The sequence below is a fragment of the Ruegeria sp. MALMAid1280 genome, assembly GCF_049195285.1.
In the GTDB taxonomy this organism is placed as follows: domain Bacteria; phylum Pseudomonadota; class Alphaproteobacteria; order Rhodobacterales; family Rhodobacteraceae; genus Ruegeria.
Genome location: NZ_JBMIRT010000046.1, coordinates 1 through 113,243, shown reverse-complemented (window position 1 = coordinate 113,243; position 113,243 = coordinate 1). Strand labels below are relative to the sequence as shown.

General features: G+C 60.1%; 109 protein-coding genes, 3 tRNA genes, 9 pseudogenes and 1 riboswitch (1 of these 122 running past the window's edge). Of the genes and pseudogenes, 55 read left to right on the top strand and 66 right to left on the bottom strand.

Features of this window, described 5'->3' with window-relative positions; all coding sequences use genetic code 11:
- Both ACOQFT_RS10295 and ACOQFT_RS10290 read right to left on the bottom strand, forming a co-directional pair.
- Window positions 1-464 carry the 5' portion of a UbiX family flavin prenyltransferase gene (locus ACOQFT_RS10295; RefSeq protein WP_421597833.1) on the bottom strand. It extends 145 nt beyond the left edge of the window, so the window shows 464 of its 609 coding nt (coding positions 1-464); the start codon lies at window positions 462-464; its stop codon lies beyond the left edge, outside the window.
- Entirely contained in the window at window positions 461-1,969 is a 1,509-nt protein-coding gene (locus tag ACOQFT_RS10290) for a UbiD family decarboxylase (protein WP_421597832.1), read from the bottom strand. The genes ACOQFT_RS10295 and ACOQFT_RS10290 overlap by 4 nt, the downstream gene beginning before the upstream one ends.
- 139 nt (window positions 1,970-2,108) lie before the next feature.
- On the opposite strand from ACOQFT_RS10290, the gene ubiT reads away from it, so the two are divergent.
- The 5 genes from ubiT (at window position 2,109) to ACOQFT_RS10265 (ending at window position 6,414) form a co-directional block, all read left to right on the top strand.
- Entirely contained in the window at window positions 2,109-2,651 is a 543-nt protein-coding gene (gene ubiT / locus ACOQFT_RS10285; RefSeq protein WP_421597831.1) for a ubiquinone anaerobic biosynthesis accessory factor UbiT, read from the top strand.
- Complete coding sequence (gene ubiU / locus ACOQFT_RS10280; protein ID WP_421598024.1) at window positions 2,651-3,628, top strand: ubiquinone anaerobic biosynthesis protein UbiU; 978 nt, start codon at window positions 2,651-2,653, stop codon at window positions 3,626-3,628. The genes ubiT and ubiU overlap by 1 nt, the downstream gene beginning before the upstream one ends.
- 3 nt (window positions 3,629-3,631) lie before the next feature.
- The gene (gene ubiV, locus ACOQFT_RS10275; RefSeq protein WP_421597830.1) at window positions 3,632-4,543 is read left to right on the top strand and encodes a ubiquinone anaerobic biosynthesis protein UbiV; all 912 of its coding nucleotides are present in this window, start codon (window positions 3,632-3,634) and stop codon (window positions 4,541-4,543) included.
- Window positions 4,540-5,766, top strand: a complete 1,227-nt coding sequence (locus ACOQFT_RS10270; protein WP_421597829.1) for an NnrS family protein — start codon at window positions 4,540-4,542, stop codon at window positions 5,764-5,766. Before ubiV ends, ACOQFT_RS10270 begins: the two co-directional genes overlap by 4 nt.
- A 315-nt stretch (window positions 5,767-6,081) precedes the next feature.
- Window positions 6,082-6,414: an RNA 2'-phosphotransferase gene (locus ACOQFT_RS10265; RefSeq protein WP_421597828.1), complete on the top strand. Its 333-nt coding sequence runs from the start codon at window positions 6,082-6,084 to the stop codon at window positions 6,412-6,414.
- A 604-nt stretch (window positions 6,415-7,018) separates the two neighbouring features.
- Here the strand turns inward: ACOQFT_RS10265 and ACOQFT_RS10260 are convergent.
- On the bottom strand, window positions 7,019-7,339 hold the full coding sequence (locus ACOQFT_RS10260; RefSeq protein WP_421597827.1) for a hypothetical protein: 321 nt from the start codon (window positions 7,337-7,339) through the stop codon (window positions 7,019-7,021).
- A complete protein-coding gene (locus ACOQFT_RS10255; protein ID WP_421597826.1) occupies window positions 7,332-7,889 on the bottom strand; it encodes a hypothetical protein in 558 nt (185 codons plus the stop codon). The genes ACOQFT_RS10260 and ACOQFT_RS10255 overlap by 8 nt, the downstream gene beginning before the upstream one ends.
- A gap of 120 nt (window positions 7,890-8,009) precedes the next feature.
- Between ACOQFT_RS10255 and ACOQFT_RS10250 the strand changes: the two genes are divergently transcribed.
- Window positions 8,010-8,276, top strand: a complete 267-nt coding sequence (locus ACOQFT_RS10250) for a hypothetical protein (protein WP_421597825.1) — start codon at window positions 8,010-8,012, stop codon at window positions 8,274-8,276.
- Window positions 8,277-8,597: 321 nt separating this feature from the next.
- Here the strand turns inward: ACOQFT_RS10250 and ACOQFT_RS10245 are convergent.
- Window positions 8,598-8,673: transfer RNA gene (locus tag ACOQFT_RS10245), tRNA-Lys, on the bottom strand.
- 212 nt (window positions 8,674-8,885) lie between these two features.
- Between ACOQFT_RS10245 and dapF the strand changes: the two genes are divergently transcribed.
- A complete protein-coding gene (dapF, locus tag ACOQFT_RS10240) occupies window positions 8,886-9,728 on the top strand; it encodes a diaminopimelate epimerase (protein ID WP_421597824.1) in 843 nt (280 codons plus the stop codon).
- A complete protein-coding gene (mtaB, locus tag ACOQFT_RS10235; protein WP_421597823.1) occupies window positions 9,725-10,981 on the top strand; it encodes a tRNA (N(6)-L-threonylcarbamoyladenosine(37)-C(2))-methylthiotransferase MtaB in 1,257 nt (418 codons plus the stop codon). Before dapF ends, mtaB begins: the two co-directional genes overlap by 4 nt.
- A 198-nt stretch (window positions 10,982-11,179) precedes the next feature.
- On the opposite strand, the gene ACOQFT_RS10230 is transcribed toward mtaB, so the two are convergent.
- From ACOQFT_RS10230 to petA, 3 genes are read right to left on the bottom strand one after another with little or no spacing between them, the layout of a single operon-like run.
- Window positions 11,180-11,965 carry a cytochrome c1 gene (locus ACOQFT_RS10230; protein WP_170444405.1) on the bottom strand — a complete coding sequence of 262 codons (786 nt, stop codon included), beginning with the start codon at window positions 11,963-11,965 and terminating at the stop codon, window positions 11,180-11,182.
- Window positions 11,966-11,982: 17 nt separating this feature from the next.
- Entirely contained in the window at window positions 11,983-13,314 is a 1,332-nt protein-coding gene (gene petB / locus ACOQFT_RS10225) for a cytochrome b (RefSeq protein ID WP_170444408.1), read from the bottom strand.
- 11 nt (window positions 13,315-13,325) lie between these two features.
- Window positions 13,326-13,910 carry a ubiquinol-cytochrome c reductase iron-sulfur subunit gene (petA, locus tag ACOQFT_RS10220; RefSeq protein WP_170405069.1) on the bottom strand — a complete coding sequence of 195 codons (585 nt, stop codon included), beginning with the start codon at window positions 13,908-13,910 and terminating at the stop codon, window positions 13,326-13,328.
- A 485-nt stretch (window positions 13,911-14,395) separates the two neighbouring features.
- Between petA and ACOQFT_RS10215 the strand changes: the two genes are divergently transcribed.
- Entirely contained in the window at window positions 14,396-14,842 is a 447-nt protein-coding gene (locus tag ACOQFT_RS10215; RefSeq protein WP_421597822.1) for a c-type cytochrome, read from the top strand.
- Window positions 14,843-14,893: 51 nt separating this feature from the next.
- On the opposite strand, the gene ACOQFT_RS10210 is transcribed toward ACOQFT_RS10215, so the two are convergent.
- Window positions 14,894-15,502, bottom strand: a complete 609-nt coding sequence (locus ACOQFT_RS10210; RefSeq protein WP_421597821.1) for a glutathione S-transferase — start codon at window positions 15,500-15,502, stop codon at window positions 14,894-14,896.
- Between the two features lie 113 nt (window positions 15,503-15,615).
- Window positions 15,616-15,814, top strand: a riboswitch (FMN riboswitch).
- A 130-nt stretch (window positions 15,815-15,944) separates the two neighbouring features.
- Between ACOQFT_RS10210 and ACOQFT_RS10205 the strand changes: the two genes are divergently transcribed.
- From ACOQFT_RS10205 to cobO, 5 genes are all read left to right on the top strand, one after another.
- A complete protein-coding gene (locus ACOQFT_RS10205) occupies window positions 15,945-16,385 on the top strand; it encodes a 6,7-dimethyl-8-ribityllumazine synthase (protein WP_421597820.1) in 441 nt (146 codons plus the stop codon).
- 124 nt (window positions 16,386-16,509) lie between these two features.
- Complete coding sequence (aroC, locus tag ACOQFT_RS10200) at window positions 16,510-17,610, top strand: chorismate synthase (protein WP_421597819.1); 1,101 nt, start codon at window positions 16,510-16,512, stop codon at window positions 17,608-17,610.
- Window positions 17,594-18,268: an HD domain-containing protein gene (locus ACOQFT_RS10195; protein WP_421597818.1), complete on the top strand. Its 675-nt coding sequence runs from the start codon at window positions 17,594-17,596 to the stop codon at window positions 18,266-18,268. The genes aroC and ACOQFT_RS10195 overlap by 17 nt, the downstream gene beginning before the upstream one ends.
- 32 nt (window positions 18,269-18,300) lie before the next feature.
- A complete protein-coding gene (locus ACOQFT_RS10190) occupies window positions 18,301-19,236 on the top strand; it encodes a DMT family transporter (RefSeq protein ID WP_421597817.1) in 936 nt (311 codons plus the stop codon).
- Between the two features lie 57 nt (window positions 19,237-19,293).
- Window positions 19,294-19,893 carry a cob(I)yrinic acid a,c-diamide adenosyltransferase gene (cobO, locus tag ACOQFT_RS10185; RefSeq protein WP_421597816.1) on the top strand — a complete coding sequence of 200 codons (600 nt, stop codon included), beginning with the start codon at window positions 19,294-19,296 and terminating at the stop codon, window positions 19,891-19,893.
- Window positions 19,894-19,927: 34 nt separating this feature from the next.
- Here the strand turns inward: cobO and ACOQFT_RS10180 are convergent, their stop codons facing one another.
- From ACOQFT_RS10180 to ACOQFT_RS10160, 5 genes are all read right to left on the bottom strand, one after another.
- The gene (locus ACOQFT_RS10180; protein ID WP_421597815.1) at window positions 19,928-20,122 is read right to left on the bottom strand and encodes a hypothetical protein; all 195 of its coding nucleotides are present in this window, start codon (window positions 20,120-20,122) and stop codon (window positions 19,928-19,930) included.
- 193 nt (window positions 20,123-20,315) lie between these two features.
- On the bottom strand, window positions 20,316-21,884 hold the full coding sequence (locus ACOQFT_RS10175; protein ID WP_421597814.1) for an alkaline phosphatase D family protein: 1,569 nt from the start codon (window positions 21,882-21,884) through the stop codon (window positions 20,316-20,318).
- Window positions 21,885-22,017: 133 nt separating this feature from the next.
- Entirely contained in the window at window positions 22,018-22,383 is a 366-nt protein-coding gene (locus ACOQFT_RS10170) for a hypothetical protein (protein ID WP_421597813.1), read from the bottom strand.
- A gap of 109 nt (window positions 22,384-22,492) precedes the next feature.
- Window positions 22,493-23,443: a cupin domain-containing protein gene (locus ACOQFT_RS10165; protein WP_421597812.1), complete on the bottom strand. Its 951-nt coding sequence runs from the start codon at window positions 23,441-23,443 to the stop codon at window positions 22,493-22,495.
- Between the two features lie 125 nt (window positions 23,444-23,568).
- Window positions 23,569-24,435: a branched-chain amino acid aminotransferase gene (locus tag ACOQFT_RS10160; protein WP_421597811.1), complete on the bottom strand. Its 867-nt coding sequence runs from the start codon at window positions 24,433-24,435 to the stop codon at window positions 23,569-23,571.
- A 159-nt stretch (window positions 24,436-24,594) separates the two neighbouring features.
- On the opposite strand from ACOQFT_RS10160, the gene ACOQFT_RS10155 reads away from it, so the two are divergent.
- The 7 genes from ACOQFT_RS10155 (at window position 24,595) to ACOQFT_RS10125 (ending at window position 30,537) form a co-directional block, all read left to right on the top strand.
- The gene (locus ACOQFT_RS10155) at window positions 24,595-25,107 is read left to right on the top strand and encodes a MarR family winged helix-turn-helix transcriptional regulator (protein ID WP_421597810.1); all 513 of its coding nucleotides are present in this window, start codon (window positions 24,595-24,597) and stop codon (window positions 25,105-25,107) included.
- Window positions 25,104-25,805 carry a response regulator gene (locus ACOQFT_RS10150; RefSeq protein ID WP_421597809.1) on the top strand — a complete coding sequence of 234 codons (702 nt, stop codon included), beginning with the start codon at window positions 25,104-25,106 and terminating at the stop codon, window positions 25,803-25,805. Before ACOQFT_RS10155 ends, ACOQFT_RS10150 begins: the two co-directional genes overlap by 4 nt.
- Before the next feature lie 69 nt (window positions 25,806-25,874).
- A complete protein-coding gene (locus ACOQFT_RS10145; protein ID WP_421597808.1) occupies window positions 25,875-26,801 on the top strand; it encodes a histone deacetylase family protein in 927 nt (308 codons plus the stop codon).
- The gene (locus ACOQFT_RS10140; protein WP_058272726.1) at window positions 26,798-27,040 is read left to right on the top strand and encodes an exodeoxyribonuclease VII small subunit; all 243 of its coding nucleotides are present in this window, start codon (window positions 26,798-26,800) and stop codon (window positions 27,038-27,040) included. Before ACOQFT_RS10145 ends, ACOQFT_RS10140 begins: the two co-directional genes overlap by 4 nt.
- Window positions 27,041-27,907, top strand: coding sequence for a polyprenyl synthetase family protein (locus tag ACOQFT_RS10135; protein WP_421597807.1), 867 nt, complete (start codon window positions 27,041-27,043; stop codon window positions 27,905-27,907).
- Window positions 27,908-27,923: 16 nt separating this feature from the next.
- Window positions 27,924-29,852 (top strand): 1-deoxy-D-xylulose-5-phosphate synthase, encoded by a 1,929-nt coding sequence (gene dxs, locus ACOQFT_RS10130; RefSeq protein ID WP_421597806.1) that lies wholly within the window; start codon window positions 27,924-27,926, stop codon window positions 29,850-29,852.
- A gap of 250 nt (window positions 29,853-30,102) precedes the next feature.
- On the top strand, window positions 30,103-30,537 hold the full coding sequence (locus tag ACOQFT_RS10125) for a hypothetical protein (RefSeq protein ID WP_421597805.1): 435 nt from the start codon (window positions 30,103-30,105) through the stop codon (window positions 30,535-30,537).
- Between the two features lie 47 nt (window positions 30,538-30,584).
- On the opposite strand, the gene ACOQFT_RS10120 is transcribed toward ACOQFT_RS10125, so the two are convergent.
- A tRNA-Thr gene (locus ACOQFT_RS10120) sits at window positions 30,585-30,660 on the bottom strand.
- 206 nt (window positions 30,661-30,866) lie between these two features.
- Here ACOQFT_RS10120 and ACOQFT_RS10115 point away from each other — a divergent pair.
- Genes ACOQFT_RS10115 through arsJ form a run of 3 tightly spaced genes read left to right on the top strand, consistent with a single transcriptional unit; the run spans window position 30,867 to window position 33,957 of the window.
- On the top strand, window positions 30,867-31,700 hold the full coding sequence (locus ACOQFT_RS10115; protein WP_421597804.1) for a helix-turn-helix domain-containing protein: 834 nt from the start codon (window positions 30,867-30,869) through the stop codon (window positions 31,698-31,700).
- Window positions 31,697-32,695, top strand: coding sequence for an ArsJ-associated glyceraldehyde-3-phosphate dehydrogenase (locus ACOQFT_RS10110; RefSeq protein WP_421597803.1), 999 nt, complete (start codon window positions 31,697-31,699; stop codon window positions 32,693-32,695). Before ACOQFT_RS10115 ends, ACOQFT_RS10110 begins: the two co-directional genes overlap by 4 nt.
- A complete protein-coding gene (gene arsJ, locus ACOQFT_RS10105) occupies window positions 32,692-33,957 on the top strand; it encodes an organoarsenical effux MFS transporter ArsJ (RefSeq protein WP_421597802.1) in 1,266 nt (421 codons plus the stop codon). The genes ACOQFT_RS10110 and arsJ overlap by 4 nt, the downstream gene beginning before the upstream one ends.
- Window positions 33,958-33,969: 12 nt before the next feature.
- Here the strand turns inward: arsJ and ACOQFT_RS10100 are convergent, their stop codons facing one another.
- Window positions 33,970-34,983 (bottom strand): LacI family DNA-binding transcriptional regulator, encoded by a 1,014-nt coding sequence (locus ACOQFT_RS10100; RefSeq protein WP_421597801.1) that lies wholly within the window; start codon window positions 34,981-34,983, stop codon window positions 33,970-33,972.
- Window positions 34,984-35,217: 234 nt separating this feature from the next.
- Between ACOQFT_RS10100 and ACOQFT_RS10095 the strand changes: the two genes are divergently transcribed.
- From ACOQFT_RS10095 to ACOQFT_RS10075, 5 genes are all read left to right on the top strand, one after another.
- Window positions 35,218-36,522: an extracellular solute-binding protein gene (locus tag ACOQFT_RS10095; protein ID WP_421597800.1), complete on the top strand. Its 1,305-nt coding sequence runs from the start codon at window positions 35,218-35,220 to the stop codon at window positions 36,520-36,522.
- Window positions 36,523-36,594: 72 nt separating this feature from the next.
- Window positions 36,595-37,476, top strand: a complete 882-nt coding sequence (locus ACOQFT_RS10090) for an ABC transporter permease subunit (protein WP_421597799.1) — start codon at window positions 36,595-36,597, stop codon at window positions 37,474-37,476.
- 11 nt (window positions 37,477-37,487) lie between these two features.
- Window positions 37,488-38,381, top strand: a complete 894-nt coding sequence (gene ugpE / locus ACOQFT_RS10085) for a sn-glycerol-3-phosphate ABC transporter permease UgpE (RefSeq protein ID WP_421597798.1) — start codon at window positions 37,488-37,490, stop codon at window positions 38,379-38,381.
- Between the two features lie 11 nt (window positions 38,382-38,392).
- Window positions 38,393-39,439, top strand: coding sequence for an ABC transporter ATP-binding protein (locus tag ACOQFT_RS10080; RefSeq protein ID WP_421597797.1), 1,047 nt, complete (start codon window positions 38,393-38,395; stop codon window positions 39,437-39,439).
- The gene (locus ACOQFT_RS10075; RefSeq protein ID WP_421597796.1) at window positions 39,436-40,452 is read left to right on the top strand and encodes an endonuclease/exonuclease/phosphatase family protein; all 1,017 of its coding nucleotides are present in this window, start codon (window positions 39,436-39,438) and stop codon (window positions 40,450-40,452) included. The genes ACOQFT_RS10080 and ACOQFT_RS10075 overlap by 4 nt, the downstream gene beginning before the upstream one ends.
- A gap of 3 nt (window positions 40,453-40,455) precedes the next feature.
- On the opposite strand, the gene ACOQFT_RS10070 is transcribed toward ACOQFT_RS10075, so the two are convergent.
- Window positions 40,456-40,532 (bottom strand) — tRNA-Arg (locus tag ACOQFT_RS10070).
- 115 nt (window positions 40,533-40,647) lie between these two features.
- Between ACOQFT_RS10070 and ACOQFT_RS10065 the strand changes: the two genes are divergently transcribed.
- Window positions 40,648-41,673 carry a LacI family DNA-binding transcriptional regulator gene (locus tag ACOQFT_RS10065; RefSeq protein WP_421597795.1) on the top strand — a complete coding sequence of 342 codons (1,026 nt, stop codon included), beginning with the start codon at window positions 40,648-40,650 and terminating at the stop codon, window positions 41,671-41,673.
- A 4-nt stretch (window positions 41,674-41,677) separates the two neighbouring features.
- Window positions 41,678-42,886, top strand: coding sequence for a winged helix-turn-helix domain-containing protein (locus ACOQFT_RS10060; protein WP_421597794.1), 1,209 nt, complete (start codon window positions 41,678-41,680; stop codon window positions 42,884-42,886).
- A gap of 3 nt (window positions 42,887-42,889) precedes the next feature.
- Here ACOQFT_RS10060 and ACOQFT_RS10055 read toward each other — a convergent pair whose 3' ends face one another.
- Complete coding sequence (locus ACOQFT_RS10055; RefSeq protein ID WP_421597793.1) at window positions 42,890-43,588, bottom strand: fumarylacetoacetate hydrolase family protein; 699 nt, start codon at window positions 43,586-43,588, stop codon at window positions 42,890-42,892.
- A gap of 531 nt (window positions 43,589-44,119) precedes the next feature.
- Complete coding sequence (gene hpaR, locus ACOQFT_RS10050) at window positions 44,120-44,554, bottom strand: homoprotocatechuate degradation operon regulator HpaR (protein ID WP_421597792.1); 435 nt, start codon at window positions 44,552-44,554, stop codon at window positions 44,120-44,122.
- Window positions 44,555-44,789: 235 nt separating this feature from the next.
- On the opposite strand from hpaR, the gene ACOQFT_RS10045 reads away from it, so the two are divergent.
- Together ACOQFT_RS10045 and ACOQFT_RS10040 are read left to right on the top strand one after the other, a co-directional pair.
- Complete coding sequence (locus ACOQFT_RS10045; RefSeq protein ID WP_421597791.1) at window positions 44,790-46,202, top strand: pyridoxal phosphate-dependent decarboxylase family protein; 1,413 nt, start codon at window positions 44,790-44,792, stop codon at window positions 46,200-46,202.
- 10 nt (window positions 46,203-46,212) lie between these two features.
- Window positions 46,213-46,983, top strand: a complete 771-nt coding sequence (locus ACOQFT_RS10040; RefSeq protein ID WP_421597790.1) for an HpcH/HpaI aldolase family protein — start codon at window positions 46,213-46,215, stop codon at window positions 46,981-46,983.
- 4 nt (window positions 46,984-46,987) lie between these two features.
- Here the strand turns inward: ACOQFT_RS10040 and ACOQFT_RS10035 are convergent, their stop codons facing one another.
- Window positions 46,988-48,130 (bottom strand): DUF3095 domain-containing protein, encoded by a 1,143-nt coding sequence (locus tag ACOQFT_RS10035; RefSeq protein ID WP_421597789.1) that lies wholly within the window; start codon window positions 48,128-48,130, stop codon window positions 46,988-46,990.
- Window positions 48,131-48,272: 142 nt separating this feature from the next.
- On the opposite strand from ACOQFT_RS10035, the gene ACOQFT_RS10030 reads away from it, so the two are divergent.
- The 4 genes from ACOQFT_RS10030 (at window position 48,273) to ACOQFT_RS10015 (ending at window position 52,355) form a co-directional block, all read left to right on the top strand.
- Complete coding sequence (locus ACOQFT_RS10030) at window positions 48,273-49,445, top strand: MFS transporter (RefSeq protein ID WP_421597788.1); 1,173 nt, start codon at window positions 48,273-48,275, stop codon at window positions 49,443-49,445.
- 23 nt (window positions 49,446-49,468) lie between these two features.
- A complete protein-coding gene (locus tag ACOQFT_RS10025; RefSeq protein WP_421597787.1) occupies window positions 49,469-50,503 on the top strand; it encodes a glycosyltransferase family 4 protein in 1,035 nt (344 codons plus the stop codon).
- Between the two features lie 111 nt (window positions 50,504-50,614).
- Window positions 50,615-51,637 (top strand): aspartate-semialdehyde dehydrogenase, encoded by a 1,023-nt coding sequence (locus ACOQFT_RS10020; RefSeq protein ID WP_421597786.1) that lies wholly within the window; start codon window positions 50,615-50,617, stop codon window positions 51,635-51,637.
- Window positions 51,638-51,803: 166 nt separating this feature from the next.
- Entirely contained in the window at window positions 51,804-52,355 is a 552-nt protein-coding gene (locus tag ACOQFT_RS10015; RefSeq protein ID WP_421597785.1) for a hypothetical protein, read from the top strand.
- A 41-nt stretch (window positions 52,356-52,396) separates the two neighbouring features.
- On the opposite strand, the pseudogene ACOQFT_RS10010 reads toward ACOQFT_RS10015, so the two are convergent.
- From ACOQFT_RS10010 to ACOQFT_RS09985, 6 genes and pseudogenes are all read right to left on the bottom strand, one after another.
- Window positions 52,397-53,304 (bottom strand): annotated as a pseudogene (locus tag ACOQFT_RS10010) (ABC transporter ATP-binding protein).
- A gap of 58 nt (window positions 53,305-53,362) precedes the next feature.
- Complete coding sequence (locus ACOQFT_RS10005) at window positions 53,363-53,650, bottom strand: MGH1-like glycoside hydrolase domain-containing protein (RefSeq protein ID WP_421597784.1); 288 nt, start codon at window positions 53,648-53,650, stop codon at window positions 53,363-53,365.
- Between the two features lie 149 nt (window positions 53,651-53,799).
- Window positions 53,800-54,045 (bottom strand): annotated as a pseudogene (locus ACOQFT_RS10000) (carbohydrate ABC transporter substrate-binding protein); the annotation flags it as partial.
- Window positions 53,936-54,295: a substrate-binding domain-containing protein gene (locus ACOQFT_RS09995; RefSeq protein WP_421597783.1), complete on the bottom strand. Its 360-nt coding sequence runs from the start codon at window positions 54,293-54,295 to the stop codon at window positions 53,936-53,938. The gene ACOQFT_RS09995 and the pseudogene ACOQFT_RS10000, both read right to left, overlap by 110 nt.
- A gap of 61 nt (window positions 54,296-54,356) precedes the next feature.
- Window positions 54,357-54,893, bottom strand: a complete 537-nt coding sequence (locus tag ACOQFT_RS09990) for an SRPBCC family protein (RefSeq protein WP_421597782.1) — start codon at window positions 54,891-54,893, stop codon at window positions 54,357-54,359.
- Between the two features lie 105 nt (window positions 54,894-54,998).
- The gene (locus ACOQFT_RS09985) at window positions 54,999-55,649 is read right to left on the bottom strand and encodes a carbonic anhydrase (protein ID WP_421597781.1); all 651 of its coding nucleotides are present in this window, start codon (window positions 55,647-55,649) and stop codon (window positions 54,999-55,001) included.
- 146 nt (window positions 55,650-55,795) lie between these two features.
- Between ACOQFT_RS09985 and ACOQFT_RS09980 the strand changes: the two genes are divergently transcribed.
- The 3 genes from ACOQFT_RS09980 (at window position 55,796) to ACOQFT_RS09970 (ending at window position 58,365) form a co-directional block, all read left to right on the top strand.
- Complete coding sequence (locus ACOQFT_RS09980) at window positions 55,796-56,185, top strand: hypothetical protein (protein ID WP_421597780.1); 390 nt, start codon at window positions 55,796-55,798, stop codon at window positions 56,183-56,185.
- Between the two features lie 63 nt (window positions 56,186-56,248).
- Window positions 56,249-57,631, top strand: coding sequence for a leucyl aminopeptidase family protein (locus ACOQFT_RS09975; RefSeq protein ID WP_421597779.1), 1,383 nt, complete (start codon window positions 56,249-56,251; stop codon window positions 57,629-57,631).
- Window positions 57,628-58,365, top strand: a complete 738-nt coding sequence (locus tag ACOQFT_RS09970; RefSeq protein ID WP_421597778.1) for a C40 family peptidase — start codon at window positions 57,628-57,630, stop codon at window positions 58,363-58,365. Before ACOQFT_RS09975 ends, ACOQFT_RS09970 begins: the two co-directional genes overlap by 4 nt.
- On the opposite strand, the gene ACOQFT_RS09965 is transcribed toward ACOQFT_RS09970, so the two are convergent.
- The 11 genes from ACOQFT_RS09965 to ACOQFT_RS09915 form a co-directional block, all read right to left on the bottom strand.
- A complete protein-coding gene (locus ACOQFT_RS09965; RefSeq protein ID WP_421597777.1) occupies window positions 58,362-58,712 on the bottom strand; it encodes a DUF2794 domain-containing protein in 351 nt (116 codons plus the stop codon). The two genes, ACOQFT_RS09970 and ACOQFT_RS09965, sit on opposite strands and share 4 nt — an antisense overlap.
- Window positions 58,713-58,789: 77 nt before the next feature.
- The gene (locus ACOQFT_RS09960) at window positions 58,790-60,454 is read right to left on the bottom strand and encodes an ABC transporter permease (RefSeq protein WP_421597776.1); all 1,665 of its coding nucleotides are present in this window, start codon (window positions 60,452-60,454) and stop codon (window positions 58,790-58,792) included.
- A 121-nt stretch (window positions 60,455-60,575) separates the two neighbouring features.
- The gene (locus ACOQFT_RS09955; RefSeq protein WP_421597775.1) at window positions 60,576-61,796 is read right to left on the bottom strand and encodes a phenylacetate--CoA ligase family protein; all 1,221 of its coding nucleotides are present in this window, start codon (window positions 61,794-61,796) and stop codon (window positions 60,576-60,578) included.
- 19 nt (window positions 61,797-61,815) lie between these two features.
- Window positions 61,816-62,649 carry an ABC transporter ATP-binding protein gene (locus ACOQFT_RS09950; protein WP_421597774.1) on the bottom strand — a complete coding sequence of 278 codons (834 nt, stop codon included), beginning with the start codon at window positions 62,647-62,649 and terminating at the stop codon, window positions 61,816-61,818.
- Between the two features lie 71 nt (window positions 62,650-62,720).
- The gene (locus ACOQFT_RS09945) at window positions 62,721-64,004 is read right to left on the bottom strand and encodes an ABC transporter substrate-binding protein (RefSeq protein WP_421597773.1); all 1,284 of its coding nucleotides are present in this window, start codon (window positions 64,002-64,004) and stop codon (window positions 62,721-62,723) included.
- Between the two features lie 74 nt (window positions 64,005-64,078).
- Window positions 64,079-65,155 carry a branched-chain amino acid ABC transporter permease gene (locus ACOQFT_RS09940; RefSeq protein WP_421597772.1) on the bottom strand — a complete coding sequence of 359 codons (1,077 nt, stop codon included), beginning with the start codon at window positions 65,153-65,155 and terminating at the stop codon, window positions 64,079-64,081.
- 3 nt (window positions 65,156-65,158) lie between these two features.
- Window positions 65,159-65,416, bottom strand: coding sequence for a hypothetical protein (locus ACOQFT_RS09935; protein ID WP_421597771.1), 258 nt, complete (start codon window positions 65,414-65,416; stop codon window positions 65,159-65,161).
- Between the two features lie 3 nt (window positions 65,417-65,419).
- Window positions 65,420-66,406, bottom strand: a complete 987-nt coding sequence (locus ACOQFT_RS09930; RefSeq protein ID WP_421597770.1) for a branched-chain amino acid ABC transporter permease — start codon at window positions 66,404-66,406, stop codon at window positions 65,420-65,422.
- Window positions 66,407-66,435: 29 nt separating this feature from the next.
- Window positions 66,436-67,254, bottom strand: coding sequence for an ABC transporter ATP-binding protein (locus ACOQFT_RS09925; RefSeq protein WP_170444577.1), 819 nt, complete (start codon window positions 67,252-67,254; stop codon window positions 66,436-66,438).
- Between the two features lie 78 nt (window positions 67,255-67,332).
- Window positions 67,333-69,276: an AMP-binding protein gene (locus tag ACOQFT_RS09920; RefSeq protein WP_421598023.1), complete on the bottom strand. Its 1,944-nt coding sequence runs from the start codon at window positions 69,274-69,276 to the stop codon at window positions 67,333-67,335.
- Between the two features lie 711 nt (window positions 69,277-69,987).
- Window positions 69,988-70,869 carry a LysR family transcriptional regulator gene (locus tag ACOQFT_RS09915; protein WP_421597769.1) on the bottom strand — a complete coding sequence of 294 codons (882 nt, stop codon included), beginning with the start codon at window positions 70,867-70,869 and terminating at the stop codon, window positions 69,988-69,990.
- Between the two features lie 97 nt (window positions 70,870-70,966).
- On the opposite strand from ACOQFT_RS09915, the gene ACOQFT_RS09910 reads away from it, so the two are divergent.
- From ACOQFT_RS09910 to trpS, 5 genes are all read left to right on the top strand, one after another.
- Complete coding sequence (locus ACOQFT_RS09910) at window positions 70,967-71,947, top strand: NAD(P)-dependent alcohol dehydrogenase (protein WP_421597768.1); 981 nt, start codon at window positions 70,967-70,969, stop codon at window positions 71,945-71,947.
- A 50-nt stretch (window positions 71,948-71,997) separates the two neighbouring features.
- Window positions 71,998-72,354 carry a VOC family protein gene (locus ACOQFT_RS09905; RefSeq protein ID WP_421597767.1) on the top strand — a complete coding sequence of 119 codons (357 nt, stop codon included), beginning with the start codon at window positions 71,998-72,000 and terminating at the stop codon, window positions 72,352-72,354.
- Between the two features lie 317 nt (window positions 72,355-72,671).
- Window positions 72,672-73,412 carry a GNAT family N-acetyltransferase gene (locus tag ACOQFT_RS09900; protein WP_421597766.1) on the top strand — a complete coding sequence of 247 codons (741 nt, stop codon included), beginning with the start codon at window positions 72,672-72,674 and terminating at the stop codon, window positions 73,410-73,412.
- A gap of 82 nt (window positions 73,413-73,494) precedes the next feature.
- Window positions 73,495-74,280: an SDR family oxidoreductase gene (locus tag ACOQFT_RS09895; RefSeq protein WP_421597765.1), complete on the top strand. Its 786-nt coding sequence runs from the start codon at window positions 73,495-73,497 to the stop codon at window positions 74,278-74,280.
- 372 nt (window positions 74,281-74,652) lie between these two features.
- Entirely contained in the window at window positions 74,653-75,654 is a 1,002-nt protein-coding gene (gene trpS / locus ACOQFT_RS09890) for a tryptophan--tRNA ligase (protein WP_421597764.1), read from the top strand.
- A gap of 602 nt (window positions 75,655-76,256) precedes the next feature.
- Here the strand turns inward: trpS and ACOQFT_RS09885 are convergent.
- The 18 genes and pseudogenes from ACOQFT_RS09885 to ACOQFT_RS09800 all read right to left on the bottom strand — a co-directional run bounded on the left by ACOQFT_RS09885 (window position 76,257) and on the right by ACOQFT_RS09800 (window position 96,997).
- The gene (locus ACOQFT_RS09885) at window positions 76,257-76,502 is read right to left on the bottom strand and encodes a carboxymuconolactone decarboxylase family protein (protein WP_421597763.1); all 246 of its coding nucleotides are present in this window, start codon (window positions 76,500-76,502) and stop codon (window positions 76,257-76,259) included.
- A gap of 268 nt (window positions 76,503-76,770) precedes the next feature.
- Window positions 76,771-77,439, bottom strand: a complete 669-nt coding sequence (locus ACOQFT_RS09880; protein ID WP_421597762.1) for a hypothetical protein — start codon at window positions 77,437-77,439, stop codon at window positions 76,771-76,773.
- Window positions 77,440-77,442: 3 nt separating this feature from the next.
- Window positions 77,443-78,843, bottom strand: coding sequence for a selenium-binding protein SBP56-related protein (locus tag ACOQFT_RS09875; RefSeq protein WP_421597761.1), 1,401 nt, complete (start codon window positions 78,841-78,843; stop codon window positions 77,443-77,445).
- Between the two features lie 90 nt (window positions 78,844-78,933).
- A complete protein-coding gene (locus ACOQFT_RS09870) occupies window positions 78,934-79,692 on the bottom strand; it encodes an IclR family transcriptional regulator (RefSeq protein WP_421597760.1) in 759 nt (252 codons plus the stop codon).
- Window positions 79,693-79,928: 236 nt separating this feature from the next.
- On the bottom strand, window positions 79,929-81,563 hold the full coding sequence (locus tag ACOQFT_RS09865; protein WP_421597759.1) for an acyl-CoA synthetase: 1,635 nt from the start codon (window positions 81,561-81,563) through the stop codon (window positions 79,929-79,931).
- 4 nt (window positions 81,564-81,567) lie between these two features.
- Complete coding sequence (locus ACOQFT_RS09860; RefSeq protein WP_421597758.1) at window positions 81,568-82,368, bottom strand: enoyl-CoA hydratase; 801 nt, start codon at window positions 82,366-82,368, stop codon at window positions 81,568-81,570.
- A 23-nt stretch (window positions 82,369-82,391) separates the two neighbouring features.
- Window positions 82,392-82,841 carry an OsmC family protein gene (locus ACOQFT_RS09855; RefSeq protein WP_421597757.1) on the bottom strand — a complete coding sequence of 150 codons (450 nt, stop codon included), beginning with the start codon at window positions 82,839-82,841 and terminating at the stop codon, window positions 82,392-82,394.
- Window positions 82,842-82,865: 24 nt separating this feature from the next.
- Window positions 82,866-84,008: a glycine cleavage T C-terminal barrel domain-containing protein gene (locus ACOQFT_RS09850; RefSeq protein ID WP_421597756.1), complete on the bottom strand. Its 1,143-nt coding sequence runs from the start codon at window positions 84,006-84,008 to the stop codon at window positions 82,866-82,868.
- Window positions 84,009-84,169: 161 nt separating this feature from the next.
- The gene (locus ACOQFT_RS09845; protein ID WP_421597755.1) at window positions 84,170-84,661 is read right to left on the bottom strand and encodes an Lrp/AsnC family transcriptional regulator; all 492 of its coding nucleotides are present in this window, start codon (window positions 84,659-84,661) and stop codon (window positions 84,170-84,172) included.
- A gap of 750 nt (window positions 84,662-85,411) precedes the next feature.
- Window positions 85,412-86,433: pseudogene (locus tag ACOQFT_RS09840) on the bottom strand (IS110 family transposase).
- A 624-nt stretch (window positions 86,434-87,057) separates the two neighbouring features.
- Window positions 87,058-87,882 carry an alpha/beta fold hydrolase gene (locus ACOQFT_RS09835; protein WP_421597754.1) on the bottom strand — a complete coding sequence of 275 codons (825 nt, stop codon included), beginning with the start codon at window positions 87,880-87,882 and terminating at the stop codon, window positions 87,058-87,060.
- 49 nt (window positions 87,883-87,931) lie between these two features.
- Window positions 87,932-89,665: a PHA/PHB synthase family protein gene (locus ACOQFT_RS09830; protein ID WP_421597753.1), complete on the bottom strand. Its 1,734-nt coding sequence runs from the start codon at window positions 89,663-89,665 to the stop codon at window positions 87,932-87,934.
- A gap of 30 nt (window positions 89,666-89,695) precedes the next feature.
- Entirely contained in the window at window positions 89,696-90,841 is a 1,146-nt protein-coding gene (locus ACOQFT_RS09825; RefSeq protein ID WP_421597752.1) for an acyl-CoA dehydrogenase family protein, read from the bottom strand.
- Window positions 90,842-90,917: 76 nt separating this feature from the next.
- Window positions 90,918-92,363 carry a dihydrolipoyl dehydrogenase gene (gene lpdA, locus ACOQFT_RS09820; protein ID WP_421597751.1) on the bottom strand — a complete coding sequence of 482 codons (1,446 nt, stop codon included), beginning with the start codon at window positions 92,361-92,363 and terminating at the stop codon, window positions 90,918-90,920.
- Between the two features lie 2 nt (window positions 92,364-92,365).
- Window positions 92,366-94,054, bottom strand: coding sequence for a 2-oxo acid dehydrogenase subunit E2 (locus ACOQFT_RS09815; protein WP_421597750.1), 1,689 nt, complete (start codon window positions 94,052-94,054; stop codon window positions 92,366-92,368).
- Window positions 94,055-95,068: an alpha-ketoacid dehydrogenase subunit beta gene (locus ACOQFT_RS09810; protein WP_421597749.1), complete on the bottom strand. Its 1,014-nt coding sequence runs from the start codon at window positions 95,066-95,068 to the stop codon at window positions 94,055-94,057.
- 2 nt (window positions 95,069-95,070) lie between these two features.
- The gene (locus ACOQFT_RS09805) at window positions 95,071-96,303 is read right to left on the bottom strand and encodes a 3-methyl-2-oxobutanoate dehydrogenase (2-methylpropanoyl-transferring) subunit alpha (protein WP_421597748.1); all 1,233 of its coding nucleotides are present in this window, start codon (window positions 96,301-96,303) and stop codon (window positions 95,071-95,073) included.
- 223 nt (window positions 96,304-96,526) lie between these two features.
- Window positions 96,527-96,997, bottom strand: coding sequence for an Lrp/AsnC family transcriptional regulator (locus ACOQFT_RS09800; protein ID WP_421597747.1), 471 nt, complete (start codon window positions 96,995-96,997; stop codon window positions 96,527-96,529).
- A 207-nt stretch (window positions 96,998-97,204) separates the two neighbouring features.
- Here ACOQFT_RS09800 and ACOQFT_RS09795 point away from each other — a divergent pair, with 207 nt between their 5' ends.
- Window positions 97,205-98,269 (top strand): Glu/Leu/Phe/Val family dehydrogenase, encoded by a 1,065-nt coding sequence (locus ACOQFT_RS09795; RefSeq protein WP_421597746.1) that lies wholly within the window; start codon window positions 97,205-97,207, stop codon window positions 98,267-98,269.
- 192 nt (window positions 98,270-98,461) lie between these two features.
- Here the strand turns inward: ACOQFT_RS09795 and ACOQFT_RS09790 are convergent.
- Window positions 98,462-98,603: pseudogene (locus ACOQFT_RS09790) on the bottom strand (IS256 family transposase); the annotation flags it as partial.
- A 49-nt stretch (window positions 98,604-98,652) separates the two neighbouring features.
- Window positions 98,653-99,583 (bottom strand): annotated as a pseudogene (locus tag ACOQFT_RS09785) (DUF2493 domain-containing protein).
- 206 nt (window positions 99,584-99,789) lie between these two features.
- On the opposite strand from ACOQFT_RS09785, the gene ACOQFT_RS09780 reads away from it, so the two are divergent.
- The gene (locus tag ACOQFT_RS09780; RefSeq protein ID WP_421597745.1) at window positions 99,790-100,065 is read left to right on the top strand and encodes a hypothetical protein; all 276 of its coding nucleotides are present in this window, start codon (window positions 99,790-99,792) and stop codon (window positions 100,063-100,065) included.
- Window positions 100,065-100,397, top strand: coding sequence for a type II toxin-antitoxin system RelE/ParE family toxin (locus tag ACOQFT_RS09775; protein ID WP_421597744.1), 333 nt, complete (start codon window positions 100,065-100,067; stop codon window positions 100,395-100,397). The genes ACOQFT_RS09780 and ACOQFT_RS09775 overlap by 1 nt, the downstream gene beginning before the upstream one ends.
- A gap of 183 nt (window positions 100,398-100,580) precedes the next feature.
- Here ACOQFT_RS09775 and ACOQFT_RS09770 read toward each other — a convergent pair.
- A pseudogene (locus ACOQFT_RS09770) lies at window positions 100,581-100,838 on the bottom strand (DUF736 family protein); the annotation flags it as partial.
- Window positions 100,839-101,206: 368 nt separating this feature from the next.
- Window positions 101,207-101,800 carry a TetR/AcrR family transcriptional regulator gene (locus tag ACOQFT_RS09765; protein ID WP_421597743.1) on the bottom strand — a complete coding sequence of 198 codons (594 nt, stop codon included), beginning with the start codon at window positions 101,798-101,800 and terminating at the stop codon, window positions 101,207-101,209.
- Between the two features lie 117 nt (window positions 101,801-101,917).
- Here ACOQFT_RS09765 and ACOQFT_RS09760 point away from each other — a divergent pair, with 117 nt between their 5' ends.
- From ACOQFT_RS09760 to ACOQFT_RS09730, 7 genes are all read left to right on the top strand, one after another.
- Window positions 101,918-102,295, top strand: coding sequence for a hypothetical protein (locus ACOQFT_RS09760; RefSeq protein ID WP_421597742.1), 378 nt, complete (start codon window positions 101,918-101,920; stop codon window positions 102,293-102,295).
- Between the two features lie 13 nt (window positions 102,296-102,308).
- The gene (locus ACOQFT_RS09755) at window positions 102,309-102,734 is read left to right on the top strand and encodes a GFA family protein (protein WP_421597741.1); all 426 of its coding nucleotides are present in this window, start codon (window positions 102,309-102,311) and stop codon (window positions 102,732-102,734) included.
- Window positions 102,731-103,621 (top strand): haloalkane dehalogenase, encoded by an 891-nt coding sequence (locus ACOQFT_RS09750; RefSeq protein WP_421597740.1) that lies wholly within the window; start codon window positions 102,731-102,733, stop codon window positions 103,619-103,621. Before ACOQFT_RS09755 ends, ACOQFT_RS09750 begins: the two co-directional genes overlap by 4 nt.
- A gap of 113 nt (window positions 103,622-103,734) precedes the next feature.
- The gene (locus ACOQFT_RS09745; RefSeq protein WP_421597739.1) at window positions 103,735-104,694 is read left to right on the top strand and encodes an HlyD family secretion protein; all 960 of its coding nucleotides are present in this window, start codon (window positions 103,735-103,737) and stop codon (window positions 104,692-104,694) included.
- Window positions 104,691-105,617: an ABC transporter ATP-binding protein gene (locus tag ACOQFT_RS09740; RefSeq protein ID WP_421597738.1), complete on the top strand. Its 927-nt coding sequence runs from the start codon at window positions 104,691-104,693 to the stop codon at window positions 105,615-105,617. Before ACOQFT_RS09745 ends, ACOQFT_RS09740 begins: the two co-directional genes overlap by 4 nt.
- Window positions 105,614-106,759, top strand: coding sequence for an ABC transporter permease (locus ACOQFT_RS09735; protein WP_421597737.1), 1,146 nt, complete (start codon window positions 105,614-105,616; stop codon window positions 106,757-106,759). Before ACOQFT_RS09740 ends, ACOQFT_RS09735 begins: the two co-directional genes overlap by 4 nt.
- A 99-nt stretch (window positions 106,760-106,858) precedes the next feature.
- Window positions 106,859-107,878 (top strand): IS110 family transposase, encoded by a 1,020-nt coding sequence (locus tag ACOQFT_RS09730; RefSeq protein ID WP_421597736.1) that lies wholly within the window; start codon window positions 106,859-106,861, stop codon window positions 107,876-107,878.
- 470 nt (window positions 107,879-108,348) lie between these two features.
- Here the strand turns inward: ACOQFT_RS09730 and ACOQFT_RS09725 are convergent, their stop codons facing one another.
- From ACOQFT_RS09725 to ACOQFT_RS09695, 7 genes and pseudogenes are all read right to left on the bottom strand, one after another.
- Window positions 108,349-109,008: a hypothetical protein gene (locus tag ACOQFT_RS09725; RefSeq protein WP_421597735.1), complete on the bottom strand. Its 660-nt coding sequence runs from the start codon at window positions 109,006-109,008 to the stop codon at window positions 108,349-108,351.
- A 245-nt stretch (window positions 109,009-109,253) separates the two neighbouring features.
- A pseudogene (locus ACOQFT_RS09720) lies at window positions 109,254-110,156 on the bottom strand (HipA domain-containing protein).
- A gap of 122 nt (window positions 110,157-110,278) precedes the next feature.
- Window positions 110,279-110,572, bottom strand: coding sequence for a HipA N-terminal domain-containing protein (locus ACOQFT_RS09715; protein WP_421597734.1), 294 nt, complete (start codon window positions 110,570-110,572; stop codon window positions 110,279-110,281).
- Between the two features lie 107 nt (window positions 110,573-110,679).
- Window positions 110,680-110,745, bottom strand: coding sequence for a hypothetical protein (locus ACOQFT_RS09710; protein ID WP_421598022.1), 66 nt, complete (start codon window positions 110,743-110,745; stop codon window positions 110,680-110,682).
- 490 nt (window positions 110,746-111,235) lie between these two features.
- Entirely contained in the window at window positions 111,236-112,294 is a 1,059-nt protein-coding gene (locus ACOQFT_RS09705; RefSeq protein ID WP_421597733.1) for a LacI family DNA-binding transcriptional regulator, read from the bottom strand.
- Window positions 112,294-113,057: pseudogene (locus ACOQFT_RS09700) on the bottom strand (SDR family NAD(P)-dependent oxidoreductase). Before ACOQFT_RS09700 ends, ACOQFT_RS09705 begins: the two are co-directional and overlap by 1 nt.
- Window positions 113,054-113,243: pseudogene (locus ACOQFT_RS09695) on the bottom strand (hypothetical protein); the annotation flags it as partial. The pseudogenes ACOQFT_RS09700 and ACOQFT_RS09695, both read right to left, overlap by 4 nt.

Here is a 113,243-nt window from a genome sequence, read left to right as displayed (position 1 = left end):
TAGAAGGCCGGAACCGGCGGCAGAACAATCGCACCCATCTCGGTCACGGTCGTCATGTTCCGAAGATGCACCAATGTCAGCGGCGCCTCGCGGGTCAGCAGGACCAGACGCCTGCGTTCCTTGAGTTGAACACTGGCGGCACGGGTCAGCAGGTTGTCATCCAGGCCATGCGCGATGGCCGCCAGGGAACGCATCGAACAGGGGGCAACAATCATCCCGGATACCGGAACCGACCCTGACGCGATACTGGCACCGATATTGTCGATGGAATGGTGGCGGGTGGCCAATCCCCTGAGGGTGTCAAACGCATCGCCCCCACATTCTTCAAGCAGCGTGCGCTGTGCTGCGTCACTGGTGACAAGATCGATCTCAACGCCCAGAGCAGACAACTGCCGGGCCACCGACAGCCCGAGCGCGGCACCCGACGCTCCGGCTACGCCCAGGATTACACGGTGTTGGCTCATGACGTCCCTCCGGCCATCAGGCGCGAAACAAGATTGGCGGCAAACTCCGCGTCCTTGTCTGCCGTTTTCATCACGGTTCCCCAGTCTCGGCTGGTTTCGCTTTCGATCTTGGTCGTGGCGTCGATGCCCATTTTCCCGGACAGCCCCGGCTGCGGAGACGCAAAGTCCAGATAGTCCATCGGCGTGTTCTCCAGCGTCATCACATCGCGCACCGGGTCCATGCGCGTGGCAAGTGCCCAGGCGATGTCATCCCAGTTCGCGGGGTCGATATCGTCATCCACCACCACAATCATCTTGGTATAGCTGAATTGCGGCAGCATCCCCCACAGCGCCATCATCACCCGGCGCGCCTGACCGGGATAGCGTTTGTCGATGCTGACAACGGCCATGCGATACGAACACGCGGCGGGCGGCAGCCACAGATCACGAACCTCGGGGATCTGGGCGCGAATGGTCGGCAGCGCGAGGCGGTTGAAAACCTCGCCAATGATCGCGGGCTCATCCGGTGGACGTCCGGTATAAGTGGACAGGTACAGCGGGTCCTGCCGGTGGGTCACGGCCGTGACCTGCATGACCGGGAAAGGCTCGGCCCGGTTGTAGTATCCGGTGTGGTCTCCGAACGGCCCCTCGGGCGCGGTTTCCGTGGGGGAAACCCAACCTTCCAGGATAATCTCGGCCTCGGCCGGAACCATCAGCGGCACGGATTTGGCAGCCACCATGCGAGGGCGCACCCCGTTGAGCGCACCTGCAAAGGTCATTTCAGACACGGTCTCGGGCAAAGGCAGCGCGGCGGACAGCAGCGTCGCCGGGTCTGCCCCCAGAACAATGGCGACCGGGGTCTTTTCCCCGTTTTTCGCCCAGCTCCGGTGATGGGCCGCGCCACCACGATGAGGCAGCCATCGCATGATCAGCCTGTCCCGGTCCAACACCTGCGCCCGGTAGATGCCCGCATTGTAGGACGTGACATTGCCCGCGTCGGACCCGTGCGGTCGGGTGATGACCACCGGCCAGGTCACAAGCGGCGCCGCATCACCCGGCCAATGGGTCTGCACCGGAATTGACGCCAGATCGATATCCGCCCCGTCCAGAACAACCTGCTGGCTGGATGCGGACTTGGTGATCTTGGGTCGCGTGGCCAAGGCGGCCTTCAACATCGGCCAACGCGAAAGGGCATCCCGCAACCCGTCCGGAGGTGTCGGGGTTTTGAGCGCGGCAAGAAACGCGCCCATCTCGTCCAATTCCTCCGGTCTGATACCAAGCCCGGCGCACACGCGTTCAGTTGTCCCGAACAGGTTCGTGACAACCGGCATTTTCGAAGGGATACCACCGTCCAACACCGGAAAATCGAACCGCACCACCGGGCCAGCCCGTTCCAGCACGTTGCGGTGAACTGCTGTCATCTGGCGGCGGACCGAGACGGGCTCGGAAACTGTCAGCAACTGATTGGTGTCCCCACACCAGTCAAGGAAACTGCGCAAGCTGGGGAAAGAGGGCAACGATCGCACGGGAGATCCTGTTCAAGTAAGCCCGGCCTGCCTATCAGCGAAATTCCACAGCGAAATTGACCATCGTCAAACTGCGACCGCGTGCAACCCCTTATGAGTTCCGGCAGAAGACATGTCGACCGTGCCAAAGGAGCCCTGCTTGTCCCAATCGCCCGCTATGATTCCGCGCTTACCGCAGGTGGTCACCCTTCCGTTGCGCATTTTGCCATATGCCCCTTTGTCGGCCATCCTGTCCGCTTTTTCCCGCAAGATTGCCCAAAAACACCCCGGCATGTTCCGCCGCCTGGGTGAGCATGACCACACACGGTTCATCCTTGATCCGACCGACCTGCCGTTTGTGATCTGCCTTGATCCGAACGGCGGCACCCCGCGTGTGACAGTCACGCGCGGCAGCGCAGAGGGCGCTGCTCGGATCGCCGGGCCGCTGGCTGCCTTATTGGGTCTTGTTCACGGCGCCTATGACGGGGACGCGCTGTTCTTTTCCCGCGATCTGGTGATCGAAGGCGATACCGCCGCAGCGCTGGCCCTGCGCAACGCTGTCGATGATGCTGAACTGGATTTCGCGCAGGAGCTTTCGAACCTGTCCGGCCCTCTGGCGCAGTCCATGCAAAGGGTCCTTGCACTGATCGAGCGAAGAACCGGCGTCAACCTGAGCAGACCTGAAGAGGCAGACCTATGGTAATGGAAATTGTCTGCCCCGCGGGCACCCCCGCAGCCCTGCGTGCGGCTGTCAAAGCGGGCGCACACACGGTTTACTGCGGCTTTGCCGATGAAACCAACGCCCGCAACTTTCCCGGCCTGAACTTCGACCGCACCGAAATGCGTGAGGGCGTGGCCTTTGCCCATCAGCATGGCGCCAAAGTGCTGGTCGCTATCAACACCTTTCCCCGCGCCGGGCACGAGGCCATCTGGCACCGCGCCGTGGCGGATGCGGAAACCTGCGGCGCCGATGCAGTGATTCTGGCCGATGCAGGCCTGCTGGCCCATACCGCGCGCCACCACCCCGGCCTGCGCCGTCACCTGTCGGTACAGGCTGCCGCTGCCAATGCGGATGTCATCAACTATTACGCCGAAACCTTTGGCGTGAAACGAGTGGTGCTGCCGCGCGTGCTGTCGGTGCCGGAAATCGCCGCAATCAACGCCGAAACCGAGGTCGAAACCGAGGTGTTTGTCTTTGGCGGTCTGTGTGTGATGGCCGAGGGCCGCTGTTCGCTGTCGTCTTATGCCACCGGCAAATCGCCCAACATGAACGGCGTCTGCTCTCCGGCCAGCCATGTGGAATACCATGAGGAAAACGGGGTGCTGGATGCGCGGCTGGGCGGCTACATCATTCACCGCGTAAACAAAGGCGAAGCCGCGCCCTATCCGACCCTGTGCAAGGGCTGCTTCAGCGCGGGCGAGAAAACCGGCCACCTGTTCGAAGACCCGGTCAGCCTGAACGCCGAGAAGCTGATCCCACAACTTCAAAAGGCAGGCGTCACCGCGCTCAAGATCGAAGGCCGTCAGCGGTCGCGGTCCTATGTGGCGCAGGTGGTGCGCAACTTCCGCGCCGCCGTGGATGCCTTGGATGCGGGCCGCCCGCTGCCCGAGGGCATGTTGGCCCGTCTGTCCGAGGGTCAGGCCATGACCACCGGCGCCTACAAGAAAACCTGGAGATAAGCCATGGATCTCACTGCTGGGCCGACCCAGTTCTTCTGGTCCAAAACCCGTTGGCTGGAGTTTCATACCTCGCTGGCGGATACCCCCGTTGCCCGCGTTGTTCTGGGCGAGCTGGTCTGTTCCAAACGCCTGCCGTTTTATCAGGAGCATATCGTCGAGGCGATCGACACGCTGCAAAACGCAGGCAAAGAGGTCGCCCTGACCAGCCTGGCGCTGGTCACCCTGAAACGCGAACGCAAGCTGACCGCCGATCTGGTTGACATGGGCCTGCCGGTCGAGGTCAACGATCTCTCGGCCTTACCGCATCTGCCCAAGGGCACGCCGTTCTGGGTTGGTCCGCTGGTCAATGTCTATAACGAAGGCACGCTGACATGGCTTGCCTCGTTGGGCGCCACACGGGTCTGCCTGCCCCCCGAACTGCCATTGGAAAGCGTTGCGGTGCTGGCCAAATCCGCCGCCGATCTTGGCGTAGAGATTGAAGTCTGGGGCCATGGCCGCCTGCCTCTGGCGATCTCGGGGCGTTGCTATCACGCGCGCCTGCATGGCCGCACCAAAGACAATTGTCAGTTTGCCTGCGAAGACGACCCGGACGGGCTGGATGTCAAAACGCTGGAAGGTCAGCCGTTCATGACCATGAACGGCGTGCAGACCCTGTCGGACACCCACGCTGCCGCCGTCTACCAGACCGACACGCTGGCGCGCGCAGGCGTCACCGCTCTGCGCTTATCTCCACAATCACAGGGTTTCCCCGCCATCTGCGCTGCCTATCATGCCCTTCTGCAAGGAGACACCACAGCGGAAACAACAGCGGCAGAACTTCAATCCCTTACGCCGGACGCCCGCTTTTCCGACGGGTTCCTGCAAGGCGCATGTGGCGCGAACTGGTCCGCCGACCGGGCCGTCCCGGCAGAGTGACCACGCAATCATTCTGGTCCGCTCCCTATCGCCCCATGTTCAGCGGCGCGGCGCTTTGGGCGCTGATATGTATCGGGTGGTGGCCTTTGGGCGTACGTCTGGGCCTGCCCGCCCCGGCGTTCGAGCCAATCGTGCTGTGGCATGTGCATGAGCTGCTGTTCGGCTTTGCCGCGCTGGCTGTCGGCGGCTACCTGCTGACCGCGCTGCCCAATTGGGTGGCCAAGCCCCCCGAACAGGGCGCGATCTTAAAGTTCCTGATGGGCTTCTGGGCGTTGGGCCGCCTGACAACGGCCATGGCGGACCGCCTCCCCCTCAGCCTGATCCTGATCTGTAACGGGTTCTATTTCATCGCTTTGTTTGGCCTGCTGATATGGCGCATCGCGACCGCAGGCGCCTATGTCAAAGCTCCGTTTGCCTTCGCAATGCTGGCTCTGGGTCTGGTCGAAGCCACTTATATGGCTCTCGCTAGATCCGGTGATATCGCCGCCAGCCTATCCCTCGCGCGCGCAGTGCTGATCGGCTTTGCCATCCTGATCGCCACCATCGGCGTTCGGGCCGTCCCGGCTTTCACCAACACCTGGCGTCAACACCAAAACCTGCCTGTGCTGGACTTGCGCTACAACGAAGGGCTGCGCATGATCACCATTGCCCTGTTGTGCTGCGGCGCCCTTGCCTTGTTTCTGGACGCTGCTGATTTCGCCAACGCCTCGCTGATCCTCGCCGCCCTTTTCCTGCTTGCCGCGATGCCCCGCTGGCGCAGCTTCAGCACGTGGCGCAACCCGCTGCTCATTGGTTTGCACGCGGCCTTTCTCTGGCTGCCGTTGGGGCTTTTGCTAATGGGGTCACTGTGGTTTTTCCCGGCGGCTTACCCCATGCCGGACGCCCTGCACGTGCTCACCATTGGGGCAATCTCCGGCATGATCATGGCCTTCACCGGCCGCGCCGCATCCCATACGTCAGAGGGTCCGCTGCGCGCGCCGCGCAGCCTGACCTGTGCCTTGGCGTTGCTGTGGTGCGCTATCGCAACCCGTCTTGCCGCGCCTATGACCAACAATCACGAGCTTTTGGAGAACACCGCCGCGCTGTTCTGGTGTGTCAGCTGGATATGTTACCTGATCGCCCTGCGCCCTGCACTTTTGGGACCAGCCGTCCGACCTGTGCTCAGCGGCAGGACTCCCAAGACCCGGAACATGCCGACAAATGGGGCCCGAGGATTAGGATAGCAACTCTGCTGGACCCACAGTGAAAGCAGACCTCTTGTAAAATGTCGAGCCTGCTTCGATCGGCTATCCGGTACTACCAGGCTGGCGTGGCGGACCTTTGAGGTCTCTTTGATAGGCTGGTCCGGTGACGTAGACGAATTCGATTCGTCAGCAATTGCCAGCCTTTTCATTTCGCTGCAGATCGAGCGGAACAAAAGAAAACTTGCCGGAGAAGGAAGCCAAGCCTGCAGTGATGTCTGGAACCACCTACTCAATTCCTAACAGCAAGGCTTCGTGGTAAGAGCCAATCAAGCCAGTATCTAAAGAAACCAATAGATGAGCAGAGAAAGCAAGTTCTTAAGGCTGGTGCTACGGCACAAACCTGAAGAGAACTGTCTTCAGCTTGATCAGCATGGTTGGGTTCGTGTTGATGATCTGTTGCGGAAGCTGAAGAAAGCCAATCGCAAGCTAAGCCGTGACGAACTCATTCAGCTTGTCGAAAACAACGATAAGAAGCGCTTCACTCTGTCCGAGGATGGCTTGTGGATCAGGGCAGCTCAAGGTCACTCAGTCAATGTGGACTTGGGCCCAGAGTCCCGATGTCCACCCGTCGAGCTATACCACGGCACAGCCAGCGCAAATCTGGATGCAATATTCTCAGAGGGTTAAATCCGGGGCGTCGCCACCAAGTTCATCTTTCTTTGGATCCTGCCACAGCCGATCGCGTCGGCCAACGACACGGCAAACCGGTTGTCCTAATCCACGACCAGCCAAGGAACAAACCTTGACAATGATGGCAGCGCCCACTGACAATGAGTTTGTGCAGGTCAGATGCAGCGGTCAGACTGGTCACTGGACATTTCAGCAAGCGCTTTCAACAGCTACGCCTCGTCGTCTTGGGCACCTCTTTCAACACGCTCATCGTGGCAAACGGATAAGTATATCGGCAGGCCTCTTCCCATTCAAACTCTCTACGGCTCTTTGTAGCATGGGCCCAAAACCCGCCAATTGCACCCCCAACAATCATTCCGACTATCGCCTAAGGACCGAGGACCAATATCGGCTAACCCACAAGAAGGCCCCCGACAAACATCCGTGTTTGCACATAATCCGGGTCTAGAATTGGGGGTTCCACCTTTTGTGACGCCAATGCATAGGCGCGCTGTTTGACTTCTTCTGTGGCATTCCACACAAGAGATTTGTCAATGTCTTGATTGTATTTCACTGTTCACCTGTATTCAGATTTCTTTGATAGCGATTGGGTGTATTCCCCTCACTTCTTCAAAGCCCGCAGGATCGCGTTTCGAACCTCCAGTGGGTTGCCATCTTCCATAGTTGCCAAGACGAAGACACCTTGTCCCGCTGACTTGCTGGCCCAAACATCACCAATGGCCTGTTTTTCCCTAGTGTCTTGGGTGATTTGCTCCCCAGCAAGGTGTTTTCCCTTATACTCAACCACCAACGTGCGGCCATCTTTCGGCTTTGCCACGAAGTCAGGGTAAAACTTGTCGGTGCGGGTTGGGAGCCAGAACGAGTTTCGGCGGCGAGCCACATTCCGTGTCCAGTAGTCAATGTCGGCCAGACCATCAATCACCAGCGCACATTTCTCCTCCTCGCCTCCTGCGGCCCCGGTACTTGGGAACGTCAGCGTACATCTCGTCGAAAAACTCAACACCGTGATCGACAGAGACTTCGACACGCGCGCCTTCATCGAAGAGTGTCAGTTGATACACTTTATCGCGCTCGGCTTGACGATACCCGTTGATCTTCGCCTTCAGCTTGCGCGCCAAGATGAACTTGCACCGCATCAACTGCGACAGCGGAATTCCCCGATCCCGATTGAGGTAGGTCACGATGTCGCCAAGCCACGCCAGTAGTTCCACTTGGCTGATCCATTGGTCTCGGACTTTACGGTCCAGCCACTGGACCAGTGCGCTGGGTGTCCAGTCTTCGACATCTATGTTCGAGTTCAACTGCTCTGAGTCATCCCCGGCACTGATCTGCAACCTGTTGCCATCGAGATCAATCTCGAATGTGTTTGCTGTCTCCACCACGTCGAACTCTTGAGGAGTAAGCCGCGCCGGGTAGTCACTTAGAGCCCACTCTTGGTATTCCATCAGCACATCGGTGTCGCCAAAGACCAACTCCTCCTGAACGTGGGCTTGGGGCGGGAACGCTGTCCAAAAAGCCCCTCACCTAGTTCCGGCGTCTCCGCTTCAATGTTCTCTTCAGCCTCACTTTCCTCAAAGCCCATGTCTACGAGCTTGTCGCGCAAGGAATGGGCTGCGTCGGCGAACTGCTTCGACACTAAGAACCAGAAGCTGCTACTTCGCCTTGCCAAAAAGTTCATTGACGAAAATGGCGCTCCACTGAGCGCCCCGACTGACGATGAAACGATCCTTCTGGGCGTGGATAAGGAAGATCTTTTCGCCTATGTGACAATCGAGATGCAGCGCGGCAGTGACAAGGCCACCAATCGGGCTGTGTTGAAAGCATTCCGAGAATTGGTGAAACGGGGATCGTCCCTCTAAGGCGCGTGTGGGCTAACACTACGATGGCAAATTTGAAAAACCATCTTCGCTCGGTTGGATGGCTGGGGAGGTGCATTTGTTAGCGGGACTCCTACAGGCGGGGTGCACCCCCGCCCCCCCCCAGACTGGAAGGTTCTAGTCCGCTTTGAGCATTCCACGGAGGTTCAAACGATTCCGGCTGATACGAGAGAACGCCACAGGCAAAATGATGTTGACCTGTTGCATCAATGTCGTCCGTGAATAGTCCGCAAAAAACCGGACACGCCCATCTGCAAATCAGCAATGCGCACCACGTAATACGTTGTTCTTTATTGAAAAAAGTGGTGAGCCGTGCAGGATTCGAACCTGCGACCCACTGATTAAAAGTCAGTTGCTCTACCAACTGAGCTAACGGCCCACTCTTTTGTCTGGATCTTGTCGATCCGTGGCGCTCTCTAAGGCATTTTCCCGACCGGGTTCAAGTCCTTATTTTGCACCTCGTTTCGCCTTAACCCAACTTGTTTCCGGCGCCCCGATAGGCGGCCTAATTAGGCAGGTGGCGCGGGGGGGTCAACCCCTTTTTTCAGGAATCTTCACCGCAGGGTGGATTCCTTTCCAACGCAGGGTTATATGCGCGCCATGCAACGAATACCGACCTCGGGTTTGCCCTTCATGAAGATGCACGGGCTGGGCAATGACTTTGTCATTGTCGATGCGCGCGCGCAAAGCGTTGAGATTACGCCCGCCTTGGCACGGGGAATCGGGCATCGGCAGTTCGGCGTCGGATTCGACCAGTTGGCGGTGATCGAAAGCGGCGAACCGGATGCGCATCTGGTGTTCTACAATGCCGACGGGTCGACCTCGGCCGCGTGCGGAAATGCCACGCGCTGTATTGCGCGGTTCCTGATGGAGGAAACCGGCAAATCCGAGCTGACCCTGACCACGGAGCGCGGTACCCTGTACGCACGCGATGCGGGTGAAGGGCTGACCTCGGTGAACATGGGGCCGCCGCAGTTGGACTGGCACGAGATTCCACTGGCCGAAGAAGTCGACACGCTGGAACTGCCGATCGAGGGCGGACCAACCGCCACCGGCATGGGCAACCCGCACTGCACCTTCTTTGTCGAGGACGCAGAAGCCATCCCTCTGACAGAATTCGGCGCGCGCTACGAATACCACCCGCTCTACCCTCAGCGCACCAACGTGCAGGTTGCGCAGATTATCGGCCCCGACCACATCCGGATGCGCGTGTGGGAACGGGGCGTGGGCATCACACTGGCTTCGGGGTCGTCTTCCTGCGCAACCGCCGTGTCCGCCGCGCGGCGCGGCCTGACCGGGCGCAAAGTGCAGATCGATCTGGACGGCGGCACCATCTGGATCGACTGGCGCGAGGATGGCGTCTGGATGACTGGGCCCACCTGCCACGTGTTCTCGGGCACGCTGACCCCGGAATTCCTGGGGGCGCTGGGATGAGCGCGCCCAAATTCACCACTCTGGGCTGCCGCCTGAACGCCTATGAGACCGAGGCGATGAAGGAATTGTCGCAACAGGCAGGCCTTACTGATGCGGTTGTGGTCAACACCTGCGCGGTGACGGCCGAGGCGGTACGCAAGGCCCGGCAGGAGATCCGCAAACTGCGTCGGGAAAACCCCGATGCGCGTCTGATCGTGACCGGTTGTGCGGCGCAGACCGAACCCGAAACCTTTGCGCAAATGGAAGAGGTCGATGCCGTTATCGGCAATACCGAGAAGATGCAGCCCGACACCTGGAAAGGCATGGCGGCGGATTTCATCGGCCAGACCGAGGCGGTGCAGGTCGATGACATCATGTCGGTTACTGAGACCGCTGGTCACCTGATCGACGGGTTTGGCACCCGTTCACGCGCCTATGTGCAGGTCCAGAATGGCTGCGATCACCGCTGCACCTTCTGCATCATTCCCTACGGCCGCGGCAACTCGCGCAGCGTCCCTGCGGGCGTGGTGGTGGAACAGATCAAGCGGCTGATTGACCGGGGCTATAACGAGGTTGTTCTGACCGGCGTGGACCTGACCTCATGGGGCGCCGACCTGCCCGCGCAGCCGAAGCTTGGCGACCTGGTCATGCGTATCCTGAAACTGGTGCCGGACCTGCCGCGCCTGCGGATCAGCTCGATCGACTCGATCGAGGTGGATGAGAACCTGATGCAGGCGATTGCGACCGAGCCGCGCCTGATGCCGCATCTGCACCTGTCGCTGCAGCACGGGGATGACCTGATCCTGAAACGGATGAAACGCCGCCACCTGCGCGACGATGCCATCCGATTTACCGAAGAGGCCCGCAAACTGCGCCCCGAGATGACCTTTGGCGCGGATATCATCGCCGGGTTCCCAACCGAAACCGATGCCCATTTCGAGAACTCGCTGAAACTGGTCACCGACTGCGATCTGACCTGGTTGCACGTCTTCCCCTATTCCAAACGCGAAGGCACCCCGGCAGCCCGGATTCCACAGCAGATCAACGGCAATATCATCAAAGCCCGTGCCGCCCGCCTGCGTGCGGCGGGTGAGGCTCAGGTCGCGAAACACCTGACTGACCAGATCGGCAGAACCCATCACATCCTGATGGAAAACCCCCATATGGGCCGCACCGAGCAATTCACCGAGGTTACTTTCACCACCCCCCAGCCTGAAGGCCAGATCGTGACCGCCAAAATCATAAGCGCCACCGCGACTCAGCTCACAACCTGATCCGCACTTCATCTGGCCAAAAATATCCCGGCGGAGTGAGCGGTGAAAAAATCGTCCAGTGGACGATTTCAGCCGCGAACGGGCGGAGCCCCGGAATTGGCTGCAGGCCAAGAAGGGGCTGGCCCCTTCACCCCTCGAAAACAAAAAACCCCCGCAGCCGATGGCGCGGGGGTTCATTCTTTTTAGGAAGATCAGCGCTTAGTGCTTCTTCTTGCCCTTCACAGCAGCCCACAGGCGCTTGTTGACCAGATACAGCAGCACCGACAGCACCGACAGGAAGATCACGCCGACGAAGCCCGAATACTTGCGCTCCATCATCTTCGGCTCGGCTGTCCACATCAGGAAAGCGGCGACATCCTCGGACATGGCCTCGACCGTGGCCGGGTGACCGTCGGTGAACTCGACCTGATCGTCGGACAGCGGCGGTGCCATCGAAATCCAGCCGCCGGGGAAGGCGGTGTTTTCGTACAGGACCGTGCCGGCCTCTTCCTTTTCGTGGCCGGTATAGCCATCCAGCAACGAGGCGATGTATTCCGCACCACCCATGCCTTTGAACAGCTGGTTGATACCCAGACCGTATGGGCCGTGGAACCCGGCGCGGGCCTTGGCCATCAGGCTCAGGTCCGGTGCGCCGACACCGTCATTGGCCGGGAAGTGGTCGGTCGGGATCGCCGGACGGAAATCGTCCAGCTCGGGATCGAACACTTCAAAGTTGCCCGCCGCATAGGCGATGACTTCTTCTTCCGAATAGCCCAGCGCCTCAAGATCGCGCAGAGGCACGTATCTCAGGCCGTGGCAGGCCGCGCAGACCTCGGTATAGATTTGCAGACCGCGCTGCAGCTGGTGTTTGTCCCAGGTTCCGAAGGGCCCCTCGAACGAAAAGTGGAAGTCCTCGATATGCTGCTCGCCGCCACCTGCCGCGAAGGACGCAGCAGGAGCAAGGGCCAGAGCAAACGCGGCACCGATTGCAAGTTTCTTGAACATGTTTCCGGTCCCTCTTCTTACTCGGCCGGCGTGGCGTCGGCGTCAGCCTTGCCATAATGCGCGTTGAAGTCTTCTTCGATGGTCTCGGGCTGTGCCAGAGGTTTCTCGATCACGCCGAGGATCGGCAGGATCACGAAGAAATAGGCGAACCAGTAGGCGGACGCGATCAGCGAGAAAGTCGCATAAGGTTCTTCCGCGGGCATCGCTCCCAGCCACATCAGGGCAAAGAAGTCGATGATCAGCAGGTAGAACCACCATTTGAACATCGGACGGTACTTGCCCGAACGCACGCTGGATGTGTCCAGCCACGGCGCCAGGGCCATGGCCAGGATCGCACCGAACATCGCGATCACACCAAAGAACTTGGCGTCGACGATGCCACCGGTGATGAAGCTGGCGAACTGAACAACCCAGACCTCACCGGTGAAGGCGCGCAGGATCGCGTAGAACGGCAGGAAGTACCATTCGGGAACGATGTGCGCAGGTGTGACCAGCGGGTTGGCTTCGATGTAGTTGTCCGGGTGGCCCAGATAGTTGGGCATGAAGCCGACAACCGCCCAGAATACCACCAGGATCACGGCCAGCGCGAACAGGTCCTTGATCACGAAGTAGGGCCAGAACGGCAGCGTGTCTTTCTCGGCCTCGGCTTTCGAGCCACGGCGCACTTCAACACCCGTGGGGTTGTTGTTGCCGGTGGTGTGGAAGGCCCAGATGTGCACGATTACCAGCGCCGCGATTACGAACGGCAGCAGGTAGTGCAGCGAGAAGAAGCGGTTCAGCGTGGCGTTGTCCACCGCGGGTCCGCCCAGCAGCCAGGTCTGGATCGCGTCACCCACGAACGGGATCGCGCCAAACAGGCCGGTGATCACGGTCGCACCCCAGAAGGACATCTGACCCCAAGGCAGAACGTAGCCCATGAAGGCTGTGCCCATCATCATCAGGTAGATCAACATCCCGATGATCCAGGTGATCTCACGCGGGGCTTTGTACGAGCCGTAGAACAGGCCACGGAAGATGTGAATGTAGACCGCGACAAAGAACAGCGATGCGCCGTTCATGTGCAGGTAGCGCAGCATATAGCCGCCATTCACGTTGCGCATGATGTGCTCGATGCTGGCAAAGGCCAGATCGACATGCGGGGTGTAGTGCATCACCAGAACGATACCGGTGACGATCTGCAGCGCCAGGCAGAACGCCAGGACGATGCCCCAGATCCACCACCAGTTCAGGTTCTTGGGGGTGGGGATCATGATGGTGTCGTAAATCAGGCCGACGATGGGCAGGCGGCTGTTCAGCCACTTCTCGCCGTTTGTCTTCGGCTCGTAATGATCGTGGGGAATTCCGGACATCTGGGTCTCCCTTAGCCGAGCTTGATGGTTGTCGCATCCACCCATTCAACGGGCGGAACGGGCAGGTTTTCAGGCGCGGGGCCTTTGCGGATACGACCGGCAAGGTCATAGTGCGAACCGTGGCAGGGGCAGAACCAGCCGCCGAAATCACCGGCATCGCCCAGAGGTACGCAACCCAGGTGGGTGCAAACGCCCATCTGAACGATCCATGCACCGGGCGCCTCACCCTCAGGAGACGGCATCACGCGGTTGGCGTCGGTCGCAGGGGCATCGGCGGGCAGGTTGAAGTTGCGCGCCAACGGATCAGGCAGCGCGTCTACGCCTTCAGCGTCCTGCTCCTGAGCCTCTTGAATCTCGGCACCGGTACGGTGACGGATGAATACGGGTTTACCCAGCCATTTCACCGTCAGCTGCGTGCCCGGCTCGACACCGCTGACGTCCTGGCGAATCGAGGACAGCGCCTGAACGTCTGCCGATGGGTTCATTTGGTTGATCAGGGGCCATACGGCTGCACCCGTCGCAACGACACCTGCGCCGCCAGCGACGTAGTAGAGGAAATCTCTGCGGGTGCCTTCGTTGTCTTCTGCGTGGGACACGAGGTTTTCTCCGATTCCGGCGCCCGCGATTGCGGGCAAACATGCATCAGCACCGCATCAAAGCGGCGTCTCATCGCGGCTATCTAGCCGGGAGAAATCGGTTCGTCCAGCGGTCATAGGCGCGCACTACGCCGCATCTGGGCATTCATGTCACAACGAAGGGGTTATTTTTCAAGTTTTGGACAGGTTTAAGCGGGGAAATCCGCTGGTCACCGGTCGTCGGGGCCAATGTGATTCGCGTTGGTTGTGCCGCGCCGGGAAAACCCGCGCCGGGCCAGTTTCTATCTTACCGGCGATGCCGGATCTGCAAGATTCTGACCCGGTTTCGCCACGCAATTTTCACCTTTCGGAGAATCCGTGACCTCGAAAAAACTGAGTTGAAAATAAATATTTTATAGCGGCTTATGCGGGATGGTTTTCGATTGCACTTTTAACGGGAATCTACCAAGGCCCGGAGTAAGCCCAACCTCAGCAGGACATTTCCCATGCCAAAGTTCATTCCTATTGCGCTGACCCTCACGCTGACCCTTGCCTCCCAGGCGACGGCCGCCGGTGACCCGGCCAAAGGCGAAAAACTCTATAACCGCTGCTCGTCCTGCCACGCGATCATCAAAGATGGCAAGGTTCTGGTCAAAGGCGGCATTACCGGGCCAAATCTGTACGGTGTGGTGGGCCGCGTCGCCGGAGTCGAAAATGATTACCGCTATGGCAGCGAGCGTCTGCCCATCGGCATGTTCACCGATGACATGATCCGCGCCGGCGAAGAAGGTCTGGTCTGGACCCAGGAAAACATCTCAGCCTATTCGCAGGACCCGATCGGGTTCATTCGGGATTATCTGGATGACGAGACCGCGCGCCCGAACATGAGCATCAAGCTGAAAAAAGGTGCCGACGATATCGCCGCCTATCTCGCCACCTTCAGCGCGCCCTGATCGACCATGCGCTGGCCCTGCAAGTCACGGCCGGCGCAGCTGAAACCGGGCTCAGCCCTCGGGGCGGGTCGAAACCATGCTGGGCCGTTCGTTGAACTCGGCAAACCACTCGCTCAGCGCGTCATTGCCCTTGCGCCAGTTCCGCGCATCGTGGCGCAGATCCAGATAACCCAGCGCACAGGCCACGGCCACCTGCCCCATATCCAGCGGCCCCGACAGATGCGCCATCCAACGCTGGTTCAACGCGGCACAGGCCCGTTCGATCTTGCCCCATTGCGCATCCAGCCAGGTGTCCCACTGCTTGTCCTCGGGACGCAGGCGCGCCTCATAGGTCATCCCCAACGCCGAATCCAAAATGCCATCAGCCAGTGCCTCCAGCGTCAGCACATCCCAGCGCCCGGTGCCCTCGGGATACATACCTGTCTTGGCGCGCGCGTCCAGAAAGGCGCAGATCACCCGGCTGTCGAACAGGGTCGGGCCATCCGGCCGCTCCAGCGCCGGAATGCGCCTCAACGGCACCTTGCCCTGCAGCTCGTCCGCCGGAGCCAACGGAGTGGTGGCGACGTTTAACACCTCGACGTCCTCAAGCTGGCCGGTTTCGTGCAGCAAAACCATCACCTTGCGCACATAGGGCGAAGTTGGACTGTGATAGAGTTTCATTCACGCTCTCCTTAGGTTGCAGCGACCTTACAGGACGGTCATGGAAACAAAACCCGTCAATTGGGTGGGGCGCAAAGCCTCTTGCACAAGTGACCGGGCCTTGGCACAGTCCACCCCGTTCTCAGGGCGGGGTGAAATTCCCCACCGGCGGTATGCGGGCATGATCCGTAAGCCCGCGAGCGGCCCCGCAGTGTCCACGATCCGAAAAGTGGGAACCGGTTTTCGGACAGATTGTGGAACCACCAAAGGGTGTCAGCAGATCTGGTGAGAGGCCAGAGCCGACGGTTAAAGTCCGGATGAAAGAGAACGTGCTAGCCGCGCCGCTGATGCGGTGCGTCTGCTCGTGATCGCCTTGGGTGACGTGTCATGCCGGGCTGGCAGCGAAAAGTGGGAACCGGTTTTCGCGACCGCCAGCAGGCCACCAAACTGAAAGGAGATCATGATGACACACACCCGCTATGCTTTTATCAAAGCCAACTGGCATTCCGATATCGTGGACCGTGCGCTGGACGGGTTTCTTGAACTTATCCCCGCCGAGCAAGTCGATGTCTTCGACGTCCCCGGCGCGTTCGAGATGCCGCTGCTGGCCCGCGATCTGGCCCAGACCGGCCAATACGCTGCCATCGCCTGTGCCGCTTTTGTGGTGGATGGCGGCATCTACCGGCACGATTTCGTGGCCCAAGCCGTGGTTGATGGCCTGATGCGCGCCGGTCTGGATACCGGCGTTCCGGTCCTGTCGGTGTCGCTGACCCCGCATCAATATCAGGAAACCGATCACCACAACGCCATTTACCGCGCACATTTCGTGGAAAAGGGGCGCGAGGCCGCGCAGGCCGCGCTGATGATCACCAAAACCCGCGCGAAAGTCGCGCAGGCCGCCTGATCTTCATCTTTTTACAAATACTCAAACGCGCTGCCCACCGGGCGGCGCACCCTGCCCCAACCGCAAATCCGCTTGAGGCCCCGGGCCTTGCCCGCTAATCACAACCCTCAAAGGAGCACGCCCCATGTCGATGAACAGCTTTGGACACCTCTTCCGCGTCACCACCTGGGGTGAAAGCCACGGACCCGCTTTGGGTGCGACCGTTGACGGCTGCCCGCCGGGCGTTGCGATTGACGAGGGCATGATCCAGCACTGGCTGGACAAACGCAAACCGGGGCAGAACAAATTCACCACCCAGCGGCGCGAACCCGATCAGGTGAAAATCCTGTCCGGCGTGTTCGAAGGTCAGACCACCGGTACGCCCGTGCAGCTGATGATCGAGAACACCGATCAGCGCTCGAAAGACTACGGCGATATCATGGAGAAGTTCCGTCCGGGCCACGCCGATATCACCTATTGGCAGAAATACGGCATCCGCGACTATCGCGGCGGTGGGCGCAGCTCGGCCCGCGAAACCGCATCGCGGGTTGCCGCAGGTGGCTTGGCGCGTGAGGCGATCAAGCAGATCGCGCCGAATGTGCAGATCACCGGCTATATGACCCAGATCGGCCCGCACAAGATCGACCGCGCCAATTTCGACTGGTCGCAAATCGAACAGAACCCGTTCTGGACCCCCGACGCGCAAGCGGCTGACGATTGGGCCGCCTATCTGGACGATCTGCGCAAGTCCGGCAACTCGGTCGGGGCCGTGGTCGAGGTCGTGGCCCGTGGCGTTCCCGCCGGGCTGGGTGCGCCCGTTTATGCCAAGTTAGACACTGATCTGGCCGCTGCGATGATGTCGATCAACGCCGTCAAAGGCGTCGAGATCGGCGAAGGCATGGGCGCCGCCGAACTGACTGGCGAAGCCAATGCGGACGAGATTTTCATGGGTCAGGACGGCCCGCAATACAGCTCGAACCACGCAGGCGGCATTCTGGGCGGCATCTCGACCGGGCAGGATGTTGTGGTGCGGTTTGCGGTGAAGCCGACCTCGTCGATCCTGACCACCCGCAAGACCATCACCAAATCGGGCGAGGAAACCGAGATCATCACCAAAGGCCGCCATGATCCCTGCGTCGGCATTCGCGCAGTGCCCGTGGGTGAGGCAATGATGGCCTGCGTGATCCTCGACCACCTTCTGCTGCACCGTGGCCAGATCGGAGAGAACCGTGGACGGATCGGCTGATCTGCGCACACGCCTGCGCGCGGTGGTCGCGCAGCGGATGGAAACCGATCCGGCGCATGACCTGGCCCATCTGGACCGGGTCTGGGTGAATGCTCAGAACATTGCAGATGAGGCGACGGACCGGTCCGTATTGCTGGCTGCCTGTTACCTGCATGATCTGGTCAATCTGCCGAAAGACGACCCCGAACGCCATCTGGCCTCGCGCATGTCGGCACAAGACTCAGAGCCTTTTCTGCGGGAACTGGGTTATGACGAAACCCAGATCGGCGCGATCCAGCATGCCATCGAAGCGCATAGTTTTTCGGCCAATATCAAACCCGAAACGCCCGAGGCCTGCATTCTGCGCGATGCGGATCGGCTGGATGCTCTTGGGGCCATCGGGGTTGCGCGGAACTTTTCCGTCTCGGGCGCATTGGGGCGGACGCTCTATGATGCGGCCGATCCCTTTGCTGCAAACCGCCCGCTGGACGATCTTGCTTTTTCGATCGACCACTGGAAGGTCAAGCTGTTGGCCCTGCCGGATGACATGCTGACCGAGGGCGGCACGGCGCTGGCGTGGCGACGTACCCAGCGGATGATCCGGTTCCTGGAAGAGTTTGCAGACGAGATCGGGCACCCCCTGCCTGCCGACTGGTCGAATTCCCGCACCGGTCATTGATCTTTGACAGCCAAAAGCGCAGGGTCGCGCCGATGGCAAAACCCTTAACATCGCATCGACCTGTGCTGGCCGTGTCGCTGAAACTCAGCGCGCTGGTGCTGTTCACCGCAATGCAGGCGCTGGTCAAAGCCTTGTCGGACGATTTCCCGCCCGGAGAGATGGTGTTCTTCCGCTCGCTCTTTGCGGTTCCAGTGATCATCGGCTGGCTGGTCTATCGGGGTGAGCTGGCGCAGGGGTTGGTCGTCAAAAAACCGATGGGGCATTTCTGGCGCGGGGTTCTGGGCACCAGCGCCATGGGCCTGACCTTTACCGGCCTCAGCCTGCTGCCCCTGCCCGAGGTCACTGCGATTGGTTATGCCACCCCGATCTTCACCCTGATTCTGGCCGCGATCCTGCTGGGCGAGCGTATCCGCATGATCCGCATTGGCGCTGTTGCCATCGGTCTGCTGGGGGTTTTGATCATGATCTGGCCCCGGCTGGGCGGCAACAACATGGACACCGCCGCGACCTTCGGCGCGCTCTGCGTGCTGGCGGCGACCATGGCGCGGGCCTTCGTGCAGATCCACATCCGGCAACTGGTCCAGGTCGATCACCCCGCCGCCGTGGTGTTCTATTTCTCGCTGACCGCCACGCTGCTGTCCTCCCTGACCGCTTTTTGGGGTTGGACCATACCGACGGTTGAACAGGCTCTAATACTGGCGTTTATGGGGCTGATTGGCGGCGTGGCGCAAATTTTGGTGACCTCGTCCTATCGTTTCGGACAGGCCTCGATGTTGGCCCCTTACGATTACACGACCATGCTGTTTGCCATAGTCATCGGTTATGTCTGGTTCGATGAGTGGCCGACACTTGTCATGTTGGGCGGCGCGGCGCTGGTCATTGCGGGCAATGTGCTGGTCATCCTGCGCGAACGCCGGTTGGGCGTGGATCGCGGCAAGGACAAGTCGGCCCCGGACCCGAAGTCCTGATCTTTACCTTTGGCAAACTTCGCTTAGGTTGGGCGCAAATCAGGAAAGGTTCCGCCCATGAGCGACGCACAAGATCACAAGGAAAAGATGCAGAAGGTGCAGGCCCAGCACCGCAAAAAGGTCTCGGAGGCTGTTGACCCGGACCGCGGGTTGGTTCTGATCAATACCGGCAAGGGCAAGGGTAAATCCTCGGCCGCGTTCGGCGTGGTGATCCGGGCGCTGGGGTGGGGCCAGAAGGTGGCCGTGGTGCAGTTCATCAAGGGCAAGTGGAAAACCGGCGAGCGGCGCTTTTTCGAAGAGCGCGATCTGGTGACGTGGCACACGATGGGCGAAGGCTTTACTTGGGACACGCAGGACAAGGAACGTGACATCGCCGCCGCCAACGCCGCCTTTGACAAGGCTCGCGCCCTGATGGCCAGCGGCGACTATGATCTGGTGGTTCTGGACGAGATCAACATCGCTCTGCGCTATGAATACCTGTCGGTGGATCAGGTGATCGACGGGCTGAATGAACGGTCCGACAAGACAAGCGTGTTCCTGACAGGCCGCGACGCCCCGCAAGCGCTGCGCGACTATGCAGATCTGGTCACCGAAATGACCGAGGAAAAGCATCCGTTCCAAGCCGGTATCAAAGCCCAACGCGGCGTTGATTTCTAAAATTTAGAGCCTGAACAGCCCCGCCCCGGGGCTGTTATCCCGCCGGGTTCTCATTAAGATACCGAACTGACCCACGGCGGCTTGCGGCACTGGCCGGAAGGGGTTCCAGCTCTTCGCCTTCCGCTTTTTGTGTTTTGTCAACATAGGCGCAAAAATCATCGTCACAGCAACACCCGCAAGCAGTGGCTGCCTCATGCCGTGCCATGATTTCGTCCAGCGGATCGCCCATGTCTTACTCCGATCATTCGTTTTCGAGGCGGCGGCGGGCTCTCACCTATTCATGCGCTAAACCCGCAGACCGCCCCGAAACCCTGTGCCGAATGCCTACGCATCTGGCGTTGAATGCTATCTGACTATTTTAGTCGGGATTTTCAAGTGAAAAAACGCGCCCGAAAACAATCCTTGGGGCCGAATTCCCGCGATCAGATCCCCTGCGGCTGCGGGTCCAATGTTACCGACCACAGCACGGTATCGGCGCGATCCATCAGGCGCACGGTCATCTGCTGGGTCGCCCCGTCGATATCGACCAGACCAAAGAACTGCAGACCCGCGCTGGGAGGCAGATTCGCCCCCTGTTCCTTGGTCGGCGCTTTGACGAATTTCACCTCTGGCCCAAACGTGCCGTCCAGCGCATTCGGACCAAAGGTTCCGGCGTGCAGCGGACCGGACACAAACTCCCAAAACGGCTCAAAATCCTGGAATTGCGCCTTGTTAGGGTCATAGTAGTGCGCTGCGGTATAGTGCACATCCGCCGTGAACCACACCGTGTTGGCAACCTCTTCGGTTTTGATGAAGCGCAGCAGGTCGGCGATCTCCAACTCGCGGCCCTTCGCCGGACCGTTGTCGCCATTCGCGATCGCTTCGGCCCCTTTCTGATCCTTCCACCGGTCCCAAACGATCAAACCGATCGGCATGTCGGACGCGATGACCTTCCAAGTGGCCTGTGACGCGGCAAGCTCTCGTTTTAGCCACGCCAGTTGCTCGACCCCCAGAATGCGCGACTTGTCGGTGATTTCCGATTCCATCGACGGCCCATTCGGCCCGCGATAGCTGCGCAGGTCCAGGAAGAACACGACAAGCATCGGACCGTATGAGATCTTGCGATACACACGCCCCGGCTCGGCTGGCGTGATCCGCAGCGGCGTCATCTCGTGAAAGGCACGGCCTGCGCGGGATTGCAACACATGCACCGATTTCTCGGTATAGCGATCATCAGAGATCAGGTCCTTGGCGTCCGACCAGTTGTTGACCACCTCATGGTCGTCCCACTGAAAGAAGGTCGGGCAGACGGCATTCATCGCACGCACATGTGCGTCCATCATGTTGTATTTCCACTGGGCGCGGAATTCGTCCAGCGTTTCGGCCACCTTGCGTTTCTCATCGATCAGGGTGGTGTTTTTCCAGATCAGCTGGCCGTCTTTCTCGACCTCGTCCTGCATCGGACCATCGGCATAGACCGTGTCGCCCGAGTGGATGAAGAAATCCGGCCGGTGCTGCGCCATGGTCGCGTAGGTCCGCATACCTTCGTCATCGATACCCCAGCCCTGTCCGGCAGTATCCCCCGACCAGGCAAAGCGGATATTGCGGCGCTCGGACGGTGCAGTGCGGAATTGGCCAATAACAGGCTCTGATACGACGTTGATATCGCTCAGATCAGCGGCCGTAAAACGGTAGAAGATATCCTGATCCGAGGGCAGCCCCTCGACCAGCCGCTTCACCGCGAAATCGCTGTTCGGGATGGCGTCCATCGGGGTTAGCTGGCGGGCCTCGGCAAAGCTTTCGGTGGTCGAGACCTCCATCATCACCCGCGCGGGGCGATCGGTGCGGGTCCAGATCATGCCGGAATTCATGTCGACATCACCCGACTGCACACCATGAGTAAAGACGGGGCGGGAGGAGGCGCGGCTGATCGCGGGCATGGACAGCGACGCGGCAAAGGCGGTGCTACCAGCCAGAAAGGTGCGGCGGTTGGGGCGAAGGATTCGGGGCATGGAAGCTCTCCTGTCTGGTGACCCTTGCGGGCCACGCGATTGGTGAGCGGCAGTGAGCCGCCTGTTTGTGAAACAAGCGGCTCAGAGTCTTGAAAGTATCACGATGGTATTGTGACACCTATGGATACCCTGCTCAGGCGGCAATCCTCTGTTCCGGCGTGCTGAGCGATATGACGGCGACCACCGCCGCGCCGTTCAGCCAGTAGTATATCGCATCCAGGCCCGAAAACCCAAACAGGCTGGGTGCGGCCAGGAACACGACGCCAACCAGCAGATCGACGGCCAGATGGAACTTGTAGGGCAGCACGCGCCAGATACCGAGGTGGTGATCGGTCAGCACGGTCAGCACAAAGGCCGCGACCCCTGTTGCCACAGACAGCCACAGGGCCATCGGGTTGGATTGCCCCAGCCCCAGTACAAAGGGCAGCCCCATCAGCGCAAAGGCAACCGGGTAGTCCAGATAGGCGTGAATGGAGCGGGTAACGAAACGAACAGACATAGAAATTTCCTTTCCTTGCTTGGCATGGCCCCAAGTTAGGTAAGGAAGTTCGGACGTTTAATTCCGGATCGTTCGTGAAAGCTTGCAGATCGTTCAGAAAGGGCCCGGATCAGTGCATCGACCGGTAGGCCGCGGGGGACAGGCCGATCTGCTTTTTGAACACCCGCGAAAACGCAGCCTCAGAGGCATAGCCGACCTCGGCCGCCGCATCCGCCACGTTCCAGCGCGCCTCGCTTAAACCGTGACAGGCGATCTGCATCCGCCAGTCGGTCAGGTATTGCATCGGCGTGGCGCTCATCTTCTCGGCAAAGAGCTGCGCGAAGGCGGTGCGCGACATCCCGGCCTCACGCGCCAGCGACTCGACGCTCCACTCCTGTGCAGGGGTTTGGTGAAACGCGGTCAACGCGCGTGAGATGCGGGGATCCGCGAACCCGGCAAGCGCGGATTCGCTTGGGCTTTGGTGTTCCAGATGGGCGCGGATGGCTTGTGCAAACAGCACCTCGGACAGTTTCAGCGCAATCAGGTCGCCGCCGATGCGGGCGCCATTGATTTCAGACCCGATCATGCGCAGGGTGGCTTCGATCCAGGCCCCGGCTTCCTCTCCGTAGTTTTCAATCAGGATGTAAGGCGGCAACCGGTCGATCAGCATATGCCCGGTGCCCTGACGCCCCGGCGGACCGGTGAACGAGAAATGGCCGCAGATCAGTTGCGTGTCGCGGCTATTATCCTCGCCGCCATAAATCAGAACGCCGTCGCCCTGATAGCCGGCCTCGTCCAACACCCGCTCTAGCGGCAGCGCGTCCACCGGTTTGACCTCATTGCACAGCAGCGCATGGGCGGCACCATGTGGGATCAGGATCAGGTCGCCTTGCTTCAGACGCAGGATTTCGCCTGTGTTAGAGACTGAAACCTTCAGTTCACCCCGTTGAACAAAATGAAACCGGGCCACGTTTTCGAAGGCGGGGACCTGAACGCCGAAGGGTGGCGTGAAGGAGGTGCGGAAATAGAATGTGCCCCGCAGGGACAGGCGGGTGAGGATATCGCTGAGCAAGTCCAACATGGGGCAAACCTAACCCCGGCTGCGCATTCGTCCAGCCTTCTGAACGATCTGCACAAAATCTTGAACGGCCGGCAAAGAAAGACCCCCGCGAAAGGCGGGGGTCTCGATGACGTTACCGGACCGGATCAGGCGCGGACCAGTGCCTCATATTCAGCGGCAATCTCACGCGTCAGATCGCCAACCTCGAACGTATAATCGCCGATCTGCCCGACCGGAGTGACCTCGGCCGCGGTGCCAGTCAGCCAGCATTGTTCGAAATCGGCCATCTCTTCGGGCTTGATGCGGCGTTCGTGCACGGTGATGCCCTTGTCCCTGAGCATCTGGATCACGGTCTGGCGGGTGATGCCGTTCAGGAAGCAATCCGCCAGCGGCGTGTGCACCTCACCATCCTTGACAAAGAACACGTTGGCGCCGGTCGCCTCGGCCACGTACCCGCGCCAGTCCATGAACAGCGCGTCCGAGCAGCCCTTGGCCTCGGCCTTGTGCTTGGAGATGGTGCAGATCATGTAAAGACCCGCCGCCTTGGCGTGGACCGGGATGGTTTCCGGGCTGGGGCGCTTCCATTCGGCGATGTCCAGCTTGGCGCCCTGCATTTTGGCGTCGCCGTAATAGGCGCCCCAGGGCCAGACCGCGACCGCCATGCGCACCGGGTTGCGGGCCGAGGCCACGCCCATGTCCTCGCCCGAGCCGCGCCAGACCAGCGCGCGGATATAGGCGTCCTGCAGACCGCTGGCCTTCAGCGCCTCTTCCTTGGCGGCCTCGATCTCGTCCACCGAATAGGGCACCGGCATGTCCAGCGCCTCGGCCGAGGCGATCAGGCGTTCGGAATGTTCGCGGCTTTTAAAGATCTTGCCGCTATAGGCGCGCTCACCCTCGAATACCGAAGACGCATAGTGCATCGCGTGTGTCAGGATGTGCACATTGGCGTCGCGCCAGGGAACAAGTTTGCCATCCAACCAGATGGTGCCATCACGATCATCATACCCCGCCATGCGAAACCTCCAGCCTTGGGTTGAATTTTCCGATTGTTGTGCCAATTAAGTCCGATGCGGACATAAAGTTGCGCAGAAACTGCGATTCGATACCTGTCCACTCTTGGAATGTCAACAACGCTGACATAAACTCGGCACGAGTAACGAATGAGGCATACTATGTCGGATACGCGTCCCGCCCAAGTCTTTGGCGGTGAAAGCCTGCTGTTTTTGACCGACGAACAGCTTCGGCAAGGGATCGAGGCGATGTTTTTCGCCTATCGCGGCTTTACCGCGGACCCGGATCGCATTCTGGCGCAGATGGCCTATGGCCGGGCGCATCACCGGGCCGTCCATTTCATCAACCGCGCGCCGGGGACAACGGTGAACAACCTGCTGGCGATTCTGGGCGTGACGAAACAGTCTCTGAACCGGGTGCTGCGGACGCTGATCGAGGATGGTCTGGTCGAAAGCCGCGTAGGCACGGCGGACAAGCGTGAACGGCATCTGTTCCTGACCGAAAAAGGCAAGGCGCTTGAGGCCAAGCTGTCCGAGGCCCAGCGCGTGCGCATGCGCGCGGCGTATAAAGATGCCGGCCCCGAGGCCGTGTCGGGATTTCGTAAAGTGCTTGAAGCGATGATGGATGCTGATATGCGTCATGCTTACACGAAACTGCGGGATACCACCTCATGAGCGATATGGACGCCCATCTGCTGATCGTCGACGACGATGAGCGTATTCGTGATCTGCTCAAGAAGTTCCTGATGCGGAGCGGTTTTCTGGTCACCGCGGCCCGGGATGCGGCACACGCAAGGCGGGTGTTGTCCGGACTGGATTTCGACATGATCGTGATGGACGTGATGATGCCGGGCGAGGATGGCGTCAGCCTGACCCGGACGCTGCGCGAGACCCACTCTACGCCGATCCTGCTGTTGACCGCACGGGGCGAGACTGAACATCGCATCGCCGGGCTTGAGGCAGGTGCAGATGATTACCTGGCCAAACCATTTGAGCCGAAAGAGCTGCTGCTGCGGATCAATGCGATTCTGCGGCGAATGCCGGAAACGCCCGCACAGGATACCGCGACCAAGATTCTGAACCTCGGACCTATCCGCTATGACGTGGAGCGCGGAGAGATGTGGCAGGGCGAAGAACCCGTGCGCCTGACCGCGACCGAGAGCCAACTGATGAAGATTTTCTCGGCCCAGCCGGGTGAGCCAATCAGCCGCGCCAAGCTGGTTGAGGATTTGGGCCGCGACAAGGGCCAGGCGCAGGAGCGCGCGGTGGACGTGCAGATCACCCGCCTGCGTCGGAAGATCGAACAGGACCCGAAGCAGCCTCGGTACCTGCAGACCGTTCGGGGTGCCGGGTATATGCTGGCGCCAGATTAATTGTGCCGCTGCGCGGCGGTTTAAGGCCTTCGGCGAGGATATTTTTAGCCAGATGAACTGGGGATTCCGATGAAAACTGCCCTTCTGACCCATGCAGATTGTTTGGGCCATGTGACGCCGGGCGGGCATCCGGAGCGGGTGGCGCGGCTGGAGCATATTCTGCACGCATTGGAATCGTTGGATCTGAACCGGGTGACGGCCCCCTTGGCGGCGGATGACGATCTGTTGCGGGTGCATCCGGAAAGCTACATCCGGGATATTCGCAGCGCGCGCCCGGCCGAGGGGTTTGCCCAGATCGACGGGGATACGTTCATGTCTCCGGGCTCGGTCGATGCGGCTTATCGTGCGGCGGGCGCTGTGGTGCGGGCGGTGGATATGGTGCTGGGCGGCGAGGCTCCGAACGCGTTTTGTGCGATCCGACCGCCGGGGCATCATGCCGAGACCGACACCGCCATGGGCTTCTGCCTGTTCGGCAATGCGGCGCTGGCAGCGAAACACGCGCTGGATCATCACGGGCTGAACCGCGTGGCGGTGGTCGATTTCGACGTGCATCACGGCAATGGCACGCAGGATCTGCTGTGGGATGAGCAGCGGGCACTGGTGATCACAAGTCAACAAATGCCTTTGTGGCCCGGATCAGGGCGCCCGGATGAGACCGGCGCCTTTGATACCGTTCTCAACATCCCTCTGGCCCCTGGGACAGGCGGTGCCGAGATGCGGGCGGCTTATGAAACGCTGGCCTTCCCGCGCCTGCGCGCTTTCAAGCCGGAACTTATCATCATCTCAGCAGGGTTTGACGCCCATCAGGACGATCCGCTGGCCAATCTCAATTGGTCCACCGGCGATTTCGCCTGGATCACAGCTGAGCTATGTAAACTTGCCGATGAGGTCTGCGAGGGACGTATCGTCTCGACTCTGGAAGGCGGGTATGATCTGAACGCACTGGCCGAGGCCACCCGCGCCCATGTGGAAGAATTGATGAAGGCAGCCCGATGACCGATACCCCCGTTGATCAGATGACATTCGAACAGGCGATGAAAGAGCTTGAGGCCGTGGTTGGCCAGCTGGAACGCGGCGACGTGGCGCTGGACCAGTCCATCGCGCTGTATGAACGCGGGGCGGCGCTGAAGAAACGCTGCGAGGATGAGCTGAAGCGGGCCGAGGAAAAAGTGGCCGCAATCACGCTGGACGCCAATGGTCAGCCGACCGGGACGACGCCTGTCGAAGGTCAGTAGATGTTTCGCGAAAAGCTAGCGCAGGATGCGGCGCGGATTCAGGACCAGTTCGATCTGGTTCTGGGCGCGCTGGACGATCTGGATGTGACCCGGGCGATGGCCTACGCCACCGAGGGCGGCAAGCGGCTGCGCGGGTTTCTGGTGCTGGAAAGCGCGCGCCTGCATGGCGTGGACGAAGGGCGCGCGATCTGGCCCGCAGCGGGGATCGAGGCGCTGCACACCTATTCTCTGGTGCATGACGATCTGCCTTGCATGGATGACGATGACCTGCGGCGCGGGCGCCCGACCGTGCATGTGAAATGGGACGAAGGCACCGCCGTTCTGGCCGGGGATGCGCTGCAGACGCTGGCCTTTGAGCTGTGCACGCGGCCCGAGATCGGCAATGCCGAGATCCGCGCGGAACTGGCCCTGACACTGGCCAAAGCCAGCGGAGCGCAAGGCATGGTGCTGGGTCAGGCGCAGGATATTGCGGCGGAGTCGGCCTCTGCCCCTCTGACGCTGGAGGAAATCACGCGCCTTCAGGCGGGCAAGACCGGTGCCCTGATCGAATGGTCCGCCTGTGCGGGGGCTCGGCTGGCGCAGGCCGATCCTGACCCCTTGCGCCAATATGCCCAAGCCCTTGGCCTTGCTTTTCAGATCGCGGATGACATCCTTGATGTGGAAGGTGATGCCGAAAAGGCCGGGAAACGCCTGCAGAAGGATGCCGAGGCCGGCAAGGCTACGTTTGTGTCGCTGTTGGGTCTGGAAGCGGCCAAAGCCCGTGCTGCAGAGCTGATTGATCAGGCCTGCGCTGCGCTGGATGGGTATGGTGCCTCAGCTGAAACCTTGAAGGACGCCGCCCGCTTCGTTATTGCCCGGGACAGCTAAGCCAGGAACGCGCCATATGTCTGACCGCCCGAACACGCCCCTGCTGGACCTTGTGAACCGCCCTGCGGATCTCAAGCAGTTCTCGGACGCGCAACTGCATCAGGTGGCGCAGGAATTGCGGGCCGAGACGATTTCGGCCGTGTCGGTCACCGGCGGCCATCTGGGCGCGGGTCTGGGTGTGGTCGAGCTGACCACCGCGCTGCACGCCGTGTTTGACACGCCGCGCGACAAGATCATCTGGGACGTGGGCCACCAGTGCTATCCGCATAAAATCCTGACCGAGCGGCGGGATCGTATCCGTACCCTGCGCATGAAAGACGGCCTGAGCGGGTTCACCAAACGCAGCGAAAGCCCTTATGACCCGTTCGGCGCGGCGCATAGTTCGACCTCGATCAGCGCGGCGCTGGGATTTGCTGTTGCCCGCGATCTGGGCGGTGTCACGCCCGAAGGTCTGGGCGATGCGATTGCGGTGATCGGCGATGGCTCGATGTCGGCAGGCATGGCCTTTGAGGCGATGAACAACGCAGGCCACCTGCGCAAACGTCTGATCGTCATCCTCAACGACAATGAGATGAGCATCGCGCCCCCGGTCGGCGCGCTGTCCAGCTATCTGTCGCGGATCTATACCGAGGCCCCGTTCCACGACCTGAAGGCTGCGGCCAAAGGCGCGGTGTCGCTGCTGCCCGAGCCTTTCCGTGAAGGCGCGAAACGCGCCAAGGAAATGCTGAAAGGCATGGCCGTGGGCGGCACGCTGTTCGAGGAGTTGGGCTTTTCCTATATCGGCCCGCTGGACGGGCACGACATGGATCAGCTGCTGCCGGTTCTGCGCACCGTCAAGGCGCGGGCGACCGGCCCGATCCTGATCCATGTGCTGACCAAGAAAGGCAAAGGTTACGCCCCTGCCGAGCAGGCCCGCGACAAGGGCCATGCAACGGCCAAATTCGACGTGGTAACCGGCAAGCAGCAAAAAGCGCCGTCCAACGCACCGTCATACACCTCGGTCTTTGGCAAGACGCTGGTCGAAGAGGCCGGGCGCGATGACAAGATCGTCGCCGTCACCGCCGCAATGCCGGACGGCACCGGGCTGAGCCTGTTTGCGGAACGCTACCCATCGCGTTGTTTCGATGTGGCGATTGCCGAACAGCACGGCGTGACCTTCGCCGCCGCGCTGGCGGCCGGTGGGATGAAGCCGTTCTGCGCGATGTATTCCACCTTTTTGCAACGCGGTTACGATCAGGTCGTGCATGACGTCGCCATCCAGCGCCTGCCGGTACGATTTGCCATCGACCGCGCGGGCCTTGTGGGCGCCGACGGCGCCACCCATGCGGGGTCGTTCGACATCGCCTATCTGGCCAACCTGCCCGGCATGGTCGTAATGGCCGCCGCAGATGAGGCCGAACTGGTGCATATGGTGGCCACTGCCGCGGCCCATGACGACGGCCCCATTGCTTTCCGCTATCCGCGCGGAGAAGGCGTCGGCGTCGATCTGCCCGAACGCGGTGAGGTGCTGGAAATCGGCAAGGGTCGGATGATCCAGACAGGCGCGCGCGTGGCACTGCTGTCCTTTGGCACCCGCCTGGCCGAGGTGCAAAAGGCCGCCGAGGCACTCTCGGCCCGGGGCATCTCCCCCACCATCGCCGATGCCCGCTTTGCCAAACCGCTGGATCGTGAGCTGATTCTGGACCTCGCCACAAACCACGAGGCCCTGATCACCATCGAAGAAGGCGCGGTTGGCGGGTTCGGCAGCCACGTGGCGCAACTGCTGGCGGATGAGGGCGTATTCGATCACGGGCTGAAATACCGCTCGATGGTGCTGCCGGATACCTTCATCGATCAGGCAAGCCCGGCGGATATGTACACTGTCGCCGGTATGAACGCCGAGCAGATCGAGGCCAAGGTGCTGTCGGTTCTGGGGGTGACAACCATCGGCGAAAAACGCGCCTGAGGCCCAATGGGGCGGTGCACGCATCGCCCCGGTCTGGTGCATGGCCAAGGCGTGGCAAGCACCGCCGGCTTGAATTCCCGTAGAGCCGTTTCCTGCCATATATTCCTTGGATAGCCGCTTATGGCTGCGCGTTGGGGGTGAGTCATTGTGAACACAGGATTAACTCGCTTTTCCGGGTGATATTTCTGCCCGCCGAAGGTTCTGCTAGGGATAGAAAAAACGAAAACTCCACCCTTGAGCAGGCGGGCGGATGAGAAACACGATTGCGGCGTCTACGGCACTCATTCTGATGAGTGTTCCGGCGACATCAAAAGAGCTTCGGATTGGCAACGACCCTGGCGGTCGCATTATGGATCGTATGGTCCAGATAGAAATCGCCAATCGAACCGACATGCAGTTCCGGATTATCGGAGATTATTGCAACTCCAGCTGCACCATGTTGCTGGGCGCCGATGATGTTTGCGTATCCCCCGAAACGGTATTTGGGTTTCACGGCCCTCACCGGTTGGATCGGAAAAAAATGGCGTCTGATGAATTCGACAGGAAAAGTGTGACGCTCTCAAGTTACTATCCGGGTCCGGTCAGCAACTGGTTCATGTCCAAGGCAAGATTTGCCGGTCCGGATGAGCTATTCTTTGTATCGGGTGAATACCTGATCGGTCTTGGTGTTAAGGAATGCGTGTAAAGTTCTTGTTCAGAGCAAGAGGACCGCACCTGTGTCATGGGCAATGGTGGTGCCTCAAGAGGGACTCGAACCCCCGACCTTGTCCTTACGAAGGACCTGCTCTACCAGCTGAGCTATTGAGGCAAGCGAAGGTTCGTTTAAACGGTCGGGATTGCGCGCGCAAGTCTCGATCTTTGTGAATTTCACCTGCAGGGCTTCCGGCGTTTCACGATTTCGCACCCTGGTCTTCTGGTCCGGGCTACGGCGCCTGCATGTTCCAACTTTGAATTTTTTGTAACAGCGTGATTCCCGGATTGCGGCGCAGCTTTTATTTCTATATTTCATGAAATATGATAGAACAGATAACCGATCAACTTGCCATCCTTGGCCACCCGCAGCGTATCTCGGTGTTTCGCATGTTGATGCGACGCTTTCCTGACACTGTGTCCGCCGGAGAACTGGCGACAGAGCTGAGGATCAAACCCAGCACCCTGTCGAACTACCTGAACGCACTGCAGCGCTCGGGGCTGGTGACGCAGGAGCGGTCGGGAACCTCTCTGCTCTATTCGATCGATATGAAGAACGTACAGAACATGCTGGATTTTCTGGTTCTCGATTGCTGCCGTGGCCGCCCTGATATCTGTATGCCTTTCAGCCGAGAAAGCGACACCATGACGGACCGCAAGTTCAATGTACTGTTTCTGTGCGTGGGCAACTCCGCCCGCTCGATCTTTGCCGAATCGCTGCTGCGCGAGTTAGGCGGAGACCGGTTCAATGTCTATTCCGCCGGGACCCAGCCGACATCGGCGCTCAATTCTTTTGCCGTACAGGTGTTGAAGGACAAAGGGCACGACACATCCGTGCTGCGCTCGAAACACATGTCCGAGTTCGCCGCGCCGGGCGCGCCGGACATGGATTTCGTCTTTACCGTCTGCAATCAGGCCGCAAACGAAGACTGCCCCGCCTGGGAAGGCCAGCCGATCAGTGGCCATTGGGGTATGGTTGATCCGGTCAAGGCCAGCGGCACAGATGCCGAGAAAAGCCTGGCCTTCCAGAACGCCTATGGCGCGCTGAAACGGCGGATCGAGGCCTTTACCTCTCTGCCGGTCGAAAGCCTTGACCGGATCGCTTTGCAAACAGCTGTCGATGACATCGGCAGAACGTCACTTGAGGACACGAAATGACCACTTACGCTGTAAACGGCCTGGGCCGGATGGGAAAACTGGCCCTGAAGCCGTTGCTGGAAAAGGGCGCAAACATCGCCTGGATCAATGACGGGGTTGGTGACCCCGAGATGCACGCGCATCTGCTGGAGTTCGACACGGTGCATGGTCGTTGGGACGCCGAATTTTCGCACGATGCCGACAGCGTCACCATCAACGGCACCCGCCTGCCGTTCATCGGCACCAAGGATCTGAATGACCTGCCTCTGGATGGTGTGGACGTGGTGATCGACTGCACTGGTGTTTTCAAGACCGAGGCCAAGCTGGCCCCCTATTTCGAGGCGGGCGTGAAAAAGGTTGTCGTCTCGGCCCCGGTCAAGGACGGCCCCAGCGCCAATATCGTCAAGGGCGTGAACGAGGACACCTATGACCCGGCCACGCATCACATCGTGACGGCGGCCTCCTGCACCACCAATTGTCTGGCCCCGGTGGTCAAGGTGATCCACGAAAACCTGGGCATTCGTCACGGCTCGATGACCACGATCCACGACGTGACCAACACGCAAACCATCGTGGACCGTCCCGCCAAGGACCTGCGCCGCGCGCGCTCGGCGCTGAACTCGCTGATCCCGACCACCACCGGCTCGGCCACGGCGATCACGCTGATTTATCCCGAATTGAAAGGCCGTCTGAACGGCCATGCGGTGCGCGTGCCGCTGCTGAACGCCTCGCTGACCGATTGCGTGTTCGAGGTTGAGCGTGAAACCACCGTTGAAGAGGTCAACGCCTTCTTCAAAGCCGCCGCCGAGGGCGAGTTGAAGGGCATTCTGGGCTATGAAACCCGGCCGCTGGTCTCGACCGATTACACCAATGATGCACGGTCCTCGATTGTCGATGCGCCCTCGACCATGGTGGTGAACGGGACGCAGGTGAAGATCTATGCGTGGTATGACAACGAGATGGGCTATGCCCACCGTTTGATCGATGTTGCGCTGATGGTTGGACAGTCCCTGTGACTGACCGGCCCGAGGGCCTGTCGGCCTATATCGCGGTCACGGCGGCCTATTGGGCCTTTATGCTGACTGACGGAGCCCTGCGGATGCTGGTGCTGCTGCACTTTCATACGATGGGGTTCTCGCCGGTTCAGTTGGCATATTTGTTTGTGCTCTATGAAATCGCGGGGATGGGTACCAACCTTGCCGCGGGCTGGATTGCCGCCCGGTTCGGGCTGACCTCGACGCTTTATGCAGGGTTGGCGTTGCAGGTGGGGGCGCTGCTTGTTCTCACCCAACTAGACCCTAACTGGGCGATTCCGGCCAAAGTTGCCTTTGTGATGATCGTGCAGGGGGCCAGCGGCGTGGCCAAGGATCTGGCCAAGATGTCCTCGAAATCTGCGGTGAAACTGCTGGCGCCGACCGAAGGGGGCGGGCTGTTCCGCTGGGTTGCTGTTCTGACCGGGTCAAAGAACGCGGTCAAAGGGTTGGGGTTCCTGCTGGGGGCCGCATTGCTGGCGACGCTGGGCTTTGTATGGGCCACGCTGGCCATGGCGATTGTGCTGGTGGTCATTCTGGTGGCCGTGATCCTGTTCATGCCAGCCGGCCTGCCCAAGGGTCGCAAGGGCGCGAAGTTCTCGGAAGTCTTTTCGAAATCCTCCAACGTGAACTGGCTGTCGGCGGCGCGGGTATTCCTGTTCGGCGCGCGGGACGTGTGGTTCGTGGTCGGCATCCCGATCTATTTCTACGCGGTCCTGTCGGACGGCACCGAGGACGGCAACCGCGCGGCGTTCTTCATGATCGGTACCTTCATGGCGGTCTGGGTGATCCTGTACGGGGCTGTTCAGGCCAGCGCGCCCAAGATCCTGCGCGCAACCGAGCGCAGCGAAGGTGACCTGATCCGCGCCGCCCGCAGCTGGGCCGCCGCCCTGTTCTGCGTACCGGCGGCGCTGACGGTTGCAGTGCTGGCGTCCTCGGGGCCGCAGACATGGCTGACTGTTGCGCTGGTGCTTGGCCTGCTGGTTTTCGGGGCGATCTTTGCAGTCAACTCGTCGCTGCATTCCTACCTGATCTTGGCTTTCACCAAGTCCGAGCGGGTGACGATGGATGTGGGCTTTTACTACATGGCCAACGCGACGGGCCGCCTTGTGGGCACCGTGTTGTCAGGCCTGACTTTTCAGATCGGCGGGCTGCCTCTGGTTCTGGGTACCGCTGCCGTGATGGTCGCGCTGGCCGCGCTGACTTCGGGCAAGCTGACCGATCACGCACCTGACGCCTGTTCATGAGCATATGGGCGTTCAGTGGCTCCCGCGGGGCACGAAATAGGGATCGATCAGAAGGGTTTCACTTGCCTTGCCGGGGTCAGCCAACCGACGTTCGAGCAGATCAATGACCTGAATGACCGCCTCATCGATGGGATTGTTCACCGTGCTCAGGTTGAAGGTCGGCCATCGGGCCATCTCGATATCGTCAAACCCGACAATCGACAGCGCACCCGGCACATCCAGGCCCATTTCGCGCGCCGCGGTCAGCGCACCAATTGCGCTGGCGTCATTGGCACAGACCAGCGCATCCAATCCGTTTCCCCGCAGCAGGGTCATCGACGCCTCATACCCGGCCTCGACGGTAAACTCGCCTGCCTCTTCCGCAATCAGCGGCAGCCCGGCCCGATCCAGAGCCTCCATCAAACCGGCCCGGCGATCGGCGGACGAGGCAAAACACTCTGCCCCGGCGATGAACCCGAACCGCCTGCGCCCCCGGTCCACAAGGGCCTGCGTGGCGATGCGCATGCCCTCGGCATTCCGGCAGCACACATTATCGACCCCCGGCGCATCCACGATCCGGCCGGACGAGATCATCGGAACACCGAACTTGCTGCACTGCTCGACCAATGCCCCGGGCATGCTGCCGCCGCGCAGAATCAGGGCGTCCAGCGGGTATCGCATCACCTGATCGATGGCGGCTTCGGCATGGTCATCACTGCCATCAATGAGAATCGGCCACTTGTTCAAAGCGTTCAGATGACCCACCAGACGGTTGACGAATTCGGAATCATAGGTGCTGCGCATATTGCCGACAAAGACCGCAACCAGATGCGACCGACCGCCCTTGAGCCCCGCCGCCAGAGCATTGGGCTGATAGCCCATGCGCGCAGCCATCTTCTGGATCTTTTTTCTTTTGTTTGCATCAAGATAGGCGCCCGGCGTAAAGGCGCGCGAGACGGCGGAACGCGACACTCCGGCCGCATCTGCAACGGCTTGCGCTGTCACACGGCGCGGCCTTTCGGAGGGTTTGCTGCTGTCATCAGTCACGCCAAATCTGTCCTCTTTTTTTGATAAATTTGTCAATATTGCTAGAAATCTTTCATCGAACTGTCATACGTTAACATTATGTGAGCACGTGTGCAGAATCCAGACACGGCTCACTAAGCGGGTCGGAGGACTGCACGTTTGAACAACGCTGCAGGAGAGCCTGCGCAACAACCTGGCACCTGTTGCCACCGGTCTCTTTGCTGCAAAGGGCCGAAATCGAACCGGAGGATCGAAATGACCAACCTGAAGTTTTGCGCAACAGCTGCCGCACTCGCGTTGACCGCGACCGCGGCCTTTGCAGAAACCGAAATCACCTGGTGGCACGCCCATGGCGGACAGTTGGGAGAAACCGTCAACAAAGTCGCCGAGAAATTCAACGCGTCGCAGGACGAATACAAGATCACTCCGATCTACAAAGGCAGCTACGAAGAGACGCTAACCGCCGGTATCGCCGCCTTCCGTGCCGGAGAACAACCGAACATCATGCAGGTGTTCGACGCCGGTGCCGCCACCGTGATTGCGGCCAAAGGTGCAACCGTGCCGGTTCAGGACCTGCTGGCCGACAACGGCGTTAACTTCGACATCAACGACTATATCGCTGGCGTCCGCTATTTCTATGCCGACAGCGATGGCAAGATGATCGGGATGCCGTTCAACTCGTCGACGCCGATCCTGTATTACAACGTTGACGCGCTGGAAGCCGCAGGCGTCACCCCGCCGAAAACCTGGGAAGAGTTCCAGTCGACCACCGCTCCGGCGCTGAAAGACGCGGGCTATATCGCGCTCAGCCAGTCGCACCTGCCCTGGATCTTCACCGAGAACTTCATGTCGCGCCACGACCTGCCGTTTGCGACCAACAACAACGGCTATGACGGCATGGACACCGAAATCCTGGTCAACAACGACGCAATCAAGGCGCATTTCAACGCCGTGACCGAATGGAAAGACAACGGTCTGTTCGAATGGTACGGCACCGGCTGGGGCGACAACGCCAAACCGTTCGAAGAAGGCAAGGTTGCCATGTGGCTGGGCTCGTCCGGATCATTCGGTGGCCTGTTGCAGAAAGACCTGGGATTTGAGTTCAGCGCCGTGGAACTGCCCTATTGGGAAGCCGTGACCCCCGAGCCGACCCAGACCTTCATCGGTGGCGCCGCCCTGTTTGCGATGTCGGGCAAGTCGGCCGAGGAAAACAAGGCAACGGCCGAATTCTTCCGCTTTCTGACGGCGCCTGAAACCCAGTATTTCTGGCACCAGGAAACCGGCTATGTACCGATCACCGAGGCCGCCTATGAGCTTGCCAAGACCGACGGCCACTATGACCGTTTCCCGGCAGCGGCCGTGGGCGTGAATCAGCTGCAGGCCAAAGCGGGCGAGAACACCAAGGGCTACCGCATGGGGTTCTATGTCCAGATCCGCGACATCATGAACCGCGAATATGGCCGTATCCTGACCGGTGAAACCGACGTGAATACCGCCTTTGAAAACATCGAAGCAGAAGCCAACGAACTGCTGGCCCGCTTCGCCAAGACCCAGGGTTAAGCCCCGGGATCACCCCCAGGATGGTCGCGTCGTCACGGTGCGGCCATCCCTTCTCATTCTTACGGACGGATCATGAAACGCGCGGGCTTCGACAATATCTGGCTACCTGTGGCGCTGCTGCTGCCACAATTGATGATCATCGCCATCTTCTTTTACTGGCCTGCGGGCTGGGCGCTGCAATCGTCGTTCTTTCTGCAGGACCCGTTCGGGTTCGGATCAACCTTTGTCGGAGCAGACAACTACACCTCGCTGATGGGCAACGATCAGTACAAACGCATTGCCTGGTTCACAGTTGTCTTTTCCATCCTCGTTACCTTTTTCTCGCTGGCCATCGCGCTGTTGCTGGCGGTGAAAGCCGACAAGGTGCTGCGCGGGGCCAAGACCTATCGGACGCTGCTGATGTGGGTCTATGCCATCGCGCCGCCGGTCGCAGGCTTTCTTGGCATCCTGTTCTTTGACCAGAGCACCGGCCCGATGACCAAGTTCTTCCAGATGTTCGGCTGGGACTTCAAACTGGGCGTCGACTACAACGCCACCGCGACCGCGATGATCATCGTGTCGGTCTGGAAGCAGATCCCGGTCAATTTCATCTTTTTCCTGTCGGGGCTGCAATCCATCCCGCGTTCCGTGCGTGAGGCGGCGATGATCGATAACCGCTCTGCCACTGGGCGGTTCTGGCAGATCACCTTCCCCCTGTTGGCGCCGACCGCGTTCTTCCTGCTGATCATCAACATCACCTATGCGCTGTTCGACACGTTCGGCATCATCGACGCGCTGATGAAGGGGGAACCCGGCAACAACCCGATGACGCTGGTCTACAAGGTCTATCTGGACGGCTTCCGGGGCAACGATCTGGGCGGCTCGTCGGCCCAATCCGTTGTCCTGATGGTGCTGGTGCTGATCCTGACCGTCTTTCAGTTCCGGCTGGTTGAACGCCGGATTCACTATACCTGAGGGGGCACATCATGGCTGACACAACGCTTGAATCACCCGCCGAGACCCGCCACCCCCGCCGCATTCGCTGGGAAACGGTCGGAGATCACGTCGTCCTGATCCTCGGTTCGCTGCTGATGATCCTGCCGCCGCTGCTGGCGCTGACCACGGCCAGCCATGATGCGGTGACCATTCACCGCGAAGGATTGCAACTGACGATCGGTGACGATCTGGGCAAAAACTTCCACGCTGCCATGCTTGAAAAAGGCGGCTTTACCCAGACGGTGGATGGCACCCTGATGCTGATGAACTCGTTCATTCTGGGCATCGGCTTTGCGGTGGGCAAGATCATAATCTCGATGATGGCGGCTTATGCGATTGTCTATTTCCGCCTGCGTTTTGCCACGCTGGCCTTCTGGATGATCTTCACCACCCTGCTGCTGCCGCTTGAGGTGCGCATCCTGCCGTCCTACGAGGCGATTCAGAAGCTGGGCCTGACCAACACCTATACCGGCCTGATCGTGCCGCTGATCGCCTCGGCCACCGGCACGTTTTTCTTCCGTCAATTCTTCATGTCCGTGCCTGAGGAACTGGCCGAGGCCGCCCGCATCGACGGTGCAGGCCCTTGGAAGTTCTTCATCGACATCCTCGTCCCGCTCAGCCGGACGATGATCGCGGCGATCTTCATCATCATGTTCGTCTTTGGCTGGAACCAGTATCTGTGGCCGACCCTGATCACCACGGATGAGAGCTTCTTTACCCTGGTCCGGGGCATCAAACAGATCGTGTTGTCCTATACCGACAGCCAGATCCCCGAACACGGGCAGGCCCTGGCGCTGGCCATCGTGGCGATGATCCCGCCCGTGGCCATCGTCATCTTCTTCCAGAACTGGTTCGTCAAGGGCCTCACAGAATCCGATAAATAAGGAATACGCGCATGGCTCAGGTTTCTTTAGAGGGCATCCGCAAGGTCTACCCCAACGGCTTTCAGGCGGTCGAAAGCACCAGCTTCACCATTCAGGATGGCGAGTTCGTCGTTCTGGTGGGCCCTTCGGGCTGCGGCAAGTCCACCCTGTTGCGGATGATCGCAGGGCTCGAGGACATCACCAAAGGCACGCTGAAAATCGGCGACCGGGTGGTCAACAACGTGGACCCGGCGGATCGGGACATCGCGATGGTGTTCCAGAACTACGCTTTGTACCCGCATATGACGGTGCGCAAGAATATCGGCTACGGGCTGAAGAACCGCGGCACACCGGCCTCCGAGATTGCAGCCCAGGTGGAAGAGGCGGCGAAGATGCTGAACCTGACCGAATATCTGGACCGCAAACCGGCGCAGCTGTCCGGTGGCCAGCGTCAGCGGGTGGCGATGGGCCGCGCGGTGGTGCGTCACCCGGCCCTGTTCCTGTTCGATGAACCGCTGTCGAACCTGGATGCCAAACTGCGCAACCAGATGCGGATCGAGATCAAGGCCCTGCAGCGCCGCCTTGGCACCACCGCTGTCTACGTGACCCATGATCAGGTCGAGGCGATGACGATGGCTGACCGCATCATCGTTCTGAACGAAGGCCGGATCGAACAGATCGGCACCCCGACCGAGATTTACCACAACCCGGCCTCGACCTTTGTCGCCTCGTTCATGGGCGCACCGCCGATGAACCTGATCGAGGCCGAAGTGGCCGATCAGCAGGTCCGGATCAACGGGTATGACGGGCTGATGCCCGCCCCCGCCGCCTATGTCGGCCCCGTCACGATGGGCATCCGCCCCGAGGATGTCGAACTGGACGATCAGGGCTCGGTCACCTTCCGCGTTGATATTCTGGAAGAACTGGGCGCCCACCGTCTGCTGCACGGCGCGATTGCGGACCAACCCTTTACGGTGATGGTCGGCAAGGACCATGACGTCCGGACCGGCGAAACCCGCGTTACCCTGAAACCCGACGCCCTGCGGCTGTTCGATGCGGAAACGGGAAAAGTCCTTTGATTACGGAAATATTGAATGTTCTTCCCGCTGTGACCCCGGATCAGCGCCGGGAAATTCTGGCCGCACCGCGCACATCCGAGGCACATCGGGACCTGTTGTCCGGCCTGCCCGCAATGAACGCACTGCAAGTGGGGGGTGAGGGCTCGGCTGCTCAACTGCCCGCGCAATTTGCCGTGGCGGCCTGGAATGTGGAACGCTGCCTGTTCCCCGAAGACACCGCCGCCCACCTGAAACCGATCGCCCCGGACGTGGTTCTGTTGTCCGAGGTCGACCACGGCATGGCCCGCACTTCTCAACGTCACACCACCGAAGAGATCGCGCGCGCCATGGGCATGGTCTACGCCTTCGGGGTCGAGTTTCACGAGCTTGATCTGGGCGGCCCGACCGAGCGGGAATTCTGCACGGATGAATTCAATGAACACGGCTGGCACGGCAACGCGATCCTGTCCTCGGTGCCGCTTGACCGCACCGCCCTGATCCGCCTGGACGATCACGGCCACTGGTTCACGCCCGAGGCTGGTGCGGCGGACCCAGAACAACCCCGCGTCGGCGGCCGAATGGCCATTGCCGCCGTGATCCCCACCGCCAACGGTCCCATCTGCGTGGTCTCGACCCATCTGGAAAGCAACGCGAACACCGCGCACCGGCACGCTCAGTTCGACCTGTTGCTGCAGAAAATCGACGCCTTTGCCCCCGGACTGCCAGTCCTTATTGGCGGAGACCTGAATACCGGCAACCACCTTCCGCCCGATTTCGACTGGCGGCGGGAAACCCTGTTCGATCTGGCCGAGAGCCATGGCTATTCCTGGGCCTTCACCCCGCCCGGTTTGACAACACGGCCAAGCCTGATCACCCCGCACCCGGACCGGAAGATGAAACTGGACTGGCTGGCGGGCCGAGGATTCGCACCTGTGGAAAGCGGAATTCTGACCTCGATTTCCGCCTCGGGCACCCCCTTGTCGGACCACGATTGCGTCTGGAGCACCGTCACACCACAGACCGAAACTGCCTGAAACTGGCGACCCCGGCAGGATTCGAACCTGCAACCTGCCCCTTAGGAGGGGGCTGCTCTATCCAGTTGAGCCACGGGGCCGCGCAAGGCCCTCTGTAACGCGGTTTTTTTCGGTTGTCATGAGTTTTGCACAACAGTTGTAAAACGCGTCCTGTTCACGCTACCATCGGGCAAAACAACTGCGCAGGTGCTCTCCGTGACAACAGAAACAAAACGCCCGCTTACCCTTCGTGATGTCTCGGAAGCCTCCGGCGTATCCGAGATGACGGTCAGCCGGGTTCTGCGGAACCGGGGCGACGTGTCTGACGCCACCCGCACCCGCGTTCTGGCCGCCGCGAAAGAGCTGGGATACGTGCCCAACAAGATCGCCGGCGCGCTTGCCTCAAGCCGGGTCAACCTGGTCGCGGTGATCATCCCATCGCTGTCGAACATGGTGTTCCCCGAGGTTCTGACCGGCATCAATCAGGTGCTGGAAGACACCGAGTTGCAGCCCGTGGTCGGCGTCACCGACTATTTGCCCGAGAAAGAAGAAAAAGTGCTGTACGAGATGCTCTCGTGGCGGCCTTCAGGCGTGATCATCGCGGGGCTCGAGCATACCGAAGCCGCCCGTGCCATGCTGGATTCGGCGGGAATTCCGGTGGTCGAAATCATGGATACCGATGGCAAGCCGGTGGATGCGATGGTCGGCATCTCGCACCGGCGCGCCGGGCGCGAGATGGCCGAGGCGATCCTGAAGGCGGGATATGAACATATCGGCTTCATGGGCACCAAGATGCCGTTGGACCACCGCGCTCGGAAACGGTTCGAAGGTTTCACCGAAGTTCTGGGCAAGAACGGTGTCGAGATTGAGGATCGCGAGTTCTATTCCGGCGGCTCGGCCCTGGCCAAGGGGCGCGAGATGACGCAGGCCATGCTGGACCGCTCACCAGATCTGGATTTCCTCTATTACTCCAACGACATGATCGGTGCTGGCGGATTGCTGTATCTGCTGGAACAAGGCATCGATGTGCCGGGGCAGATCGGTCTGGCCGGGTTCAACAATGTCGAACTGCTGCAGGGTCTGCCGCGTAAGCTGGCCACGATGGATGCCTGCCGGTTGGAAATCGGGCGCAAGGCCGCCGAGATCATCGCCGGACAACTGGCCGAGCCGGATGCCGAGATCGAAACCCGTGTGACCCTCACCCCCACGATCAGCTATGGCGACACGTTGAAACGGCGCTAGACCGGTGGCGCTGCAACGGCTGGACAACAAGACGGCCCGTGCGTTGTTCATGAACCGCCATGTGCTGGCCGAGCAGCCTGCGGGCGGAGCCAAAGGGGCTGACCTGCTGGATCTGATCCATCGGCTGGGGTTTGTGCAGTTGGACAGCATCAACACAGTGGCCCGCGCCCATGACCTGATCCTGTTTTCGCGCCGACCGTCCTATCGCGCGAAAAACCTCAAACACCTGTACGAGCGCGACAAGGCGCTGTTCGAGCATTGGACTCATGACGCCGCGGTCATTCCGATGGCATTCTACCCGCACTGGCACTTGCGGTTTCAGCGGGATGCCGATCTGCTGAAATCCCGCTGGAAAAACTGGCGTCGGGACGGGTTCGAACAGCGATTTGCAACCGTCCTTCAGCATATTCGCGACCATGGGCCGGTGTCTTCTTCAGATGTGGGCAAGGACGAAAAGAAAGGGTCCGGCGGCTGGTGGGACTGGCATCCGTCCAAAACCGCGCTGGAATTCCTGTGGCGGTCAGGTGCGCTGACGGTGATTGGCCGTAACGGGTTTCAGAAACGCTATGACCTGACCGAGCGGGTGATCGACACCCATCTGTGCCCTGGAAACATGGTCTGCGACGCCGAGGCAACCGTGGATTGGCTGTGCAACGCGGCGCTGGACCGGCTGGGTTTTGCCACATCCGGAGAACTGGCGGCCTTCTGGGATACGGTCAGCGTGGCCGAGGCAAAGACTTGGTGCGAAAAGGGTCTAACACAGGGGTTTTTGGAAGAAATAGAAGTCACATGTGCCAATGGGATGGTGCGGAAATTGCTGGCCCGGCCCGGCCTTGCTGCCGCTGACCTGCCCGCAGCGCCGGGGCGCATCCGGGTGCTCAGCCCGTTTGACCCGATGCTGCGCGACCGCAACCGGGCCGAGCGGTTATTCGGCTTCCACTATCGGATCGAGGTCTTCGTCCCTGCCGCAAAAAGGACCTATGGCTATTACGTTTTTCCGCTGCTGGAAGGCGACCGGTTGATCGGCCGCATCGACATGAAAGGCCAGCGCGACCGGGGTGTCCTGCACGTCAGCTCGCTGTGGCCGGAACGATCTGTGCGCTGGTCCGAGGCCCGCACCCGTCGCCTGCAATCGGAATTGGACCGGGTCCGCCGTTTCGCCGGCCTGGACGACGTGGAATTTTCGATAGACTGGCTAAAAGACCCTAAATAGGGCCTATTCTGCGTCTGTCAGCGTCAATCGGATCGGCTGCAACCCATCAATGCCACCCTCGATTACATCCCCGGCCAGTACCGGGCCGACACCAGCTGGCGTGCCGGTCAGGATCAGGTCTCCGGGCCGCAGGTGGTAATAACCGGACAGATGGCTGATGATCTCGTCAATCTTCCAGATCAACTCACTCAGCATGGCGTTCTGACGAACCTCGCCATTCACGCTCAGATGGATGCGGGTATTCCCTTCCGGCGACCAATCCTCTGCACGGGTCAGCGGCGCAAAAACCGCTCCGGCCTCCAGATCCTTGCCCAGATCCCAGGGGCGCTGCTTGTTGCGCTCGCGAATCTGCAGATCGCGGCGCGTCATGTCCAGCGCACAGCCATAGGCATAGACCGCATCCCAGGCCTGCGCGCGGGTGGCGCGGAAGGCGGGTTTGCCGATGGCCACAGCCAGTTCCATCTCGTGATGAAAATCTCCGGTACCCGGCGGATACGGCACGATTGCCCCGGTCAGGACCGCGTTTGGGGCGGATTTGGTGAAATAGAACGGAGTCTCACGATCGACCTCGTGCCCCATCTCGGCCGCGTGCGCCGCATAGTTGCGCCCGACACAGAAAATCCGGCCCACCGGATACGCCGCCTGCTGCCCCTGAACCGGAATCGCAACCGGCTCGGGTAAAGAAAACACAGTGTCTGGCATCGCGGCCCCCTTTTGTTTCAGCCAGCCCGCATCTTAGTGCCGCATTCGGGCGGTACAAGGCACCCGGTACAGCCACGATCCGGTAACATGCTGCAAAAATCGCAAAAACCCGAGCACGGCCCGATCACAATCCGGGCGTCCAGCCTTGGAAAACACCGCGACAGTTCTAAGTTGAGCAATGGCAGAGCAAAAGACGCCGGTAATTCGGGGTTCGGCGCGCTCTGGCCACCGCTCGCAAGGACGACGGGTAAACATGCACCCGTCTGGACGTAAAGACATCCCGCAAACCCGCGAACCAAGCGGTGTTATCGGATGCGAATATTTCGGAGAACTACGGCCAAAGACTTTACCCCCAAAGACTTTGCGCCAGAGAGCCGGTTTATTTCGAACCGGCACGTTTTCCGAAGCGCAGGCCGGACCGTCGGAACCTATCCGGCGCAACCGGCCTCGGGCCAGGCCCATAATCCAGTACATGTCTGGCCACCCCGCCGGAGAGAATGCCTGTCTCCGGCGGGGTTCGATTGTAGGGTGTCACGTTTCCAGGTTGCGCAGTTCAGTCAACAAATCCAGCAGCGCCTCATGCCGTTCCGGGCCCAGCTTGGTGCGCAAATCCTCGGCCAGATGAATGGTCACCTGAATGTTGTCATGGATAATCTGCTTTCCCCTGGCCGAGATATCGACGATCTGCCTGCGCTTGTCGCCGGGATGGGTTTCCCTGACAATCAGCCCCTTGGCCTCGAGCTTTTGCAGAATGCGGGTGAGGCTGGGCAACAGCAGGCACGCCCGGTCCGCGATATGGGTCGGCTCTTGCGGGCCTTCCTCGTCCAGGACGCGAAGCACGCGCCATTGCTGTTCGGTGACACCGGCATTCGCCAGCATCTTGCGAATGGGTCCCATGACCCGTTCCCTGGCCCGAAGAAGTGCAATGGGCAACGAACGTGACGTCAATGGTACTTCATTGGTCATAAGGAATTTTCACCGAATTCACGCGATACTGCAACGGGCCAATCTATTCCTCGTTGTAATGTTACCTGTTGCCCTTATTAGAGTCTTTCGAGTTGGCGCGCTTTGGGTCAGTGTAATTCAAATTTAGTAAACATAGCAATTAATATTGACCTTTGGCGCTGAATAGCCATGACTGGCACAATGAAGAAATTCAGCCTGGGGAAAATCCGGGTCTGACAGATATCCGAGGTTTGGCATGAAGTGGGACGAGTTCACCTACTGGGGCAAGAAGATCACCGAATGGGCCCAGGACTATCACCTGACAGTTGGGGACAAACCCGTGCGCGCCCGGACCGAGCCGGGCGAGATTCTGGACGCTCTGCCCACCCGTCCACCAGAACAGGCGCAACCGATGGAGGATATCTTTCGCGATTTCGAAGACATCGTGATGCCGGGGATTACCCATTGGCAACATCCCCGGTTTTTTGCCTATTTCAACGCGAACACGTCGCCCCCTTCGGTTCTGGCCGAGTTCCTGACCAGCGCCATCGCACCGCAATGCATGTTGTGGCAGACCTCACCCGCCGCGACCGAGATGGAGACGCGGATGATGGACTGGCTGCGCCAGGCGCTGGACCTGCCCGAGGGGTTTGCCGGCGTCATACAGGACTCCGCCTCCTCTGCGACACTAGCGGCGGTGCTGACCATGCGGGAAAAGGCGTTGAGCTGGCAGGGAAACCAGCAGGGTTTGTTCGGGCAGAAACCGCTGCGCGTCTATTGCTCGGCCGAGGTGCATACCTCGGTGGATCGCGCCATCTGGGTGGCCGGGATCGGACAGGACAATCTGGTGCGTATCCCGATCAAGGACGACTGGCGCGGCATGGACCCCGAGGCGCTGGAAACGGCGATTCAAGCTGATTTAGACTCTGGCCTACAGCCCGCGGGCATTATTCTATGTGTCGGAGGAACCGGCACCGGGGCAACCGATCCGGTGGATGAATGCCTGAAGATCGCGCAGAAATACGGGCTGTATTCCCATGTAGACGCCGCCTGGGCCGGTTCGGCGATGATCTGTCCGGAATACCACCATTACTGGCCCGGGATCGCGCAGGCCGACAGCATCGTGTTCAACCCGCATAAATGGCTGGGCGTGCAGTTCGACTGCTGCGCGCATTTCCTGAAAAACCCTGATGATCTGGTGCAAACGCTGGCGATCAGCCCGGAATACCTCAAGACCCACGGCAAGGACGGGATCATCAACTATTCCGAATGGTCGGTGCCTCTGGGCCGCCGGTTCCGGGCACTGAAACTGTGGTTCGTGCTGCGCGCCTATGGGCTGGAGGGGTTGCGCGAACGGCTGCGCAACCATGTGAACTGGTCCGTGGACCTGCATGACCGGCTGGCGAACGCGCCGGATTTCCAGATTGTCACCCCGCCGATGTGGTCGCTATGGACCTTCCGCTACACGCCGGAGGGACATACCGATCTGGACGATCTGAACCTGCAACTGGTCAATGCGATCAACGATGATGGCCGGATCTATCTGACTCAGACCCGTGTCGATGGGGACTTGGTGATCCGCTTTCAGGCCGGTCAGTTCGAAACCACCGAGGATGACGTTCGCATGGCCTATGATGTCATCACCGAAATCGCTCGCTCCCTGTCATAGAGGTTCCCAAATGGCTGCGCCCACAAACACATTCAAACAGGCTCTAACAAGTGGCAAACGCCTAGTTGGTTGTTGGAGCAGCTTTGCCGAGCCCGTCGCGGCCGAGATCATGGGCACCGCCGGGTTCGACTGGCTGGTGATCGACGGGGAACACGCGCCGAATGACATCCGTTCGCTGCGGGATCAGTTGATGGCGCTGGCCGCCAGCCCCTCGCATCCGGTGGTGCGGGTACCTGTGGGTGATACGGCATTGATCAAGATGGTGCTGGATATCGGCGCACAAACCATTCTGGTGCCCATGGTCAACAGTGCCGATCAGGCGCGCAACCTCGTGCGGGCCTGCCGCTATCCGCCCGAAGGGCTGCGTGGGGTCGGAGCCGGCGCGGCGCGGGCCACGGGCTATGGCTCGGTCACAGATTACATTCAGACCGCAGATGAACAGATTTGCTTGCTGGTGCAGGTGGAAAACCGCGCCGGGATGGCGGCATTGGACGACATTCTGCAGGTCGAGGGCGTCGATGGCGTGTTCATCGGCCCTGCGGACCTGTCCACCGATATGGGCTTTCAGGGCAACAGCGCCGCGCCCGAGGTGCGCGCCACCATCGCCGATGCCATTGCGCGGATCAAAGCTGCGGGCAAAGCGCCCGGCATTCTGGGCACCAATGACGACGCCAACCAGGCCTATCTGGACATGGGCGCGCAGTTTCTGGCGGTGGGGATCGATGTGATGCTGCTGGCGCAAGCCGCGCGGGAACTGGCGGCAAAATGGAAAGCGAAATAGCGCCCTAGCCCTGCATCCCGGCGGCAGCCTGTGCGTAACCGCCCGAGGCCCCGTCGACGAAATGCACATGGTCGTCCCGCATGGCCGAGGGCACAAAGCAGGTCATCATCGCCTCGTCCTGTGCGTGCAGCCCATAGCGGACCTTACCCTGTTCGCGCGCCTGTTCCAGCATGATCCTGATTTGCTTCAGCGTGGACGGGTCGCAATCCAGCGTCATCTTCAGCCCGTCATCGAATTTGCGGAAATCGGCGTTGCGGCTGACCATGTGTTTGTAGTGCCCGGGATCGAACTCGCCCAACCGCTTGCCGGTCTTGAACAACAACGCGATCAGCAGGTTTTGCCCCAGCAGCTTGATCCTCTGCCCAAGCAGGTTGCGCCCCGCGCGCGAGACACGGGCGTCCAACTCGACATCCGGCGGCGGCCAGCTGATCGGCGGGCCGTTTTCCGGCACCGGGTGGCCTGCGCGCTCCAACCGTTCCGAGGCGGTCAGAACCGATCGCGCCAGATCGGCAAAGTCGCTCTCGGTTGCTTTCTGCGTCGGCTGGATCACCACCGAGACGATCTGACCGTGACGCGCCTTGCTGTTGGCCCAGCGGCAGGACAGGCCGGTCAGATCAGGCAGCGCGCCCGGCTCGGCCGGCGGCACTTCGAACGCGCCGGACTTCATCTGCGCTTCGGCCCAAGCCAGCCCGCCGCCAGAAAACATGGCATAATCCACACCGTCCGAGGGCGCATAGCGCGCCACCCGCAAATCCCGGCCGGCCGAACGGATTTCGGACACCGGCACCAATGCGCCGCGCAGCGCGATCGAGAACTCTTCGTCGGCCCAGCGCCGCAGCTCGGCCAGTACTGTGCGGGCGGCATCCACAGCGCTGGCGGGGATGGCAAACCCGGCGCCATCGCCGCCGAAGACATAGGGAAACTCCTGCCCCTTCAACGCGTTGATCATGGCCGAGATCACCGCCGCGCCCACCATGTTGACGGTCTTGTAGCGACCCCGCGCAATCTCACCGGTGGAATCGACGATATCGGCCACGCCCAGCGCCCAGTCACCCGGCACGGGTGTAAATCGCGCTGGCTGCGCCAGGCTTGTAAAGTCCCGCTGTCGGGGAAGGCTGTCATAAAAGGCGGCCTGTGCGTCTTTCATCGGCACCTCGGGGTGATGGGTATTGGAACAGATAGCCCGAATGTGAACGCTGTCCGGTGAAAGCAGTATAGCACACAAGCTTGTGTGGCGCACCGGGACGTGCCAAGCATTTCTGCGCAACCTGGGCAGGAAGGGGCGGTTCATGAAGGCAGGTCTGGTGGTCTTGTGCCTGGGCTACGTGCTCAGCCAGTTTTTTCGCGCCTTTCTGGCGGTGCTGAGCGTCGATCTGGGCCGCGATATCGGCGCCACGCCCGAGGATCTGGCCTTTGCCTCGGGGCTTTGGTTTCTGGTCTTTGCAGCAATGCAGTTGCCGGTGGGCTGGGCACTGGATCAGATCGGGCCGCGCCTGACAGCAGCGGTGTTGCTACTGGTCGGCGGCGCGGGCGGTGCGGCACTGTTCGCCGTGGCCAGCACACCGCTTCACATTGCCATCGCGATGGGGTTGATCGGGATCGGGTGCTCTCCAGTGCTGATGGCGTCTTACTACATCTTTGCGCGGGAATACCCGCCCGCACGGTTTGCGACGCTGGCCGCGGTGATGCTGGGCGTGGGCTCGGTGGGCAATCTGGTGGCCTCCTACCCCACCGCGCTGGCAGTCGAGCTGATGGGATGGCGCGCGACGATGTGGGGGCTGGCGCTGTTCTCGGGTGCCATTGCACTGGGCATCTGGGTCACCGTGCATGACCCCAAACGGGTCGAGACCGAGCAACGGGGATCCGTTCTGGACTTGCTGAAGGAACCCGCGCTCTGGGCGATCCTGCCGCTGATGCTGGTGGCCTATGCGCCCGCGGCGGCCACACGCGGGTTGTGGGCCGGGCCGTATCTGAGTGATATCTTCGCCCTCAGCACCACGCAGATCGGTACCGCGACCCTGATCATGGGGGCGGCGATGATTGCCGGAACCTTTGCCTATGGCCCGCTCGACCGGATGCTGGGCACGCGGAAATGGGTGATCTTCGGGGGCAATGCGCTGGGCACGGTGGCGCTGGTCCTTCTGTGCCTGTGGATCAACAGCGCGGTCTGGCTGTCGGTGGTGCTGATGGCGGTGATCGGCTTCATGGGGGCCAGCTTTCCGGTCATTATGGCTCATGGCCGCGCCTTTGTGGCGCCGCATCTGGTCGGGCGTGGCATGACCCTGCTGAACCTCTTTGGCATTGGCGGTGTTGGCATCGCGCAATTCGTCACCGGTCGCATTCATGCGGCCACGGTGGACATCAGCCCGACCGCGCCCTACACAGCGATATTCGGCTTTTTCGCGGTCACGCTTGCCATTGGCTGCGTGATCTATCTATTCAGCCGTGACAGCGTTGACTGACGCTGGAACCGTCAGGAGAGCCCATGTCCGACCCGCGCGTCATTGCCCCCAATCTGAAACGCCGGCTTTCGGGCGTGACCGCGACGATTGCCCGGCTGGTGCCGCTGCAGGTGCAATGGATCGACATCGCCGCGACCGGGCCGGGCCTACCCGAAGACATCCCGCATATCCCGCTGAGCCGCCTGCCCTTTCTGTCGCGCAAAACCCTGCGCGTCTGGCACGCCCGCCGCAATACCGAAATGCTGCTGGGCCTGTTCCTGCGCAACATACTGCGGCTGCGGCTGAAACTGCTGTTCACCAGCGCCTCGCAGCGCGCCCACACTGGCTATACCAAGTGGCTGATCGAGAAGATGGACGCGGTGGTCGCCACCTCGCGCAAGACGGCCGGATATCTGGAGCGCGACGCGCAGGTGATTATGCATGGCATCAACCTGCAGGATTTCACCCCGCCCGAGGATAAGGCGGCCATTCGGTCGCGACTGGGCCTGCCGGACGGCCTGTTGCTGGGCTGTTATGGCCGCATCCGCCATCAGAAGGGAACCGACGCTTTTGTTGACGCGATGATCGACCTGTGCGGGCGCCTCGACGACGTGCACGGCATCGTCATGGGCCGCGCCACCGAGAAACACACCACCTTTCTGGCCGAACTCAAGGACAAGGTCGCCAAGGCGGGCCTGTCCGACCGCATCCTGTTCATGCCCGAGGTCACCGTGGACCAGATCGCCGAGTGGTATCAGGTGCTGGACCTGTTCATCGCCCCGCAACGGTGGGAGGGGTTCGGCCTCACCCCATTGGAAGCAATGGCCTGCGGCGTACCGGTCGTAGCCACCAATGTGGGCGCGTTTTCCGAGATCGTCACCGAGCCGTCGCTGGGCCGCGTGGTCGAGCCCGGTGATATCCCCGCCCTGGCTGATGCTGCCGCCGAAATGCTCGCGAACCGCGATTCCCTGACTCAATCCGGCATCGCCGCCCGCGCCCATGTCGAACAGAATTTCGACATCAATGGTGAGGCCAGGACCCTTGTGGCGCTCTACGAGAGGCTTCTGAACGACGCCTGACGCCATTTGCCGCGTAAAATCGGTGTCATTGCGGCAAATATACCCCGAAAACTCTTTTTTCTTCGCTGCAACGCGGCTATGAACGCGCGTCCTTAACTTTGGAGACATGAAATGGGCTATCGCGTCGTTGTCGCCGGCGCCACGGGTAACGTGGGCCGCGAAATGCTGAACATCCTGGCGGAACGCCAGTTCCCGGTCGATGAACTTGCCGTGCTGGCAAGCCGCCGTTCGCTGGGAACCGAAGTAAGCTTCGGCGACAAGACACTGACGACCCAGGACATCGACACTTTCGACTTCACCGGCTGGGACATGGCACTGTTCGCCATCGGCTCGGACGCGACCAAGGTCTACGCCCCCAAAGCGGCGGCGGCGGGTTGCGTGGTGATCGATAACAGCTCGCTCTATCGCTATGACCCGGAGATTCCGCTGATCGTGCCGGAATGTAACCCGCAGGCGATCCACGACTATAAAAACAAGAACATCATCGCCAACCCCAACTGCTCGACCGCGCAGATGGTTGTCGCGCTGAAGCCGCTGCATGACCGCGCCAGGATCAAACGCGTTGTCGTGTCGACCTATCAGTCGGTATCGGGTGCAGGCAAAGACGGCATGGATGAGCTGTGGGATCAGACCAAAGCGGTCTACAACCCAACCACGGACGTGCCGCCGAACAAGTTCCAGAAGCAGATCGCCTTCAACGTCATTCCGCAGATCGACGTCTTCATGGAAGACGGCTCGACCAAGGAAGAGTGGAAGATGGTTGTGGAAACCAAAAAGATCGTCGATCCGTCGATCAAGGTCACAGCCACCTGCGTCCGCGTTCCGGTCTTCGTCGGCCACTCTGAGGCCGTGAACATCGAGTTCGAAGAATTCCTAGACGAAGACGAAGCCCGCGACATCCTGCGCGAGGCACCGGGCATCATGGTGATCGACAAGCGCGAGCCCGGTGGCTACGTCTCGCCGATCGAATGCGCGGGCGATTTCGCCACGTTCATCAGCCGCATCCGTCAGGACTCGACCGTTGAAAACGGTATCAACCTGTGGTGCGTCTCGGACAACCTGCGCAAGGGTGCCGCCCTGAACGCCGTCCAGATCGCCGAACTGCTGGGCCGTGAGGTTCTGAAAAAGGGCTGAGGCTGACACTCAGAAGATCATTATAACCCCGTCGCACCGTCGGCGGGGTTTTTATTTGTGGCTAAGGAAATTTGAAATCAGACGTTGTTGAATTGACTATCGTCGTATTCTTCGGTCTCTATTTCTTGGCATTCTGTATCGGAAAGGCGAAGGTTAGAAAGCTCTGATGAATTTCGGAAACGCTGGAATTTTTCTGCGCGCGCTGCTTGCGCCGGTTGTAACCTCTTTCCTAGCCGGCACAGCTTCTGCACAAGACCTTTGTGCCACCGGGCAGATCGTGATCAACCAATCAGAGGATGGCTCAACTGTCAGTTTTCCAGAATTCTACCCGATCAAATTGACCTCTTCGAAGGACTGTTCGTTTAAGGATACGTGTTTGTACGACCTATTGGTCGTTTCAGGTGACAAAACGAAAACGCAACTCAAAGAGCTCGAAATCACGGACCTTTGCAGCGCAGCATCGGAGTACAAAGGACAGTTCGAAAAACATGGGGTTAGTGAGTATTCGCCGTTTTTGATGAAGGTCTACGAATATAGCAGGTTCACCAGCATCGCGATCGAAACGACGATGGGATCCATAGGCATTTCGAAGACTGACTATTTAATGAACTCAGACGGGTTTGGTTGGGTACACAATCTGCTCGAAGATGGCGGGACATTTTTGACGGCTGGTCCTGCGGCATCTACTTTCGACGTAAGTTACACGTTCAATCCATAATTGGGATGACGCGATAGTTCGCCGCACCACCCCAATGTCGCTTACAACGCCTGCCCCTCCTCATCAAAAAACTGGAGCTTTTCCGGCGCAAAGTGCAGACCGATCTTTGCACCAGCCTTGATCTCGGTATCGCCGCCAAGGCGGACGGTGACTTTCTCCTCGGTGCCGCAATCGACAATGACGAACATATCGGCACCCAGGTATTCGACCACCTCGACCATGCCGTCGCTGTGACCCGCGCCGGGTTCGACCACGCTGATATGTTCCGGGCGGATGCCCAGCATCGTGGCCGTGCCGGTGCGGTCGAACGGTCCGCTGCCGCCGTTTTCCAACTGGAACTGGTCTCCGGAGACGGTGCAGGGCAACACGTTCATCTTCGGGCTGCCGATGAACTGCGCCACGAACAGGTTGGCGGGGCGCTCGTATAGCTCACGAGGCGTACAGACCTGCGCGGTTTTGCCGACTCCAGCACCACGATTCGGTCGGCGAGCGTCATTGCCTCGACCTGATCGTGGATCACGTAAATCATGGTGCGATTGAGGCTTTGGTGCAACTTGGCAATCTCGTACCGGATCTCGACCCGCAGGGCGGCGCCGAGGTTAGACAGTGGCTCGTCAAACAGGAATGCCGTGGGGTCGCGCCCGATCGAACGCCCGATGCCCGCACGCTCGGCAATCTCGGCCTTGGAAACGCCCGCCACTTTCAGCGAGAAACCCATGTTCATTGCCACGGTCAGGCGCGGGCACAGCACATAGGACTGAAATACCATCGTCAGCCCGCGTCTCAAGGGCGGGAGATCGGTGACGTCGTTCCCGTTGATCAGAAGCGACCCGCGCGAGATATCCTCGGGCCCGCCAATCATCCGCAACAAGGCGGATGTGCCACAGCCCGAGGGGCCGACGAACTCCCCTTCTGCGATCTGCAAGTCGATGCCTTTGTTCGCCTGCACGTCGCCGAACCATTTATCGACAGAATGATCTCAATGCTGCCCTTCAGTTCCTCCCGGCTCAATGCAGCCAGACGGTGGCAGTCCACGTAAACGAATTGCCCCTGGCCGGGTTGCCGGTGATCGGGCCGCAATATTCGGAAAAGCCGTGGCCTGCGCTCAGACGGTCAGTATTCAGACGCAGGGCTTCGGCCTCGACGCCGTGGCCCATTCCCGCCAGCCCGAACTCTGTCAGCATGTTCATGAAGGCCCAGGTCGGCCCGCGCCAATAGCGACGCTCATCAAACTTGGGCATGTTTGGGTCATAGCTGGAGATCGGATGCGGCACGGTGGTCAGAACGGTTTTCACGCAGCCCAACATCTGCGGAGAGTCATCCCCCCATACCAGCACAAATAGCTCGTGTTAGAGATGTTTTTTAGCCATTCACCCGCACGTGCATCGCGGGCGTCAAAGGCGTGCAGGGTGGTGACGCTCATGGTCAGGTCGGCGACGCGGAACGGGTTGTCGGCATCGCCGCGACGGACCGGGAACTTGCCCTCGGGCGCAATCGCCAGTGTCTGGGTATAGCCCTGATCCATGGCGTATTTCACGAACTCCATCGCCGCGTCGCTAGTGATGCCAAAGTAGCGCACGTCACCCCATGCCGCACCATCGGGGTTGGATGGGCCGGACAGTTTGGTCACAACGCCGGTCTTGCCCGCCAGATCGCGCAAGGTCGGGTCGTCGGTGATGGTCGGCGGGGCGCGCATAGCGGTATTCCGGAATGCCGTCATAGCCGATGACCGAGACGTCCCGGCCGATCTCAATCCCCAGATCCCGCGCGGTTGCACAGAACCCCAACGCGGCCAGATCGGCGGCAATGACAATCGCGGTGGACGGCAGATCCTGCTGCATAAGCACCATCGCCTGCACGGCATCGTCTTCGCGCGTCCGGGCGCCCTCGCGGATCAGATCGGGATCAAGCGGCAGACCCGCCTGATGCAAACTGGACATTTTTTAGCGCCTTTGCTGATTTTCCATTCTGATGCTGGGACTTACCCAGGGGCGATGTCCGCTAACCCTGCGTTTCGACCAGCACTTTCAGATTGGACAGGCCCCGTTCGTAGTCGCCGCCGACCCATTCATCCATCATCAGCCCCATCCACCGCGCCATCGGATTCAGGCCCAGATCAGTGACGAATCCCCAGGTCACCTGCGTCCGGTCACCTTCGGGCACCAGATCAAACGACGCCGTGGCGGTGCCCATCGACCCGAAATCCAGCGCCGTTCTGACCGCCTGATCGGGGATGCTTTCAATGATCTTCTGCGTTCCGGTCCCGACCTGCGGATGCTCGGAACTCCAGTTCAGGGTATTGCCCACCCCGGTCGCGGGGCCGCTATAGGTCAGTTGCGTTGCGGGATCGCGTTCCAGCCAGGGCGACCATTTCTCGGTCTCCTGCATCGAATTTACATAGGGAAAGATGGCAGCGGGCGGGGCGTCGATGACAATGCTGCGCGCCACTTCGGCCCGTCCGGGCAACAGGTAGGAAACCCCGATCAGCAGCAATACAAGCACAAGCAGAGCCAGAAGAATGCGTTTGATGAATCGCATGAGACGTCCCCGATCCAAACCCGGATAAGGCGACTATAACAAAAAATAGCGCGGAATCAGAGACCTGATCACGCGCTTGTCAAATCCACGGACTGTTCCGACGGGTCAGACGACCACGAATTTCTTGTCCTGCGGGTCATAACATTGCAGCCCGCCCTCGCCGATATCGGTCCACAGCCCATGCAGGCTGAGCGAGCTGTCCTGCACCGCCGAAGACACAAACGGGAAGGTCATCAGGTTCTCGAGCGAGGCGACAACCGCCTGCCGTTCGAACTGACGCGCCTGATCGACACTGTCCTCGATATCGGCCACCAGCTCGTATTTCGGCTTCAGAATATCCATCCAGCGTCCGACAAAGCTGTCCTTGGCTTCCAGCTGCGGGGCCTGGCCTTTGCACATGTCGATGCAGCCCTGAACCCCGCCACATTGCGAATGGCCCAGCACGATCAGATGCGCCACCTTCAGCGCAGTCACGGCGTATTCGATTGCCGCACTGGTGCCGTGGTGATCGCCGTCAGGCGCGTAAGGCGGCACCAGATTGGCGATGTTGCGGTGGATAAAGAAATCGCCCTGATCCGCCCCGAACATCGAGGTCACATGCACGCGGCTGTCGCAACACGATATCACCATCGCACGCGGGCGCTGCCCCTCGGTTGCAAGGCGGCGGAACCAGACCTGATTTTCGGAATAGGTGGTGGCTTTCCAGCCGTGATACCGTTTGACCAAATAGCCCGGCAGAGGTTTCGCTAAGTCCATTCTTCTGTCCACTTTTTCGAGTTCCTAAGGGCTGCTCTACCCCGAATTCGCAGAAAATTCGAGCAATTATCCTGCGCAGATGCAAGGTTTTGCAAAGGAATTCGCGATCAAAGTCGATCCATGCCGTGGGGGCATAGAGAATTGGGGTGAACGTGGTGGAAAAGATACTCACGCTTGAACACAAGGAAACCGTCCGGCTGGACCTTGACCAGTTGAGCGGGCTGTACCGCCAACTGGGCGATAAGAACGCGCTGGATGTTCTGTGCCGAACGGTCGAGGAACTGGCCGTGCGCCTGTCGAACTGCGAACGGTTCTGGCGGCAGCGCGATTGGGCGGGGCTGCGCAAATGCGCGCGCTCGCTGGTGGCAATCGCGGACCAGATCGGCATGGTCGCGCTGGCGCGGGTTGCCGGGGATGTGGCGCAGACCGTGGATACAGGCGACGCGGTGGCCACCGGCGCCACCCTGTCGCGGCTGATCCGGGTCGGAGAGAAATCGCTGACCGTGATCTGGGATCAGCAGGATCTTTCCGTCTGACAGGGCTTGCGGACGGGCCGTGGACGGATAGGCTGGGCGCAAACCGAACCAGCCGAGATTTCCATGACCCTGTCCTTTGCATCACCCTCTGACCCCTCGCTGCCGCTGCACGTCATCGCGCAACCCGATCTGGATGACTGGCTGACGGGCCTGCCGGATCACGTGTCGAACTGGGTGCAAGCCAGCGACTTTACCGGCGCGCTGGGGCAGGTCGCGCTGATCCCCGGTCCGGAAGGAACGCCGCAATTTGCCGTGGCAGGCTATGGCAAAGCCGAAGGTCGCGCGCGCAAGCGGTTTCCGCTGGCCGCCGCCGCCGAATCCCTGCCCGAAGGCACCTATCACATCGCGTCGGGCGTGCCTGCGGATGCGCTGGCCATCGAATGTCTGGGCTGGCTTCTGACCGGCTATGCGTTTGATCGCTATGCCGCCCAATCCGGGGCCAAGGCCCGTCTGGTTGCCCCGGAAGGGATCGACGCGGCGCGGATCGAGGTTCTGGCCCAGGCCGAGGCCCTGACCCGCGATTTGGTCAACACGCCTACCGAAGATATGGGCCCGGACCAGTTGCAAGCCGCCACCGAGGCGCTGGCACAGGAATTCGGCGCCACGTGCAACGTGATCAAGGGGCAGGCCCTGCTGGACCAGAACTTTCCGATGATCCACGCCGTTGGCCGCGCCGCCGCGCAGGAACCACGCCTGATCGAGATGAACTGGGGCGGTTCCGGCCGCAAGCTGACTTTGGTCGGTAAAGGCGTGTGTTTCGATACCGGGGGGCTGAACCTGAAGCCCGGCAACTCGATGGCATTGATGAAAAAGGACATGGGCGGATCGGCCAATGTGCTGGGTCTGGCGCGGATGATCATGGCGCTGAAGCTGCCATTGCAGCTGCGGGTGCTGATCCCGGCGGTTGAGAACTCGGTCGCCGGAAACGCCTTTCGGCCCGGTGACATCCTGACCTCGCGCAAGGGTCTGACGGTCGAGATCAACAACACCGATGCCGAGGGACGGCTGGTGCTGGCCGACGCGCTGACTCTGGCGGATGAGGGCGCCCCCGATCTGGTAATCTCGATGGCCACGCTGACCGGCGCAGCGCGGGTGGCCGTTGGCGGCGATCTGGCGCCGTTCTACACCGATGACGACGGTGCCGCCGAGGCGCTGTCGCGAGCCGCGCGACAGGCCGCCGATCCGGTCTGGCGAATGCCGTTCCACAATCCCTATGAGGCGATGATCGAACCGGGCATTGCCGATCTGGACAACGCGCCCTCGGGCGGGTTTGCAGGATCGATCACCGCCGCGCTGTTCCTGCGCCGGTTTGTGGGCGACAGCCGCTATATGCATTTCGACATCTATTCCTGGCAAGCCAGCAAAGCGCCGGGCCGCAGCAAAGGCGGACTTGGCCAAGGCCCGCGCGCGCTGCTGACCGCCCTGCCCGAGATTCTGGACCTATGACCCAACAGCGCATCATAAACCCCGTGGTCAACCTGCTGCGCCACCCCGATGGGCCGCGGGACCGGCAGCTTTTGTTTGGCGACGCCGTCACGGTGACAGAAACCCAGGGCGGCTGGAGCCGGATCACCGCGGACAAAGACGGCTACTCTGGCTGGGTCGCCTCGGACCAGTTGGGAGCGCCGGTTGCCGATACCCATTGGATCACCGCCCCGGCCACCCATGCCTATGCGGAACCGGATATGAAAAGCCCCGACCGGGTCTCGCTGAGTTTCGGCAGCAGGGTTCAGGTTCTGTCGGAACAGAACAGGTTTCTGGAAACGGAACTGGGCTTCATCCCCGCCGTTCACGCCAAGCTCAACGCCACCCATCTGACCGATCCGGTCGCCGTGGCCGAGATGTTTCTGGGCACGCCTTATCTGTGGGGTGGCAACAGCCGGTTCGGACTGGATTGCTCGGGTCTGGTACAGGCCGGGCTATTGGCCTGCGGCATCCCCTGCCCCGGCGACAGCGGCGATCAGGAACGGGAGCTGGGCCAGGCCCTGCCCGCAGGCACAGAACCGAAACACGGCGATCTGCTGTTCTGGAAAGGCCATGTCGCCTGGGTCTATGACGACAACATGCTGCTGCACGCCAATGCCTATCACATGGACGTGACATTCGAGCCGATAGATCAGGCAATCGCGCGCATTCTGGAACAGGGTGACGGCCCCGTTACATCCCACAAAAGGTTTTAATCAAGGTCGACCGAGCGGATCAGCTTGCGCTCCAGCACCCGCAGCACGGTGCGCAGGTCATGGCCACGTTTCAGGATGCGGCCATCCATGCCGATCACCGAGTACATCCCCTGTCTTTGCCGCAGACGCGGATGTTTCTCGACCCGGTAGATCGGATGCTCGGCCGTACGGCGAAAGATAGAGAAAACCGCCATATCCTTAAGGTTCGAAATACCGTAATCGCGCATTTCTCCGGCGGCGACCATCCGGCCATAGACGGACAGGATATGGGACATCTCGCGCCGGTCGAACGCGACGGGCATCTGTGCCGAGTTAGCAGAAAACCGGCTGGGAGGCTGCATGTTCATACCCTCAGCCTTGCCGGAAAACGCGTTTGAATCAAGCCCGAGCACGACAAGGTGTGGTTTTTTTGGTCGATCGTGACCTAACGCCGCCCGACCTGACGACAGATCAGAATCACCGGCAACAGCCCCACCGCAAGGATCACCAGCGAAGGTACGGCCGCCCCTTCGAGCCGCTCATCCGAGGCCAGCCGATAGGCCTGCACCGCCAATGTGTCAAAGTTGAACGGGCGCATGATCAGGGTGGCGGGAAGCTCTTTCATCACGTCGACAAAGACGATCAGCAGTGCGGTCAGCAGCGACGGTGTCAGGATCGGCAGGTGCACCCGGCGTAACGTACCCAAGGGCGTCTGACCCAAAGACCGCGCGGCGGCGTCCATATTGGCGTGAACGGTGCTCTGCCCGCCTTCATAGGCGCTGAGCGCGGCGGCCAGAAAACGCACCATATAGGCCGCGATCAGCAACCAGATCGACCCCGTCACCAACAGCCCGGTCGAGATATCGAAATTCTGCCGCATCCACGCATCCAGCGCGTTGTCAAAGCTGGCAAACGGCACCATCAGTCCCACCGCGATCACCCCGCCTGGCACCGCATATCCCAACCGCGCCAGATAACCAGCGGTGGCCGATCCCCTGCCGGGGCGCAGCCGTTGAAAGAACCCCACGCAAATCGCCGCAAAGACGGTGACCACGGCGGCGGTGCCTGCCAACGTCAGCGAATTCTGGATGAACCCGATATAGCGCCGCGACAGCAGATTCTGTTCCGACTGCAGGCCCATCTGGATCAGGATGAAAACCGGAAGCAAAAAGCCCAGCAAAACCGGGACAGCGCAAAGCGTGAACGCCGCCACCGATTGCCAGCCCTTCAACTGCGCCGAAGGCAAGGACGCGTGGCTTTTACCCGCCTGATAATACTTCGCCTTGCCGCGCTGTATCCGCTCGGCCATCGCCATGACCAGCGCAAACCCCAACAGGCACAGGGCAAGCTGTGCAGCGGCGGCGCGGTCTCCGATCGAGAACCAGCTGGTGTAGATACCCGTGGCAAAGGTTTGCACGCCGAAATAGGCCACCGTGCCGAAATCTGCGATGGTCTCCATGATCGCCAGCAGCACCCCGCCCGCAATCGCCGGTCGCGCCATCGGCAGCGAGACATGCCAGAAGGCCAGCCACGGGCTTTTGCCCAGCGCGCGGGCGGCCAGAAAAGCGGTGGCGCTTTGCTGCAGGAACGCCGCGCGGGCCAGCAGATAGACATAAGGATAGAGCACGAGGATCAGCATCACTGCCGCGCCCTCGGTCGAACGGATTTCGGGGAACCAATAGTCGCGCGGGCCCCAGCCGGTTACCTCGCGCAGGGTGGTCTGGACGATGCCGGGATGATCCAGAATGAAAGTATAGGCATAGGCCAGAACATAGGCCGGGAACGCCAGAGGCAGGACCAGCGCGATCTCAAGGAAGCGCACGCCGGGAAAACGGCACATCGTCACCAGCCACGCCGCACCCACGCCGATGGAAAAAGTGCCCGCGGCCACCAGAACCACCAAAATCACCGTCGTCAGCGCATAGCGCGGTAGAACCGTGTCCAGCAGATGCGAGATCGTGTCCGTCCCGCCCGTCACCGCCGCCAGAACAACCGCCACCATCGGCAACAGGCAGGCGGTCGCTACCAGGCAGGCCACCGTGCCGACCAGCCGGGTACCAAACACGCCCCGATGGCGCGTTCCATGTTCTGACAATTCGATTTCGGCCATGTTTCCGGTTTTGACTGGCTAAGGCGCAGGTTCCGCCTTTAATTGACCAAAACGCTAAGAAACACCAGTGGGCGGCGACACAATTCTGCGGCACATACTGCCGCAGAGCTGTTTTTCGGGGTCATTCGTAAACGCGCTGATCCTCGATCACCAAACCGTCCTTGGGCAGCGATCCGGGGGCTACCACCTCAATCGCGCCTTTCAGTTTCAGCACTTCGACCACCGATTTGGCATAGGCCACGTCGTCGTCGCGGGGGCTTTCGATCTGAACGGTCATGGTGTCCATCTCGCCCTGACGGGCGGCGATGACTCGGGCCTTGACGATCTCATCATGCTTGTCGACCAGCGCGGCCACCTGTTCGGGGCGCACGAACATGCCCTTGATCTTGGTGGTCTGATCGGCGCGGCCCATCCAGCCCTTGATCCGCAGATTTGTACGGCCACAGGGGGACTGGCCCGGCAGGATCGCCGACAGATCGCCGGTGGCAAAGCGGATCAGCGGATAGTCGGGATTCAGCGAGGTCACCACGACCTCACCCACTTCGCCCTCGGCCACGGGGGTTCCGGTACCCGGTGTTACGATCTCGACAATGATGTGCTCATCGATGATCATCCCCTCCATCGCGGGGCTTTCATAGGCGATATTGCCCAGATCGGCGGTGGCATAACATTGCAGGCACGAGATACCCCGATCAGCATATTCCTGACGCAGGGACGGGAACAGCGCGCCGCCACCAACAACGGCTACGTTGAAACCCAGTGCCACGCCCATCTCATCCGCCTTGTCCAGAATGACCTTCAGGTAATCCGGGGTTCCGGCATAGGCGGTGCAGCCAACGTCGCGCGCGGCGGTTACCTGCAGCTCGGTCTGACCAGTGCCGGCGGGCAGTACGGCGGCGCCCACGGCCCGCGCGCCGCTTTCAAAGATCATGCCCGCAGGCGTCAGGTGGTAGCCAAAGCAGTTGTGGACAATATCGCCCGGACCCACGCCCGCCGCGTGCAGGAACCGCCCCATGCGCCACCAGTCGGGATCGGTGCTGCCGGGTTCATAGATCGGGCCGGGGGATTGAAACACATGGTGGAAATGCCGCGCCGGTTTGACCGTAAAGCCGCCGAATGGTGGCCGCGCCGCCTGCGCCTGCGCCAGATCGGCTTTGCGCAAAACCGGCAGCTTCACCAGATCGTCAACCGAGGCAACAGCGTCGGTGTTCACACCGGCCAGATGCGCCTCGAACCCCGGTGCGGACAGCGCCCGCTGAAGCTGAACGCGCAAGGCCTGCGCCTGATCGGAGGCACGCTGGTCGGCTGAACGGGTTTCGAGCGCGTCGTAATAATTCGTCATGACCATATCCTCCATCCGCTTACAGCCACCTCTTGCGACGGCGATACGAGCGCACGTCGCGGAAGCTTTTGCGCCCCTCATCCGACATGCCGAGATAGAATTCCTTCACGTCCGGGTTCTCGCGCAGCTCAGCCGCCGGACCATCCATCACTACGCGGCCCGATTCCAGAATATATCCGTAATGGGCAAACCGCAGCGCCACATTGGTGTTCTGTTCAGCCAGCAGGAAGGATACGCCTTCTTTTTCGTTCAAATCCTTCACGATGCCGAAAATCTCTTCGACCAGCTGCGGCGCCAGACCCATCGAAGGTTCGTCCAGCAGGATCGTTTCGGGGCGCGACATCAGGGCCCGGCCCATCGCCACCATCTGCTGTTCACCGCCCGAGGTATAACCGGCCTGAGAGCGGCGGCGTTCCTTGAGGCGGGGGAAATAGGTATAGACCAGCTCAAGATCCTGTTGGATCGCCGTCTTGCCGTCCTTGCGGGTATAGGCGCCGGTCAGCAGGTTTTCCTCGACCGTCAGGTGTTCGAAACAATGGCGGCCTTCCATCACCTGGATGACGCCCTTTTCCACCAGATCGGCCGGATCGCTTTCATGCACACTGGTGCCACGGTATTTGATCGACCCTTTGGTGACCTCGCCGCGTTCCGAATGCAGCAGGTTCGACACCGCCTTGAGTGTCGTCGTCTTGCCCGCCCCGTTTCCGCCGAGCAGAGCGGTAATGCCCCCTTTGGGCACGGTCAGGCTGACACCCTTCAGAACCAGGATGACGTGGTTGTAGATCACCTCGATATTGTTCACCTCAAGCAGGGTTTCCGCCTGAACTTCGGTGTTTTGAGCCGCATCCAGCATCTGCGCGTGTCCTTGTGCGAGTGTGGGGTTCGGGGCGGCAGATCACCGCCGCCCCGGTGTATCAAAGCGCCTTAGTTGCAGCGCGAGTCGATGTTGTTTTCCGAGGCATAGGCTCCGGAGTCTTCGTCGATCAGCGCGCCGATCACGTCACCATCGGTCGGTTTGAAGTCCGAGATCATCGTCCAGGTCTTGTTCGCCGCGTCCCATTGGGTCACACCCACCAGAGCGTCGCCACCGTGGTTCTCGCAGGAGACCGAGAAGGTCGGACCAAAGTTCGGCAGGCCCAGTTCGGTCATTTTCGCCTCGGTCATTTCAAGCGCTTCCATACCTTCGCGCATTTCGGCGGCGGTAATGTCTGCATTGCCCGAAAGCTCCTGCGCCTTCTTGATGGCTTCGGCGGCCAGAACGGCGGCGTAGAGGCCACGGTTGTACAGAACCGTACCGACCTGATCAGCCGCGCCTGCGGCTTTGCCCGCATCAACCACGTGTGTCTTTAGGTCCTCGAAGACCGGGAAATCCGTGCCTACGTTGTGGAAGGTCAGCGCCTTGTAGCCATTGGCGGCCTCACCAGCGGGCACAACGTCGTTTTCCGAACCCGACCACCAGATGCCGATAAAGTTTTCCATCGGGAAGCGAATGTTCGCGGCCTCTTGCACGGCCACCTGGTTCATCACGCCCCAGCCCCACATCAGGACATAGTCGGGACGATCACGGCGGATTTGCAGCCATTGCGACTTCTGCTCCTGACCCGGATGATCAACCGGCAGCGCCACCAGCTCAAAACCGTGCTTCTTGGACAGTTCTTCCAGCGTGCGGATCGGTTCCTTGCCATAGGCCGAGTTGTGATAGACCAGCGCGATTTTCTTGCCGCTCAGGTCGCCGCCGTTTTCCTCGAGCAGATAGTTGACCGCCCCCGATGCCCCGTCCCAGTAGTTGGCCGGGTAGTTGAACACGTGGCTGAACACGGTGCCGTTCTTGGCCGAGGTCCGGCCATAGCCCATCGTGTGCAGCGGAATGTTGTCTGCGGTCACTTTCGGGATCAGCTGATAGGTGATGCCGGTGGACAGCGGCTGATAGACCAGCGCACCTTCGCCCTTGGTGGATTCGTAGCACTCAACACCTTTTTCGGTGTTGTAGCCGGTTTCACACTCGACCACGCGGATCGGAACGCCGCCGATACCGCCATCGCGTTCGTTCAGCAGGGTGAAATAGTCGTTATACCCGTCCGAGAACGGAATGCCGCCGGCTGCATAAGGTCCGGTGCGATAGCTCAGGTCGGGGATCACCAGATCCGCCAGAGCCGGCCCTGCGGCCATCAGGGCGCCAAGCGCCGCGGTTGCCAGTTTCAATTTCATCGGGTGTCTCCTCCCTTGGTTGGTCCGATGTTGGGGTCGGGCTTTTGCACCCGTTATCTGATTGGGCCGGCCCCTTAGTGCGGGAACGGCCAGAGTCTGAGTTTCTCCTTCGCCACGCGCCACAGCTGCGCCAGGCCATGCGGCTCAAGGATCAGGAACAGGATGATCAGCCCGCCGACGATCACCAGCTGCAGATGCGCCACGATATCCGTGGGCCAGCCCAGCCAGTCGGCGCCGACCACTTTCAGCACCACAGGCAGCAGCACCAGAAACGCCGCCCCCGCGAACGAGCCGAAGATCGAGCCCAACCCGCCGATAATGATCATGAACAGCACCAGGAACGATTTCTGAATGCCGAAGGCCTCGCCGACCTCGACCGCGCCCAGATAGACCGCAAAGAACAGCGCGCCCGCGATACCCACAAAGAACGAGCTGACGGCAAAGGCAGTCAGTTTCGCCCGCAGCGGGTTCACCCCGATGATCTCGGCCGCGATATCCATGTCGCGGATCGCCATCCAGGTGCGCCCGGTGGTGCCGCGCGTCAGGTTCCGTGCGATCAGGGCGCAGATGGTCAGGAAGATCAGGCAGAACAGGTATGTGGCCCAGGCAGGTGCATTCGGCCCGGTGATAATGATGCCGAACACATCGCGTTCCGGCGCGTTGATCTGACCCGAGGCCGAGTAGTTGTAGAACCACGGCACCCGGTTGAACAGCCACACCAGGAAGAACTGCGCCGCCAGCGTCGCCACCGCCAGATAAAACCCCTTGATCCGTAGGCTTGGCAGGCCGAACAGCACGCCGACGATGGCCGTAATCCCTCCAGCCAGAATGACGTGGATGAACATGCTGACATCCGGAAATGCGGTCATCAGCTTGTAGCAGGCATAGGCCCCCACAGCCATGAACCCTCCGGTGCCCAGCGACACCTGCCCGCAATAGCCCACCAGAATGTTCAGCCCGATCGCCGCAATTGCGTAGATCAGGAACGGCAGCAACAGCGCGTTGGCCAGATAGTCGTTGATCAGGAACGGAATGACCCCGAACGCCACCGCCAGCACGACATAATACCGATACCGGTCGAACTTGATCGGGAAGGTCTGGCTGTCATCAATGTACGAGGTTTTGAAATCCCCGGCCTCACGATAGAACATGTCTTACTTTCCCCATTCTTCCTGCGCTTTGTTGCGGGCCTCAGCGTCCAGTTGGTTGGACCCTTTGGCAAATCCACTCGCCTCGGAGGCGCGCACCAGTTTCAGATAGGCCAACACACCCATGATCAGCCCGACAAAGGCCAGGATCGCCGCGATGGTCAGCTGACCGTCCGTCAGATCGTCCGAGGTGATGGCGATGTACCCAAAGGCCCAGAACCCGGCCCATGCGATCACGTTGATGATGGCGATGAATTTGGCCATGCCCTACACCCTCTCGATGATTTTCTCGCCGAAGAGTCCTTGCGGACGGAACACCAGGAAAATCAGCGCCAGAACATAGGCGAACCAGTTCTCGGTCGCGCCGCCGACCAGCGGGCCGATGGCGAACTCGAACAGTTTCTCACCCACACCGATGATCAGCCCACCTACGATGGCGCCGGGGATCGAGGTGAACCCGCCCAGCATCAGCACCGGCAATGCCTTGAGCGCGATCAGCGACAGCGAGAACTGCACGCCCGACTTGGTGCCCCACATGATGCCCGCGACCAGCGCCACGAAACCCGCAACCGACCACACCATGATCCAGATGAAGTTCAGCGAAATGCCAACCGACAGCGCCGCTTGGTGGTCATCGGCCACCGCGCGCATCGCCCGGCCCTGCTTGGTGTATTGGCTGAACGCGACCAGAGCTGCCACCAGCAGTGCCGCGATCACCGTCGCCACGATGTCCAGATTGTCGAGGAAGAAGCCGTAACCGAAGATGTTAAAAGTCGTCTCATCGATCCACAGGTTGATCCCCTGCGGCAGGCCCACATCCAGCGTCTTGATCTCGGACCCCCACATCAGGTCGGCCACACCTTCAAGGAAATAGGCCAGACCGATGGTGGCCATAAACAGGATGATCGGCTCCTGCCCGACCAGATGACGCATGACGAACCGCTGCACGCACCAGGCCAGCAGCACCATCACGCCCATGGTCAGAATGATCGCCAGCAGCGCCGGCACGTTCCAGCCGAACTTGTGCACATGCGTTCCAAAGGTCGCGTTGATCACATGCGCAAACGGCACCTGACCGCTCATGATCCCGACCAGCGTCATCGCCGCGAACAGGGCCATGACCCCCTGGGCATAATTGAAAATCCCCGAGGCCTTGTAGATCAGCACAAAGCCCAGCGCGACCAGCGCGTAAAGCACCCCAGCCATCAGGCCGTTGAGGATGACCTCCATCGCGAATACGAGTTGTTCAGGCATCTGCGCCGCTCCTCATGTCTGTCCGATGCTTAGTCATGGCTGACCCCCAGATAGGCGTCGATGACGTCCTGATTGCTGCGCACCTCGTCCGGTGTGCCGTCGCCGATCTTCTTGCCGTAATCCATCACAACCACCCGGTCGCTCAGGTCCATGACCACGCCCATGTCATGTTCGATCAGCGCGATGGTGGTGCCGAACTCGTCATTCACGTCGAGGATAAAGCGGCTCATGTCCTCTTTCTCTTCGACATTCATGCCCGCCATCGGCTCATCCAGCAGCAGCAACTTGGGTTCGGCCGCCAGCGCGCGGGCCAGTTCCACACGTTTCTTCAACCCGTAGGGCAGCCGCGAGACCGGCGTCTTGCGGATGTGCTGGATTTCCAGAAAGTCGATGATCTTCTCGACAGCTTCGCGGTTTTCGACCTCTTCCGCCTCGGCTTTGCCCTTCCACCAGGCCTGCTGAAACATGTTGGTCTTCATGTAGTTCAGCCGCCCGGTCATGACGTTGTCCAACACGCTCATGCCTTCGAACAGAGCGATATTCTGGAACGTCCGTGCAATGCCCTGCCGCGCCACCTCATAGGGCCGCATCGGCGGGCGTTTTGACCCATGAAACCAGACCTCGCCCTCTTGCGGCACATAAAACCCCGAAATCACGTTCAGCATCGAGGACTTGCCCGCCCCGTTCGGCCCGATGATGGCGCGGATCTCACCCTCGCGAATGTCGAACGAGATATCCTTGATCGCCACCACGCCGCCAAAGCGCAGGGTGATGTTCTTCATTTCCATCACCACGCCGCCGATCTTGCGGCCGTCTTCGGTGACATATCCTTCAGTACTATCCAGCATCAGTCACTCCCTGACTTTTGCAATAATGGGACGGCGGGCGGGGCGATGACCGCAGGTCGAGCGGCGTACGACCGGCCCTCATTCCGCCGCTACCTTGTGCTGAGCAACCGGCACAACCGGCGCGTCCACGATTTCCAGCGTGGCGCTGATCGACCCCTTGCGGCCGTCCTCATAGGTCACCTCGGTCGTGGTCGAGACGGTTTTGGACCCGTCATACAGCGCCGCGATGATGTCGCTGAATTTCTCCTCGACGAACCCACGCCGCACCTTCCGCGTACGCGTCATCTCACCATCATCGGCGTCCAGTTCCTTGTGCAGCACGACAAAGCGATGCACCTGGCAACCCGACAGCATCTCGTCCGCTGCCACGGACTTGTTCACCTCTTCCACATGGCTGCGAATTGTCTCCAGCACCCGCGGATGGCCCGCCAGTTCCTGATAGGACGCGTAAGCCACGTTGTTGCGTTCCGCCCAGTTGCCGACCGCGGTCAGGTCGATATTGATGAAGGCCACGCAATGATCCCGGCCACTGCCGAACAGCACGACCTCAAGGATATCGGGATAGAATTTCAGCTTGTTCTCGACATATTTCGGCGCAAACATCGACCCATCGGCCATCTTGCCCACGTCCTTGGCACGGTCGATGATCCGCAGATGGCCCGAGCCTTCCTCGATAAACCCGGCATCCCCGGTGGCCACCCAACCCTCGGCATCCTTGGTCGAGGCTGTCGAGTCCGGGTTGTTGTAATATTCTACGAAAACACCGGGTGAGCGATAGTGGATCTCGCCTTTGTCGTCGATTTTCAACTCAACCGCAGGGGCAGGCACACCAACCGTATCCGCGCGCACCTCACCATCCGGTTGAACAGTGATGAACACGGTAGCCTCGGTCTGGCCGTAAAGCTGTTTCAGGTTGATGCCCAGCGAGCGGTAAAAATCGAAAATCTCCGGCCCGATCGCCTCACCGGCCGTATATCCCACGCGGAACCGGCCATAGCCCAGCGTATCCTTGAGCGGGCCATAGACCAGCATATTGCCCAGCGCGTATTTCAGCCGGTCGCCGAAACCCACCGGCTTACCGTCCAGCAGCAGCCCTCCAACCTTCTTGGCGTGCGCCATAAAGTGATGGAACATGCGCCGCTTGAACTGACCCGCATCCTCCATGCGGATCATCACGTTGGTCAGCTGGGTTTCGAACACGCGCGGCGGGGCAAAGAAATAAGTCGGTCCGATCTCGCGCAGGTCGGTCATCATCGTGTCGGCGCTTTCGGGGCAGTTCACGCAGAAACCGCACCAATAGGCCTGACCGATGGAAAAGATGAAATCCCCGACCCAGGCCATCGGCAGATAGGACAGGATGTCCTCGTTCCGGGTCAGGTGATCGAATTCCGCCGAGTTCTTGGCGCTTTCGATCACGTTGCGGTTCGACAGAACCACACCCTTGGGCTTGCCCGTGGTGCCCGAGGTGTAAAGCATCACGCAGGTATCATCATAGGTGATCGCCGCAGTCCGCTTGTCCAGTTCCGCATCGAACCGCTGATGGCCTGCGCGGCCCTCGGCCATGATGTCCTCCAGCGCGTTCATCTGGGAATGGTCGTATTTCCGCATCCCGCGCTTGTCGGTATAGAAGATGTGTTTGACCTGATGCAGGTTTTCCTGAATCTCGATGACCTTATCGACCTGCTCCTGATCGCCGCAGACGACGTATTTCGCGCCACAGTGCTCCAGCACATAGGCCATCTCTTCGGCCACAGAGTCCTGATAGAGTGGAACTGGTACCGCGCCCACCATCTGCGCGGCCACCATCGACCAGTAATGCGCTGGCCGATTGCGGCCAATCACGGCAATATGGTCACCTTTTTCAACGCCAATTTCCAGAAATCCAAGCGCCATCGCGCGGACCTCGGCAGCGGCTTCCGCCCAGGTCCAGCATTGCCAGATGCCGAATTCCTTTTCCCGATAGGCCGGGGCATCCCCGAACTGAGCGACATTGCGGTGTAGCAGCGCCGGAAGGGATACCATCCCGTCCGCGCCCGACTGCGTCTGAGCCAATCTCTCTCTCCTCCCCATCCGGCCCCTCCCCGGGCCGGAAATGGCGGGTCCGGGTTGAATCCCCGAACGCCAACGCCCCGATAAGGGACGCGAGAAAGATCAGCGTCAAGTTTTGCCTGATGTTTTCTCAATTCTTACGAATTGTAACATAGCAAAGAACAGACGGTTACAGGGCGCGAGACGAATGGCAGCTTTGAGCCCGACTCGGCCATTGTGATTTCATGCTGCGCGCGCTCGCAGCGCGAAAATCTCCGCGACTGCATCATTTTCGGCCTCGCTGAGCGGCGTGAAAACCCAGCCTTTCATGCATGCTGCAGCGAGATCAGCCACTTGAATGCGGACAGAGTGAGAATTCGCTGCGTTGGCGCCTTTGGCAGTTCTTCCACAGTTTGAGGACCTCCAATTTGCGTAGCACACAAACTGTACACCACCAGCGGTTACGCCTTTGATACAGCATAACACCGTGCCCATTCCCCAAGGGTAGACCGATTTGTGCCAAATTGGATTTGGACCAACGGCATACTGACGAAGGGTTGGGCTTGAACCGCACCTTTCCCATTTTAAGACTACACGATCATTTCATTCCAGCGCGCCACATGGACGTTGATCCACGAAGTCGCAACCAAAGTCGCCGGAAGCGCGGGCGTCGGGACGACATCCGCACCGCAACCCCAGAGGCTTTCACCCTATGAAGTCCGCGCGCCGCTCGAGCAGGCTTTCGTAGAGAAAATCAACGAAGAGCCGGACCCGCTGCACCCGGCGCAGGTCGCCGTGCATCAGCACCCAGGTCGAGCGGCTCTGGTCGAGCTCGGTTCCCGGTACCCGCTGTAACTCGGGGAAGACGCTTGGCACCCAGGCCGCCAGAAAGGTCATCCCTGCCCCGGCGCGGGCAAGGTGCATGTGCATCGCAGGGTCCGGGATCGCATGGCGTACCGTCGCGCGCGGAAACGGTGAGGCGGCGATCATCGCCTGCAATTCCGGCATCTCGCCGTAGCCGAGCCAGGTCAGACCCTCACCGCGCGGCCCGGCATCGTGCAGATGCCTGTCGATGTAGCTTCGCGAGGCGAATACACCGATCGATAGCGGAAACAGCTTGCGCCCCACAGCATCGCCCGTGAGGTCGCGCACATGGCGGATCGAGACATCGGTTTCGAGCTTTTCGATCGAGTCGATAGCGTAGGACAGGTTCATGTCGATGTGAATGTCGGGATAGAGCGACAGGAACTCGCCCAGAACCGGCGCCAACAGGAAATGCGCGGTCATCGGATCGGCCGACAGGCGGATGCGGCCCGCTGTCTCGCTATCCAGCCCACGCACGGCGTTGAATCCCTGCCGCAAGCACGCCTCGGCCTCAAGCGCTTGGGGCAGAAGCCTGCGACCCGCCGCCGACAGTTCCAGCCCGCCCGCACTGCGCCGGAACAGTTGCACACCCAGCTGCGCCTCAAGCCCTTCGACCTGTCGGCGCACGGTGGCGTGGGTGCCGTCCAGCTGCTCGGCAGCCCCACGGAGCGACCCCGCCCGCGCAACGGCCAGAAAGGCCGGAAGAGATTTCCAATCCACCATGCGGAACGATTATGAACCATCCTGGATCATTTTCCACAATATTCGGAAGGAAACCGATCCGGTAGATGGAGCGCAACCGAACCGAAAGGAGGCCGCCATGACTGCAACACTCTCTGCTTGGAGCATCAATCACTACGGACCCCCCAAGGTGCTGAGCCCGGTGACCCGACCCATTCCGGAACCCGGCCCTACCGAGATCCTGATCCGCATCCGTGCCTCGGCCGTAACGCGCGCCGATGGCATGATGCGGACCGGGCAACCCCGCTTTGCGCGTCTTTTCCTTGGCCTACGCCGCCCGCGGCAAAACCTGTCGGGCACCGGGCTGTCGGGCGAGGTGATCGCTGTGGGCGACAGTGTTAACCGGTTTGCCGTGGGCGACGCCGTCTTCGGCGAGGCGGGGCTGAAATTCGGGGCAAATGCCAGCCACATCTGCCTCGACGAGTCCGGCGTGCTGATGAAAAAGCCGGATGCGCTGTCGCATGAGTGCGCCGCCGTCATGTGCGATGGGCCGATGACCTCGCTGAACTTTCTGCGCGAGGTGGCTGACCTGCGGTCCGGGCAGAAGGTACTGATCCTCGGCGCTTCAGGCAGCCTAGGCAGTGCGGCGGTGCAGATCGCCGCGGCGATGGAGGCCAAGGTCACCGGCACCTGCAGCGCCCGCAATGCCGACATGGTCGCCGCCCTCGGGGCCGGCCGGGTCATCGACTACGGCCAGGAGGATTTCTCCCGACAGACCGAGCGCTATGATGTGATCTACGACACGCTCGGCGTTTCGTCCTTCGCCGAGGCCAAGCGAAGCCTGATCCGCTCTGGCCGCTACGTCTGCCCGGTGCTGGGCCTCGGATTGCTGGGCGCGATGCTGCGCACCGCGATTGCGGATACGCGCAAGGCACGCTTCTCGGCTACCGGCATGCTCAAGCCGGACGTGCTGCGCCCGATGCTCGCCACCCTCGTCGACATGATCGAGGACGGCAAGCTGGCGCCCGTTATCGATCGGGTCTACCCATTGGGCGACCTGATCGCGGCGCACCGCCACATGGAGACGGGTCACAAGCGCGGCAATGTCGTAGTAGTGTGAGCGCGGGCCACGCAGTCAGCTGAACCACCAATTCAATCGGAGAGATATCCATGAAAATGAATTACTTCGTCGTCGGAACGAACGACATGTCCGTATCGAGGGCCTTCTACGACGCACTCTTTGCAGGCGCGGGCCTTCAGACCATGTCGCCCTCGGATCGCATGACCTACTGGCTCGGCGAGGACTTTGCTTTCGCAGTCGCGATCCCGTACGATAAAAAGCCGGCAACAAACGGGAATGGCACGATGGTCGGCTTTTGTGTCGGGACGAAGAAAGACGTTGAAAGAATGCACAGCCTGGCGCTTGACCTAGGCGGCACATGCGAGGGCGCGCCCGGTCAACGTGGACCGAAATTCTCGGCCTATGTGAGAGACCTTGATGGAAACAAGCTGTGCCTGTCGGACTAGAGTCAGGAACTTTAGACAGGTCCACCTTAACAGCGGCGTCTACCAGCAGCACGCGTTCGTCAAAACGACGCAACGACCAACCCGCCGACCTAGGGGCCGTTCGCCGCAGTGCTGCGGGTGTCTGCAAAGAACAACCGAGCCAAGAACCCGGAACTCGATGATATCCGATTGACACGGAAAAGGCCTCAACGACTTGCGAGACGAGCGAAAACCCGGTCTTTGCGTCTGTACGCATCGTGGAGACATGAAAGCACAAAATGACACGAATTACCTCGTTTGCCGGATCAGGCTTTGACTTGGGGGCCCTGCATTGCGCCATGCTTGCCGCGTTTTCTGACTATATCGTTCCGTTGCAACCAGATGCAGACACGTTCAGGGCGGCGCTGAGCTCGAGAGGTTTTGACCCCAAGGCGTCCTTTGTCGCCATCGAAAATGATCAAATCATCGCGTTTTGGAACGTCGCGACGCGGAACACAAAACGGTACCTGATCGGCAGCGGAACCCGGATTGGCCACAGAGGCCGGGGATTGGCGTCCCGTTTGGGCATGGCGGCGATAAGTGCGGCAGAGAATGCCGGAATCGAGAGCTTTTGGCTGGAAGTCATCGAGGGGAACACAGGCGCGGAACGTCTCTATCGGAAGATGGGATTTGATGTGACCAGAAAGCTCGACTGCTATCGGCTTGATCATCCATCTCCTGATCCGTCTTCATGCGAACGGTCGGATTTCGGGACCGTTGCGAATGCCATTCAGAGGAATTCAACTTGGGAGCCGACCTGGCAGAACGCCACGGAAACTATCTCTGGCTCGCCGCTGACGTCCTTCCTGCATGAAAAAGGCGGCGCGATCATCGGCGCAGGTGGTCTCGTGCATCAGATAGCCGCCAGCGACCCCTCGGCCTTGGAAGACCTCCTCGCTGCGGCAGCGACGGTCGGCTCGCTGACATTGGTCAATGTCGAGTCCGCCGACAGTGTCTTGTGTTCTCTCTTACAGGAGCTTGGGGCTGATCGCTTCATTGTTCAGTATGAAATGCGCCTGTCATTGCCAAACCTGTCCTAGCGGTCGGGGATAGGCCTGCTGACGGAAAGCCCCGGTTTGATGGCTCCACGCCGCGACCGTAACCAGCATCGAAAGGAATACCATGTCCCGATTGAACACCAAGATTTGCATCGTCACGGGTGCGGGCCGCGGTATTGGCGCTGCGATCGTGCGGGCCTTCGCCCGGGAAGGAGCCACTGTCGTCGTGACCGATAAGGATGAGGGCAGTGCCGCTGATTTGGCCCGTGAGATCGGCGGGCATCACTTGCGCCTCGACGTTGCGTCCGAGGCTGACTGGACCGCGCTGGCCGAGGCGTGGCCCACCTGCGACGTTGTGGTGAACAATGCGGGAATCACGGGCTTCGAGGAGGCAATGCGCCTGCACGACCCCGAGCATGCCTCGCTGGCGGATTGGCGGGCCGTACATGCGGTCAATCTGGACGGTACGTTCCTCGGCTGCCGCTACGCGATCGGCGCGATGCGCGCCAAGGCCACGGGATCGATCATCAATATTTCGTCGCGTTCAGGCTTCGTGGGCATTCCTGCGGCGGCGGCTTACGCGTCGTCAAAGGCCGCCGTGCGCAACCACACCAAGTCCGTCGCGCTCTACTGCGCCGAACAGGGGCTGAACATCCGCTGCAATTCGATCCACCCGGCGGCGATCCTCACTCCGATGTGGGAGCCCATGCTGGGCGATGGGCCGGATCGGGAGGCGCGCATGGCAGCCTTTGTGGCCGACACGCCGATGCGCCGATTTGGCACGGTCGAAGAGGTCGCCTCCATTGCACTTCTGCTCGCTTCGGACGAGGCTGCTTACATGACCGGAACGGAGCTGACTGTCGACGGCGGGTTACTGGCCGGCTCGGCCGCAACACCCAAGGCGGACTGAGCGCGAACAAGGTCGCGGTCAGCAACCCGCGGGTGTGTCGCGTTAATCGGCCCGTGACTTCGCAGGTCAACTTGGCGCGTGTGGCTAAGGCCTGCTCCGTGCCTTGAACGAAGGTGGGCGGGCCCGAATCGAAGTGTTCTCACCGCGCTGCTGCATACCCGCTTCAAGCCCTTTCTACCATTTGATTGACAAGAGATCTCGCCGAGGATAGGCGGTGCCTATGGAAAACACTACGATCATCGCAATGACCTGGTGGCTGGCCTCCTGACAGGGTGGCCGGATAACCAAACGTATTCCGAGGCCGCCGCATGGGCGGCCTTTTGTTTTCCGAGCTTCCCGATGCGCCGTCTCCCGTTTCATGAGAAGACACAAATGAACAGACCAACCATTCTGACAGGCGACCGCACCACGGGGCCGCTTCACATCGGGCACTATGCAGGCTCGCTTGCAAACCGGCTGCGCTATCAGGACAGCCATGAACAATTCCTGCTGCTGGCGGATACTCAGGCCCTAACCGACAACGCCCATGACCCGGAGAAGGTACGGCGCAGCGTGATCGAGGTCGCGCTGGACTATTTAGCCGTTGGCATTGATCCCTGTCGCACCACCATCTGCCTGCAATCGCATCTTCCGGCACTCGCGGAGCTGTCGATGCTCTACCTGAACTTCGTCACGGTCGCGCGGCTCGAACGGAACCCGACGATCAAGGACGAAATTCGCATTCGCGGGTTCGGACGGGATATTCCCGCCGGGTTTCTGTGTTATCCGGCGGCACAGGCGGCGGACATCACGGCTTTCAAGGCGACGGTCGTGCCGGTCGGCGAGGATCAGGCCCCGCTGATCGAGCAAACGAACGAGATCGTGCGGCGCATCAATGCAACCGCAGGCTGCGCCGTGTTGCCCGAGGCGCGGGCGATCATCCCCAGGGCGGGCCGGTTGCCCGGTATCGACGGCAAGGCCAAGATGTCGAAATCCGGCGGCAACGCCATTGCGCTGTCTGCGTCGTCCGAGGAGATCCGAAATGCTGTCAGGGCGATGTTCACCGATCCGAACCACCTGCGTGTCGAAGACCCGGGCTGCATCGAGGGCAATGTCGTCTTTGCCTATCTCGACGCCTTCGATCCGGACCAGGACGGGCTTGCCGAGCTCAAGACGCAGTATCAGAGAGGCGGGCTTGGCGACAGCAAGATCAAGGCGCGTCTGGAAGCTATCCTTCAGGAGCTCATCGCCCCAATTCGAGAGCGTCGGGCACAGCTCTCCGAGGACCGGGGATACATTCTTGATGTGATCAAAGAAGGCACGGAACGGGCGCGAGAGCGCACCGAGGCGACAAGGCGGGATGTGGTGAGTGCCCTGGGTCTGTTCCAGTTGTAGCTGAGCAATGGCGGGCGAGCCGGATGCAGGTCCGTTTCGTCCGCGCTTGTCCATTGTTGCTTTCGATCAGTCAGAGTGAAACGTTGTCTTATGCGAGCGATCAAGTCGGGGAATACCATGAAGGCGGATCTCGTGCGAACAGGCCGCAAGACTGCCTGGCTGCCAATTCGCCTCCCTGCCAGCGGGGACCGTATCTGCAAAACCCGCCGATACGAAGCAGTGCAAGCGGAACGACTTTCGTTGAACGACTACTTTGGAAAATATCCCTGCCATTCATGCAGGCTGCGGCATTGGTCAAAGACGATCGCGTCCGAGAACGGGTTTCGGCGAACGAACGTCTTCAGGCGGACCAGTGTCGCGGAAAATGGTGAGCCATAAGCGTAGAAATGAGCGATTGCTGAAATTTAATCTGGATACACAACCTGTCAGCGCCGGTTTTCCAGCAATTTCGTAACGCCACCGGCCGGAGAAGGCTGCAATATCGAGATCTACACTGCAACTGGATGAAACTGCCATGGCTTTCTCAACAAAGGTTCCGTCATTGCGGCTGATTTGGCAGATGACCCCGCGTTTGGCAGCGGGGTCGCCGACAACCACTTTGGTCAGGCGGCTTTTGCCATCTCCGGTGTCCAGGCATTCGGCGTGTCGGTGCGCAGCGCTGCGATCACGTCTGACGGTACGTTCGCCATCTGCGAAATCGTCGTGTGCGCGGCCATGCAGTAGGTGCAGCCATTCAGGCGGTTATTAGTCATGAGAATGAACTGACGTTCGGTCTCGGACAGGTCCGTTTTGCCGAAAATTCCGGCCAGCGACATGTATCCCTCAAGCAGGGCGGGCGCTTCGGCCATATTGCCCAGAAGGTTGGGAATGAAACCGTTGGCGCCTTTCGCGCCCTCAAGGAAGGGGTCGAGTGCGGCTGAGTGCTAAATCCCCCTTTAAGCAGATTTTCGGTGCTGCAGGACAGCAGGAAGTCCGGTCATTCGTTGGCCACGCAGCAACATTCAGGTAGCAAATTTACAGGTCGCGGAACGAACCCGATATTCGAAACGTGCTTTATGACGACTGCTTTCGGAGCCTTTTTCAGCGCAGAAACCGAGTTTACCGCTCTGGAGAAAGTCAATGGTACGGAGTTGAGGAGTAAAGGCCGAATGTACCAACTGCCACCAGGCTGAGCGCCCAGACAACGTCCAGATTGAACCACGTCTTTGCCAGAAATTTCAAGCCAAGCCAGAAGTAGATTACCAATGCAATCAGCCCCCCGGCAAATGTCATGGAAAAGGTGTGTGCGGCTGCAACCAGAAACGCAGTTGTCACGTTGCTGCCCATAAGGGCCTGTACCGCCAGATGGCCTGTTTCATCAGCACCTATGGCGCAAAGCCCGAGAAATATCGGGACCAGCATCAAACCCGCTCCATGCGCAGTTGCAGCTAGAAAGGACCACAAGGCCAACCGGGCAGGCCGCACGCGGGCTAACATTCTGGGATGTCTGCGATTGACCAGCAGATAGATCCCCATTGCTACGACGAGCAGGGCGGCGGCCACACGTATCCCAGCTTCCCACTCAACAAGGAAAAACATCAGTGAAAAAGGCAGCAAGATACCTATCATTGCTAGGAAATGACCCGCTGCCAGCATCGACAGAGCCTTTAGCATGCTGCTTGGGCGGCGTTCCATCAGGGCCGCTGACACTGCCAGCGGCCACCCCATGCCGGGATTGATCCCGTGATATAGACCGGAAAAAATGACAGCCCACCAAAGGGCTGCCACTGAAGTAAGGTCTGTCATGGTTTAGACAGACGGATAGCAGAAACTGTCCGTTGAACAATCACCGCCCTCAAGCCGTATCTGATGCGACCGCAGGCCTTTCGGGAACTCAATATAGAAATCCCTGTTCAAGGTCAGGCCGCCGTTTTCGCCCACATCCGCCATGACCATTTGTCCGCCTTCGTCATCAGGATAAAACTGGTCATCCCAGGTCGAGTATAGAGAATTGGTCCAATAGACCCGTTTGCCATCACGGCTGATCTCCACCATCTGCGGTCCATAGGCGAAGTCCTTGCCATTTGGATGGTTGGTCCCGCGCGCAATGCCGCCAAGCTCGACCTTGCCAGCCAGAACCGGGTTCATCGGGTCCGTGACATCATACTGGTGCATCTCACCCAATCCCCAGCAGGCAACATAGAGGTACTTGTCATCGAGGCTGAGGTCGATATCGGTGACCAGCGGCGGCACTGCTTCGAACCCCTGCAGCAGCGGCGGCAGATTTTCGGGCTTTTCAGGGCGCGGATCGATTGTGATGGTCTTCTTTGACTGCCATGTACCGTCATCACCACGCCACCAGGTGAAGATTGCGCCCTGCAGGTTGGTCGTGTCCACGACCACGCCGCAGAACCCGTAGGTTTTTGTCGGATCATGGGCGGGCCGGATTTCCAGCGCCATCTGATAGTTGTCGCCGAAATCCATGGTTTGAATGTTCTTTCGTGCGCGCAGATCCCAGAAATGGATCGAATGCCCGTATTCATTGGACAGCAGGTCCTCGGGCACGATCCCGTTTTCGAACTGCGGGGGCAGGCCCCATTCAGAGCTGACCATGTAGTCCTGCGGCAGGTTCCACCAGAAATCATAGTGCTTGTCCTGCTTGCCCCGGTCCATTTCGTACTGGCCGATGATCTCGAAGGTTTCGCAATCCATGATGAAGATGCCTGGAGGACCATCGGTGCCGTCTTTGCCGCCGCCGCCAAGGCAGGAGACATAGATCCCTTCCGGTCCGCAATGGATCGTATGCGGGCGCGAATACCCGGTCTTGGCGAACAGTTCCTCGGGCTCAATTGTCTTGTGGATATGCGCCTTGAGCGGCTCTTTCACATCAATCACATAGATGCGCGATGACCGGATGCCCGGCACGATCAGATAGCGGCGTTCGAGAAAAGCGTGCCCCGACAAAGGTGAAAGCGAAGAGGAGCAGGCGTTCCATCCGAAATGGTGAAACTCGTCGCCTTTGTTCGGCACGATAACCTGATGCACGATCTGGCCATAGGTGGACGAGCCAGGTTTGAGGTCAACAACGGCAATTCCATCGGACTGAGACCCGTCAGGGCTGAGCATCACCGTGAAAGCATAGTTTTCCACCGGTGCTTGCATCGCAAGCTTGGGCGACGCGTGGAATGTTGGTTCTGGTCTTAAGTTCATGTCTTCTCCTCCCATGGGAAAATTCTGTCCGTTTCGATCAGTCGCTGTTGGCCTTACTGCTGCTATGGATTTGATTATCTGGCCGTACTGCTACACCTCCGGTACGTTGCAAAGTTGGATGGCTCCGCTGACTTTGGCGGAGAGATCAATCAGTTTCCGGCCGATTTCCAGCCGGTACTCGGTGCCGAACCTGCGGACCGGCCCCACCGCCCCGACACTGAATGTGGCCCCGATATTGCCGATGGAAACCGGCGCCGCGACGCTGGCGATTCCGATGTCGATTTCCTGATCGCAATCGGCAAATCCCTGTTCCGCGATGGTTTCAAATTCGCGCCGCAACTCAGCCACGGTTGTCTTGGTATGCTCTGTATACTCTTTCAGGCTGCCGGAGAGGATGCTTTCGCGAAATTCGGGTTCGGCAAAGGCCGCAATAGCCTTTGAGCAGGAACAGGCGTGCAAGGGACGAACGCCAAGCCCAGGATGAACATATGCCCGTGCCGGATCGCCCGGAGTTTCAACGTGAATGAGTTCAACTTTTTTTTCGCGAAAACGCGCCAGAAAAACCGTTTCGTTGAAGCTGGTTGCCGCAGCGCTCAGCAAAGGGGCCGCACAGCGCCGCACATCAACATCGGACTTCCCCAGCAAGGCAATCCGGATCAACCGCTCGCCTATGACATACTTCCCGCCTGCGGATGGCTCATCAATCAGTTTTTGCTCCACAAGCGACTGAAAAAGCCGGTAGCAAGTGGGCTTGGGTAAGCCCGTCGCACGCTGCACTTCTGCCACAGAAACAGGCCGCCCGGCGACGGCAATGACTTCAAGAAGCTGGATCAAGCGATCGAGATGCATGCCAAAAAGGATTCTCATTCTTTAAGAACACGTCTCAGATGACGGGAAAACTTTGACTTTGGCAAGCTGAATCTGCGAGGGCATATGCATGAGAAAGTTACGCTCAAGGCCGGGTGTCGATCTCAAGGGACTTCTTCAATCATGCTTGGTTCTGAAGGTGCGGGCGCCAGGAGCCGTACTCAGCCTGCGAAACGCCCTGCCTTGGCACTCCGCCGCCTGACGTGCCGCTCCGCTGGTTATGACGCGATTTCCTTTGCCTGCTCGCGCAAGGCGAATTTCTGGATCTTGCCGGTCGAGGTTCTGGGGATCTCCGTAAAGACAAACCTGCCTGGGACCTTGTAGGGCGCCAGACGGCTGCGGCACCAGTTGCGCAGGATCTCCGCATCAGCCTGCTTGCCCTTGGCCAGCTCGACAAAGGCACAGGGGGTTTCGCCCCATTTTTCATGCGGCATTGCCACCACGGCTGCCACCGCAACCGCCGGGTGGCAGTACAGCGCTTCCTCGACCTCGATCGAGGAGATGTTCTCGCCGCCCGAGATGATGATGTCCTTTGACCTATCCTTGAGCTGGATATAGCCGTCGGCGTGCATGACACCCAGATCGCCGGAGTGGAACCAGCCGCCGGCAAAGGCTTCCTCGGTGGCTTTGGGATTGCGGAAATAGCCCTTCATCACGACGTTCCCGCGGAACATGACCTCGCCCATGGTCTGGCCGTCGCGCGGCACCGGCCGCATCGTCTCCGGGTCCAGCACATCCAGCTGTTCCAGCGGCAGGTAGCGCACGCCCTGGCGCGCCTTCAGTGCGGCCTGTTCGGCAGGCGGCAGATCCGACCAGCTGTGGTGCCAGTCATTGACGACCGCAGGACCGTAGGTTTCCGTCAGCCCATAAAGGTGGGTCACCTCAAAGCCTGCGGTCTTCATGTCCGCCAGCAGGCTTTCCGGCGGCGGCGCGGCGGCGATAAAAAACTGCACCTGCTGGTCGAGATCGCGCTTGGCCTCTTCCGGCGCCGAGATCAGCAGCGACATCACAATGGGGGCGCCGCACAGGTGGGTCACCCCCTCGTCCGCGAGGGCGTTCCAGATGGGTTCGGCCCGCACCTGCCGCAGGCAGACATGGGTGCCTGCGATGGCAGAGAGTGTCCAGGGGAAGCACCAGCCGTTGCAGTGGAACATCGGCAGGGTCCAGAGATAGACCGCGTGTTTCTGCATTGAGGTGGTCAGCGCGTTGCCCTGCGCCAGCAGATAGGCACCTCGGTGGTGCGAAACCACGCCTTTGGGGTCGCCGGTGGTGCCGGAGGTGTAGTTGATCGAGATCGCATCCCACTCGTCCTCCGGCATCAGCCAGGCGAAATCCGGGTTGCTGCGGGTCAGAAACACCTCGTAGTCGGCGGCCTCCGCATCTGTCGGCACACCGTCATACTCTGGGTCATCATACTGGATCAGAACCGGCGACACCGTGGCAAGCGCCAGCGCCTCCTGCATCAGAGGCATGAATTCCCTGTCCACGATCACCAGTTTTGACATCGCGTGGTCGAGCTGGATCGCAATCACCGCTGCATCCAGCCTTGTGTTAATCGAATGCAGCACCGCGCCGCACATAGGCACGCCGTAATGGCACTCAAGCATTGCCGGCGTATTGGGCAGCATTGCTGACACTGTGTCGCCGCGACCGATCCCGGTTTCTGCTAGAGCCGAGGCAAGCTGCCGCGCGCGCGCATAGAACTCCGCATAGCTGCGCCGCAAGTCCCCGTGCACAATCGCTGTGTGGTCCGGGTAGACGCTGGCGGCGCGCTCCAAAAAGGTCAGCGGCGTCAGCGGCTGATAGTTCGCGGGGGTGCGGTCGAGGCCGGTGTTGTACGGGTTTTCCGTCATGGTCCTATTGGTCCTGCCATTGGGGACTGCGTTTTTCAAGGAAGGCGCCGATGCCCTCCTCGGCGTCGCGGGCCAGCATGTTGTCCACCATCACGCCGGAGGCATAGGTATAGGCGTCAGCCAGGGGCATTTCCCGCTGAGCATAAAAGGCACGTTTCCCAGTGGCCAGGGTCATTACCGACTTGGAGGCGATCTTGCGGGCCATTTCCACCGTGGCTGCCTGCAGCTCCGCGGGCGGAACGGCGCGGTTAATCAGGCCGATCTCCTCTGCCCGCCGGGCCGGGGTCATGTCGCCAGTCAGCAACATCTCCATCGCGTGCTTATTGGAGACATTGCGCGACAGGGCCACCATCGGCGTCGAGCAGAATAACCCGATATGGACCCCCGGCGTGCTGAACTGCGCGGTGTCCGCAGCAAGGGCGAGGTCACAGCTGGCTACCAGCTGGCAGCCAGCCGCGGTAGCAATTCCAGTGACCTCGGCAATCACCGGCTTGGGGCAGTTGACGATCGCCTGCATTGCAGCAGAACACATGGCCATCACCTTGGCAAAATAGGCCCGCCCACCGTCTGCAGCCGCGCGCCCGGCGGTCATCTCCTTTAAGTCATGTCCCGCGCAATATGCGGGACCGTTTGCCGCCAGGACAACGACGCGCACCTTTGGGTTTCCCCCCGCTTCGGCAAAGGCCTGGGCCAGCGCCGCCAGCATCGCCTCGGATAGGGCATTGCGCCGCCCGGCATCGTTCAGGGTCAGGCGCAGGATGCCATCGTCATCCAGGTCGCGCAGCAGGATTTCGGTGTCTTGCACGGGGCTCTCTCCTGTTTTGAGGGTCAGTGAATGTTGATGTCGACGAAGTCAGCCAACGTATTGGCGATGAAACAGTACCGGTGCGCCCGGTGCTGCATTTCTGCCAGATCCGCCTCATTGACCTGAAAGCCGGTGTCGAACCGCACCAGCGGGTGCATATCCAGGCGGTTCACCGACATCTTGCCTTGCGGGTTCTTGCCCAGATGCGCCACCACGTGATCATGGTAGCTGGCGACAGGCCAGCCAGCCTTGGCGGCCAGAGCAAGAAAGGTCAGCATATGGCAGCTCGACAGCGCCGAGGCGAGCGCCTGTTCGGGATTGGTGCAGCCTGGATCGCCGCCATAGTCGGGGGCAGCGTCCACTTGTATGTCGTAGCCGTTATTGAGCTGAACATTATGCTCGGCTGTATAGGCGCCCGGCTTGAGCTCGGGCTCAACGCGGTTCCAGTGCAGGTCGATCGAAATTTCCGACATTTCCGTAAGTCCTCGTTCCGGCTGTTAGCTTGCTGCGAGCGATTTCTTGGGGTCGTAGAAGGGGATTTCTACAATCGTGGCCTTTGCCGGGCCGTTGGCAGTCATCACCTCGACTTCGGTGCCCAATTCAGAACTCCCTACCGAGACCATCGCCAGCGCGATGTTCTTCTCAAGGCGCGGGGAATAAACAGCCGAAGTCACCTTACCGACGGTGCCGTCATCTTTGGTGATCGCCCAGAAGCTAGTGTTGGGGCCGTTCATCGGGGCGCCATCGATGACAAGGCCGACCTGCTTGCGGCTGATGCCCTCCTCCTTGATGCGGTGCAAAGCGTCCTTGCCGATGAAGTCAGCTTCCATGTCGAGGCCGATCAGGCGGCCGAGACCCACCTCGAACGGGTTGGTATGGATGTCGGCATCGGCATGATAGGACAGCATGCCGCCTTCGATCCGCCGGATCGAGGAGGTGTGACCCGGCTGCAAGCCAAAGGGTTTGCCAGCCGCCATGATTTTTTCCCACAGCTCGTCGCCGCGCGACCCGTCCTGCAGATACAGCTCATAGCCCAGTTCGCTGGACCACCCGGTGCGCGACACGATCAGCGGGATGCCATCCAGCTCGACTTGGCGCAGCCAGTAGTATTTCAGGTCCACGATGCTGTCGCCGAACAGCGCCTTCATGATCTCGCCCGACTTTGGACCCTGCAGCTGCAGCGGCGACACGTCGGGTTCACCGATGGTGACATCCATGCCGGAATGCACTGCCACCCCCTGCGCCCACAGCAAGATGTCGCTGTCTGCCAGCGAGATCCAGAAGTGGTTCTCAGCCAGCCGCAGCAGGATCGGGTCGTTCAGGATGCCGCCGCCTGCATTGGTGATCAGGATATATTTGCACTGGCGAACGGCCATCTTCGACAGGTCACGCGGGGTCAGCATCTGCACGAACTTCGCCGCATCCGGGCCGGTGATCTCCACCTGGCGTTCGACCGCCACGTCGCACAGGATAGCGCCGTTCACCAGGTTCCAGAAGTTCTGCTCCGGATTGCCGAAGTCGCGTGGGATGTACATGTGGTTATACACCGAGAACCCCTTGGCGCCCCAGCGGACGGTGGCATCGAAATAAGGGGATTTGCGGATCTGCGTGCCGAACCCGAAACCGTCTGATTGCGTCATGTCTTTCACCCTTTGCACCGCTTGCCGTATCAGCCGCGGACTGTTTCAACTGGGTAAAGGATTACCCGCACAGGCAGGCCAGGAGCGGACTGAAAGAAAGCGGTGTGCAGACCGAACGGGCTGACGTCAGGCGGGCATGCAGTCTGTTCAGGCGGTTCCGGTCATTTGCGGGATCTGGCTGCCAGGCCAGAGAGATTCGGCTGGGCGGATTTGACATGGCGCGTCACGATGTAGGTCATGTAGCGGTCAATCCCCAGTTCGGCCGTCAGCAGGGTTTCCATCAATTCCTGAAATGCTGCCAAGCTTGGGGCAAAGACCTTCAGGATGTAATCCATGCCGCCGCCCGTGGCGATGCACTCGGTGACCTCGTCAAGATTCCGGATATGGCCCTCGAAGCGGTCAAAATCAGATTTGCGGTGATGGGTGAGCGAGACCGTCACGATGACCTGCGAGAAATCGCAGACCCGGTCGATTGCAATGTCGGCATGGTAGCCGCGTATGAACCCGGCTGCCTTCAATTTCCCAAGCCGGGCCCAGCACGGGGTTGGCGATAAGTTGACGATCTCCGCCAGCTTGGTTTTGCTCAGCTGGCCGTGTTTCTGGACTGCACTGAGGATGCGGATATCGGTCGCATCGAGGCGAAACTTGTCCATACATCAGGGCCTTTCAAAGCAAGGGTTTGGCAGGCCAATACAATCACCAGCAACTACTCGGAAGCAACAACTTGCTCCAGCGAAGTGGTCTGGCGCGCAGGCCACCGGCTGATTGCCGTCTGGCGAAATTTGCAAAAGAGCCTATTGCCTGAAACCGATAGCAACCCACCGCAACTACGACATGGCAAGATTCTGGCATAAGAATTTCGGGGGACTCTGCAACTGACTATCCTGAATGTTGGCCAATCCGGACTTGCTGCGGCACTCCGCAGGCAAATGTGTTATGCGCCGCCATTGAGGTAGCTTGCAGTGAATTTTCACTATGTTCCGCTCCCAGATGATCGGTCCTGGTTGCAGCAAAAAAACGGTGTGAAATTTGGGCATCGTCGTGGTTTTGAACGGCCGGTCTGGCGACATCGGCTGCAACTCAGCGATGAGTGTGCCGCGCCTGCGAGGGATCTCTGCGCCAGCGAAGGCAGAAAATCCGCGGTTGGTATTGTCCTGGGTGGATGACGTCTGCTTTGCAAGGAAAAATGCTCTGATTGCGCGGCTGGTCAGTACAGTCCTGTGCCCGGCCTTTGGTCGCGGATGCTGTATTTCCGCTGGCCTTGATGGGTTCCGTGAACCTGGACGCAATCGGCGACGCGAACCGGAAAGTTCAGGACAAAGCTCGGGTTCCCGGGTTCTCGGATGACCGCACGTGCCATCATGACATTCGTCTTGCAATTCGTGTTTGTATTGCTCCTCCGTTTATGCGGCTGATTGCCGGTAATATGTTTCCTTGGTGAGGATGGCCCAGATGATCCTGGCCGTTTTGTTTGCCATAGCAATGGTTGCGAGGCGCATTGGTTTGCGTTCCAACAGCTGCATGATCCGGGGGTGCACCCGCTCCGGATACCCACGGTACGCTGAACCTGAGAAGTCATGCCGATCACCAACAATCGTCGAATAAAGCGATCACACTTCTTGCTGATCCGGCCTAACCGCTCTTTACCGCCACTTGACCTGTTCAACGGTGTGAGTCCGAGCCATGCGGCAAACTCGCGACCGTTCCTGAACTGCTTGCCGTCGCCGATGGTGGCGACAATGGCCGACGCAGTGATGGGGCCAACGCCGGGCACCGTTCTGATGCGTTTGGCGCGTTCATCGTTCCGGGAATGATACTCGATCAACTTGTCGTAGAAGGTCACCCGACCATCGAGATCAATAACCTGGTCACAGAGCGTCTTGAGCATGCTCTTCGCCACGTCCGGAATGTCCGGACAGTCATCGGTCTGGAACGTCTTGATGAAGCGCATCGCTGCAGTCGGCCCGTTCCCGATCACATGGCCAAACTCTCGCAGAAGACCACGGATCACGTTCAGCATCTGGGTTTTCTGCCGGACGATGAGCTGGCGCACCCGATGCATTGTGAGCAAGGCCTGTTGCTCTTTCGATTTCACAGCAACAAACCGCATCGTAGGTCGCGTAACTGCCTCGCAAATCGCGGCCGCATCAACGGCATCTGTCTTCCCGCGCTTCACGTATGGCTTGACGTAAACGGCAGGCATCAGGCGCACATCGTGTCCGATTGCAATCAATTCACGCGCCCAATGGTGGGCTGACCCGCAGGCCTCAATCCCAACCAATCAATTTGGCAGCGTCTCGAAAAACTTGAGTAATTGTCGGCGCCGGATCGAACGATTGAAAACAACCGTGCCGTTGGCGGTAATTCCGTGAGCTTGGAAAACGTCCTTGCCGAGGTCCAAACCTACTGTCGTAACCTCCATGATGGGGCTCCTTTCCTAGCAGAAGATGACTTCCCCACTATGCCGCATTACGCGACAGTCGGGTGCAGACGTCATCCACCCCATCCGCTCCTTTCCAGTTCGCCGAGTGTAATGCGAATGGCCGCGATCACTCCGACAACGGGCGTTCGTGCTTCGGGCGGCGGAGAAACCTGAAGAGCCCAATGCGGACCAAGAGAATTCTCGCTGCGCGCGCTCGCAGCACGGCGAATGCTGCACACGCGCAAATTCTCATGTCGCGGTTGCGAGAGATTTGCGGCCAATCAGGAATCGTGTAACAAAAAAAGAATGTTCAGGTTCACAGGTTGCGGACAAATTTGCCAATCTCCGAACTCAGGCCAATGGCCGCCACGCGAACATTTGATCAAAAAAATCAAGTTAATCTTCGGTGTGTTTCCACCGTTGGCTACATGCTCGGCAGCACCACGGTGACGCCAACTGTAGCTGCGAAAATTATCTGGATGAATTGCGTAGGACGATGACTCAGGCGAGCCTGCATTGGCTAATTTCGCTTACAAACCTGATGTCGCAGGAACCGAAATCGGGGCATTTGATTTGCCTGGCCAAGGTGACTTTCCGTTGCCGCAACAGAACTGTTTTCGCCAAACCCTAATTGTCCAAAAACTCCGTAACCAACTCACCGACCTCAGAACGGTGTGAATACATCAGGAGATGACCTGCATTGAATATTCTGAAGCTGGAATCCGGCTTTAGGGCAGCCAGCAACATTTGATTTGCAATCGGGATCAATGTATCAAACGCGCCGCCGATGATTTGCGTCGGTTGCATCAGCTGGCCGAACCATGGAATGCTGCTCCAGCAGCAAAGGGCGTTTACCTGCGCGAAATACCCCTTGAGGCTCGGCCTGATCGCATTTTCCGCGTACTCACGGAACAGCGCGGGCTGCAGAATGGCCTCGCCGCCATACATGAACGGACCGATGAAGTCGCCATAGCTCTTGTTGGCGTAGCGCCACGGGAAACAAATTTCCGAGACAGCGATCGGCGAACCCCACCAGCTTCCGGGTCCGCCGGCGGAGGTTATGGCCAAGACCAGCCGGCGCACACGGTCGGGCTGATCGCGTGCGATCTGCTGCGCCACGGCCCCGCCCCAGGAAATCCCCATCACGTCAAACTGCTGAACCCCCAACTGGTCCAGAAGTTCTCCCAACATCGCTGCGTGCTGCGGAATCGTGGTCAGGCCATCCGGAACATCCGAGCGGCCGGTGCCGGCCGCATCAAATGCGATGACCGGCCGATCGTGCAATTCCTGCATCAGCGGAAAAAGGATTTCGACGGACTGCCCGAGACCGTTGCAGATCACCAGCGGCACGTCAGAAAGGTCCAGATCCCTGGTATAGACCCTCAGCTTTGCGCCACCCGCGGAGAGCATTTGAAACCGGCCGTTTTCCGGGGCATCGCATATTTGTGACACTCGTTACGCTCCTGACGCGTGGATGTTCTGCCTGTTGGCAAACGCAGACTTATCCGTCCTGCGGCACTTCTTCCAGCACATATGTCCCCGGCGCTGGCGCAAGCTCGGGGTGTTTTCGGTCGCCCAGGGCGCGCGGGGCGCTGCGTTGCTCGGCGCCGCTGGTCTTGTCCAGCCAGCCCAGCCAATGCGGCCACCAGCTGCCCTCGGTACGCGCGGCCGAGCTTTGCCATTCCTCTGCCGTGCCTGACTGGCCGCCACCCGAAAGGAAATAGCGGCGGTTCTTGACCGGATGATTGATGACAGTGCCGGACACATGGCCACCAGACGTCAAGATGAACTCGGTCACATTGGGCAGGAGTTGCGTGGATGTAAAAGAGGTCTTCCATGGCACGATGTGGTCACCCGTTGCGGCGACAAAGCAGCAGGGCACGTCGATATTGCCGCAATCCACCGGCTGGTCCAGCAACGTCAGAGCGCCGGGCTCCTTGAGCTTGTTGGCGTGATACATCTCTTCGACGAAATAGGCGTACCACTTGACCGGCAGGTTCGAGGTATCGGCGTTCCAGTAGAGGATGTCGAAGGGTGGCGGGTTCTGGCCCTTGAGGTAGTTGTTGACGACGAAGCCCCAGATGCTTTCGTTGACATGCAGCATCGCCATTGCCCGCGCGATATCTCGGCCGGGGGCGACCTTGGCGGTTTCGAGCCGCCGCTTGTAGGCCTCGATCTGCGGCTGGTCGATGAACACCTCGACCTCGCCGGGATCGCTGAAATCCAGCATCGCCGAAAGGAAAGTGGCAGACCCCACCAGCGATTTCTGCGCCTTGGGCATCACCGCCAGCGCCGCCAACAGCAGGGTGCCGCCATTGCACCATGACAGCAGGTCGAGCTTCTTGGTCTTGGCGATCCCGGCGGTGGCGTCCATCGCCTCCATCACACCGCGGGTGATGTAATCGTTCCAGTCATAATCCTGCGTCTCGGGGCCGGCATTGCGCCAGGAGATGGTGAAGACCGCATGGCCCTGTTCCAGCAGGTAGCGGATCATCGACTTCTTTTCATTGATGTCGAAGATGTAGAACTTGTTCACGCAAGGGGGCACGATCAGGATCGGGTTCGTGCGCACCTCTGGCGTCACGGGCGTGTACTGAATGAGCTCGATCAGCTCGTTGCGATAGACCACCGCGCCGGGGGTGGTGGCCAGGTTTTCGCCGAGCGCAAAAGCGGTTTCGTCCGTCGTGGTGATATAGCCCTTTTCGAGATCGGTCAGCATGTTCTGAAAGCCGTCAATCAGGCTCTTGCCGCCGGTTTCCTGCGCCAGTTTCAAGACTTCGGGGTTGGTCGTGACGAAATTCGAGGGCGCCAGGCCGTCGGCGGTGACGCGGGCATAGAAACTGAGCTTGCGTTGCTCATGCTCCGGCAACCCGGCTTTGTCGGCCATATCGACCATGGCCTTGGCGGTCAGCTCGTAGGACTGACGCAAAAACGGAAAAATGCCTTCGTTCCAGGCCTCGTCGCTGAACCTGCGATCCTTGCTTGGCTCCAGATCTGCATCCTTGCCCTGCAGGCCGGAAAGCCAGAGTTTCGCCATTTCCGACTGGTAGGAGGACCAGGCCTTGATCCATTCTCCCCAGGTCTCGCTGCTCGGGGTCGACATCGCTTGTGCGGCGGCGGCCCAGGCTTTGGCGAAATCGGTCGGTTTCGACGGGTCCATCGTGGTAAAAAGCGGATGCGACTTGGTGGCGGAGAGCATCATCTCAGACAGCTTCTTCATCACGTTCTGGTCCATAGGTTCCTCCATTTTGTCTGAAGCGCCGTCTCAGCCCCGGTCCGCGAGCAGTTGCCGCGAGACGATGAGGTGCATGATTTCATTGGTGCCTTCCAGGATCTGATGCACGCGCAGATCGCGCACGATCTTTTCGATCCCGTAGTCGGCAAGATAGCCGTAACCGCCGTGCAACTGCAGCGCGTCATTGGCGACCTCAAAGGCCACGTCCGTCACGAAGGTCTTGGCCATCGCGCAATATTTCGTCGCGTCATAGGATTTGGCATCCAGTTTCCACGCCGCCTGGCGCAGAAACACCCGCGCCGCCTGCAGCTTGATCTCCATCGCCGCCAGGCGGAACTGAAGGGCCTGAAACTGGTCGATCGTCTTGCCAAACGCCTTGCGCTCGCCGGTATAATCCAACGCCGCATTCAGGGCGGCCTGGGCCCCCCCAAGCGCCGATGCCGCAATGTTCAGCCGCCCGCCGTCAAGCCCGGCCATGGCGTAGGTGAAACCGCGGCCTTCCTCGCCCATCAGGTTTTCGGCGGGAATATCACAATCGTCAAACTGCACCTGCGCCGTTGGCTGAGCTTTCCAACCCATCTTCTGTTCCAGCGCGCCGAAGGACAGGCCCTTGGTGCCCGCCTCGACCAGCACCGCCGAGATCCCGCGGGGGCCGTTGTCGCCGGTGCGTACCATGGTCAGGTAGACATCGGAATAGCTGCCGCCCGAGATAAAGGCCTTGGTGCCGTTGAGTTTGTAGCCCTCGTTGGTCCGGTCCGCACGTGTCCGGAGCGCCGCCGCGTCCGAGCCCGAGCCGGGTTCGGTCAGACAGTAGGAAAAGAGCTTTTCCATACTGCAAAGCTGCGGCAGCCATTTTTTCTTGGTCTCGTCCGAGCCGAATTTGTCGATCATCCCGCCGCACATATTGTGGATCGACAAGAGCGAAGCAACCGCCGGGCAGGACATCGACAGCGCTTCGAACACCATCGTGGCATCCAGTCGTGTCAGACCCGAGCCGCCATATTCTTCCGAGACATAGACGCCGCCCAGCCCCAGTTCGGCGAATTTGGGCCACAGGTCCTTCGGGATCGTCCCCTGGCTTTCCCATTTCGCCGCGAAGGGCGCGATATGTTCCTGCCCAAAGTCAGATGCCATCTCGAAGATAGCGTTCTGTTCTTCCGTCGGTGCAAAATCCATGAGTTCAGCCTTTCTGTCGGTTCAGGTTTCGCGGCGGCTCCGCGACCTGCAGTCTTGATGTGACGGTTGTTCCGCGTCAGATGTGGATGGCATGGCCCAACGCCTTCAGCGCGGCTTCCTGCAGGCCCTCGCTTTGGGTCGGGTGGGCGTGGATGGTGCCGGCGATATCTTCTAGCCGGGCGCCCATTTCGATGGCAAGCGCGAAGGACGCAGCCAGTTCCGAGATGCCGCCACCGGTCGCCTGAATTCCCAGGATCACGTGGTCGCTGGCGCGTGCGACCACGCGGATGAAACCATTTTCGTTTTCCATCGTCATGGCGCGCCCGTTGGCGGTGAAGGGAAACTTGCCGATTTCAATGTCGCGGTTCAGAACCAGTTCCTCGTCGGGCGTAAATCCGGGTGTGACAATGTCGTGCCCCAGTGCGCGGGCTTCATCCGGTGACAGGCCGACGGTCACGATTTCGGGATCGGTGAAGCACACCGCCGGGATACATTGCTTGTCCCAGGCCTGCGGGCCGCCAGCAACGATTTCCGCCGTCATCTCGCCTTGCGCGATGGCGCGGTGGGCCAGCATCGGCTCGCCGGTCACGTCGCCGATGGCAAAGACATCACGCATCGAGGTCTGGCAGCGGTCGTCGATCTGGATGAACGGGCCATTCATTTTCAGCGACAGTTCTTCCAGCCCGCAATCATGGGTCCGCGCCTTGCGCCCGACCGCGACCAGCACCTTGTCGAAGGGCAGCTCGGTTGCGTCGCCGCCTTCCAGCGTGACCCTCAGGGCGTCCTTGTTGGCGTTCAGGCCCTCTGCCTTCGCGTTCAGCATCACGGTGATGCCAAGTGAGTCCAGCCGTTCGGCCACGGGTTTGGTCAGTTCCTTGTCATATTGCGGCAGGATGCGGTCGGCGAATTCCACCACCGTCACCTCGGCGCCCAGCTTGGCCATGGCGGTGCCGATCTCAAGCCCGATATAGCCGCCGCCGACAACGATCAGCTTTTCCGGCACCTCGGTCAGCGCGAGCGCACCCGTGGACGAGATCACATCGCCGCCGAAGGGCAGCGAGGGGATTTCAAACGGCTCCGACCCGGTTGCGATGACGATCTTCTCGGCGCGGATGAGCTGTTCGCCCAGATCGGTTTTGACGATCACGGACTTGCCGTCACGGAACCGCGCCTGGCCGATGATCGCCCGCACGCCGGCGCGTTTCAGCAACGCCGCGACACCGCCATTCAGCCGGGCCACGATGCTGTCCTTCCAGGCCACGGTTTTTTCCAGATCAATGCTGGGTTTCTGCACGGAAATACCGAGGTTGTTGTCGCCGGTGAATTTCACCGCATGGGAAAATTCCTCGGCCGCGTGGATCAGCGCCTTGGAGGGGATGCAGCCGACGTTCAGGCAGGTGCCGCCATGGGCCTTGGCCTCGACGATGATCGTATCCACCCCCAGCTGTCCGGCACGAATAGCGCAGACATAGCCGCCGGGGCCCGAGCCGATCACCAGCAATTTGCAATTCAGTTCTTCCATGATCAGTCCTCCAGCAACAGCATCGCGGGGGTTTCGAGAAGGGATTTGAGTTTCTGCACAAAAACCGCCGCATCCCAGCCGTCGATGACGCGGTGATCAAAGCTGCAGGAGATGTTCATCATCTTGCGCGGTACGAAGGCACTGCCGTCCCAGTGCGGGCGCACCGCCATCTTGTTGATGCCGACGATGGCCACCTCCGGGTGGTTGATGATAGGCGTGGTCGCCAGCGCGCCAAGCGGCCCGAGCGAAGTGATGGTGATGGTCGAGCCGCTCAGCTCCTCGGCCTTGGCCTTGCCGTCGCGGGCGGCATTGGCCAGGCGGACAAGCTCGCCGGCGCTTTCCCACAGGGTCATCGCTTCGGCATGGCGCACCACCGGGACAATGAGCCCGTTCGGCGTCTGGGTCGCGATGCCCACATGCACGCCTTCGAACTTGCGGAATATGCCGTCGTCATCTTCGAAATGCGCGTTCAGGTTGGGTTGCTCCGCCACCGCGTCGACGATCGCGCGGATCACGAAGGGCAGCACTGTCAGCTTGCCCTTGGTCTCGGCCCTGGCTGTATTCAGCTGGCCCCGCAACTCTTCCAGATCGGTAACATCGACCTCTTCGACAATGGTGATGTGCGGAATGCGGGATTTAGACAGCGCCATGCGTTCGGCGATCTTGCGGCGCAGGCCGATGACTTTCTCTTCGGTTTCGCCGGTCCGTTGCGGACGTTTGGCGATACCTGCCGCCACATGCTGCCCGCCGGTCTGGTGAAAATGGGTCAGATCCTCATGGCTGATCCGCCCGGCAGGGCCGCTGCCCATCACCCGGCGCAGATCGACACCCAATTCGCGGGCGCGCTTGCGCACCGACGGCGTCGTCAGAGGATTGTCGCCCTCGGCGCGGCGTTGTGCGCCGGCCGGCGCGGGTGCGGACGGTCTGGCCCCGGGTGCGGAAGTCTGCGGTTTCTTTACCTTGGGCGCAGGGGCCGGTGCGGCCGGTTTTGCCGGTGCCGCAGCGGGGGCGGGGGCGGCGGATGCCAGCTTCCTGGTCGCATCCTCTATCGTGGTGTTACCTGCGCCATCAACTTCGATAAGCATCAGCGTGCTACCGATGGCAACCGTTTCTCCGACCTCGCCGCCAAGATAGAGCACCTTGCCGGACGCATTCGAAGGGATCTCGACCGCGGCCTTTTCGGTCATCACCTCGGCGATGATGTCGTCTTCCTTGACCTGAGCACCGACCGAGACATGCCAACCGGTCAGCTCCGCTTCGGCGATGCCTTCGCCGACGTCCGGCACCTTGATTTCATGCAGCCCCTTGCCTTCGGCCAGAGTCAGATCCGGCGCCGGCGCAGCGGGTGCGGTCTGGGCCGGTGTCGGCTCTTCGGCAGCAGGCTCAGGTGTATCCCCGAGCGAAGCGGCCTCTGCCGCCTCTGCCTCTTCGGCCGAGGTGTTGCCCGCGCCCTCGACCTCCAGACGGACCAGATCGGCGCCGATAGCCATCGTGTCACCGGCCTCGCCGCCCAGCCAGACGATCTTGCCGGAAACAGAAGAGGGGATTTCGACGGCGGCCTTGTCGGTCATCACTTCGGCCAGCACATCGTCTTCGTTGACGACATCGCCGACCTTGACATGCCAGGCGCTGAGTTCTGCCTCGGCGATGCCTTCGCCGACATCCGGCAGCTTGATGGTATAAAGTCCCATTTACGCCTCCATCAGATTTTTCATGTTGCGGCCGACCCGGTCGGGGCCCGGGAAATAGGCCCATTCCTGTGCGTGCGGATAAGGCGTGTCCCAGCCCGCCACCCGCAGCACCGGCGCTTCGAGGTGATAGAAACACTCCGCCTGGATCTGCGCGGCCAGTTCGGCGCCGAAGCCCGAGGTCAGCGTCGCCTCGTGCAGGACCAGGCAGCGCCCGGTTTTCTGCACCGAGGCCATCACCGTTTCCGTGTCAAGCGGGATCAGCGTGCGCAGGTCGATCACCTCGGCGTCGATGCCGGTTTCCTCGGCGGTCGCAATCGCCACATGAACCATGGTGCCATAGGTCACGATGGTCAGGTCGCTGCCCGCGCGTGCCACGGCGGCCTTGCCCAGCGGGACCTCGTAATAGGCCGGGTCGACCTCGCCCAGCGGATGCTTCTTCCACGGCTGCACCGGGCGGTCGTGATGACCGTCGAAGGGACCGTTATAGAGCCGCTTCGGCTCCAGGAAGATCACCGGGTCGGGATCGGCGATGGCCGCCAGCAGCAGCCCCTTTGCATCCTGGGGGTTGGACGGAATGACGGTTTTCAGCCCGGCCACATGGGTAAACAGCGCCTCGGGGCTCTGGCTGTGGGTCTGACCGCCCCAGATGCCACCGCCGGTAGGCATGCGCACCACCATCGGACAGGTGAACTCGCCGCCCGAACGGTAGCGCAGACGCGCTGCCTCGGACACGATCTGGTCATAGGCGGGGTACATATAGTCGGCGAACTGCACCTCGACCACGGGTTTCAGCCCGTAAGCCGCCATGCCGACACCGGCGCCGACGATGCCGAGCTCGCTGATCGGCGCATCAAAACACCGCTCGGGCCCGTATTTCTGCTGCAGCCCGGCGGTGCATCGGAACACCCCGCCGAAATAGCCGACATCCTCGCCGAAAACGACCACGTTCTCGTCCCGCTCCATCGCCAGATCGTGGGCGTTCTGAATCGCCGCAATCATTGTCATCTGTGTCATGATCAATATCCCACCTCGTGCCGCTGCCGGATGAGATGCGGTGGCATCTCGGCATAGACATCCTCAAACATATCGCGCGGCGACGGTGTGTGGCCGGAATTCAGCGTGCCAATGGCTTCGGCGCGTTTCTGGCACTCGATCACCATGTCGGTAATCTCGGCCTCGGCCTGCTGGTGGCGTTCCTCCGACCAGAGCCCCTTTTTGATCAGATGGGTCTTGAGCCGCTCGATCGGATCGCCAAGCGGCCAGGCCTCGCTTTCGCTTTTCGGACGATAGGCGCTTGGATCATCCGAGGTAGAATGCCCGCCGGCGCGATAGGTCACATGCTCGATCAGCGTCGGGCCCAGATTGCGGCGCGCCCGCTCGGTCGCCCATTTGGCGGCGGCATGCACCGCCAGGTAGTCGTTGCCATCGACGCGCAGCGACGGAATGCCGAACCCATGTCCGCGGGCGGCAAAAGTATGGGCGCCACCGCGCGCAATGCCCTGGAAGGTGGAAATGGCCCATTGGTTGTTGACCACGTTCATCACCAGGGGCGCGGAATAAGTCGAGGCGAAGACCAGCGCGGCGTGGAAATCGCTTTCCGAGGTCGAGCCATCGCCGATCCACGAGGCGGCGATCTTGGTGTCGCCCTTGATCGCCGAGGCCATGCTCCAGCCGACCGCCTGGATATACTGGGTCGCGAGGTTGCCCGAGATCGTGAAGAATCCATACTCTTTGGAACTATACATCACCGGCAATTGCCGTCCGTGCAGCGGATCGGCCTCGTTCGAGTAGATCTGGCACATCATGGTTTCCAGCGGGTAGCCGGCGGCAATCAGCAGACCGGCCTGACGATAGGTCGGGAAGTTCATATCCCCCTTTTGCAGCGCCCGCTGAAAGGCGCAGCTGATCGCCTCTTCGCCCAGATGCTGCATGTAGAACGAGGTCTTGCCCTGGCGCTGCGCCGTCATCATCCGGCTGTCATAGATGCGCAGCGTCATCATGTCCCGCAGGCCCTGGGAGATCTCGTCCTCGCTCAGACTGCCGGCCCAGTCGCCCTGCGCCTCGCCCTCGTCATCCAGCACGCGGAGGACGGTGAAGGCCAGATCGCGCATCGCCTCGGGTTTCTCGTCGACCGGCGGGCGGCGCACCGACCCGGCCGAGGGAATATCGAACCCGGAGAAATCCGGTGTGTCGCCAGGTCGGCACTGCGGCTGCGGAACCTTGAGAGAAAGCGGGGCTGTGTCTGTCATGGCATCCTCGGTTTGATGTGGGTTGCGGATGGAACGGCGGCGGATCATCGTCCCATCAGCTTCAAGACTTTCGTTGGAATCGATCTGCTGCCAAATCAACAAGAACGGTTCTAAGGCTACACCGGTCGAATTTCTGATTGTTCTGAAGGGTTCAGGCAAAAAATTCCGGCAGAAATTTTGCCAGTTCGGCATGATGCAAAATTTTCTTGCCGGCCCCCAACGCTCAAATCGTGTCGGGCACGAATCCGGTCTCGTTCTTGTAGCATTTCAGTGAGAACGACGACCGGGAGTTCCGAATACCCTTGATGCGGTACAATTTCTGATTGAGAAAGTGTTCGAACCCGCGGGTTCCGTCGACCGCAACCTTGATGAAACAGTCGAACTCTCCCGAGGTCAGGTGAACTTCCAGCACTTCGGGAATTTTGCACAATTCCTCGCACAATTGGGAGATCCGGGTCACCTCGTCGCGGGCGGCGGATATTTCGACCAGAACGATGTCAGAATAGCCCAGAAGGCGGTGGTTGATCACCGCATTGAACCCCTCGATATAACCTTCACGCTGCAGGCGCTGGACGCGCTGCCAGCACTGGCTGGTCGACAGCGACACGATTTCGGACAATTTTGTGTTCGGAATATTGCCTTCTTTCAGCAGAGTGCGAAGAATCCGGACATCAGTCGAATCGAGAGTTTTCATAAATCTTCTTTCGTTTTTCGACGGATTGGCGAAATCAGATTTCGAATCTGAGCATAATCCTTATAAGTTCAAACATCTATTCCGGCAACATGGGTGTACAACTGGAGGATATCCGGCTGGGCAGCGCGTTGTCGCCGGGGCCATATCCCGCGACCCCGGCGCCGCCCAAACCAACCGCTCCGTTACCGCCATCATGAGGGTCAACACATGAACGACGCCATCACCAAGTCATCCATCACCATCCGCGAACTCGAACCCAGTGCAGGTTACGCAAGACTGGTCGAGGCGCGGGACGAGCAGACAGGTCTGCACGCGCTGGTTTCCATTCATTCGCTGAAACGCGGACCTGCAGCTGGCGGTTGCCGGATGTACGACTACGCCGATATCAAGCAGGCGATCTTTGATGTCGAGCGGCTGTCGCGCGGTATGACTTACAAGAACGCCGCCGCCGATCTGCCACTCGGGGGTGGAAAATCCGTGATCATCGGCGATCCCAAGACCCAAAAGACACCGGAGCTGATGCGTGCCTTTGGTCGGTTCATCGACTCTCTGAAGGGCGACTACTACACCGCCGAAGACGTTGGTGTGTCGCCGCAGGACATGGCCCACGTGGCCGAGGAGGCCGCCTATGTGGCCGGTCTTGAAGGCGGCGCGTTTGCCAGCGGCGACCCATCTCCCGTCACGGCACGCGGCGTATTCCTCTGCCTGAAGCAGACCCTGAAACACGCCACCGGTTCGGACGATCTGACGGGCAAGAAGATCGCAATCCAAGGTCTGGGCCATGTCGGAATGAGCCTTGCCGGGATGCTGCACGATGCTGGCGCCAAGCTGACCGTCTGCGATATCAACGACGAAGCCGTCCGTGCCGCACAAGCCAATTTCGACGCCACCGTTGTTTCTCCGGGCGAGATCCTGCGGCAGGACGTCGACGTCTTTGCGCCCTGCGCCATGGGCGGCGTTCTGAACCCGGTTGCAATCGCTGCACTGAAGGCGCGCTTCGTGGTTGGCGCCGCCAACAACCAGCTTGCCGATGACGCATGCGGCCAGCACCTGAAGGATGCAGGTATCCTTTATGCACCGGACTATATCGTCAACGGCGGCGGTATCGTGAATGTGGCGATGGAAATTCTGGAGATCTCCGATCCGGATTACCGCGAAAGCCGCATCTCGGGATTGGCAACGACACTTGAAAAGGTGTTTGTCCGCGCGGACGAGCTGGATCAACCACCGCACGTGATCGCGGATCAACTGATCGAAGGCCGTCTAAGCTGACTTGCGCAAGCGTTGTTATGCACATGGCCCGACAACAGACCACTGTCTCTGGTCGGCGTTGCTGTTGAACAGCGTCGCGACTTTCGCGTTTCGTCGCGCCGGGCCGATGGAACGGATCAACAACGCTGCTACAATCGGATCTGACAAAATAGCAGCGTTGTTCCGCCTGCCCGCGAAAGTTGCGGTATTGACCGGCATCGCATAGCTGGTCGACATCCAGCGCCAAGAGGCGGTCGGCGACGAACCCGAGCATCTCGGCAAACAGATGGGTGTCGGACATCTCAGACAAAAGCGCGCGCAATGCGGCGGTCTCTGATAGACTGCCCTTGGTCATGGTTGATCTCCTCGGTCGCGGGTCAGGTCGGCAAGGCGACCCTCTCGTTTCATCTATCCCCTGTTTTCTTCGCCGGGTCAGCAACCCGCATGACCGTCCGCCCCTGAGCCTCGGCTTTCTGACCGAGGTTCAGGGCGACCCCATTGCCGCCGAAGAGGACAACTCCGGTGGCGGCGAACTTGTCGTCCAGCATCTCATCATTGCATTTGAAGGGTGCCGCCCGCCCATGCGCGGACCAGCGCGGATCGAAGCGGGCCTGAGCAACGCCCCGCACGCGGGCCCACCGGGCCGCGATCATCTCGGCCCCGTGCTTGCCACCCTTGTGACAGATGAAGATGTCCTGATTGCGGGTCTGCTTGATACGGTCCCGAACCTTGTCGAGCGTGTTGAAAATCACATCGATATCCGTCCAGTCGGTCGCGCCGGAAACGATCAGCGGAACGCCCTCGACCTTCGATCTGGCCGCAGTCTCCCGGTCATGCTGTTCGAGCAATTGCCGGGCCTCGAAGACGGCGCCCGTCTCCTGCGCTCGGATACTGGCGCGCGACCCCGATGCGGGGATGTAGGCGTGGCCGGTTTCGACCTCGTAACATTCCGCCGCTGCTTCGCTCATCGTCTCGATGGCGCCGACGATCTCCCGCAGGTGCAGAAAGCGGGCCTGCGCCTCTTCGAGCGCGGTCTCCGCGATCTCCAATCCGGCATGGCATTTTGCCAGCGCGCCGATCTTGTCGGCGGTGCGGTCGAGTTCTTTGCCCAGAACCACCCTGCGGAGTTGCAGGATCGTCGCAAGCCCGTGCGCCAGCGGCCCAATCTCAGCCTCCAGACCGGTGTTGCGTAGCGGCGCGAGCAGAGTTTCAAAAAACCTCCCGGATGATGCGGTCTTTCAGAATTTCGTCCTGGGGGATCGGAAGGGCTGCGTCCTTCTCGGTCAGGCCAAGGAGTTCGATGGTCTCGTATGTGTTCACTTGATCGTAAGCCATGTTGCTGTCTCCAGATGTTCGGGGACCACCACGTGAGTGTGGTGGCATGGCCGAATGCGCGACAGGCCAACGGCCTGTTCTCCCCTGCGACACGCGAAGCCGAGCAGGGGAGGCCGGAAGGCACAACTGACGGGTTGCCCCTTGTGCGATAACATTGCCAATCGCCGGGATGAGTGGTAGTCTAATGGAGCACCAAGGGGATCGACATGAGCGTTCAGAAGCAATCCGTCAGTTTTACAGACACCGCCTATGCCTTTGCCAGGGAACTGGTTGAAGCCGGGGAATACCCCAATGTGAGCGCGGCGGTTTCGGGAGAATTGGCGAAGGCCAAGGCGGAGCGCGAACGCGAACAGGCTGTGCTTGAGGCAGAACTGGAGCGGCGCCTGTCACTGCCACTTGATCAGTGGGAACCTGTTGGGAAGGCGTCCAATGTCACGGCGGGCGCACGGGCACACCTGGCCGCTATGACCCGCAAGACCTAATGCATTTTGTTCGGCACCCGTTCTTTGAACGGGATCTCATCGGCATCGTTGATCACATTGTCGAGGTCACCGATGGCGACACGGCGGCGGCCCTACGCCGGTTGGATGAAATTGACACCCTGTTCGAAGCAATCGTGGAAAACCCGACCTCCGGCGCCCGCCTTGGTGGAAAACTCGATGGCTGGCTGGTACGCCACGGAGGTGTGGGGCATCGCCTGACCATTGTGTTCAAACCAGTTATCGAGACTGCAACCCTCTACCTTGCCCTCGTGGTCTTTGGCGGGCGAGACTGGATGAAGCTGGCAGCAGCTCGGCAGGTGTTTGCAGGGTAAATCGCTACCGTGGCCTGTGCATTTTCCCAAGACAAGATTTCTCAAATCTTAGACGCAGTAGATACCGTACCAGCAAGTAGTCGCGTCAAGCCGACGTAGCGCCTCCCAAGCATTTAAACAAAAAAGAGGAACCGTGTCCCCACGGTTCCCCTTGTGCTGCTGACCTTGCGATTTCCTCTTCAATCAAGCAACCAGCGACAGCCCGCCGCTTGCAGTCCGGTCCTGCTCACCGCTGTCGACAAACGGGATGATCGAGAAGGTCTGACCGCCACGCTGCTCTTCGTTCTGGACGGCGTTGACCCGCAGATCGCCATCAGGCGTGTTGATCAGCAGCGAGATATAGTCATTGCCGGTCCGGCTGCTCTTGGCCATCCAGGCCGATCCCACGCGGATCGGCTTGCCGCGCGGCGAGCTGATCTAGATCCGGTAGTCGGGATAGGTGTATTTCCGACATACTCTTCGATGGGTCGTCAATATGGCTGATTTACTTCTATGATGCATCCCATGCAGAGTTGCCGTCTCAAGCGGTACAAAACCTCGACTAACAGACGCACGTACTCCGGTTTTCATGGCGCCAGGCTTCCGTTGTAGCTTATGGTCGGGGAGCTAACTGGCGGCCCAAAGCGGCCACTGGAGTTGCTGCAACGGCAGTACACAATCCAGACATACGCTACAGACACATAATGCTCACGCTGCAGGTGGTCAGATCAAATGAAGCCTACTGCTATGCCTTGGCTATCACGTCCGTTTGAGTGTTAGTCCTTTAAGGTTAGTTTAAAGCAGCCAATCACGCCTGCTTATTTCATCACTTACAAATTTCTCCACCCGTCAATCAACCCAACCGCCGCGTCTGCATAGCTCCGCGGGAACTGGTCGGATGTCCGGGCTTTCATGATCGTATGAAGCCCCAGCAACAAGCCGATCAGCAGCTTTGCCGCCTCATCCGGATCAACATCGATGCGCACGGCCCCTTCTGATTTGGCGCGGTTGAGGATCGCTGCAAACCGTCCTTCCAAGGCGGTGAGGTATCTCTCGATTCGGGCGTTCACCTCGGAGTCTGTGCGGTCAAATGAACTGATCGAGTTGAAGGCAAGGCACCCCGCATCCTCGATCTTCGGCATTCGTTCTGCCGAGGCGATACCCTGGAACCAATCGCCGAGGTCACCCAGCGAATAAGTGTCGGGGTCGGGGAAGTGCCGGGCCTCGGCATTGTTCAGATAAGTATCGAGTGTCTTTAGGAAAAACTTTTCTTTCCCGCCATAGGTCGTTTGCAGTGTGAACCGGGTCAGCCCCGTCTCCTGCTCCAGTTCCCGCGTGCTGGCACCGTGGTACCCGCGCCGCCAAAACAGGTCCAATGCACCTGCGACAGCACTGTCGTGATCCGTCTTGCGTTTGCGCGCCACAGATTTCTCCTTGCATTTTCTATCCATGCGGATAGATTTTTATTCCTATCCACATGGATAGCATTGCGGGCGAGCGGCAGCAAATGCCGTATGGCCCCAATTGAACGGAGACCTGACATGACCGCCATCGACCCGACAACCGGGGCGTCAAAGCCCGTCACCCTGCGCGTGATCTTTATCCTGAACGCGCTGAAAATCCTGCTGGCCTTTGGCTTTTTCACCGCCTTCAAGTTCTACGGCCTGCAGGTCGGAGAGCTGGTCGGTCCGCAAGCCGCCAACCTGATGCTCTATACGATGCTGGGATATTTGGTGACGTTTGCCTGTATCGTTGCATCGATCCTCAAACGCAGCATAGTCGGTATCCGCGCTGCGATTGCCGTTGATTTTCTGGTCTCGATCCCGGCCACTGCAATCATCGGCTTTATCATCGCGATCATTAGCATGGTCCTGACCTTCACGGCCTCCGCCCGCGCTTATTTTGCGTATCGCGGCTAACATGATTGTTTCTGTGGTTCATCCAAACACGATTGACGGCCAATGCATCTGCGGCGCGGTGCGCTACCAGGTGCAGAACAACATGGCCGCCTTCAAGCTTTGCTACTGCAGCTTTTGCCAAAAGGCCTCGGGGTCAGCCCATGAAGCGAATGCCTTCACCACGCCCGACCAGATCGAATGGCTGCAAAGTAAGGATATGCTGACATCCTTTGATGTGCCCATTTCCCATGTGCGTCGGGTGTTTTGCCGAAGCTGCGGGACGACGCTGCCATTCGAGGCACAGAACGGCAAGTTTCCGGTCGTCCCCGTCGGAAGCCTGTCACACCCGCCGTCCCGACCCGTTAGCGCGATTGTCGGATGGGCATCCCGCCCCGCATGGTATGATGAGGAGCTGGGATTGATCGAAGAGACACGCAACGCAGAAAGGGCGGCCCAATGAGTGCCGAACAGGGGATTTCACCCGACTTCCCGTTTGACTCGAAATATGTCGAGGTGAATGGGCAGCGCATCCACTATGTCGACGAAGGCGAAGGCGCGCCGGTCCTGTTTCTGCATGGCAATCCCACCTCGTCCTATCTGTGGCGCAACATCATTCCCTATGCCGCCCGGCATGGCCGCGCCATAGCGATGGATCTGATCGGTATGGGCAAATCGGACAAGCCGGATATTCCCTACCGCTTTGTCGACCACGTTCCCTTCCTAGACGGCTTCATCAAGGCGTTGGGGCTGAAGGATGTCACCCTTGTCATCCATGACTGGGGCTCGGCGCTGGGGTTTCACTACGCTCGCAGGCACCCTGAAAACACACGCGGCATCGTGTTCATGGAAGGTGTCATTCGTCCGATGACCTGGGCCGGCTTCCCACCCGGCTTCCGCGCCGGGTTTCGCATGATGCGGACGCCCGGTTTGGGGTGGATAATGATCTCAGGACTAAACATGTTCGTCGAGAAAATCCTGCCAAGCGCCATAGTGCGCGACCTGACACCACAAGAGATAGGAAATTACCGCGCGCCCTTCTCCACGGCGCGCAGCCGCAAACCGGTGCGGGTCTGGCCTTGCGAAATCCCGATCGACGGGACGCCAACGGATGTGCATGACATTGTAAGCGCCTATAGTCGCTGGCTGGGAGAAACCCAAACCCCGATGCTGTTGTTCCACGCCACGCCCGGAGGCACCATCGGGCCAAAAGAGGTCGAATGGTGCCGCCAGACCATCCGGAACCTTGAAGTGGTGGATATCGGCAAAGGCATTCATTTCCTGCAGGAAGATAACCCCCATCTGATCGGAGAAAAGCTGGAGGAATGGCTGGCGCGACTGCCCGCATGAACCCGTGCTGCCACGTTTAGCGGCTGAGCCGTATACATAAATCGGATTTCCTGATTTTATACTTTGACTATTATCCAACGCGTTCAAAGGCCAATTGCCGGAGGGAAGCCCTGTTGAATCTGACGATCTCGATACCTTTGATCCTGGCGGCTGTACTGCCCGCCTTTCTGGACCGGTGCTCTGGGTCTGATACCAGTATCGCCTTGGGCGTGTTGGCGCGTGACCGGGTGGCCTTGACCGCGACAGCCAGCGAAATCGTCGTCGATTTACCGGTTTCCGAGGGAGCCGTCGTCAAGGCAGGCGACACGCTGGTTCAGCTTGATACCACATTGCAAAGCGCAAAGTTGGCACTGGCGCAGGCTGAATTGGAAAAAGCACAGGCGACGCTTTTGAAGCTACAGGTCGGACCGCGGAAAGAAGAGATTGCGATTGCCGAGGCCAAAGTCGCAGGCGCCGTCGCGCGACTGGCCGATGCCGAGGCGATTTACACCCGCAACGCAAAGCTGGTGGAAAACTCGGTCGTGACCGAAGCGCAGGTGGCAAATGATCTGGCCCTGCGCGATTCCGCGCGGGCGGAGTTGGCCAGCGCGCAGCAATCGCTGAAAGAGCTGCAGAACGGCACCAGACCCGAAGACCTGGCGGTTGCCGAAGCCAATGTACGAGCCGCCGAAGCGTTGGTTTCCGCCGAGCAAACCGTTCTGGACGACTTGACGGTTATGGCCACCCGCGACGGCGTGCTGGATTCCCTGCCGTGGAATTTGGGTGAACGAGTAACATCCGGTAGCCCGGTTGCCGTGATGGTCACAGGCCAGACACCTTACGCGCGCGTCTACGTTCCCGAACCGCATCGCGTCAATCTGAAACCCGGCGACACGCTGGAAGTGCGCGTTGACGGGCTGGCCGATCCGTTGGACGGCGTGATCCGCTGGATCAGCGACGACGCGTCCTTCACCCCTTATTACGGGTTGAACAAGGACGACCGCGCGCGCCTTGTCTATTTGGCTGAAATTGACCTGCCCACTGCAACACCCGACCTGCCCGCCGGAGTGCCCGTGCAGGTCCCCATGCCATGAGTGATATCGTCGTCTCGACGAAAGGTCTGACCCGCCGGTTCGGGGAAAACACCGCCGTGAACAATCTGGACCTCGAAATCCGAACCGGCCAGATTTACGGGTTTCTCGGCCCCAATGGCTGCGGCAAGACCACCACCATGCGGATGCTGACCGGGCTGCTGACCCCCAGCAGCGGGGCGATCTCGGTTTTGGGTCGGTCAATGCCCGAAGCGGCTGAGCCGTTAAAAAATGAGATCGGGTACATGACCCAGATCTTCTCGTATTACCGCGATCTGACCGTTCTGGAAAACCTCCGGTTCGCGGCGGAAATCTACGGCATCCCCACAAATGCGGCCAAAGATCGGATCGACGAGCTGCTGCACACCTATGATCTGACGACAAATACCCACCAGCTCAGCGGCAGCATGAGCGGCGGCCAGCGGCAAAAGCTGGCCCTTGCCGCAACCGTCATGCATCGCCCGAAACTGCTATTTCTGGACGAGCCGACCTCGGCTGTTGATCCCGAAACCCGCCGTACGTTCTGGGAACAACTGTTCGATCTGGTCGATCAAGGCGCGACGATGATCGTGTCGACCCATTTCATGGACGAGGCAGAGCGCTGTCATCGGTTGGCGATACTGCAACACGGTATAAAAAAGGCAGACGGGTCTCCGCGAGAGTTGATGGACGATCTGCAGGCCGATGTTGTCGAAGTTGAAGGGCCGGATCTGAGAAAGGTCAAACACGCGCTGGATGGCAAACCCAAAATCCTGTCGACCGCGCAAGTCGGGTCGCGACTGCGTGTGCTGGTGGACAAATCCGAACCTCAGCCAGTGGATATGTTGCGCGGCCAACTTGCTGCGTTTCCCGACCTGTCCCTGACCCCGCAGCGACCAAATCTGGAAGACGTGTTCGTCAGCGCCACACGGGGGCCAGAACAGTGATCTCGCCACGCCGCATCGCTGCCGTACTGAAGAAAGAACTGCTGCAACTGCGGCGGGACAGGATGACCTTTGCCATGGTCATCATGATCCCGCTGATCCAGCTGCTGCTGTTTGGCTACGCGATCAACACCAACCTGCGCCATGTGCCCGTCGCGGTGGTGGACCAGTCCGGATCCGAGCTGTCCCGCACATTGGCGCAGATCGTTCAGGCCACGCAGGTCGTGACCATCACCGAACAGCTGACCACCCCGCAAGAAGCCGAGCGCGCGATCACTGAATCCCGCGTACGCGCCGCGCTGATCATCCCACCGGACGTCAGCCAGCGCCTTGCCCGCAGCCCGTCAGTCGGGTTGGGCCTGCCCAACGCAACCGACCAGACCAGCAGCCGACCGGTTGCCCATTGGATCGTCGATGGCTCGGACACGATGGTGGCCAGCGCAATCAAATCCCTGCGCACGATGCCTTTGACAGAACTGCTGAAACAACCACCAAACCGGCAGGTGCCCACGTTCGAGGTGACGCTTTACTTCAACCCCGAGCAGCGGTCGCCGGTCAATATCGTGCCGGGTCTTGTCGGCGTGATCCTGACCATGACGATGATCCTGTTCACCTCAGCGGCCATCGTCCGCGAACGCGAGCGGGGCAATATGGAGATGCTGATCAACACCCCGATCAAATCGATCGAACTGATGATCGGCAAAATCATCCCCTACATCTTTCTGGGCCTGATACAGGTCGCAATCATCCTCGGCCTCGGGCACGTCCTGTTCGATGTCCCGATCAATGGTGGGCTAGGTGTATTGTTTGTTGTAACGCTGCTGTTCATTATTGCCAGCCTTTCTCTGGGGCTGGTCATTTCCACTCTGGCCCAGAACCAGCTTCAGTCGATGCAGATGACCATCTTTGTCCTGCTGCCCTCAATCCTGATGTCCGGTTTCATGTTTCCCTTCGACGGTATGCCGCGACCCGTCCAGATGATTGCTCAAGTCCTGCCGGCAACCCATTTCATGAAAATGATCCGCGGCGTGGTCCTGCGTGACGCGTCGCTTTACGAGTTGCGCTGGGGAATCCTCTGGATGATCGGATTTGCGGTATTCGGATTGCTGGCGGCAACTCTGAGGTTCAAGAAACGGTTGGGTTGAAGACGGCCCTTACCGGATGGAGTGGGTGGCTCCTGCTCCACCGGCGTCTCGATGCGCCATACTGCAGTTGTTACCGACTGCTAGGAAAGGAGCCACCCAATGACAGTTAAAACAGTTGGACTGGATCTGGCCAAGGACGTGTTCCAGGTTCATGGGATTTCAGTCGCTGGCCGAAAGATATTCAACAAGAAGATCAAGCGCCCGAAGCTGCTTGCATTTTTTGAGACCCTTCCGCGCTGTGTTGTCGGCATGGAAGCCTGCGGCTCTGCCCACTATTGGGGCCGTGAACTCAGCAGGCTGGGTCATGACGTCCGGTTGATGCCAGCAGCCTATGTCAAACCCTATGTAAAGCGCGGCAAGACCGACGCCGCTGATGCCGAGGCGATCTGCGAGGCCGTCCGTCGGCCAACAATGCGGTTCGTCGAAGTGAAATCCGAAGACCAGCAGGCAATCCTGGCGCTGCACCGCACCCGGGATCTCGCGGTCCGGCAGCGCACGCAGCTGGCGAATATGATCCGAAGCCTTTTGCGCGAATTCGGCCATGTGCTGCGGAGCGGGATCGAGGCTGTGATCGCCTTCGCCAAACGCCACCTTGAAGGGGAACGGCCCGACATGCCGGATCTGGCAAGCGGCATTCTCGGCACGGTCTGTTACCAGTTTCTTGGCGTTCACGAGCGCGTTGAAGGCTATTCAAAGATGATCGAGAGGCATGCGCTGCTGGATGCCGGTGCCCGGCGATTGATGCGCATGCCTGGCGTCGGCCCGATTACCGCCTCCGCCATCGTGGCGACCATCGGAGATGCTAAGCAATTTCGGACTGGTCGCGATCTTGCGGCGTGGCTAGGCCTGACACCACTCAACAAGTCCAGTGGTGGAAAGGAAAAGCTCGGCAAGATCACCAAGAAGGGCGACCGTTACATCCGAAAGCTCCTGATCACCGGCATGACATCACGTGCGCTGATGGGCAGGAAGCACCCGGAGCGCATGGATATCTGGAGCGCCAGAATCCTCGCCGAAAAACCGTTCCGGTTGGCGACGGTCGCGATGGCCAACAAGAGCGCCCGGATCATCTGGGCGATACTGACAAAACAACAGGAATATCGGCAGCCGGTCGCCTGATCGGATCGACCTGCCAGAAATGCAAGACGTTTGATGTGATGATGCGGATGTAAGTCAACCAAAAGCCAGGACACTCCGACGAAAGTCGCGGCCCACCGAGGTCGTTTAGCCGATAGGAACCTCGCTTGCGGAACTCATCAAGGCCAGCAGTCGATAACACTGGCTGCGTCAACAGGCCGAACACACGACGGTACTGACGGACCGCCGTATTCAACGCAGAAAACACTTGCAATGCAGGCGCCACCCACACACGCCTTTTGACTGCCGAGGCGTCTCTGCGGCGCGGCGTCGCCGAACCGGACAATTGCGCTCACCGCAGCACGAGATTGCCGGAAGCCCTTCGTGCAGTCGTTCCTTCCGGACGTGATAGTCGTGTCCGGGCTGCTTTGGGTGATGCGGTTAAGGTCATCAAGTTAATTGTGACGGATCGCTCTGGTGAAGGAGGGCGATGAGCTCCTTTGGCTCACGTATCAATTTTCGATCCTTCGTGCTTCCAGCAATTCGTCCAGTCGCAGCCCGTCTGCAAGCGTTGCGTTTTGTTCAAACCCACTCAGAGCTTCATCAATTGCCGCGTTGTGGTAGTTCCTCAGCCAATTGAATTTGCGTCGGACCATAGCGTTCGGATTGTTGACGAGACCGGCTTCGACAAATTCCTTGTGGCTCTGCAGGAAGCCAAGCCAATCGAGATAGGGGGCGTCGAATTCACTGAGGCTCGCGCGAAGATAATCAATGTAATGAAGCCCCGAATCATCTTGGCGAAGTAGGTTGCGCAAGTGGCGTTCTTCGTCCTCAAAATCATGACCTTCTCGCCACAGATTTCTGTCTCGCCGATGACGTTCGATCACATCTTCATGGACCGCAATTCTCGGGAATACTACCTCGCGCTCCTCCATCTCATAGGCCTGTACAAGCCCTGGCCCGAATACCGGCCCTTCAAACCCGATGCCGAGATGCATGTGTCCGATCGTCAACGTTCCCCGAACCAAGTTGCCGCTCTGAAGAAACTCAACCCGGATATGGAGCAGGTCGATGAGTTCCCAGACCAACGGACCAGCTTGGTACTGCGTCTCCATGGTTCTGACCCGTGCGATGGCATCGGACACGATCGCGGCATACACCTCACTGATCATGCGCATCTCGTCTGAGCGTGTCGGCGGGGTGGCACCGCCTTCCGAAATATGGCGGAAGGTTCCGAGCAATTCGCGAATTTCCGATCCGCTTCGAGTATTCAGAAGGTTTCTGAACCCGAGTACATCAAAGTACGTGACTATGCACTCTTCCTAGTCAGGACCGGCTTCAAAATAAGTCGTTGTTTTCCTCTCGCATCAGATACCCCGTTCCGCGGGGCTATCTAAGAGTTTCAAGGTCTTGTATTTTACGTCGTGTCAGAGAGTTTGAGGCCACCGAGCCGCTCCGTGATCGCTTTGCCAACGGCATCGACAATGGCTTGCGGGAAGGTTTTGGACAGGGCGTTGGCGGCAATATCGAGGGCTTTGGGCGCTCTTGCCGCGACCTCCTCGATGATGTCCGTGGTTCGCTTTCTTGAGGAACCGGCGCGCATGGCCGTTTGTACAAAATGCCGCCCGTGAATCTGATCAAAGCGATAGTGTCGCCTGTTTCCGACCGACATCGCCATCTTCATTCGTTTGCGTTCGATTTGGCGCGCATCCAGTGCGCATTGCGCTGTCACGATGTCACAGAGCGGGGTCATGCGATAGCTGCCGCCAGGGCTCAGGAACACACTGAAGTTCTTAGCATGGGCGTCCGTCACACCCATCAGCCAGAATATGAGCTGCGCTTTGAGGAAGATGTCTTGATCCTCGATCGGTGTATCGCTGCCGTTGAGCAAGCCCAGAACATCGATCATGCCGGGGCCACCCTCATTCTGGTATTTTAGCGTCGGCGGTACAGAGAGTGCCTGACAGCAATCTTACTGAGGCAGGCGCAGCAATCGCCCGTCTTTCGTCCAGCGGCGATCAAAGCGTTCGATGACCAGAGCCTTGGTCCCGCCGAAGGTTTCGATGGTGGCGGCGTTCACGGGCAGGCCAAATGCTGCGGTGAGTTTCAAGCAATAGCATTCGTTCTCGACGCTATCCGAGGGATCGATGCCATCGGGCAGTTTACCGATCTGCGTTTTGATCAGATGGGTGGTCGGCGTCGTGCCGTGTAGTTTGATCCACTGACCGTCATGCCAAAGCAGGGCGGTCTTTTCTTGCGCACCTGCAACTGAAATCCTGAAGGCGTCGTCGCTGGCGAGGCCAAGCGGCGCTTGGCTCAACCCGTTAGGATTTTCTCGATTGTAGACGCATCGACCGCTTCACCTTCGATCTTGCCGGTAGCGCCAGGGACTTCATCGTCTCCTGCGATGAACTGGAGTGCCCCCACGCAGTCATAGCCGATCTAGGTCAGTATACTGTAGGCGTCCGTTCCACGCGCGCCGACCTTTTCGGCGACGAAGCGGCGCAGCTTATCCGTGTCAGGCAGCAGATTTTCGAAGACCGCAGAGACAGGTTCGCCGCGATAGGGCATCTCCCGCAGCGGCAGTGACAAAAAGAGCGGCAAGGCATGCTCCCAGTCCAGCCAGTTCGCTCCGTATGCCTCCACGATGCCACCGCTTGGCTCGCGGGTCAGCGTCCCGACGCGGCGGTTATTCAGATAGACGCGCAAGGGCGCATAGGCCGGGCGCCGACCCATCAGAACAGCTCCTCGATATCACTGCCATGGCTTTCGGAGCGTTGTCCGATCCTGAATTCCAGATCGAGAGCCGCAAGGACTGCGAGGATGGATTCGAGCTTTGCGGGCTATTCTCCGCTCTCTATCATCGAGATCGTTGCCTGGCGCAGGCCTGCCCGCTCGGCGAGCTTCATCTGTGTCCAATCGCGCTTTTGCGTGCCCGGTGGATGATGGAGCCAATCTGTCTTGGTCAGTATACGTTATGGCGTATATAAATTCCTTATGCGCCTTAACGCATAAAGTTGAAATATCTACTGAGGCGTATAACGGCTCTGGCGCTCACGAGCAAAGCTGGGCAGATGAAGATGGAGGGGGGCTCCGGGTTTGCGGATCGTCTGGGCTCAGTGGTGGGCAGCGCCAATAGCGCACCAGCTTGGAGCGGAATATGTCATTTACTACAGCGAAAACATGCCACGTTAGCGGCGCTCGTCGACTACAGCCAACGCTCGCATGGGCAAAAAGCGCCGAATGCGCTGGTCCCCAAAAGGCGCACATCGAGTAGCAACGGTCAGAGCCGCGGTCTTGGATGGAAGGCTTGGAGTAGGACAGCTACGCGCCGCCTGATCCCCAGAGGCTTTCCACTCCCTATCTCTCCTGCCGTGTATTCCCCGGATTACTACTGCTTCAGGTATCTGACGAAACTTGGTGCGTATCCGTGCGACCGGCTGGTTCATACACCTTGGGTTTGCGGGCAGAGCCGCGGATGATCAGGTCTCCTGGGATGTGTATCTGACTGGCTTCTGTTTCACCTTCGACACGGTTGAGCAGAGCCGTAACAGTGGCTTCCACCATGCGTCTGACCGGCTGACGCACGGTGGTCAGATCATAGGTTGGCGCAGCGGCGGCGGGAACATCGTCATAGCCCACCACCGACACGTCTTCGGGCACGCGCAGGCCCAGTTCGAACCTCAGGACATCCATGACGCTCATGGCCATGTGATCATTGCCGACAAAAACCGCATCCGGGCGGTCTTTTTGGTCGAAGAGCTCGCGCGTCAGCCATCGCACCGTTTCTGCGGAATACTTGCCATCGACCACTGCCACGGGTTCCATCCCGTGATCGGTCAACGCTTCGGAAAATCCCTGCGCCCGGTCGCGCCCGGTTGAGGATTTCTGCCAGCCCGCGATATGAGCCAAACGGCGATGTCCGCCAGCCACCAGAAAATTTGCTGCTGCGCGGCCTCCGGCCCGGTTGTCGGAAGTCACGGCGGAAAGGCGGGGATCGTCTTGACCCCGATTGAACATCACGATCGGAATACCTGCCTCTTCACATCGCGTCGTCAGGTCATTCGACATGGTGACTGAAGCGGTGATGATCCCGTCGACACCATAGTCCAGCAGGCTGCGAACCATATCAGGGACTTTTTCACCCTGGGGGTCAGCCAGAAAAATCAGAATGTGATAACCGCGTTCCTGGAGGCTTAAGCTTAAGTGTTCAAGTGCCACGGGGTAGAACTGGTTCTCGAGATAGGAAACCACAAGGCCGATGATCCGACTCTTTCCGGTAATCATGGCTCGGGCCATAGGATTGGGTCGGTATCCCAACTGTTCAGCCGCTGCCATCACCCGGCTGCGCGTCTTTTCGGACACGCTGCCGCCTGCGGTGAACGTGCGGCTGACGGCAGATTGCGAAACACCTGCCAACCGTGCCACATCCGCAAGCGTAACTGAGTCCCGTCCCATCACTCTGCCGTCCAGCCTCCATCGATCATTAGCGCGGTGCCGGTCACCAGTGCCGAAGCGTCCGAGGCTAAGTACACCACCGCCCCCATGATATCTTCGACCTTGCCAACGCGGGCAAGCTTGATCTTCTCTTCAATCCACTTTCGCCGCGCTGTGTTCGCCAGCGTCTGCTCCGCCAATGGCGTTTGAATAAACGTGGGGCAGATGGTGTTGATCCGGATTCCCATCGGGCCCCATTCGATGGCCATGGATTTGACCATGCCCTCAAGTCCATGCTTTGAAGCCGCATAAACTGTGCGGTCAATACCGCCCACATGGCCCATCTGGCTGGAAACTGGATGATCGACCCTTCTTGGCCCGCATTCTCCATAGCGCGCGCCGCAGCCTGCGACAGAAAATGCGCCGCGCGCAAGTTGATGTCCATGACGGCATCGTAGTCTTCTGGCGTGGTGTCCAGCGCAGGTGCATGGCGGGCCAGCCCGGCTGAATTCACCACGATGTCAAAGACAGGTTGCTCTTTCCATATACGGTTCAGCGCATCAAGGTCGGCCATGTCCATTACAAGCGTCTCAACAGACTGCCCGGCAGCCCGCATTTGGGTCACGGTCGCCTTCAGACGGTCCGCCCCACGTGCGGCGCACACCACATGCGCACCGGCCTCGGCCAGCGCCATCGCGCATCCCAGACCAATCCCCGAGGAGGCACCGGCAACAAGGGCCCGGCGTCTATCGAGTCGAAAGGACGGGGTGTGCGGTAAGATCATTCGGCCGCCACGTCCGAAGAAGAGACCGGCGCAGCCTCACCGTAAGGCACGTTGAGCCCACCATAGCGACGCACGCGGATGTTGCATTGTTCGGCATGGCCGACAAAGCCTTCCAGCATGCACAGGCGCGAGCCGTATTCGCCGATCAGCGTCGCGGCCTCGTCGGTGACGACCTTCTGATAGCTG

Excerpts from the sequence above, each read along its gene's own strand:
- ACOQFT_RS09880 (WP_421597762.1), bottom strand. The coding sequence starts at position 77,439 with ATGACAGACCTTACTTCAGTGGCAGCCCTTTGGTGGGCTGTCATTTTT.
- ACOQFT_RS09995 (WP_421597783.1), bottom strand. The coding sequence starts at position 54,295 with ATGTCCAGTTTGCATCAGGCGGGTCTGCCGCTTGATCCCGATCTGATC.
- ACOQFT_RS09875 (WP_421597761.1), bottom strand. The coding sequence starts at position 78,843 with ATGAACTTAAGACCAGAACCAACATTCCACGCGTCGCCCAAGCTTGCG.
- ACOQFT_RS10110 (WP_421597803.1), top strand. The coding sequence starts at position 31,697 with ATGACCACTTACGCTGTAAACGGCCTGGGCCGGATGGGAAAACTGGCC.
- ACOQFT_RS09730 (WP_421597736.1), top strand. The coding sequence starts at position 106,859 with ATGACAGTTAAAACAGTTGGACTGGATCTGGCCAAGGACGTGTTCCAG.
- ACOQFT_RS09805 (WP_421597748.1), bottom strand. The coding sequence starts at position 96,303 with ATGACAGACACAGCCCCGCTTTCTCTCAAGGTTCCGCAGCCGCAGTGC.
- ACOQFT_RS10015 (WP_421597785.1), top strand. The coding sequence starts at position 51,804 with ATGAATTTCGGAAACGCTGGAATTTTTCTGCGCGCGCTGCTTGCGCCG.
- ACOQFT_RS10180 (WP_421597815.1), bottom strand. The coding sequence starts at position 20,122 with ATGGGCGATCCGCTGGACGAAATCATGGCACGGCATGAGGCAGCCACT.
- mtaB (WP_421597823.1), top strand. The coding sequence starts at position 9,725 with ATGAGCGCGCCCAAATTCACCACTCTGGGCTGCCGCCTGAACGCCTAT.
- ACOQFT_RS09740 (WP_421597738.1), top strand. The coding sequence starts at position 104,691 with ATGAGTGATATCGTCGTCTCGACGAAAGGTCTGACCCGCCGGTTCGGG.
- ACOQFT_RS10055 (WP_421597793.1), bottom strand. The coding sequence starts at position 43,588 with ATGCCAGACACTGTGTTTTCTTTACCCGAGCCGGTTGCGATTCCGGTT.
- ACOQFT_RS10160 (WP_421597811.1), bottom strand. The coding sequence starts at position 24,435 with ATGGCGGGGTATGATGATCGTGATGGCACCATCTGGTTGGATGGCAAA.
- ACOQFT_RS09920 (WP_421598023.1), bottom strand. The coding sequence starts at position 69,276 with ATGGTATCCCTTCCGGCGCTGCTACACCGCAATGTCGCTCAGTTCGGG.
- ACOQFT_RS10215 (WP_421597822.1), top strand. The coding sequence starts at position 14,396 with ATGCCAAAGTTCATTCCTATTGCGCTGACCCTCACGCTGACCCTTGCC.
- ugpE (WP_421597798.1), top strand. The coding sequence starts at position 37,488 with ATGGCTGACACAACGCTTGAATCACCCGCCGAGACCCGCCACCCCCGC.
- ACOQFT_RS10135 (WP_421597807.1), top strand. The coding sequence starts at position 27,041 with ATGTTTCGCGAAAAGCTAGCGCAGGATGCGGCGCGGATTCAGGACCAG.
- ACOQFT_RS09975 (WP_421597779.1), top strand. The coding sequence starts at position 56,249 with ATGACCCTGTCCTTTGCATCACCCTCTGACCCCTCGCTGCCGCTGCAC.
- ACOQFT_RS10205 (WP_421597820.1), top strand. The coding sequence starts at position 15,945 with ATGACACACACCCGCTATGCTTTTATCAAAGCCAACTGGCATTCCGAT.
- ACOQFT_RS09725 (WP_421597735.1), bottom strand. The coding sequence starts at position 109,008 with ATGATCAGTGAGGTGTATGCCGCGATCGTGTCCGATGCCATCGCACGG.
- ACOQFT_RS10090 (WP_421597799.1), top strand. The coding sequence starts at position 36,595 with ATGAAACGCGCGGGCTTCGACAATATCTGGCTACCTGTGGCGCTGCTG.
- ACOQFT_RS09760 (WP_421597742.1), top strand. The coding sequence starts at position 101,918 with ATGACCGCCATCGACCCGACAACCGGGGCGTCAAAGCCCGTCACCCTG.
- ACOQFT_RS09945 (WP_421597773.1), bottom strand. The coding sequence starts at position 64,004 with ATGAAATTGAAACTGGCAACCGCGGCGCTTGGCGCCCTGATGGCCGCA.
- ACOQFT_RS10095 (WP_421597800.1), top strand. The coding sequence starts at position 35,218 with ATGACCAACCTGAAGTTTTGCGCAACAGCTGCCGCACTCGCGTTGACC.
- ACOQFT_RS10190 (WP_421597817.1), top strand. The coding sequence starts at position 18,301 with ATGGCAAAACCCTTAACATCGCATCGACCTGTGCTGGCCGTGTCGCTG.
- ACOQFT_RS09845 (WP_421597755.1), bottom strand. The coding sequence starts at position 84,661 with ATGGACAAGTTTCGCCTCGATGCGACCGATATCCGCATCCTCAGTGCA.
- ACOQFT_RS10020 (WP_421597786.1), top strand. The coding sequence starts at position 50,615 with ATGGGCTATCGCGTCGTTGTCGCCGGCGCCACGGGTAACGTGGGCCGC.
- ACOQFT_RS09750 (WP_421597740.1), top strand. The coding sequence starts at position 102,731 with ATGAGTGCCGAACAGGGGATTTCACCCGACTTCCCGTTTGACTCGAAA.
- dxs (WP_421597806.1), top strand. The coding sequence starts at position 27,924 with ATGTCTGACCGCCCGAACACGCCCCTGCTGGACCTTGTGAACCGCCCT.
- ACOQFT_RS09810 (WP_421597749.1), bottom strand. The coding sequence starts at position 95,068 with ATGACACAGATGACAATGATTGCGGCGATTCAGAACGCCCACGATCTG.
- ACOQFT_RS10045 (WP_421597791.1), top strand. The coding sequence starts at position 44,790 with ATGAAGTGGGACGAGTTCACCTACTGGGGCAAGAAGATCACCGAATGG.
- aroC (WP_421597819.1), top strand. The coding sequence starts at position 16,510 with ATGTCGATGAACAGCTTTGGACACCTCTTCCGCGTCACCACCTGGGGT.
- ACOQFT_RS09885 (WP_421597763.1), bottom strand. The coding sequence starts at position 76,502 with ATGGCCGAAGCGCCCGCCCTGCTTGAGGGATACATGTCGCTGGCCGGA.
- ubiU (WP_421598024.1), top strand. The coding sequence starts at position 2,651 with ATGGAAATTGTCTGCCCCGCGGGCACCCCCGCAGCCCTGCGTGCGGCT.
- ACOQFT_RS09905 (WP_421597767.1), top strand. The coding sequence starts at position 71,998 with ATGAAAATGAATTACTTCGTCGTCGGAACGAACGACATGTCCGTATCG.
- ACOQFT_RS10155 (WP_421597810.1), top strand. The coding sequence starts at position 24,595 with ATGTCGGATACGCGTCCCGCCCAAGTCTTTGGCGGTGAAAGCCTGCTG.
- ACOQFT_RS10150 (WP_421597809.1), top strand. The coding sequence starts at position 25,104 with ATGAGCGATATGGACGCCCATCTGCTGATCGTCGACGACGATGAGCGT.
- ACOQFT_RS09900 (WP_421597766.1), top strand. The coding sequence starts at position 72,672 with ATGCTTGCCGCGTTTTCTGACTATATCGTTCCGTTGCAACCAGATGCA.
- cobO (WP_421597816.1), top strand. The coding sequence starts at position 19,294 with ATGAGCGACGCACAAGATCACAAGGAAAAGATGCAGAAGGTGCAGGCC.
- ACOQFT_RS09950 (WP_421597774.1), bottom strand. The coding sequence starts at position 62,649 with ATGCTGGATGCGGCTCAAAACACCGAAGTTCAGGCGGAAACCCTGCTT.
- ACOQFT_RS09775 (WP_421597744.1), top strand. The coding sequence starts at position 100,065 with ATGCATTTTGTTCGGCACCCGTTCTTTGAACGGGATCTCATCGGCATC.
- ACOQFT_RS09925 (WP_170444577.1), bottom strand. The coding sequence starts at position 67,254 with ATGCTGGATAGTACTGAAGGATATGTCACCGAAGACGGCCGCAAGATC.
- ACOQFT_RS10175 (WP_421597814.1), bottom strand. The coding sequence starts at position 21,884 with ATGCCCCGAATCCTTCGCCCCAACCGCCGCACCTTTCTGGCTGGTAGC.
- ACOQFT_RS10145 (WP_421597808.1), top strand. The coding sequence starts at position 25,875 with ATGAAAACTGCCCTTCTGACCCATGCAGATTGTTTGGGCCATGTGACG.
- ACOQFT_RS09815 (WP_421597750.1), bottom strand. The coding sequence starts at position 94,054 with ATGGGACTTTATACCATCAAGCTGCCGGATGTCGGCGAAGGCATCGCC.
- ACOQFT_RS09855 (WP_421597757.1), bottom strand. The coding sequence starts at position 82,841 with ATGTCGGAAATTTCGATCGACCTGCACTGGAACCGCGTTGAGCCCGAG.
- ACOQFT_RS09865 (WP_421597759.1), bottom strand. The coding sequence starts at position 81,563 with ATGACGGAAAACCCGTACAACACCGGCCTCGACCGCACCCCCGCGAAC.
- petB (WP_170444408.1), bottom strand. The coding sequence starts at position 13,314 with ATGTCCGGAATTCCCCACGATCATTACGAGCCGAAGACAAACGGCGAG.
- ACOQFT_RS09960 (WP_421597776.1), bottom strand. The coding sequence starts at position 60,454 with ATGGCCGAAATCGAATTGTCAGAACATGGAACGCGCCATCGGGGCGTG.
- ACOQFT_RS09985 (WP_421597781.1), bottom strand. The coding sequence starts at position 55,649 with ATGGACTTAGCGAAACCTCTGCCGGGCTATTTGGTCAAACGGTATCAC.
- ACOQFT_RS09825 (WP_421597752.1), bottom strand. The coding sequence starts at position 90,841 with ATGGATTTTGCACCGACGGAAGAACAGAACGCTATCTTCGAGATGGCA.
- ACOQFT_RS10140 (WP_058272726.1), top strand. The coding sequence starts at position 26,798 with ATGACCGATACCCCCGTTGATCAGATGACATTCGAACAGGCGATGAAA.
- ACOQFT_RS09910 (WP_421597768.1), top strand. The coding sequence starts at position 70,967 with ATGACTGCAACACTCTCTGCTTGGAGCATCAATCACTACGGACCCCCC.
- ACOQFT_RS10035 (WP_421597789.1), bottom strand. The coding sequence starts at position 48,130 with ATGAAAGACGCACAGGCCGCCTTTTATGACAGCCTTCCCCGACAGCGG.
- ACOQFT_RS09870 (WP_421597760.1), bottom strand. The coding sequence starts at position 79,692 with ATGCATCTCGATCGCTTGATCCAGCTTCTTGAAGTCATTGCCGTCGCC.
- ACOQFT_RS09955 (WP_421597775.1), bottom strand. The coding sequence starts at position 61,796 with ATGACGAATTATTACGACGCGCTCGAAACCCGTTCAGCCGACCAGCGT.
- ACOQFT_RS10030 (WP_421597788.1), top strand. The coding sequence starts at position 48,273 with ATGAAGGCAGGTCTGGTGGTCTTGTGCCTGGGCTACGTGCTCAGCCAG.
- ACOQFT_RS09965 (WP_421597777.1), bottom strand. The coding sequence starts at position 58,712 with ATGAACATGCAGCCTCCCAGCCGGTTTTCTGCTAACTCGGCACAGATG.
- ACOQFT_RS09705 (WP_421597733.1), bottom strand. The coding sequence starts at position 112,294 with ATGGGACGGGACTCAGTTACGCTTGCGGATGTGGCACGGTTGGCAGGT.
- ACOQFT_RS09850 (WP_421597756.1), bottom strand. The coding sequence starts at position 84,008 with ATGACGCAATCAGACGGTTTCGGGTTCGGCACGCAGATCCGCAAATCC.
- ACOQFT_RS09895 (WP_421597765.1), top strand. The coding sequence starts at position 73,495 with ATGTCCCGATTGAACACCAAGATTTGCATCGTCACGGGTGCGGGCCGC.
- ACOQFT_RS09830 (WP_421597753.1), bottom strand. The coding sequence starts at position 89,665 with ATGGACCAGAACGTGATGAAGAAGCTGTCTGAGATGATGCTCTCCGCC.
- ACOQFT_RS10080 (WP_421597797.1), top strand. The coding sequence starts at position 38,393 with ATGGCTCAGGTTTCTTTAGAGGGCATCCGCAAGGTCTACCCCAACGGC.
- ACOQFT_RS09795 (WP_421597746.1), top strand. The coding sequence starts at position 97,205 with ATGAACGACGCCATCACCAAGTCATCCATCACCATCCGCGAACTCGAA.
- ACOQFT_RS09970 (WP_421597778.1), top strand. The coding sequence starts at position 57,628 with ATGACCCAACAGCGCATCATAAACCCCGTGGTCAACCTGCTGCGCCAC.
- ACOQFT_RS10165 (WP_421597812.1), bottom strand. The coding sequence starts at position 23,443 with ATGTTGGACTTGCTCAGCGATATCCTCACCCGCCTGTCCCTGCGGGGC.
- lpdA (WP_421597751.1), bottom strand. The coding sequence starts at position 92,363 with ATGGAAGAACTGAATTGCAAATTGCTGGTGATCGGCTCGGGCCCCGGC.
- ACOQFT_RS10230 (WP_170444405.1), bottom strand. The coding sequence starts at position 11,965 with ATGTTCAAGAAACTTGCAATCGGTGCCGCGTTTGCTCTGGCCCTTGCT.
- ACOQFT_RS10210 (WP_421597821.1), bottom strand. The coding sequence starts at position 15,502 with ATGAAACTCTATCACAGTCCAACTTCGCCCTATGTGCGCAAGGTGATG.
- ACOQFT_RS09940 (WP_421597772.1), bottom strand. The coding sequence starts at position 65,155 with ATGTTCTATCGTGAGGCCGGGGATTTCAAAACCTCGTACATTGATGAC.
- dapF (WP_421597824.1), top strand. The coding sequence starts at position 8,886 with ATGCGCGCCATGCAACGAATACCGACCTCGGGTTTGCCCTTCATGAAG.
- trpS (WP_421597764.1), top strand. The coding sequence starts at position 74,653 with ATGAACAGACCAACCATTCTGACAGGCGACCGCACCACGGGGCCGCTT.
- ACOQFT_RS09990 (WP_421597782.1), bottom strand. The coding sequence starts at position 54,893 with ATGCGATTCATCAAACGCATTCTTCTGGCTCTGCTTGTGCTTGTATTG.
- ACOQFT_RS09780 (WP_421597745.1), top strand. The coding sequence starts at position 99,790 with ATGAGCGTTCAGAAGCAATCCGTCAGTTTTACAGACACCGCCTATGCC.
- ACOQFT_RS10170 (WP_421597813.1), bottom strand. The coding sequence starts at position 22,383 with ATGTCTGTTCGTTTCGTTACCCGCTCCATTCACGCCTATCTGGACTAC.
- ACOQFT_RS09715 (WP_421597734.1), bottom strand. The coding sequence starts at position 110,572 with ATGGGTCGGCGCCCGGCCTATGCGCCCTTGCGCGTCTATCTGAATAAC.
- ACOQFT_RS10115 (WP_421597804.1), top strand. The coding sequence starts at position 30,867 with ATGATAGAACAGATAACCGATCAACTTGCCATCCTTGGCCACCCGCAG.
- hpaR (WP_421597792.1), bottom strand. The coding sequence starts at position 44,554 with ATGACCAATGAAGTACCATTGACGTCACGTTCGTTGCCCATTGCACTT.
- ACOQFT_RS10125 (WP_421597805.1), top strand. The coding sequence starts at position 30,103 with ATGAGAAACACGATTGCGGCGTCTACGGCACTCATTCTGATGAGTGTT.
- ACOQFT_RS10040 (WP_421597790.1), top strand. The coding sequence starts at position 46,213 with ATGGCTGCGCCCACAAACACATTCAAACAGGCTCTAACAAGTGGCAAA.
- ACOQFT_RS09935 (WP_421597771.1), bottom strand. The coding sequence starts at position 65,416 with ATGGCCAAATTCATCGCCATCATCAACGTGATCGCATGGGCCGGGTTC.
- ACOQFT_RS09915 (WP_421597769.1), bottom strand. The coding sequence starts at position 70,869 with ATGGTGGATTGGAAATCTCTTCCGGCCTTTCTGGCCGTTGCGCGGGCG.
- ACOQFT_RS09930 (WP_421597770.1), bottom strand. The coding sequence starts at position 66,406 with ATGCCTGAACAACTCGTATTCGCGATGGAGGTCATCCTCAACGGCCTG.
- ACOQFT_RS10265 (WP_421597828.1), top strand. The coding sequence starts at position 6,082 with ATGAGCAGAGAAAGCAAGTTCTTAAGGCTGGTGCTACGGCACAAACCT.
- ACOQFT_RS09800 (WP_421597747.1), bottom strand. The coding sequence starts at position 96,997 with ATGAAAACTCTCGATTCGACTGATGTCCGGATTCTTCGCACTCTGCTG.
- ACOQFT_RS10025 (WP_421597787.1), top strand. The coding sequence starts at position 49,469 with ATGTCCGACCCGCGCGTCATTGCCCCCAATCTGAAACGCCGGCTTTCG.
- ubiV (WP_421597830.1), top strand. The coding sequence starts at position 3,632 with ATGGATCTCACTGCTGGGCCGACCCAGTTCTTCTGGTCCAAAACCCGT.